Raw genomic sequence first — 115343 nt, forward strand, 5'->3', positions numbered from 1 at the left:
GGCGGCGGCCCCTGCGGGAGGCCGCCCGGACACCCGCGGCGCCGGGGCTGCGCCCCCGCCGCGCGGGGACTCCGCTGCTGCGGCGCAGCCGCAGCGGGTGTTTGTGAAGATTCCGGCTGACCGGGAGCAGCCGGATAAGCTCTTGCAGCTCAAAGCACTGCTGAAGCTGCATAAGGGTCCACTCGCGGTCGCGTTGTTCTACGAGAGCAGCAATAAGCTGCTCGCGCTCAGCGACCAATATTTGGTGAATCCGTCGTCCGAACTGTTCCGCATGATCGAGACGATCATGGGAAAAGATTGCGTACGCGTGAAATAAAACAGGCTCCTCCTGCATAGATATAGGAACCCGGCATTTCAGTGTTCCCACGCAAGGAGGAGGAGCTATGACCGAACAACATATGGTTCAGCTTTTAAAAAAACGCGGCGTATCCGTCGATCAAGTGGCGGAGATCGTCTATAAGCTGCAAAAGCCTTACAACGCGCAGCTCGCGATGGAGGATTGCGTCGACAGCGTGCTGACGGTGCTATCCAAGCGGGAAGTGCAGTATACGCTGTACACGGGTATCGCGCTCGATGAACTCGCGGAGAAGAAGCTGCTGCCCGAGCCGCTGCAAGCGATTCTAGAGGCCGACGAACCGCTGTACGGCGTCGATGAGACGCTGGCGCTCGGAATCGTCCATGTGTACGGCATGATTGGACTGACGAGCTTCGGATTTTTGGACAAAGAAAAAATTGGCATTATTCGCGATCTGAACGATAATCGTTCCGCTGTGCACGTTTTCTTGGATGACCTGGTTTGCGGTCTGGCCGCCGCCGCATCCGCCCGCATTGCTCATCAGAACGAGCATGCGCCCGATTATAGCAGCCAAATTCGTCTGGACTAGCCAAGGCAAGTTCAGGCGTTGCTTTTTTTCCAACCATTTCCTCAGGACGGCTGTTTTGCGCTAGCACTCTGTTGCGGGCAAAAGTGAAATTATGCTATCATTATTCCATTGTGTGTGCCTATGCGTATTTGAGATAATTATCATCGCTATTTGCTAAATCGCCTTAATGGTTGAAGTTGTTCGTCATAGGAGGTTTCTTACATGTGGACGGTGATTTATATAGCTCCTACTGCGAAGATCGCAGAACGGATCAAGCAGAGACTTACCGAAGAGGGGTTTTTGGTACAAGTCCGGGGCATTTCATTATCCAAGAATCAATTTGAAATCGTCGTTCCTGCAGGTGAGGTTGAAGAAGTACAGGAAGTGCTGAACTCTATTTTACATAAATAGCGATGATAGAAGTAACTAACCCTGGCTGATCGAGGAAACCGAGAGAATAGCCAAGTAGAGGTGGAAATGTGCTAAAGGATTTATTTCAAAAGCGGAAATACGCAACGATTCCTTCCGAACGTACGAAACGGGAAATCCCTGAGGGTTTAATGAATAAATGCCCGAAGTGCGGCACGATTCAGACAAGCAAAGAGCTTGAGAAGAATTTGAAAGTGTGCACGGCTTGCGGGTATCATTATCGGTTAAGCGCGTCGGAACGCATCCAGATTACGCTCGACGAAGGTGAATTCGTTGAATTTGATGCGGATATGATTTCAGAAGATCCCTTGCAATTTCCGGATTATGTTGACAAATTGGATAAAGCCAAGAATGCGACGAAGCTGCAGGATGCCATTCTGACCGGACACGGGACGATTGGCGGCCATCCGGTTGTTGTCGCTGCGATGAGCTTTGACTTTATGGGCGGATCGCTAGGCTCCGTTGTAGGCGAGCGGATTACTCGCGCGATTGAATATGCGACAGCGCAGAAGCTGCCCGTCCTTATTTATTCGACATCGGGCGGCGCTCGTATGCAGGAAAGTATTCTCAGTCTGATGCAAATGGCGAAAACCAGCGCGGCTCTGTCCAAACACAGCGAAGAAGGCGGACTTTTCATTTCGATTATTACCGATCCGACTTTCGGCGGTGTGTCCGCGAGCTTTGCGATGCTGGGCGACATTATTATCGCTGAACCGGCTGCGCCGTTTGGCTTCACAGGCCGCCGCGTCATTGAGCAAACGATTAAGCAGAAGCTGCCTGACAACTTCCAGACGTCTGAGTTCAACCTCGAGCATGGTCAGCTCGATAAGGTCGTGAGCCGCAAGGATATGCGACCTACGTTAATTAAGCTGCTCGAGATGCACGGAGCGAAGGAGGAAACGACGAATGCCGGGTGAAATGCCGTTTGAACAGCCGCTGGCGGAGCTAAAAAGCAAAATTGCCGAACTGCGTAAATTCGGTACGGAGAAGCAAATTGACTTTTCCGAGGAAATTCGCCGTTTGGAGGAACGCTACGCTCAGCTGGAGGACGAGCTGTACGCTACGATGTCGTCCGCTGAGAAAATGCAGCTGGCGCGTCATCCGCAGCGGCCGACGACACTGGATTATATCGGTGCGATTTTTACCGATTTCATTGAGTTCCACGGTGATCGTCTGTATGGGGACGATCTCGCGATCGTTGGCGGGATTGCCAAGCTGAACGGCATACCGGTGACGGTTGTCGGCCATCAAAAAGGGAAAGATACCAAAGACAACATCGCCCGCAACTTCGGCTGTCCGCATCCGGAGGGCTTCCGCAAGGCGCTGCGCCTGATGCGCCAAGCGAATAAATTCAAACGTCCGATTGTGACCTTCATCGATACGAAGGGAGCATTCCCCGGCAACGCGGCTGAAGAGCGCGGTCAAGGCGAAGCCATCGCCCGCAACCTGCTCGAGATGGCCTCTTTTCGCGTGCCGATTATTTGCGTCGTGATTGGAGAAGGCGGCAGCGGCGGCGCGCTCGCGCTGGGCGTCGGGAACAAGGTGTTAATGCTGGAGAACGCGATTTACTCCGTTATCTCTCCGGAGGGCGCAGCTTCCATTCTTTATAAAGACGCTTCCAAGGCGCTTCATGCTGCAGAAGCAATGAAAATTACAGCAAATCACATCATGGAATTAAACGTGATCGACGGCATCATTCCCGAGCCGAAAGGCGGCGCGCATCGTGATGTTGCTGCGCAATCGGACATGATTAAAACAGCGGTATGGGAGCAGCTCCAGCCTCTCCTCGCGATGAGCGAGCAGGAATTAGTGGAGGACCGTTACCGCAAATTTAGAGAGATCGGCCGTTTCACATTCACTCAGGAGGGTAATCATGCGTAAAACGAAAATTGTCTGTACCATCGGACCAGCCAGCGAATCAAAAGAAAACCTGAAAAAACTTCTGGAAGCGGGAATGAACGTTGCGCGCCTTAACTTCTCCCACGGAGACTTTGAGGAGCACGGCTCTCGAATCCGCAACCTTCGCGCTGCCTCCGCTGAGACAGGCAAAATCGCTGCGATTTTGTTGGACACCAAAGGTCCGGAAATTCGCACGGGCAAGCTGAAAGAAGAGCCAATCGAGCTTGTGCAAGACAAGCACATCGTCCTGACGACGGAAGAGATTCTCGGCGATGCTGACCGCATCTCCGTGACGTACGCGGATCTGCCGCGCGACGTGCAAGTCGGTTCCACGATCCTGATCGATGATGGTCTGATCGGGCTGACGGTTGTGGACATTCGCGGAACGGACATCGAATGCCGCATCGTCAACGGCGGTACGATCAAAAGTAAAAAAGGCGTGAACGTGCCTGGCGTGAAAATCAGCCTTCCGGGCATCACAGAAAAAGACGCGAACGACATTGTGTTCGGGATCGAACAGGGCGTTGATTTTATCGCGGCTTCCTTCGTGCGTAAAGCCAGCGATGTTATGGAAATTCGTGAGCTGCTCGAACGCCACAATGCGTCGCACATTCAAATCATCTCGAAAATCGAGAACCAAGAAGGTGTGGACAACCTCGATGAAATTTTGGAAGTATCCGACGGCTTGATGGTTGCCCGCGGCGATCTCGGGGTTGAAATTCCGGCAGAGGACGTTCCAGTCGTCCAAAAGCAAATGATCAAGAAGTGTAACCTGGTCGGTAAACCGGTTATCACGGCAACGATGATGCTGGATTCCATGCAGCGCAACCCGCGTCCGACACGTGCGGAAGCGAGCGACGTGGCGAACGCCGTGTTCGACGGTACGGATGCCGTGATGCTTTCCGGCGAAACGGCGGCAGGAAAATATCCGGTTGAATCCGTACAGACGATGGCTCGTATTGCAGAGCGTGCGGAAGCGGCTTTGGAATACAAAGAAATTTTCCTTCGTCAAGCGCAAGCGCAGCAAGTGACGGTGACAGAAGCGATTTCTCAAGCGGTAGCGAACTCCGCGCTGGAATTGAATGCGAAAGCGATCTTGACCGCGACAGAAAGCGGATATACGGCACGGATGGTGTCCAAATACCGTCCGAAAGCGCCGATTATCGCAGTCACACCGGACGAGCGCGTCATTCGCCGCTTGTCGTTGATCTGGGGCGTTAAGCCAGTGCTCGGCACACAAGCGAAAACGACCGACGAACTATTCAACCTTGCTGTTGACAGCTCCATCAAAACCGGCATGGTTACCTATGGTGATCTCGTTGTCATCACGGCTGGCGTGCCTGTCGGCCGCTCTGGAACGACGAACCTGATCAAAGTTCACCATGTGGGTGAAATGATTGCGAAGGGGACGGGGATTGGCCGCCAAACGGCAACCGGGACTGTCGTAACGGCACGTACACCGGAAGAAGCGATCTCCAAAATGAAAGACGGTGCTGTTCTCGTAACGGTATCCACGGACAAGGAATACATGCCGGCGGTACAGCGCGCATCTGCGCTTATTACCGAAGTCGGCGGCATTACGTCTCACGCGGCAGTCGTGGCGCTGAGCTTGGGCATTCCAGTTATCGTGGGCGTTGAGAACGCAGTGAACCTGATTAAAGATGGTACGGAAGTTTCCATCTATCCAGAAGTAGGCGTAATCTACTCCGGATTGGCTAGCGTGCTGTAAGTGAATAGAACCAAGAGTGAAGCAGGTTGATTTTCCAGCCGATGCTTCACTCTTTTTATTAGCAGGGAGGATATAGGAGATGACACAACACAAATGGCACCTTCACGAGCTGCGCGTGCGCTACGCCGAGACCGATCAGATGGGTGTGGTGTATCACGCTAATTATTTGGCATGGCTCGAAATTGGACGAACTGAGCTGATCCGGGAGTTGGGGTTTCCTTACAGGAAAGTGGAGGAAATGGGGCTGCTGCTGCCGGTTACGGAAGCGAATCTCGTGTACAAGAAGCCTGCGCGTTACGACGATCCGATCCATGTGCTGACACGGGTCACACAGCTAAGCGGCGTTCGCCTTCAATTTGGCTACGAAATCCGCCACGTAGAGAGCGGGGAGCTGCTCGTGACCGGCACCACAAGTCACGTCTGGGTGAACCCATCCTGGCGGCCGGTACGTATAGAAAGGGAAGCTCCTGAATTATGGGCGCTGTTAGCTTCGTATACGACTTAAAGGAGTGGTGCCAATGTTTCGGATCATCATTGCTATCCTTATCGGAATACCGGTTGTTGAATTGATCTTGCTGTTTGCTCTCGGACATGCCATTGGCGGATGGACTACGTTTGCGTTAATCATCGTCAGCGGTGTATTGGGCGCTTACTTCGCCAAGCGTGAAGGACGCAAAGTGCTGGAATACGCCAAATTTGAGTGGTCGCAAGGGCAGCTGCCGACGAGACACATTATGGATGCGATCTGCATTTTCCTCGGCGGCGTCCTGCTGATCACTCCGGGGTTATTGACGGACATCGTCGGGTTTCTGCTTGTTTTTCCGTATACTCGACCAATCTTCAAGGCGCTGCTGCTCGGGTTGATCACCCGCATGATCAGTAAAGGAAATATGCATATCATCCGGCGGAGGTAGCGGAAAGTCCGCTATCTCACGTCGATACTAAAAAAAGCTCGGGCCCCCTCAAGAGGGAGGCGCCGAGCCTTTTTGTATGTACGCCGCAATGTCATGGAAGATACGTGCCCGATAGAAGGCGCCGATCAGAATGAGCGAGACCGGCCCGATGATCAGCCCAAGCAGTCCGAACAGCTTGAGGCCGACGAACATCGCGATCAGCGTAGCCAGCGGGTCGAGCCCGACGGAGGAGGCGAGCACCTTCGGCTCCATGATTTGCCGGGCGATGACGATGACGCCGTAGAGGACGCTGAGCCCAATGCCAAGCCCGATATCGCCTTGGGCGAAGAAGACGTAAAGGATCCACGGTACCATGACGGCACCCGTACCGAGATAGGGCATCAGATCGGCCAGCCCGGTGAGCAGCCCGATGGTGATAGCATAATCGACGCGCAGGATCAGCAGGCCGATAATGACGACGAGCGCAGTCAGCGAGACGAGAATGAGCTGGGCGCGGATGTAACCGAACAGAGCTTTTTGCAAATCGTTGCGGATCAGCTTCGTCGTGCGGACGATGACATCGGACGTGAGGCCTTTGTATTTGGTGATCAGCCCGTACCAGTCCTTGCTAATAAAGAACGTTGCCAGCATGACGATAATGGTGATGGTTGCAATGTTCGGCAGGGAGGTCAGGAACGCCTTGAGCGCGTCAAAAATCGTAGCAATGACGTATTTGCTCACATCGGCGATGGAGCCGGCGGAAGAGGAAAGATGATTGTTCACCGTTTCCTGGTATTTCGGATTATTTTCAAAAAACTCGTTCATGCGGTTGATCCAGCCCTGAAACGTCGTTGAATTGATAAAGACGTTGAATTGCTCCACCCATTTGTTAACCTGGATTTGAATCTTGTCGGAAAGCGCGCTGAGCTCGACGATAATGTTGGCGACAAGCAAGGTTATGACCGCGGCAACGAGCGCCAGGAATAACACCATCGAGAGCGTCACGGAGAGCCAGCGCGGCAGCTTGCATTTGAAATGAAAGAAGTTCACGACCGGATTCAGCAGCAGCGCGATCACCCAGCCAAAAATAAACGGATAAATGAGGGGAATGATATAGTAAAAGGCCAATCCGATCATCGCGACGATCATGGCGACCCAAATGCCTCTGAAAATTTGATGTACCAGTCTCGGATTGAGAATTCCCATACGCCGTTTCTCTCCTTGTTAAAGTTGCTTCTATTGTAGCATGAACATGGATAAATACGGAAATATCATGAGATTTACAAAATCTTAATATAGTGAAATAGGGGGGATTAGATTGTCGCTTATGGTATCGCATAGTACAATAATGTCATCATCTACTTAATTTTGTAATAAAATTGGAGGACGTATGAGTATCGCGCGCGAACCAGACTTAAGGGAAGTTAAAGAGCTCAAGGAACTCAAAGAAGTGTCGACCCGCTATATCAACCGGGATTTGAGCTGGATTGAGTTCAATTGGCGTGTACTGGAGGAGGCGCAGGATCCGAGCACACCGCTGCTTGAGCGTGTCAAATTTCTGTCGATCGTATCGAGCAATCTGGATGAATTCATGAGTGTTCGTGTCGCAGGACTCAAAGATCAGATTAAAGCCGGTTATGCGAAAAAAGATTTTACAGGCTATTCGCCGGCCGGACTCATTAAGCGCATTATGAAGCGCACGGCCAAAATGGTCTTCGAGCAATATAAAACGTTCCGGGAAGTGACCCGCCTGCTCGGTAAGGAAGGCATTATTTTTACGGATTACGAAGATCTCAATATCTCGCAGAAAAAGGCGATGGACGCTTATTATCACGATATTGTATTTCCGGTGCTGACACCGATGGCGGTAGATCAGAGCCGGCCTTTCCCGCTCGTACATAATCAGTCGCTGTACTTGGCGGTACTGCTCGTTCGCGATGGCGAGGAATTGGATGAGGAGCCGTATTTCGCGATCATTCAAGTGCCGAGCAACCTCTCGCGCTGTATTCCGGTGCCGACCCGGACGAATAGTAAGAAGACGGAGTTTATTTTGCTGGAAGAGCTGATCGAGCATCATATCCAGTCGCTGTTCAGCGGCTACATTCCGATTTCCGTCCACGGTTTCAGAGTGACACGCAATGCAGATCTGACGCTCAATGAAGAGGGCGCGGAGGATTTGCTGGAGGAGATTGAGAAGGAGCTTCGCCGCCGCCGCTGGGGCTCTCCGGTACGGCTTGAAGTGCAGCAAGGGATTCATCCCTACGCACTGGCGCAGCTGCAAGAGGAGTTTGAGCTCGAGGATCAAATTTTTGAAATTGACGGGCCGCTGGATATTACATACTGTATGAAGCTGGCGGGGTCTTTGACAGGGTTTGAAAATCTGAAATACCCGCGGTTCACGGCGAAGTATCCGATAGAATTTGAAGAAGCGGAAGACGTCTTCACCACGCTCCGGCAAAAGGATGTTCTCGTTCATCATCCGTATGAAACGTTCGATGCCGTGACGGATTTTATCGTCCAGGCGGCGTATGACCCGCAGGTGCTGGCGATCAAGATGACGCTATACCGGGCAAGCGGTAATTCACCGATCATTCAGGCTTTGGCGAGAGCCGCGGAATCCGGCAAGCAAGTCACTGTCGTGGTGGAGTTGAAAGCAAGATTTGACGAAGAGCGGAACATCGCTTGGGCCAGAATGCTGGAAAAATCGGGCTGTCACGTCGTCTACGGACTCGTCGGCCTGAAGACGCACGCGAAGATCACGCTGGTCGTTCGTCAGGAAGAACAGACGCTGCGCCGCTATGTGCATGTCGGAACAGGGAACTACAACGACAGCACCGCCCGTTTGTATACGGATGTCGGCCTGTTTACAGCGAATAGTGTCATCGGGGAGGACGCTTCCGCGCTCTTCAACGAGATTACGGGGTATTCGGCCCCGCATGATTGGCAGTCTTTTGCTGTGGCGCCGACGGATCTAAAAGATAAATTATTTGAGTTGATCGAGCGCGAGGCCGCCCATGCCAAAGCAGGCAGACCGGCACGGATCGTCGCGAAAATGAACTCCATTTCCAATCAGGAAATGGTGGACCACCTCTACGCGGCTTCGCAAGCCGGCGTGAAGATCGAACTGATTGTTCGCGGCGTATGCTGCCTTCGTCCGGGCGTACCGGGGCTAAGCGAGAACATCACGGTGCGCAGCATTGTGGATAGGTTTCTGGAGCACTCGCGGATTTATTATTTTGAAAATGGCGGGGATACCGACGTGTATCTGTCTTCGGCGGATTGGATGACGCGGAACTTGACGCGCCGCATCGAGCTGATGTGTCCCGTGCTGGATCGGGATGTGAAGAAGATCATGATCCAGATTCTGAACGTCACCTTGAACGATAACGTGAAAGCACGCGAGCTTCAATCCAACGGCATGTACACGCGGATAAAAAATGAACTGACCCCTTATCGGAGCCAGTTCGAGGCACTGCGGATTACTTCTTGGAAGAAGCTTCGACATCAATCTTGATCTTGCGGCTCCAAGCTTTTTCCAAATCTTTGCTAAGGCTGGACAATTCTTTGAGCTCGAGTCCCACATCGTGGGTGCAGACCAGGGTAAGCGCTAGAAGGTTGTCGCTTTTCGCTACCCGGAGCTCTTCTACCGGCTGTGTCTCGCTGATATCCAGCGCGATGGCTGTTTTTAACAACATACCCAGTTTGACGATCAGAGAAAGGTCGGATTCCAGCAAAAGGTCTTTGTGCGCAAGCGCCTGCTGCTGGGTCCGGCTTTTTGTTTTGAAGGTAGCGAGCAGCGAAGCGATGACGATTTCCCGATGGCTGAGTCCCTCCAGATGAGCGCCCTGGATGACATATTGGGTGTGTTTCAGGAACTGATAGTAGTGTACGCTCGCGCCGATGCGATAGAGCAGGGCTGCAGTATGCAGGAGTTGCTTGTCGCGGGAGCTGCCGTTGCCGGCCGTCGCTTCCAGCGCGTCGTACAGCTGCATTGCGAAGCGGTCTACGTGACGCACATGCTGCACAGCGGCGTTTGGATGCAGGCCGAGCAGGTTGTTCAGACACGCCTCCAGCACATCGGGTTTGACCGGCTGCTCAGGTCTGAACAGCTCGTAGAAGAGACCGTCGCGGAGCCCTGAGCCGCTGATGACGACCTTCGACGCGCCCGCCGCTTCGTAGATCGTGTCCATAATGAGCAGCCCAGGCACCATGATGTCCGCGCGGTCTTTGGAAAGACCGTCGATTTTCTTGCGCTTTTCCAGAGGCATTGCGGAAAGGAGCGATAGAAACTCGCGCAGCTCGCCTGTTATGAGCTCATAGTTATGCGCGAGGGAAAGCGAGTGCTTTTTGCGTCGCTGACTCATTTTACCGAGCGTTCGAATCGTACCGCCCAGGCCGATCATCGGCAGGCCCGGTGTTTCCCGGATCCATGGATGCTCAGCAATCGCCTGCACGACCATGCTGCGGATATTGTGTGACGTCTGCTCGCTGAGCACGTCCCCTTTGGCAAATTGTCTCGTCGTATTGACAGCACCGAAAGGAAACGATACGCTCTGGATCAGCTCGCGGCCCTGTACGAGGGTTACTTCGGTGCTTCCTCCGCCGATGTCAATGATGAGGCAGTCGCGAATGTCGATGGCGTTGATGACGCCGAGATAGCCATATCTGGCCTCCTCGTAGCCACTCAGGACTTCGATGTGCAGTCCGGTATGCTCTTGCAGGAGCCGAACGATGTCGGCGGTGTTTCCGCTGTTGCGGATCGCCGCGGTGGCGGCGACCCGAATGGTGCCGACCCCATGCAGGCGGCAAAGGCGCTGATAATGGGCCAGAATCGGCACGATGGACAGAATGTCTTTCGTGGGGAGCAGGCCGTCAGGCCCCATGCGCTCACTGAGTCTGGCGGAATTTTTATATTCACCGACGACGCGGTAGGCGCCGAACGAATTCACTTCGTAAAGGACAAGGCGGATGGAGTTGGAGCCAATATCGATAATGCCGATGTGCTGGGAAGATGGTGTGCTCATGCAGATCTCCTTTGTTAGCGGGAATCATGGGTCAGTTGCTTACCGTCCTTGACAGGACGGCGGAGCCGTTAATCTTTGTGTACCCATTGTATCAATCTCTGTTAGCGTCTACAAATTATTTCCTTGGTATCTGCATAATTCGGCGGAATCTACAAAAACTTCTATCGTGTGTTTTAAGGCGGAAAGCAACGAAAATAGCTCATTTTCGCCAAAAAGAATATTTAATGGTAGTGAAAATAAAGTTTTATGCCCTCTTTTGTTCACTTAGCGCGTAAAATACTTTATTATTAAGAAAAGGAAAGCAGCAATTTTTTGCTAATAGAGTAGCTAAGGAGAGATTCCCCAAATGACTGCAACCAAAGGTTTAGAAGGAATTGTAGCCACAACCTCGTCCATCAGCTCCATTGTGGATGGTGTTCTTACGTATCGTGGCATTGATATTGATGACCTCGCTGAAAATGCGACATTCGAAGAAGTAATTTACCTGCTTTGGTTCGGAAAACTGCCTACTGGGGCGGAGCTTGAGAAGCTGCAAAGCGACTTGAACGCAGCCAGCACCATTCCGGCTGAAGTGATCGACCAAATGAAACTGTTTCCAAAAGATGTGAATTCCATGGCAGCGCTGCGTACCGCTGTATCCGCACTTGCTTTGTACGATGCGGAAGCGAACGACATGAGCCAAGAAGCGAACGTACGTAAAGCGATTAAACTGCAAGCACAAATTCCAGCGATCGTGGCTGCATTTGCACGCATTCGCGAAGGCAAAGAGCCGCTCGCATCCCCAGGGTACTCCTCCGTCGCAGCGAACTTCTTGTTCCAGTTGACAGGTAAAGAGCCGGACAAAATTGCGATCGAAGCGCTGGATAAAGCGCTTGTGCTTCACGCCGATCACGAGCTGAACGCTTCCACGTTCGCGGCGCGCGTTACCGTTGCAACGTTGACTGACATTTACTCCGGTATCACATCCGCGATCGGTACGCTCAAAGGGCCTCTACATGGCGGTGCCAACGAAGCGGTTATGGCGATGCTCGAAGAAATCGGCACGATTGAGAACGTTGTGCCTTACATCAACGGCAAGCTGGAGCGCAAGGATAAAATCATGGGCTTCGGTCACCGCGTGTACAAAGGCGGCGATCCACGTGCGAAGCACTTGCAAAAAATGTCCCTGGAGCTTGGCAAATTGACAGGCAACCTGAAATGGTACGAAATGTCCATCAAAACGGAAGAACTCGTAACAGGTCTCAAAGGTTTGAAACCAAACGTTGACTTCTACTCCGCATCCGTATACACTACGCTTGAGATTCCGCGCGACTTGTTCACGCCGATCTTCGCCATCTCCCGTACTTCCGGGTGGACGGCGCATATCCTTGAGCAGTATGAAAACAACCGCCTGATCCGTCCTCGCGCAGAGTACACAGGTCCGGTTAATCAAAAATACGTGCCAATCAGCGAGCGCTAATTGGCTAAGCTTTAACTTAAGGTGCGGGCAGTTCGGTACCCAATCCCGGCAGGATTTCCCGGGGAGTACCGCGACTCCCGTCACTTTTTGTGCGTCTATGTGTTTAACTAATTTTACATATATTTTAGGAGGAACCATATCCATGCCACAATTCGAAACTTACGAGCTTCCAGCAGAAGGTCAAAAAATCACGATCGAAAACGGTGTTCTGCAAGTTCCTAACAACCCGATCATCCCTTACATCGAAGGCGACGGCACAGGCCCAGACATCTGGAACGCATCCGTTCGCGTGCTTGATGCAGCGGTTGAGAAAGCGTACAAAGGCGAGAAAAAAATCGCTTGGTACGAAGTATTCGCCGGTGAAAAAGCGTTCAACAAATTCAACAACTGGCTGCCTAACGACACATTGACAGCTATGCGCGAATACATCGTGTCCATCAAAGGACCTCTGACTACGCCAATCGGCGGCGGTATCCGTTCCCTGAACGTTGCGCTTCGTCAAGAGCTTGACTTGTATGTGTGCTCCCGTCCAGTTCGCTACTTCACTGGCGTACCATCCCCAGTTAAACGTCCTGAGCTGGTTGACATGGTTATTTTCCGTGAAAATACAGAAGATATCTACGCAGGCATCGAGTGGGAAGCTGGTTCCGAAGCGGTTAAAAAAGTGATCTCTTTCTTGCAAAATGAAATGGGCGTTAAGAAAATCCGTTTCCCAGAAACTTCCGGTATCGGTGTAAAACCAGTATCCTCCGAAGGTTCCGAGCGTTTGATCCGCGCTGCGATCGAATATGCAATCAAACACGGCCGCAAATCCGTTACATTGGTTCACAAAGGCAACATCATGAAATTCACAGAAGGCGCGTTCAAAAACTGGGGTTACGAGCTGGCTGAGCGTGAATTCGGCGACAAAACATTCACTTGGGCACAATATGACCGTATCAAAGAAGAGCAAGGCGTTGAAGCGGCTAACAAAGCGCAAAAAGACGCTGAAGCGGCTGGCAAAATCATCGTAAAAGACGCAATCGCGGACATCGCGTTGCAACAAGTTTTGACTCGTCCAACTGACTTCGACGTTATCGCGACATTGAACTTGAACGGGGACTACCTGTCTGACGCACTTGCTGCACAAGTTGGCGGCATCGGTATCGCTCCTGGTGCAAACATCAACTACCTGACAGGTCACGCGATCTTCGAAGCTACGCACGGTACTGCGCCTAAATACGCAGGTCTTGACGTGGTGAACCCAGGTTCCGTTATCCTTTCCGGCGTTATGCTGCTTGAGCACCTGGGCTGGCAGGAAGCGGCTGACCTGATCTACAAAGGCATGGAAGCTTCTATCCACAACAAAACCGTTACTTATGACTTCGCACGTCTGATGGAAGGCGCGAAAGAAATCAAGTGCTCCGAGTTCGCGAACGAAATCATCAAAAACATGTAATTGACTAACCTGAAAAGGGTACGATAGATTCTCAAAGTGAGTGTTCAAACTTCCTCTCAAATCAATCGTTCAGGAGGTAATTTTAAATGGCAATTCGTCGTAATAAAATTACGGTTGTCGGCGCCGGGTTCACCGGTGCGACAACAGCTCTGATGCTTGCTCAGAAAGAATTGGGGAATATCGTGCTGCTGGACATTCCGCAGCTGGAGAATCCGACGAAGGGCAAAGCCCTCGATATGCTCGAAGCAGGGCCGGTGCAAGGCTTTGACGCGCAGATCACCGGAACGTCCAGTTACGCGGATGCGGCGGATTCCGACATCGTGATCATCACAGCGGGGATCGCCCGCAAGCCGGGCATGAGCCGCGACGACCTGGTGAACACGAATGCGGGGATCGTCAAATCCGTGTGCGAGAACGTCAAAGAGGTCGCGCCAAACGCGATCGTGATCATCTTGAGCAACCCGGTGGATGCGATGACCTATGTCGCGTATCAAGCGCTGGGCTTCCCGAAAAACCGCGTGATCGGCCAATCCGGCGTGCTGGATACGGCTCGGTACTTAACGTTCATCTCGCAAGAGCTGAACGTGTCGGTGGAGGACGTTCAAGGGGTCGTGATCGGCGGTCACGGCGACGACATGGTGCCGCTCGTACGCTATACGTACGCCGGCGGCATTCCGATCGAGAAGCTGATTCCGGCGGATCGGATTGAAGCGATCGTCCAGCGCACCCGCACTGGCGGTGGCGAAATCGTGAACCTGCTCGGCAACGGCAGCGCGTATTATGCCCCAGCAGCTTCCCTTGTGCAAATGACAGAAGCGATCCTGAAAGATAAGAAACGCATTATCCCAACCATTGCGTTGCTCGAAGGCGAATTCGGTTATGAGAACTTGTTCATGGGTGTGCTGACCGTGCTTGGCGCGAACGGCATTGAGAAAATCATGGACATCGAGCTTACGGATGCCGAGAAAGCGGCGCTGGACAAAACGGCGAATTCCGTTCGGAATGTCGTGAAAATTGTAACGGGGTAAACTTCAATCGTACACATAAGAGCCTCCTTCATTGTCAAATGAGGGGGGCTTTTTTGCAATAATCATGATAATCATTGGAACATGTTTTGAGTTGAAACCCTTGTGCCTCCTGCATTCTGAGATGAGGATTATGTACGTAATGAGCCTGTCCGCATATGCTGAAATCAGCATGATGAAAGCGTTTAAACGACGCGAATTTTTGAAGTGGACCAGGAGGGCTATTCGAATGAAGAGGATGAATTTCAAATGTATGCTGCTTTGCTTTTTGTTGTTTGCAGCATACATCCCGTTCGGCGGAAATGCTGCGGTACAAGCTGCATCCATACCGTTGGGATGGAGCAGTCTCGGGTATAACGGTTCCGGCGGCTCCAGCTCGTATGACAAGTCAACAGGCACTTTGTCGCTGAGCAGTAGTGGTGCCGGTATTGTTAATCAGACCTCGGTTAATGAGCAATTTCAGTATGCGTATACGGAGGTGACAGGGGACTTCACTATGATTGCCAGACTGAAGTCCTTTCCCTATGTGAGCAGCGCGACAGCAGGGATCCTCGTTCGCAGCGCCATGTCACAGGGAAGCTCTTTCGTATATGGTGCTTATTATGGGACCAGCAATAAGTATCAGCCTTACACCATTTCGAAAAGTGCCGCTTCCGCAAGTGCAGCGAGCAACTCCGGCTATAAGGTGAGCGGTTCGAATGTCACCTACGATGATCCGCCAAGCTATATGCGTGTTCGTAAGCAGTGGAATGCTGCCGGTAAAGCGGACATGTATTTCGATATCGGGATTGCGGATGCCACGACGATCACCTGGACGCAGATCAATGCGAAGGCCATGACCGACGTGACCGTCAGTCAGGCGGTGTATGTGGGCTTAGCGGTGGGGACGTCGGCAACAGCCACGTTTGACAGCATTACGCTAACGAACAGCTACACGTCCGACATGTCGACACCGCTGGGAAATCTCCAGACGAGCTTGGCTTCACCGCTTGATCCGCCAAGTGTAAGCGCTGCTGCAGGGAACAATCAGATTGCCTTAAGTTGGTCATCTGTTACCGATGCAACTTATTATCAGGTTCAACGCAGTGAGACAAGCGGAGGACCTTACCTGCAGATTGGCCCGAATGAATTAATGGATACGAGCTTTACCGATGAGACAGCGGCGAACGGCAGCACTTACTATTATGTCGTGACTGCGGCCAATGCGTCGGGCGTCAGCGCATACTCGACGGAGGTCAGCAGTATGGCAGGCGCCTATTTAATCCAGGACAACTTCGAGAACGCCGCACTTGGCGAAGTGCCTGCAGGTTATGTCTCGATTGCCAATACCAGCGATGCGGCGATCAATAACATTACAGTCGTTAGCAACAGTCATCTGACGAATACATATTACACACCGACAGAGACGGCACCGGCGAAAAATATATCGCCAACGATTCCCGGGAATGGGACGAATGTGCTGTGGATTAACGACAATGCGAATGCCGGACGCCGCGGTGGATTCACGCACAGCTTTGAGCCGGTTTCGGGACTCAGCGGCTTGACGGCCGAGCTGGATTTCATGCAGCCGGCACTAATCGGCGATTCGTATCCGTTGGAGCTGCTGAGCAGCACGAGCAGCACGCCGATTTTAACGTTCAGCATTACGAATTTGAAAACGATGGCGACCCTGAGTGCGGGAACCTGGTATCATTTGAAGTTTGTAGCGGATACAGGAACCAGCTCTGCGGATGTTTTCCTGAATGGCATCTATGAGGGGAATTACAATTTTACAAAAACGGACACCGATATTGCCAAAATTCAGGCGAGAACTGCGGGTTCATCTACAGGCTCTATGTATGTGGACAATGTGCGCGTCTACAAGCAAGCTGTAACGACGCCGCAAAAGGTGAAAACGGAAGGCGCTAATAACAAGGTTTTGCTTAGCTGGCATGCAGCGAGCGGAGCTGAGGCTTACAACGTGTACCGCAGCGAAACGGCAGGAGGACCGTATACGCTCATCACGACTGCAGCATCGCCGTCCTGGACCGACACAGGCTTAGTGAACAAGCGGAACTACTATTATGTCATCGCGGCTGTGAAGGGAAGCGAAGTCAGCGATTATTCCCACGAAGCGGTGGGCGTTCCCAATAACGTCACACCTCCGGCAACGGCGCCGGAATTTATCCCGTCAGCGCTGCAAATCAGAGACAGTCAGTTGACGCTTGCATGGACCTCGGTAACAGGTAAGGATGAGGATGACACGATCGTTCCTTCAACCTATACGCTGCTGAGAAGCACGACGCCGAACGGGCCGTTTGAAACGATTGCTGAGAAGCTGACAAGCACTTCGTATCTGGACAAGGGCTTGACGAATGGGACGGAGTACTATTATCAAGTCACGGCATGGAACGTTGGAGGAGCAAGTCCTGGTTCCCAATTGCTGAAAATTTCGTCTGCAGCACCTGTTGCAGCACCGGTTCTTCTGACTGCTAAGAAAGACGGCGCAGCTGTGGCACTTAGCTGGACATCGAGCGGCGCAGCTGTTACATACACGGTGAAAAGAAGTGAAGTTAGCGGCGGTCCTTATACGACGGTTGCTGCAGATATGACGGAAGCGGCGTATACCGACGCTTCAATCGCAGAAGGCCAGACCTACTATTATGTGGTCACGGCATCGCATTCCGGGCAGATCAGCCGCATTTCCAATGAGCTGGCCGTAGGCACACAGCAAACCGTTGAAGGAGCGCCGGCCGCGCCGGAGAACTGGCAAGCCGCCGCAAGCAGCGGTCAGGTCAGCCTTACATGGTCATCCGTTCCGGATGCCACCACGTACAAGGTTAAAAGATCTCTTACAGCAGGCGGCCCTTATACGGTTGTAACAGCAAGCGCTTCGGCATCGTATGTGGATACAGATGTCAGCAACGGTACAACGTACTACTATGTTGTGTCGGCTGTTAGTGCCGCAGGCGAAGGTCCAGGCACGCAAGAGATTGCAGCGCTTCCGGCCAAGGTGTTGACGGTCGACAAAAATGCGGCAGCGGATGGCGTAACTGTGTTCAATACGATTCAAAGCGCGATCGATGCTGTTCCGTTATCGAATACGGAAAGAACAATCATTTTTATTACCGAAGGCACCTATACAGAAAAGCTGTCCATCAAGAGCAAGTATATCAGTCTTGTAGGCGAAGGCATGGATAAAACCAGGATTGTGTATGGGGATTATGCGGGGACAACGGCGACAGTCGGGCAGCCGGGTCATACCGGCAATACGTTCCTGAGCCAAACCGTTGAGGTAACGGCCGATTACTTCCAAGCCTCCCAGCTGACGATTGAGAACAGCGCGGCTCCGCGATCGGCCGTTGCGCAAGCGGTGGCGCTTTCCTTGAAAAGCGACATGGCAGCGCTCGAATCCGTCAAGCTGATCGGCTATCAGGATACGCTTTATACCGGTCTGAACAGTGCCGGCAAGGGCCGCCAGTACTTCCATAACAGTATGATTCAAGGCGATGTCGATTTTATTTTTGGTGAAGCGACGGCTGCTGTGTTTGATAATGTGAAGCTGGTGCTCGTCAGCAATTCCGGCGGAGGCGGCCATATCACGGCAGGCGCACAGAAAAATACGTCGGATGTTGGGTATGTATTTTTCAATTCCCAAATCGTGGAAGATCCATCGGCGTCGGGCACTTACGATCTGGGGCGTCCTTGGAAAGACAATGCCAAGATCAAGTTCATTCATACACTCATTGATTCGGACCAGTTCCTTCCGGGCGGATGGCTTTCGGCTTGTGCGGGCTCCTGCATTACCTATGACTTCTCGGAGTACGACAGCTATGGTCCGGGCGCAATCCCATCCGCGAGACAAATCTCGACGCAACTGACAGGGGAAGAGGCAAGCTTGACGATTCCGCAGCTGTTCGCTGATCCGTCGAACAGTGATCCGGCGGCCAGAAGCTGGAACCCTGCGCTGCCTGTCATGATGCCAAAGATTAGCTATGCGCCGAGCTTGACGGCACTATCTGCCAGCTTCGATAAAAATCCATTGAAGCAATCCGATGTTTACGCACTCGTATCGGGCAGCGGCTATACGCTGACAGGCATTACAAATGATGGTGCGGCGTGGAACGAGAACGACTATGCCTTGAGCGGCAACGTCCTGACGCTGAAGAAGGAAGCGTTGGCGAAGCTGCCGGAGGGCGCGACGACGCTGCAGGTTCATTTTGACAGCTTCTCCTTGCCACTGACAGTGGTCGTTACACAATCCGATGCTTCGGATCTGGGCAAACAGGTCTTGGCAACGAATGACGGCTGGGCTTCCTTCTCCGGGGGCACGAAAGGCGGTTCCATGGCGGCGCCGTCGAACATGTACGTTGTAACGAAACGAAGCGAACTGATTCAGGCGCTGGGCGGCGACAACAGCAAGAATGCAAGCAATGCAACACCGAAGCTGATTTATGTAAAAGGCACCATCGACATGAATGTGGATGATAACGATGTGCCGGTGGGAGCGGAAGCTTATCAGGATCCGGCTTATGATTTTAACGCCTACCTGGCGGCGTATGATCCTGCGGTGTGGGGGAAAGCCGCAGTGCCTTCAGGACCGCTGGAAACCGCGCGTGCCGCATCGGAAGCGAATCAAGGAAAGCAGATTAAAATTAACGTAGGCTCGAATACGACGATCGTCGGCATGCCGGGCACCAGAGCCAAAATTTTGGGCGGCAATCTCATGATTCAAAATGTGGATAACGTCATCATCCGCAATCTTGATTTCCAGAATGCGTTTGATTACTTCCCGCAATGGGACCCAACGGATGGAGATACTGGCAACTGGAATTCGGCTTTTGACAGCATTACCTTGAAAGGTGCAACGCATATCTGGATTGACCACAATACGTTTAGCGACGGCGCATTGGTCGACGATTACAGCAAAATGTACTTTGGACGGCAATACCAGCAGCATGACGGCGCAGTGGATATCACGAATGCTTCTGACTTGGTCACGGTCTCGTACAACTATTTCCATGATCATGACAAAACAACGCTGGTTGGCGGCAGTGATGAATTTACCGGTGATATCGGGAAAGAGCGCATTACGTTCCATCATAATTATTACAGGAACATTGTGCAGCGCGCACCGCGCGTCAGATACGGACAAGTGCACATGTATAACAATTATTATGAAGGAACGTTAAATCATGCCAGTTACCCGTTCCTGTATACGATGGGAGCAGGCTTCTCGTCACAAATTTATGCGCAAAATAACTACTTTAAGCAGGATGCCGATACGCAAGCGTCCGCATTAATCGGCGTGTTCGCCGGCGCAACGAACTTCACGGATACAGGCTCGGTACTGAACGGCAAGGAAGTTCAAATCGGGCAAAGCTTGAACATTCAGCCAGTGAGCTGGACGCCGACACTCTTCAATCGCATGGATGCTGCGGCCAACGTGCCTGCGCTTCTACTCGCGAATGCCGGTGCAGAAGGAACGCTCCTTGTAGAGGAGACGAACGAAGGAAGCACGTCTTCGTCAAGCAGCGGCGCTATGACAGCGGTGCAGACCGTTCAGTCGGCTGTTGATGGCGTTCACATTTCGAATCTGACGGTAATGCATGACAAAACCGAAGATGGGCGCGTGGTGGCGCAGACGAAAATTGAGGCATCGGTGTTGAAGCAGGCGGCGAAGTCGCTGGAGGGCGGCAAACGGACCATTTCGCTAGAAATTCCGGGAGAAGATCAGCTTGTGCGTCTGAAACTGGACGCAGGCGCTTTGAACGAAGCCAAGCAAACCGCGCCGGATGCGGTATTGTCCGTCAGCCATGACGGCGTGGTCGTGGAGCTGCCTCTGAACAAGATGAATGCCGCCGCTCTCACAAGCGGAACTGCAACTGACGGCGCTCCAGCCGAGCTGGAGCTGACCTTCGGGAAGGTGTCAGATGCGAGCGGCAAAGCGATTGCAGCGAAGGCGGGGCAGTCAGGGTTAACGCTGCTGAGCGGCGCTTTGGAAATTGGCTTGACAGCGCAGGTTAATGGCAAAACGATGGTGGGTAATATCATGGAGATCGGCCATGCCTTTGTGCATATCCAACTCACCAAGAAATTGGATCCAAAGCACGTGACAGCTGCGCTCTATGATCCGGCAACAGGCGAATTCGGTTTTATTCCAGCTACATTTACTGTGAATGCAGAGGGTACCGCGATTACAGCTCAAATGAAGAGCGGCGGCATTCTGACGCTGGTGGAATCCCACCCTTCCTTCAGGGATATGGGAGGGCATTGGGCGGAAGCGGATGTTAGCATGCTGACATCGAAATTGCTTATTCAAGGAGAAGCTGCGGGGCAATTCACGCCTGAGGGACATATTTCCCGTGCTGAATTCGCCGCCTTGCTGGTGCGGGCGCTGAATGTGCCGACAGGGACATCCGAAGCGTTTACGGATGTGAACGGCAGCGAGTGGTACGCAGGCGTTGTGGCTGCAGCCGCCAAGGCCGGATTGATCAGCGGCTTTGAGGACGGAAGTTTCCGTCCGAATGGAAGCTTGACGCGCGAGCAAGCCGCAGTCATGGTGATCCGAGCGCTGCAGCTGGCCGGTCAGAAGCCTTCAGCACAAGGCGAAGGCCTATCCCGCTTTACGTCAGATGGAAGCGAGATAAGTCCGTTTGCTCAGCAAGCCGTAGCGGACGCTGTGAATACAGGCATCCTGAACGGTCTGACGGACAGCGCGTTTGGTCCGCAGGACACGACGACCCGCGCGGAAGCAGCGGTGATGCTGAAACGATTGCTGCAAGTGATCGGCTTTATTCAATCGTAAGCAACGTTGAACCCCGGTTGCCCGAGTTCTGGCAATCGGGGTTCTTTCTGCCGATTCCGTCACATTTTTGTGGAGAAATGGTGAATATCGGAGCCGGATGACATCGCTTTCTTGTTCAAATGGAATCGATTCTGTATACTACAAGAGAACAATTCTAATGAAGAAGTTGTGGAGGTAGACGACATGTATCAGGTTATGATTTTTTTGCATGTGCTTAGTGCATTATTACTAGGAGCTTATGTGGTATTCCCGTTTGTCGTGGGACGGGCTGCAAGCCTGTCTGGTGCGGCGCTGCAAGGCTTTGCAGGGCTGCTGTCCTCGCTGAACCGTGTGGGCCAATTCGCTTTGATTGTGGCTTTCTTATCCGGTGGCGCAATGGTAAGCCAGATCGATCCGATGCCATCCGGCTTGTGGATGGGCCTTGCTGTTGTACTGCTCCTGATCGTTGGTGCAGTCACGGGTATGATTGGCAGCCGCATCAAGAAATTGGTGAAGAACAGCCAATCGGGCCAAAGCACAGCACCGGACGCTGCGAAAATCAAAACGTTCTCCTGGATCGCGGCGGTAGCGGTCGTGTTGGCCATTCTCATCATGACGAATCCGCAAATACTGCAGTAGTGCGGCAACTTCCTGCAAAAATGCAGGAATTTTCCGTAAGATCGCCGTTTTTAGCAAAATGCCTGCGATAAAGCAGGTTTTTTTGGATGATTCCCTTCGAAAAGAGAGGGCTCACCCCAAATGCCTGCTGATTCGCAGGAATTTCATGGTTCAGAAGGGGAGAGACTGGGATTCCTGCTTATTTGCAGGTTTCGCTCTTCCCATTCAAAAAGCTTCCACCCCCAAAGTTCATTGGGGAGCGGAAGCTTTTTTTATTCGTCAGCCGATGGATCATCCGGCTCCGTCAACGTAATTTCGTCGAGCGTTTTCTCAAACGATGCGCTCATATGTTTCAGGAAGTAGTCGACTTCCGGCATGTTCATTTTTTGCAAGGAAGCAAGCACCTGCTGTTTGGCAACGACGAACTCGCGGTTCCCGGTGGACAGCTCGGTCAGGCACTTGATGTACGCTTCGATCAGGTCGGCGGCTTTGACCCAGGTGTACAGGTCGGGCTCCGGCTCCTGAATCAGCTTGCGGTACGTGTCCCGAATGGCCGACGGAATCGTCTGCAGGAGGCGCTCAGCGGCGACATCTTCAATTTCCCGGAAATTGCGCAGGATTTCCTTGTTGTTGTGCTTCACCGGCTGCGGAATGTCCCCGGTCAGCACCTCGGACGCGTCGTGGAACAAGGCAATCGAGACGACGCGGTCGGTCGGCACCTGCTTGCCGTACACTTCATTCGCAATCGTACACAGCATGTGGGCGATGGAGGCGACGTAGAACGAGTGCTCCGCGACATTTTCCCGGCGCATGTTCCACATGAGACTCCAGCGGTCAATATATTTGAGGCGGTATAAGTAAGCAAAAAAATGATGATCCATAGCTGTCGTTAGCTCCTTCTGTTAGTTCATGCTGAGCGGCACGCGCTCAGCGATCGTGCCTGTGGCCGCGTTGTACACGAGCGGCCGGCCGATCAGCGCTTGCAGGTCGTCAAGCGCGATCGTGATCTGCCCGTGGCTGCGCAGCACGGGCTCCTGCAGCTTCACGCGCGCGTCGCCGCGCGTGGCGGTCCGCGCATTCACCTCAAGGGTGAATGCGGTGTCTCCAAGGCGGAGCTGCAGCGCTCCGCCATCCAGATCGGCCGTGCCGCCGAGCTGCGCGGCGGCGCTGGCCGCATCGACGCGCAGCGGGCTGTGTCCCGGCTGCGCGGTAACCCGGCGCTGGATCGAGCGCACCAGCAGCTCCGGCGTGATGTTCGGGCTGCCTGCGTTGATCCGCGGGATGAGTAGGTGATCGGCGCTGCGCGTCGCCATCTCCGGCGTGATCGTGAAGGCGTAGCGGATGCCCGCCTTCGCTACTTGCGCCGTCGCCGCCGGCGACGTGATGCCGTAAGGGTACGCCATCGCGTCAAGCGGGCGGTCCGTCAGCGGCGTCAGCTTGCCGACGCACGCCTGCGCGTCCGCGAGCACGCGCCCCTCGTAAGCGGCTTCGGTTTCGCCCGCATTTTTCCCGACGAGGGCAGCTTCGCCGTTATCGAGCTTGTGATGCATGTTATCCGTATGACAACCGACATCGATGAAATTCGTGTTATGCGTCATTTCGCTGATCTGTTCCTTCGACATGGACGGAATATAGGAAGCCAGCGGATCGGCCAGATCCGTTGTGATGACAAAGTTAACCGCAGGAACTCGCAGCTCTTTAAGAATCGGATAGGCGGACGTATAAAAGCTCTGATAGCCGTCGTCGAATGTGACGAGCACCGCATTGGACGGCACGGACGCGCCGTTCATATACTGCCTGAATTCGTCCAGCGTTATGAAATGGAACCCGCGGCTCAGCAGCGTCTGCAGTTGGTTCTGCAGCAGAGCTCTCGTGATCGTGCTGGAGCTGGTGTCGGTATCGTGAACGTGATGGTACATCAGCACCGCAACCTGGTCTTGATAATACACTTCGCCCGCCTTTTCGGCTTGCAGGGGCGAGAGCAGAAGCGTCATGCCGATCAGGCCGATGAGCGCTGTTAGCAGCAATCTTTTGGACATGTCAGGGAATCTCCTTCTTTTCCTTGTAGGGTTGTTCAAAAAGCCGTCTTTTGATCACGAAGAATTTCATGAAGCGGACTCGACATCGAATCTTGCGTTCAGCTTCGAAGTGCGGTGCTCATGTAGGTTTTGCCTACACTCCGCTCCTCCTTCTTCAACTTCTCGCAACCTTCTCGGTGCTGAAAAGCCGTCTTTTTGAACACTCACTTGGAAGAACATTCGAACTCTTCTAAAAAGGTATGATATAATCATAGATACGAGGGCAATGAATTTTGTTTCAAATTGAGAGGAGCTAGGGAATCATCATGCAGCATTTCTATCAAAGCGTTTATGATCTGATTGTGGAAACGTCCACGAATTTGCCGGGCGACGTACGCCGCGCCGTGCAGGCTGCGCAGGACAAAGAAGACAAAGGCACGCGCTCGGCGCTGTCGCTGTCCCGTATTGCGGATAACATTCATATGGCGGAGTGCAACGTATCCCCGATTTGCCAGGATACGGGCATGCCAACGTTTATTATACACTGTCCGGTCGGGGCAAACCAAATCGTTATGAAAAAGCAGATTCTTGAAGCGGTCGCGAATGCGACGAAAGCGAGCAAGCTGCGCACGAACTCGGTCGATTCCTTGACAGGTGCGAACAGCGGGGACAACCTGGGACCAGGAACACCAGTGGTACACTTCGAGCAGTGGGAGCGCGAGGATATTGAAGTGAAGCTGATTCTCAAAGGCGGCGGCTGCGAGAACAAAAACATCCAATACAGCCTTCCGGCTGATCTGGAAGGGCTTGGCAAAGCGGGCCGCGATCTCGACGGCATCCGCAAATGCATCATGCACGCGGTCTACCAGGCGCAAGGCCAGGGCTGCTCAGCGGGCTTTATCGGCGTGGGCATCGGCGGCGACCGTACGACCGGCTATGAGCTGGCGAAACATCAACTGTTCCGCCATGTGGACGATGTGAACCCGCATCTGGAGCTGCGTCAACTGGAAGAGTACGTGATGGAGCACGCGAACACGCTCGGCATCGGCACGATGGGCTTCGGCGGTCAAGTGACCCTGCTCGGCTGCAAAGTCGGCGTGATGAACCGCCTTCCGGCTTCCTTCTTCGTTTCCGTGGCGTACAATTGCTGGGCGTTCCGTCGTCAAGGCGTGATCCTGAATGCGGAAACCGGCGAAATCAACGGCTGGTCCTACCTGCGCGGCACGGAAGTTTCCTTCAAGGAAGCGTTCGAAGCCAGCAGCGCGGAAGCGCAAAATTCAGACGAGGAGCCGCGCGAAATCGTGCTGACGACACCGATCACCGAAGAACAGATCCGCAGCTTGAAAGTCGGCGACGTGGTCGTCATCAACGGCACGATGCATACAGGCCGCGATGCCTTGCACAAATATTTGATGGATCACGATGCGCCGCTGGATTTGAACGGGGCAGCGATCTACCACTGCGGTCCGGTGATGAGCAAAGATCAGGCTGGCGAATGGCACGTTAGAGCGGCAGGTCCGACGACGAGCATTCGAGAGGAGCCTTACCAAGGCGACATTATCAAGAAATTCGGCATTCGCGCGGTCATCGGCAAGGGCGGCATGGGGCCGAAGACGCTGGCAGCGCTCAAGGAGCACGGCGGTGTATACTTGAATGCAATTGGCGGCGCCGCACAGTACTACGCACGCTGTTTCAAAAAAGTCGAAGGCGTCGACTTCATGGAATTCGGTATTCCGGAAGCGATGTGGCACCTGAAGACCGAAGGTTTTGCTGCCATTGTGACGATGGATTCACACGGCAACAGCCTGCACGCCGATGTGGAGAAAAATGCGTTTGAGAAGCTTTCTTTGCTGAAAGAACCTGTGTTCAAATAGGTGCATCTTTACAAAAAAATAACTGGATTATTCCGGATGGAAAGGGTTACTATTTAGAGTAGCCCTTTTTTCTTTATTCATGGTTAAGGGAGTCAGACAACCTTCCGGAGGTTATCCACCTATGATGACGAAGTTTCGAGCGAAGCTCACGTTAATTTTGATTGTGCTGATCGGCTGTTCGATGTTGGTAGCCGGCATTTTTATGGCGAAAGTACTGGAGAATTCGCATATCGAATCCCTAAAGCAAAATATGGAGCGGGAGCTTCAGGTTATCGCTGCCACAAACGTCTGGGATCGCACCGGGACAGAAGAGGAACTGGTGTCTTACTACTCATCCCAAGCCATGCGGTTGAAACAGGCAACGAATGAACGAGTCACATTTGTGCGCGCAGACGGCAAAGTACTCGGGGATTCCGACCAAAGCCCGGCGCAAATGGACAACCATTTCGACCGGCCGGAAATCGCTGCGGCGAGGAGCGACGGGGTCGGCTACACGACCCGGTTTAGCGATACACTGCATGAGAATATGCTGTATGCGGCCATTCCGATTAAGGATAAGAGCCAAAACATCCTCGGCTACTTGCGCATCTCCATGAGTCTGGTGCAGGTGGAAGATACGATCCGCAGCGTCTGGTTGTTTCTGATCGGCGGCTTGGTGCTGCTGTTCCTGATCGCCGGTATCGTCAGCTATCGGATCGCCAGAGGCATTACGCGTCCGATTGAGCGGATGACGAAGGTGGCGCAGCAGATTACGAATATGAACTATGAGTCGCGCGTTCCTGCCTACAGTAACGACGAGGTCGGGCAGCTCGGGCAGGCGATCAACCGGATGTCCGAGAGCCTCCAGGCGCAAATGGCGCGCATTCAAGAGAACGAGCGCAGGCTGCAGGGCGTGATGGAAAATATGATGAGCGGCATTATGATGATCGACCGCGATGAGCGGATTACGCTGATGAATCCTTCGGCGGAGACGATTCTCGGCTTTTCGTCCCAGGAGCTGCTGGGCAAGCGTTATAATGAAGCGAAGCAGCAGTATGAGTTTACGCAGCTCATCCAGGAATGCATCGAAGAGCAGGAACCGATTCGGGATGAAATGATTTTTTACTATCCGGAAGAGCGTATCCTGGACATTCACCTTAGCCCGATTGCGCAGGAGGACGAGGAGTGGTCCGGCGTGCTGATCGTCATTCACGACATTACCGCCGTGCGGCGGCTGGAGCGGATGCGCAGCGAGTTCGTGGCGAACGTGTCGCATGAGCTGAAGACGCCGATCGCTGCCGTCAAAGGCTTCGCGGAAACGCTGCTGGCGGGCGCGCTGAACGACAAGGAAACGGCGGTGTCGTTTCTGCAAATTATTTTGGACGAGAGCGAACGGTTGAACCGGCTGATCGGCGATATTTTGGAGCTTTCGAAGATTGAGTCGAAGCGGATACCGATGAATTTTTCCCCAGTTTACTTGCCGGAATTTCTGGAGAAATCGCTGAGCGTGCTGCGCAAGGAAGCTGAGAAGAAGCATATTGAGCTTAGCATGCAGGTCGACGACGATATTTATATTGAAGCGGACGAGGATCGGCTGCGGCAAATTATTATCAACTTGTTGTCGAACGGCATTGCGTATACGCAGGAGGGCGGCAAGGTGCGTGTGCGGGTTGAGCCGTTGGAAATGAATGCGGACGGCGACTACGAGCGCCTGCGCCTGATCGTCTCGGATACCGGGATGGGGATTCCTAAGAAGGATTTGCCGCGTATTTTCGAGCGGTTCTACCGCGTGGATAAGGCGCGCTCGCGCAGCTCAGGCGGCACAGGGCTGGGCCTGTCGATTGTCAAACATTTGGTGGAACTGCATAAAGGCACGATTCGGGTTCACAGCGAGGTCGGCATCGGTACGAGATTTACGATTGAACTGCCGGTGATTCATTAAAAATAGACGGATTTTCACGCGGATTTACACGGGGGTAACAATCGCTTTACAATGATTTTACATTCCTGTGGTACACTGGAACTGTGCAATTGTTAATAATCTGTAAATGCGGGGGATCCCATGGCACACAAGATTTTAGTCATTGAAGATGAGCCGACGCTGGCTCGCTTGCTTTCGTATAACCTTTCGCAGGAAGGGTATGACACGAAAGTCATCGATCATGGCGGCGATGGCCTTCAAGAGGCGCTGCAGCAGTCTTATGAGTTGATCATTTTGGACATTATGCTGCCGGGCCTGAACGGGTTTGAGGTGTTGACGAAGCTGCGGCAAAAGGGGAATCGGACGCCGGTCATTATTTTAACGGCTCGCAATGCCGAGGACGAGGTCGTGCAGGGGCTCAAGCATGGCGCGGACGATTATATCACGAAGCCGTTCGGGGTGGCCGAGCTCCTGGCGCGCGTCGCGGCGGTGCTTCGCCGTACGCAATCGGATGATGCGGCGCCCGACATGATGAAGTCGAATGAGAAGGTCATTCAGGCCGGCGAGCTTTTTATATATCCGGAAAAATATGAAGTCGTGCTGAACGGCGAGTCGATTCCGCTTCGGCCGAAGGAGTTCGAAGTGCTGCTCTATTTGGTGCAGCGCCCTGGCGTCGTCGTGACGCGGGACGATCTGATGAACATCGTTTGGGGCTTCGATTACATCGGCGGACAGCGGACGGTGGACGTTCACGTAAGCTCGCTGCGCAAGAAGCTGGAAATGAATCAGCAATCGGTGCAGATCGACTCGATTCGCGGGGTCGGCTACAAGCTGATCGCCAGCATGATTAAAAAGTAAACAGCACAATTGAATAGGATCTCCGCACAATCTGAAATTTCTTTCCATATCGGGTTTCGTATAATTGGAAGAGTAGGTTACATAATGAATGTAGGACTCAATCCAAGAACGTCCCGAGGAGGATTATCATGTCAACAACGTATCGTATCGCAATTATCGGTTGTGGCGGCATTGCGAACGGCAAGCATATGCCGAGTCTTAGCAAGCTGAACAATGTGGAAATGGTCGTATTCTGCGACATCGTGCCGGAACGCGCGCGTGAAGCTGCGGAGAAATACGGAAAAGGCGAAACTCGTGTCTACGAGGACTACCGTGAGGTGCTGCAAGACGGCTCCATTGATATCGTGCACGTCTGTACGCCGAATGACTCGCATGCGGAGATTACCATTGCTGCGCTGGAAGCGGGCAAGCACGTCATGTCCGAGAAGCCAATGGCGAAAACGTCCGAGGACGCAAGACGCATGGTGGAAGCGGCCAAGCGTACCGGCAAAAAACTGACGGTTGGCTACAACAACCGGTTCCGCAGCGACAGCCAGCACTTGTACAAGTTGTGCCAGGATGGCGAGCTGGGCGAGGTTTATTTTGCGAAGGCGCATGCGATTCGTCGCCGTGCAGTTCCGACATGGGGCGTATTTCTCGATGAGGAGAAACAAGGTGGCGGTCCGTTGATCGACATCGGCACCCATGCGCTGGATTTGACGCTCTGGATGATGAACAACTATGAGCCGAAGGTTGTGCTCGGTACGTCGTACCATAAGCTGTCCCAACGCGAGAACGCAGCGAACGCTTGGGGCCCATGGGACCCTAGCAAGTTCACGGTCGAAGATTCCGCATTCGGTATGATTACGATGAAGAACGGTGCGACGATTATGCTGGAATCGAGCTGGGCTTTGAATACGCTGGAAGTCGACGAAGCGAAATGTACGCTTTGCGGGACAGAAGGCGGCGCCGACATGAAGGACGGTCTGCGCATCAACGGCGAAAAGCACAGCCGCTTGTTCACGACCGAAGTCGAGCTGAAAGCTGGCGGCGTGGCGTTCTATGACGGGAAGACGGAAAGTCCTTCGGACTTGGAAATGCGTCTCTGGATTCAAGCGATCGAGAACGATACCGAGCCGGTGGTGACGCCGGAGCAGGCTTGTGTAGTGTCGGAGATTTTAGAAGCGATTTACGAGTCGGCGCGGACGGGTCAAGCTGTTTATTTCGACTAAAAATATATTTCCCGGGCAATGCCTCTTTCCTGTACATGGTATGGGATGGAGGCTTTTTGTATGGGAAGGAGCGCCAGACCCTTGGGCTCACTTCTGCGCTGACTTTCGGTGATCGCCTGGCGTTGAGCCGGTACGCTGCTTGAATATTTTCGAAAAATGATGCAAATCGGCAAACCCGCAGTACGCGGCAATCGCCTCATGGGAAAGATCTGTGCCTGTCAGCAGCTCCTTGGCGTGGTTGATGCGCAAATTCATCAAGTATTGGTGCGGCGGCAGCCCGTAGCGTTGTTTGAAAATGGCGCTGAATCTGGACACGGACAAATTCGCCCGATTCGCCATATCCTGGATTGAGATTGGCTCGCTCAGGTAGTTGGATAAATAGGAAGTAATCCAGTTCAGCGATGGCGTCTCTGTAGCTGCCTTGTGGTAGGGTTCTAGTAAAGCCATCAGCACGTCCAACATCTGATGCTGGACACGCAGTTGGACGAGCGGATCAGACAGATGCGCGATTTCGATCGCTTGCAGCATCGCTTCTTTCACAAGTGTCGGGTTCAGCGGCTGCACATGAACCGGCACCTGGATGTCGAACAGCTCGAGCAGATCCGGCTGCATAAGATGCTGATAGGCAGACAGGTCGATTTGGCCGGGGCGTGTAGGGAAGCTGTTTTCGCGGTCAGCGTTATAGGCCAGATCAAAATGCAGATACGGAGTCACCGTAGCGGTCAGGCCTTCCAGGGAGAGCAGACGATTTGGCTGGACCAGGCAAAATTGCCCCGGATTAAACAAATAAGGCACGTCATCTATCCAGAACCGGCAGGTGCCTTCCTGAATGTAGACGAGCAAATAGTCCAGCAGCCTGCGTTTGGGATAGTTCCAGGGCTTTCGTACGGCAAAATCGCATTCACGAATGTAAGGAACGATCGGACTTAACGCTTGAGGGAACTTCGTGGTGCCGGGTGGTAATGACATGGAGGAAAGGCTCCCTTCTGCTGGGGAATTGAGACAGGACCAGCTTTCATTGTAGCCGCAAAGGGAGGAGAAATCCAGTTGTTTTTGACAATCATCTAGTGAGCTTTGACAAAGATTGTTATCGCTCTCACCGCTATAATCATAATAGAAATCGACAAAATGAGGTGTTGAGAGATGAGCAATCAAGAAAAGTTGTCTGAACGCGTATTACCGGAGATGGCAGACCCTTACGCACTGTCGTCGGAGCAATTGGCCACCTATCAGCAGGACGGACACATTGTGCTGCGCGGTGTAGCAAGCCCGACAGAGATTGAGATGTATGAGCCGATTATTTCACGGTGGGTGCAGGAGCTGAACAATCAGGACAAACCGCTGGATCAGCGTGACACGTATGGGAAAGCGTTCATTCAGATTTCGAATTTGTGGGAAAAAAGCGAGGAGATCCGCCGCTTTGCATTTGCGAAGCGCTTTGCTCGCATCGCCGCGGAATTAATGGGCGTGGATGGTGTGCGCATGTATCACGATCAGGCGCTGTACAAAGAGCCGCAAGGCGGGCACACACCGTGGCATCAGGATCAGATCTATTGGCCGCTCGATACAAACAAAACGATCACGATGTGGATGCCGCTGGTGCCGATTCCGGAGGAAGTCGGCTCGATGACCTTCGCCTCGGAGTCGCAACTCATGGGCTATATCAACAAGATGGTCATCTCGGATGAGTCCCACCGTACGCTCACCGGCTATATTGAGGGCAAAGGCTTAGCAACGGTGTCGCACGGCGCCATGGCTGCCGGAGATGCGACGTTCCACGCCGGCTGGACGCTGCACAGCGCGCCGGGCAACCCGACGGATGCAATGCGCAAGGTGATGACCGTCATTTATTTTGCCGACGGGACGAAAGTCGCAGAGCCGGACAGCCGGGCGCGCGAAAATGATTTGAACAGCTGGCTGCCTGGCCTGAAGCCAGGGGACTTGGCCGCTTCGCCGCGGAACCCGCTGTTGTACAGCCGGGTGGAGGGGTAAGCTGCAGCATGGAAGGATATACTTCCTCAAAGAATAATGAACAAAATTTCCGGACAACTGCTATTGTCCGGAATTTTGTCTCTCCCACCTTTTTTCTTGTAACCATTGATAGAACCAGATTGCAACCGTCAACCAACAACTGCTTGCCAGGAAACCTCCAAGAACATCTGTCGGATAGTGGACACCGAGATAAACGCGGCTGACACCAATGAGCAGAACCATCAAGCTACTTAGCACAACTAGCGTGATGCGGCCTGAACTCGTCTTGATATGGCGCCAAAGTAAAAATGCCAATACGCCATACAAACTGAATGCTGTCATAGAATGTCCACTTGGATAACTGAAGCCATTTGCCTCAATGATGCGGTGAATCATGGGTCTGGATCTATGGTAGGCTATTTTAAGCACAGTGTTAATTAGAGCCGATCCAATCACAACGGCAATTAGTAAGGTCAACTCCATTCGGTGATGGAGCACTATAAATAGAAATAAAATCGCAAGTATCGTGATAATGCCTACGGGAATGCCGCCACCTATAAACGTGAACACCTTCATAATACAGGTGATCGTTGGTGACTCGTACCCTTGTATGGACTTTATAATCGCTTCATCGAAATCGGTGAGTTGTTTGTCAGATATTAAAACTCCGATTAAGCCAAATCCTATTGCACAAACCATGCTTAAAGCTAGTGCAAATGCAAGTCGAAATTTAATTTTCATGGACTGGGAGATTCCTTCTCCTGTAGGAGTTTTGTTGAGCACTGCATCCTTCAAGCCTTGGAAAGTCAAGGGTTTGAGGGATTTTTTTCATGAGAATAATCTTCTTTGACGAACTAAAAGTTTAAAGACTGCTAGGCTAAGTAAAACACCATTTGCAGTCGCAACCTTCATGAGAGTAGGATGAGAAACAGAACTGACAGGAGTAGTGTAACCAGGCGATGTACAAACTAATCAGATCTGATATTCATTGCAAAATGAAAGCACCTCAAATTATATATCACTTGGAATGGTAGAAAACGTGCTATAAAAAGTCGCTTATGAGCCTGTTCGTTCAAGTAGGAAAATAATATATTTAAGTTATAAATCACTATGATTGACAAGGGGGACCTTACAATATATAGTATTGGCACAAGTTTACTTCGGGGGAGGTTTCATATGAGGGTCCTTCAATCGCTTCGGTCACGGAAATACTTGCAGCGGATTGTGCTGAGCTTCATGTTGGTTGTCGTTCTCCTAGTGGTGACGTCGGTCATCCTTTATTTCAATGCCCAAAGCAAAGTAATCAGTATGCAGAATGATGCGGATCGCAAACTGCTGACCCAGATCAATTACAATATTGAGAACATGAATGGCATCGTCAAGGATTTGGCCATTTCTTTATTTAACGAGGATGATATGATCGCATTGAAATCCGGCACTGATTTCGAGCAGAGTATCCTGAAGCTGGATAAACTGAACCGGCTTGTGGCGACATCCCCATATCTCCATTCCATTGTCTTTTATAACGCCAAGCAAGGACGCTATTATTCCTCCCTTAATCATGATCTTGATAACAATCAGTTATATGACGCCATTAGCCATTATGTGGGGTCACATGCAACGGTGCCCAAGCTGCAATTGATTCCTATGGAGCTGGATGGAAAGGAGGAGAGCTTTGATGTATTTTCCTTTTTTGTCTACGATGGCCCTTCCGTTAACTCGGTAAGTGGGAATTTTCTGGTTCTCAATATTAAGCCGACTTGGATGCTGCACAATCTGGAAGCGCTTAATGCTCTGGCGGAGCGGGAGAATGATGTTATCTTTGTAACCGACAGTGAAGGCAAGGTGCTAATATCCAATGACCGTATGCTCCCCAAACAGATGGATATCAAGAATTCCCTGCTTCAGCGCATTACCTCCTCAGGCAAAATGCTGGATAATTTCACCTATAGCCATGAAGACAAAAAATACAAGGTGACTTATCTCACCCGTGGCATGAATGACTGGCAGATTATAAGCCTCCAGGATTACGACAGGATGATGAGCAACGTCCGGCAGTTGAAATGGACGGCGGCTGCAGTCACGTTTTCTGTAGTATTGATGACAGTGCTGATCTCGATCTATTTTTCCATCCGGCTCTACCGTCCTGTAGGCCATCTGTTGACACTGATCAGACGCGATGGGTTTCAGGAAACGAACCAGACCCGGGACGAGCTGTCTGTTATTGCCTCTAGTTATTCGGAGATTATGGACAAGCTGAAGGATCTCGAGAAGGACCAGGCAGTCCAAATCAACATCGCCAAGGTATACCAACTGCGGAGCCTGATCACGGCGAGCTTAAGTATATCCGAGCAGGAATTCCTACAAAGCAGAGAGCAGTACGACATCGATATCGAACCGCAAGGAAATCTGGTTGTGGCCCTGGTGCGGATCGACAACCTGCGCGATGTCTCCAGCCGAACTGCTGACGCGGCTTTGTCGCTGCTTTATTTTGCCATTTCGAATATCGGGCAGGAGCTGCTGCGCCGCCGCTATGGCTGTGAAGCCGCTGATATGAAAAGCGACCATCTTGTTTTTGTAATCAGTAAGAGCGGGGAGATGGAGCATGGCGGGCTGCATGAGGTGTTCCGGGAGATGCAGGTGACCATCCGCAATTACTACCACATTACTTTTTCCGTTACACTGAGCAGCGTCTTTGACTCTTACCGGGACATCACGGCCCATTATTCACAGGATCTCCGACATGCCAATTACCGGATGATATTAGGTAAGCAGGCAATTATTGATCCCGATAAGGTGAAAAATAACGAAGCGTGCGGGCAATTTCACATCCCTCAGGAGCTGGAACGCCAACTGACAGAAGGTATAAAAAGCGGGGACAGGGAAAGCATTAACGATGTTGTGCTGAGGTGGATGGAGCTTGTCCGCACGTTCAGCTTTGAGAATATGTTTTCCGCGCTGCTGCATATGGTGGTGACGCTTAACAATACGCTCAGTGAAATGAACCATAACAAGCTTAATCCGGTTTCGGTCAATTTGCAGGCCATCAACCAGCGCATCCTGGAAAAGGAAACCCTGGAGGAAATCCATGAAGTGCTGATGGATGCCATCGGTGAAGTGTTCGATAAGCGTCAAAGCGGACGCGACGAGAAATCACGGCTGATCGCCGATACGATCAAAGAGATTGTGGAGAAGCACTATTCCGACCCGGACCTGAACGTGCAGAAGATTGCAGACATGCTGCGGATGAGTCATACGTATCTTGGGCAGGTTTTCAAGGAGCAGGAAGGTGCAACCGTGGTGGATTTCATCAATCGGACCCGACTGGCCCAGGCGAAAATCTATCTGGAGTACCAGGATTTGACCGTGACGGAAATCATGGAGAAAGTGGGCTTCGGTAATGAAAGCTATTTTTACCGGCTGTTCAAGCGGCAGTACGGTACCACTCCCAAGGAGTACAGGCTGAAATCGGCCATCAATCGTAATTCCTGAAGCAACTGCTATTCTCATATACTGAATCTATACCCCGCACAAAAACTCTGTACAATCCCAGCCTTCCGTTCTTAGAGCGGAAGGCTTTTTGCATGTCAGCTTCAGCAAAATGGCATATGTACAGGTGATTTTACAGGAATCTTGCGTATGTACAGTAGCGTTACACCCGCCCTTCCCCTATTGTTAGACCTGCAAGGCGGTAGCAAGCATATCGGACAGGAGGAGCTAATTAATGCTGAGTAAAGAGAATTCCGCTATGAGCGGGGAAACGAGCCAAGCCGCTTTATCCGGAGAACTCAGCCGGAAGCCCAAAGCTAAATCCTTTGTAGGAAGAGAACTGCATCATTTCTGGAGAAACCGGGAGCTGTTTCTTTTATCCCTACCGGGTGTCGTGTACAAACTGATTTTCGCGTACCTTCCTATGGTCGGGTTAATCATCGCTTTCAAAAAATACAGGTACGATAAGGGGATATTCGGAAGCGATTGGGCGGGACTGGATAATTTCAAATACTTGTTCACCGGGGACGCAGCCTGGCGCATCACCCGCAACACGGTCCTGTACAATGCAGCTTATATGGTATTGACGACCTGTATCGCGCTCCTATTTGCCGTTTTGTTGAATGAAATCCGAGCCAAATGGACGAAGTTCTATCAAACTTCGCTGTTTTTGCCTCATTTTCTCTCGTGGGTGCTGGTCGGATATATCGCATATGCCTTCCTGAACCATTCTGAAGGCTTTCTGAACGGGATGCTAGCTTCCTTCGGGCTCAATCCGATCAGTTGGTACCAAAAACCGGGAGTCTGGCCCTTTATTCTGGTCATCTTTCATATTTGGAAAGCAGTGGGCTTCTCCACGCTGATTTATTTTGCGGGAATTATGGGAATTAACAGCGAGTATTACGAAGCCGCAAAGATTGACGGCGCAACCAAAAGACAGATGGCTGTAAGCATTACCATTCCTCTCTTGGCACCGCTGGTCATCATCATGCTGATCCTGTCCATTGGCGGCATGTTCCGTGGAGATTTCGGTCTGCACTATTTCATTCCGAATAATTCCGGCTTCATCTATGGGACCACGGATGTCATCGACACTTATGTCTACCGTTCGCTTCGCGAGTTGGGCAACGTAGGGATGTCCGCCGCCACTGGATTGTACCAGTCGGTTGTGGGCCTGGTGCTGGTGCTTCTCGCTAACGGCATTGTCAAAAAAATCAACCCGGATCACTCTTTATGGTAAGTGTACTGAAAGGAGGTATTGTATGAAAACCAAATTCGAACCGTATCAGGGTCTTATACATCTGGTGTTTGTCATCATTTCTGTCTTGATGGTGCTGCCCTTTGCGTTGGTTGTCATTATTTCCGTGACGAGTGAGGCGAGTATTCTCAAGAACGGTTATCAGTTTATCCCGGAGGCTCTTAGCCTGGATGCGTACCGATATGTTCTCGAGACGCCGGAAATTATCCTTCAGGCCTACGGCATCACGGCTTTCATCACAGTAGTCGGCACCTTGGCCGGTTTATTCGTGACAGCAATGACTGCTTATGTTATCTCCAGGAGAGATTACCGGTACAACCGGGTAACCACCTTTTATGTCTTTTTCACGATGTTGTTCAGCGGCGGTCTTGTTCCGGTCTACATTCTTATCACGCAGTATCTGCATATGAAGGATACACTGTTTGCCCTGATCCTTCCGGTGCTGCTTTCACCCTTTAATATCATGGTCATGAAAGGTTTCATGTCCAAGATTCCGCAGGAGATTATTGAATCTGCCAAAATGGACGGTGCCAAGGAATTCCGGATTTTCTTCACGATCATCATTCCGCTATCCAAGCCGGCTTTGGCTACGATGGGTCTGCTCATTTCGTTCACCTATTGGAATGAATGGTTCAATGCGATGCTGTATATCGACAATCAGAAGCTCGTTCCGCTGCAACTCCTCCTGGTCCGGATTTTGAACAGTATGGAGTACCTGACAACCAATTCGGAGTTCTCCAGTCAGATGGGGATCAACCTGTCGGAATTCCCGAATAACTCCGCCCGGATGGCGATTGCGGTTCTGGCCGGGGGGCCTATGCTGGTGATCTTCCCGTTTTTCCAAAGATTTTTTGTAAAAGGCTTAACGGTTGGCTCCCTTAAGGGTTAACATAGAACATAACGAGAATTTCAGGAGGTCATGTAGAATGAAAAGATGGATGAAGACATCACTGGCACTATCGCTAGTCGCCACGGTACTCGCCGGTTGCGGGAAAGACGATGGCGGATCAACCGCTGCAGGAAGCGCGTCACCTGCGGGGAGTGCGTCGCCAGCGGGGACAGCAACCCAAAAGCTGTCTCCGGTCGAGCTCACTTGGTATTACCCGTTGTCCCAGATGCAGCCTGATCAACAGACGATAGAGCAGGAAGTCAACAAGATCACCAAGGAAAAACTGAATGCGACAGTAAAGCTGATGCCGGTACCGATCAGCGACTATCCACAGAAAATGAACACCATTCTGGCGGCAGGCGAGAAGTTCGATATTCTCTGGACCGGCTATCTGCTTAAGCAGGAGGAACTGGTACGGAAGGGCGCCATTCAACCCCTGGATGATTTGCTGGCGAAGAACGCGCCTAACTTGAAGAAGGACGTACCGCAAGTCATGTGGGACGGATTGAGCAACGATGGCAAAATTTACGGTATCCCCAACCAGCAGATTAACGGAAACCGCCTTGGCTTCCTCATTCAAAAGCGCTATGCGGACAAATACAAGCTGGATACGGCCTCCATCAAAAAGATTACAGATATCGAGCCGTTCCTGGAGCAGATCAAGCAAAACGAGAAGGATGTCATTCCGTTCGGCAGTACATTCAGCAGCGCGGTGACCGGCTTGAACAGCGACATGTTCTGGGTCCTGCCGGGGCTCGATGACCACTTCTATATCAAAACGGGAGATACCAGCTACAAGCTCTACCGGTACCCCCAAGAGGATCTGGACAATTTCAGACTGGCCAGCAAATGGTACAAGGCCGGTTATATCTTTAAAGATGCGGCAACGGCGAAGATGGCCGATTACGAGACAAAGGGACAAATGGCCGTTCAATTCAACAATGTCCTGAAGCCAGGCGTTGAGGCAGAAGCGAAGGCGAAAAACGGAGGCAATGATATCATTACCATTCCGGTAACCGATTGGTTCTCCAACGGCTATTCCGCCACCACCAACCAGGCGATCAGCCGGACGTCCCAGAATCCGGACCGGGCTATGATGCTGCTCGATCTGGTCAATTCCGACAAGACGCTGTACAACCTGATCTGCAATGGCATAGAGGGTGTCCACTACGACAAGATATCCGACAATGTAGTGAAGGCGAAGGCGGATTCCCGCTACAAGCCTAATATGGACTGGGTATTCGGCAGCGTGTTCAATTCCTATCTGAAGGAAGGCCAACCAGCCAACATCTGGGAGGAAACCAAGAAGATCAACGCGACCAAGAACGTCAACCCGATCGGCGACTTTAAATTCAATTCCGAGCCGGTCATCACGGAAATCGCCAATCTGAACGCGGTATGGGGCGAATATAAGAAGGGTCTTACGACAGGTACCCTGGATTTTGACGCAACATGGCCGGCCATGTACGACAGACTGAAGAAAGCGGGCGAAGACAAGTACGTGGCAGAGGTTACCAAGCAGTTTAACGAGTACCTGAAGAAAAAGGGACTGGTGAAGTAAGCGGTTATGCAGAGGGGGATGGCAGCCGTTTAGGAAAGGATAACAATCATCGGGTTTAAGGAGAGCTGCAGGTTCAGTCATCAAACGGAAACGGATGGCCGGCCTGCAGTTTTTCCATGCCATATTTGAATGGAGGAATGTAAAGAATGTGGAGAAGGAAGGTTATCGTCTTTTTGCTTATTGCATTGCTGCTGAGCGGCATCCCCGTTGGGGGCGTACAGGCGGAGGAGGCTGCTGCTCCCGGTGCCGTCTTGTATGTGTCGAATGATGGAAGCGATTCCAATTCTGGTACACTGGCATCACCTTTCCAAACTTTGGAAAAGGCGAGGGATGCGATCCGTCAGCTGAAGCAAGATTCAGGCCTGCCGGACGGTGGCGTTACGGTTTATCTTCGTGGCGGGATCTATAGCCGGCTATCCAGCTTCCAGCTAGGGGAGCAAGATTCCGGTACGGCGGATAAGCCGATCACCTACAAGGCGTATCCGGGTGAAAGTGTACGGTTGAACGGAGGTCTGGAGCTAGAGAAGAACTGGTTCACCCCTGTGACGGACACTGCGGTTCTGAACCGGATCATCAGCACGGATGCTCGAACCAAGGTGCTGCAGGCGGATCTGAGCGGGCATGGCATCACCGATTACGGCGTCATGAGCCGGCACGGTTATTACCTGGCCAATGATGTCAGCGAAGTTCCTCCGATGGAGCTGTATATCGACGGGCAAGGCATGACGTTGGCCCGTTGGCCCAACAACGGAACTGTCCAGATGGGCGACATTCTTGATCCGGGCCCGACCCGCAAGGATGCCGACCTGCAGACCCGGGGAGGTACCTTCAAGTACCCTTATGAACGTCCAGATTTGTGGACACAGGCGGACGATATTTGGCTGGATGGGATTTTCGGCTACAGCTGGGAATGGTCCTACAACAAAGTTGCCTCCATCGATACGGCTAACAAAACCATCACCTTGGCCTATGGGGAAATGAGTGGCCTGTTCAAAAACTGGTACCCGGATTTCCACTTCGCCCAGAACCTGCTGGAAGAAATCGATATGCCGGGGGAATATTATATCGACAGGAGTCAGGGCAAGCTTTATTTCATGCCAACGGCTGCCTTTGAAGGCGATAATCCCGAAATTACCGTCTCCATGCTGAAAACTCCACTTATCAATACGGTCAATACGTCGTTTGTGAACTTTGAGGACTTGATCCTGGAGAACGGCCGGGATTCGGCGGCAGTGATCATGGGCGGCGACCATGTGCAAATTGTGAATAGTGAAATCCGCAATTTCACCAATGGTGGCGTACGGATCAATGCTCCAAGCCGTTGGTTGTACAACGACTTCGCCAAGGCGGACGGCGTAAACCATGCTGTCATCTCCACCCATATCCACCATATCGGGGGAACGGCCGTCATCCTGAACGGCGGCGACAAGACGACGCTTGTTCCAGGCAACAATGCTGTGGTGAACAGCCACATTCATGATTTCGCCTATTACCACAAGGCTTATAACCCGGCTGTGATTCTGACGGGGGTGGGGAACCGGGTCTCGCACAGCGAGATTCATGATGCCCCTCATCCCGGTATCCTGATTTTTGGCAACGATCATCTGGTGGAATACAACAATATCTATGATGTCTGCAAAACTTTCTCGGATCTCGGCGCCATCTATATGAATCTGGGCGCATCGCCGCAGGAGCGGGGTTCTGTGATCCGGAGGAACTATTTCCATAACATCGGGGAAGGCAAAGCTGGGGTACAGGGGATATACCCCGACAACTTCACTATGGGAATCACGATTGAAGAGAATGTCTTCTATCGGATGGGCAACTCCGCGGTTCTGAATAACGGCGGCTCCCATATCAGTACCCGCAACAATCTGTTTATCGATGCTAAGGTTCCTTACGAATTTGCGGATCTTTACCTGGGAGACGGTCCGGATCAACAGATCAACAAGAACTATATGGGTCCGTGGCATGATTTGTTCGAGAAAAACAACAACTTTGAAGGCACGCCGCATATGGAGAAATACCCGGAGTTGGCGGACTTCTTTACGGAAAACCGCTATTATCCGGATACCAACACGTTCCAGAATAATGTGGTCTACAACCCGACGAAGACGAGAAATACCAGCACAAATGCGCAAGGGGCGCTTGATCCCCGCAATCTGATGCAGTATGCGAACAACTGGGTGACGGACCGGGATCCGGGTTTCGTGAACCTGGCGGGCGGCGATTTGAATCTGAAGCCCGATGCGGAAGTATTTCAACAAATTCCGGGATTCCCGAATATTCCGTTCAGCGAGATGGGAACCTCAGGGAAGGTAGGTCCATTACTGGCGGCCGACCTGATCCCCGTGCAGGACGTCAAGCTGTATGAGGATGCCGTGGCCATAGGAATCGGGAAATCGTATTCCCTTTATTATGCTGTTCTTCCTTGGAACGCAACTAATCCGGCTATCCAGTTTACCTCCAGCAATCCCGATATCGTGAAGGTGGATGCGAGCGGTAAGCTGAAGGGGGTTAATCTGGGAGAAGCAGTGGTTACTGCAGTTTCTGCAGACAACCCATTGTTGAAGGATGAGATCCATGTCACGGTTGAAGTCGGCGACGGAATCATGGAGTATACGGATTTCGAGAGCGGCCGGAACGGATGGCCGAGCGATGCTAACCGAAGCATCCTGGACATGGGCGACGGCAACCATATGTATAAGCTGTTGATGGGCGCAACGACGCTAAATGAGAGCGATTTCAGCAATTATGAGCTGAGCTTCAAGATGAAGACACCGCCGGTTATTCCGGAGACAGCTACGTTTTACGTCTTCGACCGGCAGAACAAGACCGGCAGCGGAGGCCGCATTGGGTACCGGAAGATTGCAGACGGCACCTCCTCCTGGATTCTCTATAACGGAGCCTGGGCGACCGTCAAAGAGAATAAGCTCGCTACCCAGGACTTGCAGGCGGATACGGTTTATAATTTCAAGATCATCGTCAAGGGAGCGGAAATCAGCGTTTATGTCGACGACAAGCTCAAGCTGAAGGCTACCGACACGACGCATAATGCTTCGGGCCAAGTCGGATTCTATGCCGGCGGCTTCAACCATCTGCTGTTCGACGATATCAAGTTCTCGGTTCCTGGCAAGGACGTTACCGGTTTAGTGTTCGATAAGAGCAGCTACAACATGGTGATGGGCGAAGAACTGCCGCTTGTGGTGGGCTACGATCCATCGGATACCGCCGACCGTGCAGTCATCTGGCACTCCTCTAATCCGGAGATTGCTACTGTTGATGAAAATGGCGTAGTATCCGCTCTGGCCCAGGGGGAGACGGTGATCACCGCAACCTCGGCTGTCAACCCAGCCGCCACCGCTTCTACCACAATCAACGTATCGGACATTATGCTCTCCACGAATTTCGATTCGGGCGCCAACGGTTGGCCGGTGGATCCGAACCGCAGCATCGTGACGGTGAACGGCAACAAGATGTACAGGATTGTCAAAGGTGCGAATGCGCTTCATCCGAAGCTGTTCCAGAACTATGATCTGACCTTCAAGCTGAAAACGCCGGCTGTGATTCCGGATCTGGGAACATTCTACGTGTACGATCGCCAGGTATCCGGCAAGTCGGGCATCATCGGATACAAGAAATTTGCCGACGGCACCTCGAAGTGGCTGATCTATAACAAGGATTTTGTGGAGATGAAAACGAACGTCCTGCCTTATCAGGATCTGCAGCCGAATACGGAGTATCAAATTCACATCATTGCCGACGGCACGAATATTCGCGTGTTTGTGAATGGCGAGCTGCGGCTGGAAGGCTCCAATCCGACCTCCAATCCATCAGGAACGATCGGCTTCTACGTAGGCGGCTTCAGCGAAATGTGGTTCGACGATGTGGTGGTATCGATTGTCAAAGTACCTGTAACGGCCCTTCAAGCGAATCCGGCAAGCCTTACATTAGAGCCGGGCGCGAGCGGGCAAATCGAGGTGACAGTCGCGCCGGCGGACGCGACCAATCGCAGGGTCCGCTGGAGCACCAGCAATCCGGCCGTGGCCACGGTTACGGACACCGGGCTGGTCACCGCTGTTGCATCGGGCACGGCGGTCATAACGGTCGTTTCTCTGGATGATGAAACAGTGAAAACGGAGATTCCGGTTTCGGTTGTTGCGCCGGAATATCCCATTTTCAACCTGGATGAGCATCTGAACGACCGAGAGCACTGGACGGCGTCGGAATCGGTGTCTTTCGGCGACGGCACAGTCAAGATGAAGAGCAACGGCGTATATGGCTACAATGGTGCGAAGTTTGGCAGCGGATTGATCCGGTTTAAAGCCAAAATCGACGAATATGGACCTCTAAGCGGGTGGTATGGTTTTGCGATACGCTCCGAAAGGACCGGTGATCCTGCTTGGGTGGGGTCCAACACAGGCTACCTGGTGGTTATCAAGGAAAATCAGATTGAGTTGCAATCCTGGAAGCCGGGGCAGAAGATGCTGGAAATCTTGCCGAATACCGCACTGCTGCCAAATGGGGAATATAATATTGAAATCGGGGCGATTCAGACCCCGGCAGGCGTACGTTTTATTATGAATGTGGATGGGAATCCGGTACTGAACTATCTGGATAACGACGGGAACACCCGGATCGCTGCAGAAGGGTATCTCAATGTCTACAGCTATAATAACGGAGACAACCTTATTGAACTGAAGCCAGTGCAGGGACAAGGGAATGTACTCGAGTCGATCCGTCTGGATGCGGAGCAGATCAGCTTGGCCGTAGGCGAAAGCCGGCTCGCAGTGACCCAGGCTGTCTACGCCGATCAATCCGTCACCCAGGTGACTTACGGGGTAACGTATACGACGGATCATCCGGAAATCGCCGTGGTGAATGAATCGGGGATCCTAACAGCTGTATCGGCAGGAACCACCAAACTGACGGCGGAATATCAGGGCAAGAGGGCTGAAGCCATTGTAATCGTCACACAGGGCCAGGAGCCTGGTGATGTGGTGCCTCCCGCTTGGACTGCAGGTAAGTTGATCGTAATGGACAAAGACACCACCTCTGTGTCGCTGGCCTGGTCCGGCGCATCCGATCATACGGGGGTGGCGAAGTACAGGATTTACAAGGACGGCCAAGAGGTTGCGACTTTAGCCGGAACGGCATATACCGTGGACGGATTGTCGCCGGATACGGCCTATACCTTCCAGGTGCAAGCGGGCGATGCAGCAGGCAACTGGAGTACGGACGGACCGTTCATCACAGTGAGAACCGCTGGGGTTGCACTTCCGGTATCGGCATCCGGATCACTTACGGGTTCACTGACTGTTTTGGGAGGGAAGGAGTATGAGCTCACTTTCAGCCTGAAGCAGGTGACTGGTGAAATTGTGGGTGAGGATATGACGATCGGGTTCGACCCGGCATTGTTCCAATTTGTCTCCGTGGAGTCTCTCCTACCGAACGTTGCCATTGTCACTCAAAAGGTTAATGCGGACAATGTTCGCTTGATCCTGGCCGGTACGGGCGGCATCGGCGGTGCGGTGACTGCGGACGGCGATGTGCTGAAGCTGAGATTTATCGCGAAATCTCCGTCGCAGGGGCAACAGGCGGAGGGCCAATTTACGGTTCAGCCAAATGCGATCACCAATAGCAAAGGATTGGAATCAGAAGTCGTTACCGCACCACTTTCGGTATCGATCCTGACCATCGAACTCGGCGATTTGAATGGTGACGGCAAGTTTAGCATTGGGGATTTGGGCATTCTGGTCGGCATTTACGGCAAAACCAACGCAGACCCTGAATGGAGTCTGTATGAAGCGGCTGACCTGAACCATGACGGTGAAATCGGCTTGATAGACCTGACAATGATTTCGAATAAAATTATCGGAGAATAAAAGCTCTTATCGAGCACTTCGAGGAAGCGGGCTCGTGAGAAATGCAAAGTGTGTGAATGAAGATGTTCATTCACACGCTTTTTTATGAAGAAAGGAGTTGAATGCATTGGCGAAAAAGATAGGATTATTCGGATTGATGATACTGCTGATGTGTATCGTATTGCCTACTGCCTCATTTGCCGAGGAGGGGCCAAGATTTTCATTGTCGGTTTCGAAAACGGCTCCGGCTGTTGGCGAAGAGACCGAAGTGGAAATTAAGGCGAGTCAGGTCAAGGATATGGTTGCCTTCGAGCTTAATCTGTATTTTAATCCTCAATTGTGGGATATTAGCGCCATTCAATACAGCTCCAGCTTGGCAGGCTTCAGTTCTGTGACACAACAGAACTTGTGGAGCGAAGGGCATTTTCAAGCCGTATATACGAAATTAAGCGGTGCAGCAGGTGAAAATGGAGATGTAACCCTAGGGAAAGTGAAGTTTAAAGCGAAAGCAAAGGGGGCCGATACCGTTACACTCCGGTCTATTTTGGTAGGACAGTTAGGGGAGCCAGAGGACAAATTCACGAAATATACGCCGAATGTCCAAGCCCAAGTTGTCATTCGTGATGGTGGTGCCGGCGGCAATAATAACGGCAACAATGGCAACAATGGGAACAGTGGAAATAACGGAAATAACGGAAATAACGGAAAAGGAAATGGACAGACGGCTTCCGGCTCCCAGCTTCAAATAACAGCTTCCCCTGACCATGATGGAGTGGTTCAGATTAGCGTGGATCCCGGCAATCTTAAGAGCGTCATCGATCAAGTAGCTGGAGATCGCGTCACGATTGCGATTCAATCCGATGCCGAAGCAAAGAAGGTTTACGTAGAAATCCCTATGGAACAGATTCGTTACGCCACTTCCAAAAATGTTCAAATGATTGGCATCGATAGCGGTCTTGCAACGGTCTACCTGAATAAGGATTTATTTGCTCGAGAGGGCTCATCCGCTTCAGTTTTACAGTTTACCGTGTCGCAAGTAGATGCGTCATCTTTGCCGGTAGCTGCTAGCGCAATTGTAGGCAACAATCCGGTATATGATTTCGATCTGAAGCTGGATGGAAGAAGTGTAAGCCAATTTGTCGGAAAAGAAGTGGCGGTAGAGGAGCCTTACACGCTTCAACCAGGGGAAAAGCCGGGCAATATCGTGATTTATTATATCTCTACTAGCGGCCAGCTTGAAGTGGTGAAGAATGCGAAATACGATCCGGCAACGGGGAAAGTAAGCTTTAAACCCAAACATTTCAGTATGTATTTCCCCGTTCACGCAAGCGTTACATTTAACGACTTGTCGGAAGCGGCATGGGCTAAAGAATCAATCGAAGCCCTGGCCGCAAGAAAAGCGGTGAATGGCGTCGGAAACGACAGCTTTCGTCCAAATAGCGATGTAAGTCGCGCAGAGTTTATTACGATGCTGGTCAATCTGTTCGATCTTGCCGACGCAACGGTAAAGAGCTCGCTGTCCGACGTTCATGAACAAGCGTGGTACTATACGCCGATTGCAACTGCTGAAAAATTAGGCATTGTGGAAGGAAAGGGCGACGGGACCTTTGGCGTCGATGATAAGATTACGAGACAAGATATGGCGGTGATGATGTATCGGGCAGCCCGGTCATTAGGCTTTGGACTGAAACCGACGGATCCTGCAAGCCGCTTTAACGATCAAGACGATATTGTGGACTATGCTTCGGAAGCGGTAAACATCATGCAGCAAGCTGGAATTTTGAATGGAATGAGCGAGAGTGTATTTGCGCCTCAAGGCTTCTCCACCAGAGCACAGGCTGCAGCGGTTTTGTATAGAATTTTCGACAAGAATTAATGGAAGCGGGAGAACGATTCTTGGTAGAGGCAGATGATCATTCAGGAGTATAAAGTATTCATCGAGAATAGGAATATACGTTCTTGTTCTGGGTTCCTATCGTGGAGAATCGGTTATGGTGGGAAACGGGAGTCCTTCCGATTTGAATATCAGCTTGTGGACTTAGCTTCAATCTCGCGCGATAGCGGAACGAGAGGACTCTATTGAGCGAGTTATCGCGATTAAGACGAATGAACGGAACGAGGAGGCACTATTTGAGCTCGAAACCGTTCAACTACTGTGAAAAGCTCCAAATAAGGGCTGCTTGTTCCCTTTGGAAGCCAAATCAGCCAATTTTGCTGAGATAGCGTATGGACGTTCCTCTAAGAAGTTACAGGCCTCTCTAACTTTGCACAGCCATCATGCAAAAACGCCGCAAAGACTGTCAAAACGACAGCCTTGCGGCGTTTTATTGATTGGGCGTTACCCGTCACGTCCAAGGGATACTTATTTGATCGGTAGATGCGGGCCCTGCTGGCTCACCCCCACTTCGACCCGTGCGGAGATGGACACCGCGCTGAGCTGAGCTTCGCTTTGATGCCCATGAGGCAGCCGCACCAGCGGCACGTCGTGCCGAACTGGTAGTCGCTGCAGCTCTGGCAGGCGGCCATCCGCTTCTCGTACTCCGCTTCGGTCGCCAACTTCAGGTTCCGCACCCGGAGGGTTTCGCCGAATAGCGTGGCGATTTCCTCCGGTGTGACATGGACGGTTGCGGTGCAGCCTTTGCACGCGGACGCTAACATCTCTTCGTCTCGGTTTATGGAGCGGATCATAGCAAGCTACTCCTTTCCTTAGGCGAGGCGAAGGGTCACGACCGAGCGTGCTGGCAGGGTGACGCGCAGCTCGCCATTTTCAAAACGATACCCTTCGAACGCCGCCAGCTTCACCGCGTCAGGCTCTTCAAACGTGTTATGCGCCTGCATGGTGTCGGAGGTCACGATGGTGCCGCCGACCGACTGTCCAGCGTAGCCGCGAACGTCGCAAGTCACTTCCAGCGCTTCGCTATGATGAAGGTTGCACAAGGAAATGTGAATATGCCCATCTTCATTTACGGAGGCCGAAGCGCTAAGCTGATCGAGGTGCTCTCCGCTCATCGTGTAGGCGGGACTCTCCACTTCAGTCGCCAACAGCTTGGCATCCATATGCACCTTGTACATATCAAAGACATGGTACGTCGGCGTCAGCAGCATGTCGGCGCCTTCCGTCAAGATCACGGCTTGCAGCACGTTGACCACCTGCGCAATGTTCGCCATCCGAACGCGGTCGCTGTGATGATGGAACAGATTCAGGTTAATGCCGGCGATCAGTGCGTCGCGCATCGTGTTCTGCTGATAGAGGAAGCCGGGATTCGTGCCGGGCTCCACATTATACCAAGTGCCCCATTCGTCGACGATGAGGGCAACTTTTTTATCTGGATCGTATTTATCCATAATTTCGGAGTGGCGAACGAGCAGTTCTTCCATTTTGAACGTTTGCTTCAGCGTCTTAAACCAATCCGCTTCCGTAAAGTCGGTCGCAGCGCCTTTATCCTTCCATACTCCGGTTGGCACTGTGTAGTAGTGAAGAGAGAGGCCGTCCATAAACCGCGCGGCTTCGCGCATCAGCACCTCGGTCCAGTTATAGTCGCCGCTGTTGGCACCGCAGGCGATTTTAAACACCCGATTCTCCCCGTAGTTGCGCACATAGCAGGAATACTGTCGGTACAGATCCGCGTAATACTCCGGACGCATGTTGCCGCCGCAGCCCCAGTTCTCGTTCCCTACGCCAAAATAGGTCAGCTTCCACGGCTCTTCACGGCCGTTCTCCCGACGCCAGTTCGCCATTGGCGACTCGCCATCGAACGTGATGTACTCGACCCATTCGGACATTTCCTGGACGGTACCGCTTCCCACATTGCCGGAGATGTACGGCTCCGCACCGATCAATTCACAAAGTCGCAGAAACTCGTGTGTGCCAAAATGATTGTTCTCCACAACGCCGCCCCAGTGCGTGTTGATCATCCGCTTGCGGTTCTCCGCAGGGCCGACGCCGTCTTTCCAGTGATATTCGTCGGCAAAACAGCCGCCGGGCCAGCGAAGGACGGGGATGTTCAGCTTTTTCAAAGCGTCCAGCACGTCGTTGCGCATGCCTTCGGTATTTGGAATCGGGGAATCGTGCCCGACCCAGATGCCTTCATAAATGCAGCGGCCCAGATGCTCGGAGAAATGTCCGTAAATATTTCGGGAAATCGTTTGTTTCGGTGAATCCGCATGAATCGTTAGTTTTGCCATGGGGGATCTACTCCTTTTGGATTGTGGTGGAGACCGACTCGCGATGGATGAGAGCGGCCGTGAGAATCAGTTGCTCGTGCGTGCCGTGGGCTTGCGTGCGGCTGCCCCGGTGAATGACAGAGAGCAGCTCTTCAACGAGATGCTTGGCATCGAGCGAGAACGTTGTGAGTCTCGGTGAAATTTGCGAGGCGAGCGGAATATCGTCGCAGCCGATGATCGAGACGTCGTACGGCACTTTGCGCCCATGCTCGCGCAGCCCTTGCAAACAGCCTGCGGCCATCCAGTCGTTGACGGCAAAAATCGCGTGCGGCAGCTCGCCGGTGAGGAGTTGGTCGGCGGCGCGCCTGCCGCCTTCCCAGTTCATTTTGTCCGTGATGATCTGGACGGGTACTCCTACTTGCTGGGCATAGGCGAGAAAGCCCTGCTTGCGCAGAAGGGAGGAGTCGTACTTGTCCGGCCCGGCCAGCAGCGTGAACGTGCGGTGACCCGCGTCATACAGCGTCTTCGCCGCTTTGCTGCCGATGCGGTAGTCATCGTAGTAAACTTGGACGATGTCCTCGCGATGCGCATACCGCTGAACCGCATACAGCTGTCCGGCTGCAGCCTGCAGCTCATCAATCTTGGCGTCTTCCATTTGGCCGATGACAATGATCGGGCCTTGCACTGCCTTATCCAACGGCCCGTCGGGGTCTACCATCGACAGCCTGATCGCTTGCTTGGCCGCCAAATTCGTAATTTCGACGAGGAAATTGGTGTAGTACGGGTCATTGCCTTTGATGCCCGGCGAGCGCACCAAATAGAGCGTGTCCACATGAACAGCGGGAACGATATACGTGCCTTTGCCCTGGAGTTGAACGAGCAGGCCCTCCTGGACAAGCGTTTGAATCGCTGCGCGCACGCTGACCCGGCTCGCCGCAAAGCTTTCGGACAGATCGCGTTCCGAAGGGATTTTGACGAGCTGGTCGGTTTGCAGCGTGCGGACTTGCTCGCGAAGCTGCTCGGTTAATTTTTCTTTTAAGAGTGGGGATTTCTTCATTCTGGGGTACCGCCATTTCTATTAAGACCAATGTTGAATTTATTTAATACCAATACAATACCACTTGGAGTGTGATTCGTCTATAACGAATACCAAATGTGTGATGTCATAATTACTGAGAAAGTTTTTCATATTAGTGAGGAAAAAATCAATTTCCATTACATTTTAATAAGAAATGCACATTTACTTGCATGCGCCTGCTATGATAAGTTTCTCTGTGAACCCGCTTTTCGGTTGTCGTCACAACTGGAGATATAGGATAAAGATAGCTCGCATTACACCAGAGGGAGGGTCACCATGCGTCTAGCAAAAAGGAACATTACCAAAGCAGCGGGACTGATTTACGTTGTCATTTTTTTCGTCATCATATCGGCAACCGTATGGCTGTCGTATATAAATACGACCAAAAGCTTGAGGCAGGAACTAATCTATTCCAATACGGCGCTGCTGCATCAGGTTATGCAGAAAATGGAGATGATCCTGCGCGAGGTGGATAAGGGAGCATTGAACCTGCTTCAGGAGTCGGAAACCCGAATGTTTATGGACGGCAACTACAACAGCGAACTGGACCGGCTGATGCGGTTCGATAATTTGATTCACAACCTGGAAAACATGGTTAATTCGAATACGCTAATCCATTCCGCCTATTTATACTCGTACGGGCAAAAAAAGTATGTATCCGCTTATACGGCTACAGATGAGGAATCATTTTTTGACAAGAGTTGGAAGGAACAGTTCGACCAATTTGAGGGCTATTACAAATGGCTTGGTGTCCGCACACTCGAGGACAAGTCCACTCAGTTTCCGGTTCAGAAGAAGGTGCTGACGCTCGTGCGCTCGTATCCTTCGGTCACTTCGCCATCCTTCCGCAAGGGAGCGTTAATCGTTAACATAGACGAGGCCATGATTTACGATTCATCCTTGAACGAAGACGTGAGGAGGCTCGGTCAAGCCTTCATAATTGATGAAAGCGGGCAGGTTATTTCCCATTCAGATAAAAGTTTGCTCGGTCAGCATATCGCTGACCGCAGCGAAATTGCGCGGATCATGCAGAGCGGTGGTGAAGGCAACTTTACAAAGACGATAGATGGCGTTCCAAATTTGGTGTTCTATGCATCATTGGGCTACACGGGCTGGAAATATGTCAGCATCATCCCCAGCTTGCAGTTGAACCGGGAGCTGTTAACTGTGCGTAACTGGCTGCTGCTGATCGCACTGTTCATGTTTGTGGCGGCGATCGCGGCTGTATTCTGGGTAAATGCGGTTACTTACCGTCCGTTCGAGCGTTTTGTCCGCTCGATTAACAGGCAATTAAATTCGCGCAACGGCAAGGAACGAAGGGATGAGGAGCTCGGCAATCTGGAGACGGCGAAGGGATTGTTCGACAGTTTTCTGGAAGAGCATGACAGCATGCAGCGGCAGGTGCGGCAGAGCATTCCGGCAATGAAATGGCGCTTAATCTCCGACATGCTGATGGGCTATCGCAATACATATAGGGACGTGAAGCCTTCGCTGGAGTGGTTGGGCATCCGGTTGTATCCGGCACATTATATTGTGATGTCTGCTGAATTCGATCAGAAGACGCGCATATCCGCCAAAGACTTGCCGCTTTATGCGTACGCGCTATCCAATGTGGCCGAGGAGCTGATTAACGCTGAGAGTCAAGGGACGGCGGTAGAAGTGGTTGATGGGCGCGTCGTCATTATTATCAGCTTTGAGGAGGAGGATCCGCATTCCAATATTTTGCGCGCTTTGTCTGTTGCCGATCTGATCAAAGCGTTCGTGGAGGAACAGTTTAATCAGACGGTAACGATTGGCGTTGGGCGGCAGTATAAGGAGCTGGAAGAACTGCATAAGTCGTACCGGGAGGCGAACGAGGCGATGCAGTACCGAATACTGCTCGGCGCCAATAACGTTATTTCGGTAGAAGACATAGAAGATTTCAGCAGCCAGCATGTTTATCGGCTGTTCGACTTGACGGAAGCGGTCCTTGATGCAGTGAAGGCAGCTGATGTGGTTGAAGTGGGCAGACTGCTGGAGATGTTGTTCCAGCAGGCCATGCAGGAAAGCGTGCCTCCGAAGCTGCTGAAGCAGATTTGCATGCAGATGGTGCTCCGCTCGCTGAAGATCGGCTCAGACATTGGACTTAGTACAGGTGTGTTGAACGAAGGAGGCGTTGAGCTTTACGAGAAGGTTGATTGTGCAGAAAATGCAGTGGATATAAAACGGGATATCACCGGTTTTTTCGACAATTTACTTGCACGCATCACAGAGAAGCGGAACAACAGAGGCAGCAACGAGATGGTGGACAATATCCTGAAATATATTGCCAAACATTACGTCCACAGCGATTTGTCGCTTAATCTGATTGCCGACACGTTCCAATTAAGCGTTCCGTACTTAAGTAAAATCTTCAAGGATTACACCGAGAGAAATTTTACAGATTATTTGATCCAACTGAGAATTACGAAGGCCAAGCAGTTGCTTGAGGATGGAAACGATAAAGTCGCAGAAATCGCCGTTAAAATCGGATATTCCAATTCGCACAGCTTTATTCGTATTTTCAAAAAAGTAACCGGCATGACGCCTGGAGAGTACCGGGAACATATAATCCTAAAGCGATCTATGCAAAAGTAGACAATCAATTGAAGCGTTCCCTTGCTTAAGTGCAAGGGAACGCTTTTTGGTCATGATGGTGGGAATGGAGCCATAATAAACGTCCATGATGTTAACAAACGTCAATATCTTTATCTAATGAAAAGGCTACGTTGTGAAGAAGGGGACATTTTCCGAAAGAAACAAACAAAGTAGGATGATAGATGCAAGATATATTGGAATGGGAGGGGGAGATTGGAGTGTCCAGGTTGTTTGATGCTTGTCGGTTTGAACGTCTAACATTTACTTCTAGGGGAGGTCTTGTACGTGGGTAAAAAATGGCTTCATATGTTCATGTCCGTCTGGTTGGCGGTTTCCTTTCTGGCGGCATCGCTTGGAAGCGCTACCACTGTATTTGCTGCCTCGTCCATCAACGTTCTGACTGGAGCAGCCAATCCACTTGAAGGGTTCGGAGCGGCGGTTGGCGGATCAGGGGGAAACAACAAATTTATTGCCGCCGATTTTGACGGTGATGGGTATACGGATTTAGTAAATCGTAACTCGGCGAACACCGGTGTCCAGTATTGGAGAAACAATGGGAACGGGACTTTCACGGAGCTTACAGGCACTGGCAATCCGTTCCGCAACGTGACGCTTGCGGGTACTGCCGCAAACTATTTCAGCGCATTGTACTTGACCGTGGGAGATTTCGACGGGGATGGTGACATTGACGTATTCAACGCCAATCACCGGACTTCAACGGAAACCGCAGCGCCTGCCATGTACCGAAATGACGGAGGCGTCTTTACTGTTCTGCAGGGCTCGGGGACAAACCCGCTCCAAGCCTTTGCAGTGGCGGTCGGAACGAACTCCTCCAAATCAATTGCCGCCGACTTTGATGGTGACGGGGACACGGATCTTGTTAACCGGAATTCGGCAAGCACTGGCGTCCAGTATTGGAGGAACAACGGAAACGGCACATTTACCGAGTTAACTGGCGCCGCCAATCCGCTTGCGGGCGTTACCTTTACGGCAAACGCCGCCTATTTCACGACGTCGTCGCTTGCTGCGGGGGATTTCGACGGGGATGGCGACATGGATATCTTTAATGCGAACCACGGCGGTTCGGCTGCCATGTACCGGAATGACGAGGGAACCTTTACGGTGCTGCAGGGCGCAGCTGTGAATCCGCTCCATGCATTCGGGGGGGCTATCGGTACGCTTGCAGGAAATTTTGTAGCAGGGGATTTCAACGGTGACGGACTCGTCGATCTGGTAAACCGTATTTCTGCCAATACCGGCTTGCAGTTTTGGAATAATAACGGCGACGGCAGCTTCACGGAGCTGACGGGGAACAGCAATCCGTTCCATAACGTGACTTATCCTGGTACGACCGTCAACCATTTCTTTATCGGATTTCTGGGAGTCGGAGATTTCGATGGCGATGGCGACACGGATATTGTCAACGTCAACAGCGGAGGATCGTCGGCGCTTTACCAGCAAAGCGGCTCCCCTTCGGCACCCTCTACGATTGTGGCGTATCCGGTAAGGCCCGGCGCAGCAGCAAGCAGCTCCTATACCCTTACCGTCAACGGACAACCGATATTCGTTGAGAAGTTCGGGGATATCAGCTTCGCCCGTTTTTCTTATTCGGGAACTGCGAACTTGAATGTAACCGCCAATCAAGCGGTAGCTGCCTACGAAATCAGCCCGAAGAATTACCAGATTCAAGGCGTAAACAGCGGGAACAATCTAACGTTCTCCATCACGCAGCCTAGAACACTAGTTGTAACCGTTAACAATTTGGAAAAGCTGCTGTTATTTGCCGATAGCCTGGAAACGGGAGCGCCTGACATTCACGATGCGAACGTCATCAATCTGGCCGATTACATGCCGGCAAACCGCGATCCCGAGGCAGCCGTAACCAGCTATTTCCAGCAAGCGATTGATGCCACGTCAGCGTTGAATAACGGAGCCGGCGGCGTATTATACGTGCCTGATGGCAAGTATATGACCGCTCAACTCAAGCTTAAGAGCAACGTACATTTGTATTTGCAGAGCGGAGCATGGGTCAGAGCAGTGCCGGATTTCAACTCGACCAACTATCCTGTGCAGCAAAGCTCGGACTCCTCCTTCATCTTCATCGGACATGCAGATCATGTCAAAATCAGCGGCAGGGGGATTATCGATGGTAACGGCTATACGGCTCGAACCTTGAATGATAAAGCCAATATCAAGCTCTTGCGAACCGCTGACGCAACGGATCTGCAAGTTCAGGACGTCTACTTCCTCGATTCGGCAAGGTGGACGCTCCATTTGCTGTATGCCCAAGATGTTGTGATGCAAAATATCAAAGTCATCAACGATCTACGAGGCGCTCCCGACCCGGCAAGTCCGGGTGTGCTGATCCCGACAGTGACGAACACGGATGGGATTGATATCGACGCTTCGCAAAATGTTATCGTTGAAGGCGCCTTCATCTATACAGGCGACGACGCGATTTCGCCTAAGGTCACCAATTATATGAACCTGAAAAGACCAACAACGGGACTGACAATCAAGAATAATGTCTTCTGGAGTTTGAAATCCGCTTTTAAAATTGGCGATGAAACGTTGATGGACATTAACGACATTACATTCGAGAATAACGAAATCATCTACTGTGACCGGTTCGCTGCGGTGTGGGCAGGAGATGAAGGCCACATCTCGAACATCAACTTGCTCAATAACCGGGCCGAATTCGTCGGCGGTAATTATAATGAAAGAATTTTTTATTACCGCATCCAATTGCGGACCACAGATTCGAATCCGGGCCTGATAGACGGCGTAACCGTGAAGGACTTCAATTCGCTGAACAGCGCGAAGCAGTCGTCTTCCATAGCGGGCTATGACGCAGCCCATCCGATCACAAACCTGACGTTTGATAACATTGTGATTAACGGCGTACAGGCAGCGGACAAGACGGATTTTCCGTTGGAATTTAAGAATGCGTTCTACGATAACGTGATTTTCCAGCCCTCGGGAAGGGTCTATAGCGGATCGCTGCCCGAAACAGTCATCACCACACCGCAAAATGCTTCATTTACGACCGATACCACGCCGACCGTAAACGGAACGACAGTCGTCGGCAGCACGGTCAGCGTCTTCATCGACAACAATCCGCCGCAAACGGTAATTGCTGATGGAAGTGGAAATTTCAGCTATACACCTTCCGTAGCGCTGGCTGAAGGAGCACACACCGTTAAGGCGAAAGCAATCGATCCTATCGGTAATCCGGTTCAGGAGTCCAGCGTCTTCTCGTTTACGGTTGATCTGACAGCTCCGGCAGCACCGGTTATCAGCAGGCCCGCAAACAGTTCGCACACGTTTAATACGAAGCAGTCCATTAGTGGAACGGCGGAAGCCAAGAGCATCGTAAATGTGTATATCGACAGCGGATCCCCCGGGATGACGACGGCCGATATCAACGGGAACTGGAGTTATACGCCGTCTGAGGAGCTGTCGATTGGCAACCACTCCGTCATAGCAAGTACATCTGATCTTGCTGGCAATGTGAGCCCGTTCTCCAGTGAAACGATGTTCACGGTTGAACTGGCTACACCGATTAAGACCACCTTCGTGGAAGCTGAAGACATGACACTCCTGAACTACGTCATCGACAGTACAACCTATGCGCCAGCTTCCGGAGGCAAGGTGATTAAAGTGTCCGGCACGGGAACAGCTTCGACCCAGCTTGACGAGGTGGACGGTATTTATGATGTGAAGGTGCATTATTTTGACGAAAATGACGGAAAGGCGACCTACAAGCTATATGTAAATGGAACTCAGGTCGACGCTTGGACTGCCGATCAGGATTTGGGCTCCGCTTCAGTTGCAGATGTCACGAAGACGTTCCGACTCGTCTCTGGCCTTACCCTTAAACGAGGAGACATCATTAAGCTGGAAGGCAAATCGGAAGTTTCGGAAGCAGCCAGAGTAGATCGCCTGGAGTTCGTTCTGTTGGCTGAATCGACGATACCCGGCAGCATCTCGGGTACTGTACTGGATAGTCAAGGCGCCCCTTTGGCGGGTGTGCACGTGCAGGCAACCCGCAACGGAATAACGCCTGCAGATGTGTATCAGGCCTTTACGAACAGTCTGGGTATGTATACGCTCACCCATACGCCAACCGGCACGTATACGATTACAATGCATAAGGAGGGCTTTACGGATAACACAGCCACTGGTGTTGCAGTTGCGGATGCAGCTGTTACAGGAGTCAATCTGACTTTGCAACCCGCAGCGCCTCCGCATCTGAACACTGTTCAAGTGAGTGGTAGTATACCGGCTCTTACCGCGGGCGGTACGGGATACGATCTCTCCGGATTGACTGTTACGGGCATGGATCAGTACGGCAACGCCTATTCACTGACAGGCTTAACGGGCACCTGGTCGGTAAAAGCGGGAACAGGATTTGCCTCAATCATGAATGGCGTCTTGACGCCAATTACAGAAGGAACGGGTACAGTGGTCGTCACTGTAGGCGGCAAAGAGAGTAATGAGGAAGCCTTTACTGTGCTGTCTGTTGCAGCCAGTACGCCGAGAGTATTGCAGGTTGACCAGCGCGGATTAACAAGCGGAGCGTATCTGTCCATCGCTGAAGCCATCGCCAGCACGCCGCCGCTAAAGCCTGGAGATATCGTTTCGCTTGTACCGGGCAGCGGTCCTTACCATGAAACGGTTCAGCTGCACGTCTCGGGCATACCTGGGAAACCGATTATTTTCGAAGGCAACGGCGAGACGATCGACGGTTTTACGCCATTCCAATTCACGCGGGAAACGGACGGCAAATGGACCTACATGCTGCCTGCGCCGATTCCAGTCACCACTGCAGGCTCCTCCAGCACTTTCCGTCATTTGATTACGTATAACGGCCAGCGCCTGCTGCTGGATCAAGCGTATGGACAGAACGCCGGGATTTTTACAAGCGATTTTGTCACGTTATCAGCGGACGGTACCAAGCTGATCCTGAATCCAGACAAAGCTTCTCCGTCATCCGGGTGGAAAATCTCCACACTCATGAATGGAGTCGAGATCGTGGACCCGGATGCGTATCAGACCTATCGCAATCTGCACGTAACCGGCGTGCAGAACGACGGTTTCAACGTTCACGGCAGCGGAACCGCACTGCGGTTCGAGAATATCGAGGCGTTTAACAATTTTGACGAAGGATATTCTTCTCATGACAGCACGAATTCTATCGTAGACGGGGGCGAATTCTGGCAGAACGAGAACGGTATCTATAATCAGACAAATAATACGATTGCTTTTACTGCGAATAACGTGAAGATGTATAACAATATCGGCTTCGGATTAGCGACACAAGGCGGAACGAACTCGTTTGCAAACATCCAATCGTGGGATAACGGTATTTCAAACATTCGATTGGGAGGGACGATCAATACCGTCAATGTCGTGACCTATGACAGCAGATGGACACAGCGTCCATGGGTTGGTTATCAGGAAACGCAGGACTACACCTACAATGTGGAGATCAAACCTTATGCTTATTCGGAACGTTCTCCGGTTACGAAAACGGGAACGGCTGTCACCGTTTTGCCGGCTATCCAGTTGCCTCATTTTATGGGGGCGTTTGATGACTGGTGTCATATTTATTTCACTACCGTAGAACAGTCGAACATCAACATTAGCGGGCCTGACGCTGACCCCGACGGAGACGGGCTGACCAATTATGCCGAATACGAGGCAGGTTCGAATCCGAAGCTGACGGATACGCCAGACGTAACGCCACCGGCTGCACCAGACGTGGCATCGCCTGCAAACCAATCGGTTACGAACGATGTGACACCGGCTTACAGTGGAACTGCGGAACCGAACAGTATCGTCACGGTCATCGTAGACGGAGCCGCGGAAGGCACGGTGGCCGCAGATGCAAACGGCTATTGGAGCTATACGCCGGCTGCTGTATTGGCAAACGGGGGACACACGGTCAAAGCTACGGCGAAAGATATGGCAGGCAACATAAGCCAGGAATCCTCGTCCGTGTCATTTACTGTTGATACGACCTACGTCCCGGTGCCGATCCAAACGACGACCGTTGAAGCGGAAGCGATGACGCTGAGCGGATACGCAGTTGAAAGCACGACATATCCATCTGCTTCCGGAGGCAAGGTTATCAAGGTAAGTGGAACGGGGACGGCATCCACCCAACTTGATGGAGAAGACGGCATCTATGATCTGAAGGTGCAGTATTTTGACGAGAACGACGGCGAAGCTGCTTATCGGGCGTTTGTAAACGGCAATCAGGTCGATGCCTGGATCGCCAATCAAGATCTGGGATCCGGCTCGGTGTCGGACAAATCAAGAACGACGCATACGATTTCAGGTGTCCAGCTCAAGCGGTGGGACACCGTGACGATAGAGGGAACGTCCAACGTTTCCGAAAACGCCAGAATCGACAAACTTGATTTTATGTTGATGACTGTATCAAGCATTCCGGGAAGTATTACGGGTACTGTGCGGAACAGTCAGGGCATCGCTTTGCCAGGCGCTTTCGTTCAAGCTTCGCGTGAAGGGGCGCCGGCTCAAGAGCTGTACCGGGCTTACAGCGACAGCCAAGGAGTGTATACGATAACGCATGCACCAGCCGGCACGTATACCGTGACCGCCAGTAAGGCAGGTTATTTGGAACACGCAATGCCTGCTGTCCATGTAGTGAATAGCGGCGCAGTCGGCATCAACCTGATCTTACAGTCCGTCGCTGTGCCGGTTCTGAATTCGGTGCAGATCAGTGGAACGATTCCGACGCTGTTTACCAGTGAAGCGGGATACAATCTTGCCAATCTTACTGTTACTGGTAAGGATCAATTCGGCAACTCCTACGATTTGTCCGGACTTTCAGCGTCATGGGTGATCAAGACGGGGCCTGCCTCTGCGTCGCTTAACGGCACCATCTTGACGCCAGTTGCGTCAGGTGCAGGAACTGTTGCGGTGACCGTGGGTGGTAAGGAGAGTAATCCGCTCGGATTTATGGTTCAAACACCACGGGTGCTGCTGGTCGACCAGCGCGGGCTTACGAGCGGGGCGTACCATTCGATTGCAGAAGCGGTTGCCAGCACTCCGGCGCTCAAGCCGGGCGATATGATTTCCCTTGTGCCAGGCAGCGGACCTTATCACGAAACGATTGTGATGCACGCGTCAGGCATTGCTGGCAAACCGATTATATTCGATGGAAACGGTGAACTGATCAGCGGCTTTACCCCGTTCCAGTTTACCCAAGAGGCAAGCGGTCAGTGGACGTATACGCTGCCTGCGCCAATTGCTTTCACAACGCCGGGGAATTCCAGCACATTCCGGCAGCTGGTGGCGTACAATGGACAGCGCCTTATGCTTGACCAGGCGTACGGGCAGAATGCAGGAATTTTCACAAGCGATTACGCTACGCTGTCATCGGACGGTACCAAGCTGATTCTGAACCCGGATAAAGCTTCTCCAACATCCGGCTGGGAGATCTCGACGCTAACGAACGGATTGGAAATAGTAACGCCAGATTCGTATCAAACCTATCGCAACGTTCGCATTACGGGTGTGCAGAATGACGCCTTCAACATACACGGTACCGGTGTAGAGCTTCGCTTTGAGAATATCGAGGCCTTCAACAATTTTGACGAAGGATTTTCCTCGCACGACAGCACGAGCAGCACCGTGGATGGGGGCGTGTTTTGGGGGAACGAGAACGGTATTTATAATATGGCGAGAGACACCGTCACTTTTACGGCGAACAATGTCATAGTGTATAACAATATTGGATACGGCATAGGGACCCAGATGGGAACCAATTCGTTCACGAACGTCCAGGTTTGGGATAACGGAATCTCGAATATAAAAGTAGGCGGCAGAGTATACACGGACAACGTCGTTACTTATAACGGCAGATGGTCGCAGCGTCCATGGGTGGGCTACCAGGAATCGCAGAATTACAAATATAATCAGCAGATCGTCCCATACGCGTATTCCGAATATGTCAAACCGGACTATCCCATTATCAAAAGCGGTACGCCTCCGACGATACTGCCCACTTCTCAATTGCCCAAGTTTATGGGACCTTTCGATGATTGGCGCCATATCTATTTCACAACTGCCGAGCACAGCAACCTTAGTGTAAGCGGGCCTGATGCGGACCCGGACGGTGACGGTTTAACGAACCATGCGGAATATGAAGCAGGTTTGAACCCGAAGGTGAAAGATCAAGTAGACACAACCGCACCCGCTGCGCCGGTCATAGCATCTCCAGCAAACGGAACGGTGACGAACGATACGTTGCTGACATACAGCGGCACTGCTGAGGCGGGCAGCACGGTGACTGTAATTGTGGATGGCAGCACGGTCGGGACATCAATTGCGGTTGGCGGGGTTTGGAGCTATACGCCGGCCGCAGTGCTTACAGCAGGCTCTCATACGGTGAAGGCGACGGCAAAGGATACAGCAGGCAACATGAGTGAAGAATCCGTGAGCATTGTGTTTACGGTAAGCACAGTTGTAAACCCGGGCGCAAACAACCATAAACCTGTCATTGCACCGATGTCACCGATCATTATCGACGAAGATACTGACTTCACTGGCACCATTCAAGCGAGCGATGCCGACAATGATCCTCTCATGTATACGATCACCCAAAGTCCCTCGAAGGGAGTACTGTCACTTGTAGAAGACACGAATCAGTTCACTTATCAGCCGTATCAAGACGTTAACGGAACCGATGCGTTCACAATCGAAGTGTCCGACGGCATGGAGAAGGAAACCGCACCTGTTGAAGTTACCATTATGCCTGTCAATGATGCGCCGGCAGCCGAGAGTAAAGCCTACAGCACCGATAGCCTGACGCCCATCTTCATTATGCTCACGGCGTTCGATGCTGAGCAAGATCCTCTCACCTATTGGGTAACGACTCAGCCTTCGGCTGGAACCGTGACTGCCACTGTATATGGCGGCAGCCAGGTTCTCTTTACGCCGGATCCGGGTATGGAGGGCATCGCAACCTTTAACTTTGCCGTAAGCGACGGGATGCTTTCATCGAATGCCGGAACAATCTCTGTGCAGGTTGGCCCAGCTGGAGCAGCAGATCTGGAATCGCCTACGACGAATAGTGTGTCTCAGTCACAGTCACAAAGATCCGCACCAGAGGAAAAACCGATGGCTGCTGCAGTTACCATCAAGGAAGGAAGCCAAACCATCACGACGCTTACGTTCAATAGCGACAGTGTGATGGCGCAGTTGACGACAGGAGGGGACAAGGTCGTAACGGTTCTGTTGAACACCTCGTCCGATGTCGTGATTGGCGAATTGACCGGCAAACTGCTGAAAGCTATGGAGCAAAAGAACGCAATCATAGAAATTCAGACGGATAAGGCCATCTATACGCTGCCGGCATCGCAAATCGGAACGGATCGCATCGCGGCGGCATTCGGACCGACGGTTTCGCCAGACGATGTCAAGATCCGTATCCGCATTGCGGACGCAGCTCCGCAGACAACGGATTTGGTTTATGCAGAGGGACTCAACCAGAACCTCGAAATCGTTGTTAAGCCTGTCAACTTCGAGGTTGAAGCAGCAAACGGCAACCATATCGTAAGCATTAGCCAGTTCGACAGTTACGTAGAGCGGACAATTCCGTTACCGGATGGAGTGGATACGAAGAAAGTGATCACTGGCGTCGTTCTTGAGGACAACGGCAATATTGCTCATGTTCCAACAAAGGTGATCGTGAAAGACGGCAGGCTTTTCGCCGTAATCAAGAGTTTGACGAACAGCACATACACCGTAGTTCGGAGCGAACACACCTATACCGACATCATCGGACACTGGAGCCAAGCTGATGTGAGCGACATGAGTTCCCGTCTGATTGTTCAAGGAATCAGTGACGCACTGTTCGTTCCGGATCGTCCGGTGACGCGGGCGGAATTCGCCGCCATTATTGTACGTGCGCTTGGTATGCATGAAGCCAAAGTGGGCAATGCGGGCTCTTTCCGCGACGTTGCCAATGATGCATGGTACGCTGCACCGATAGGAACTTCCGTATCTTATGGTCTCATGGACGGATATGAGAACGGATTGTTTGAACCGGATCGTACGATAACTCGAGCCGAAGCAATGGTCGTTCTGGCTCGGGCGATGAACATCACGAAGCTGAATACCGTCGGTATGTCAGCGGCAGAGGGACGGTTTGTCAACCATTTTATTGATGATGAGGAAGTACCTGAGTGGGCGCGCGAAGCAGCATCAGCGCTGATTCAAACCGGAATTGTACAAGGAAGCGGCGACAAGCTGCAACCGGCAAGCAGCCTGACCCGCGGGGAAACGGCGGCATTGGCAAGAAGGCTGCTGCAGAAAGCTGGGCTAATCGACTAGCTGTCTTAGCGAAGAGGCTGTCCCTTTGTCATTTTCCATGACGCGGGACAGCTTCTTTGTACAGATGGACTTGTAGACCAAGAAACATAACAAACATCCACGATATGAATAAAAGTTCACGCTTCAAAAGCAATGAAACGCCTATGTTATGAAAAATAGAACATTTCCAAGATGAACAGATCAACGTACGATGGATTCATAACCGATAGGACAGTCAAGGAGTGGTATCAATGAGCAAGAAGCTGGTCGCGGCTCATGCAGCGCAGAGGGACATATCCCATTTAAAGCTGAACGGGATATGGAAAAGTATCAAACGGGACAAGTACCTGTACATGATGTTAGTCCCGGTCGTGGCATTCTATCTATTATTTAAATATGCACCGATGTTCGGGGAAATCATCGCCTTCAAGAATTATCGGTTCGCAGATGGAATTTGGGGAAGTGAATGGGTGGGCCTGAAGCACTTTCACAAGCTGTTTTCCAGCCCGGATTTTTTAAATATCCTTAAGAACACTTTGTTGCTGAACGTTTACAATGTCGTATTCGGCTTCCCGGTTCCGATTGTGCTTGCACTGCTTCTCAATGAGCTTCGCGTGGAGTGGTTTAAGCGGCTTGTGCAAAATTTGCTGTACGTACCCCATTTTATCTCTTGGGTAGTGCTTGGAGGCATTGTCATTGCATTGTTGAGCCCCAGCTCAGGCATTGTGAATATTGTGCTCCACAAGGTGTTCGGCATTGAGCCGATCTACTTTTTGGCAAGCAAGTTCTGGTGGCCGATCATGTTCGTATTGTCCGGCATTTGGCATAGTGCGGGGTGGAACACGATTCTGTACATGGCGGCGATTACGGGAATTGATCCTCAGTTGTACGAAGCCGCTCGCATCGATGGTGCAGGACGCCTCCGGCAGATCTGGCACATCACGCTTCCGGGCATCCGGAGCACGATTGCCATTCTGCTAGTCCTGAAGATGGGCTATATGATGGATGTCGGCTTCGAGCAAATATTTATTTTGCAGAATTCCGCTGTGTTTGAGGTCGCGGACGTTATCAGCACCTACGTCTACCGCATGGGTCTGCAAAATGTGCAGTACAGCTATACAACCGCGCTGGGCCTATTCCAATCGGTCATTGGTTTGATTTTGATCGTATCCATGAATCGTGTGGTCAAAATGCTCGGGGAAAAAGGCTTATGGTGAGGAGAAACGGACATGATCGAACAAAAAAGTTTCAGCAATCGGCTATTTAGTGGCGTCAATGCCCTGCTCCTAGGATTCATCGGATTTATCACGTTGTTCCCGTTCCTTAACGTAATCGCTACTTCGCTCAGCAGCAGCCGCGCAATCGTCTCAGGGGAAGTGTTCTTGTGGCCAATTGAGCTGACGCTGGAAGGATTCCGCAATCTGATTGAAGACGGACAATTATTAGTTGGCATGCGCAACACAATTGTCATCACCCTCGTGGGCACGTGCTTCAATCTGATTACAACAATCCTTGCGGCGTATCCGCTGTCCCGCAAACGGCTCCTCGGCCGCAATGGGCTTCTGATGGCGATCACGTTCACGATGGTGTTCAGTGGGGGAATTATCCCCAACTTTATTCTGATTAAGACACTCGGCATCATGAATAGTTATTGGGCGCTCTGGCTGCCGAGCTTAATCAGCACATACAACATGTTTGTTATGAAGTCATTCTATGAAGGATTGCCTGAGGAATTAGAAGAGTCCGCGTCAATTGACGGGGCCAACGATCTTGTTATCCTGGCCCGCATCATTCTTCCGCTGTCCAAACCAATTATTGCTGCGCTTGGTTTGTTCTATGCGGTAAGTTGGTGGAATGCCTACTTTAATGTGCTTATGTACATTACGAGTTCGTCCAAGCTATCGTTGATGATGGTCTTGTATCAAAAAATCAACAACGTAAGCGAAGCTCTGCTAAACACGGGGGGCGGTTCGGAGGGAGCGATTAGTCAAAGTCTGACGCCGGAGGGCATCCGTGCTGCGGCCATTGTAATGGCAACAGCGCCGATTCTGATCGTCTATCCTTTCCTTCAGAAGCATTTTGTAAAAGGCGTTCTGATCGGTTCCGTCAAAGGATGACATTTCCATCTTGATATCGATAAGACACCTTGTCTTATGATATAACAAACAAGTAAAACTTAGGAGGTTACGTTCATGCAGTACCAAAGCAGAAGTAAGTGGTTTGCAGCAGGTCTGACTGTTTTAGTGGGATTAACAGGGGTGCTTTCCGGGTGTGGAGACAAAAAAGAAGCGGCTGATGCCAACAACGTCGACAAAAAAGCTCCGCCTAAGGAAATCAGTGTTTCTATGTTTGACCGGGGCCGCGTCCCGGCGGAGGAAGGAAGCTATGAGGAGAACCGCTGGACCAAATGGATTAATCAAAATTCGGGCTTTAAAGTTAATTGGGTGCCGGTTCCGCGCAGCACTGCCCAGCAAAAACTCAATACGATGGTTGCCGCAAATGAAGCGCCAGATTTGATCTGGGAATACGATCGCAACTATGTTGCTTTACTAGCTTCCCAAGGGGCGCTGCAACCGATTGATTCGTATATCGAGAAATACAGTACGTCTTATAAAAAATATTTGACGGAGCATCCGGATCTTAAGCCGTACGTCATGTTTGATGGAAAAATGTATGCGGTGACGACAAAACGCGGTATTGATACGATCGCTAATCAAGGGATATGGATTCGCAAGGATTGGTTGGACAAACTGGGGCTGCCATTGCCGAAGACCGATGAGGACTTGATGAACGTCGCGAAGGCGTTTGTCGAGAAAGATCCGGACGGCAATGGTAAGAACGATACGGTAGGATTTGCGTTTAATAGCCAGTTCAAGAGTTATCCGGCAGCCATGTACGCTTCCCGGATGGATACGTGGTACGTGGATAACGGTAAGATGCAGCTGGGCCGACTGACAGACCGCTACACAGATGTTCTTACGATTTCCAAGAAAATGTATGACAGCGGTATGGTCGACAAGGAGTACATCACGGATAAGAATTATCAACGTGAGCGCCAGCTGTGGGTGACGGGTAAAGCGGGCATTTACCTTGGTTCGTGGAATCTGGATTCCGAATACAGAGATATGAAACAAAACACGCCGAATGCACAGCCTGTTCCGCTTGAACCGCTGAATACGAAGTACGGCAAGAATGGTTTGCTTCAGGAAGCCCCTGCTTCCATGTTAATCGGATTCAACAAAAATATGAAAGATCCAAAGGCAGCGGTCGAATTCCTCGATTGGATGGTCGACAAGGGCTGGTTTACGCTCAAGTTCGGTATGGAAGGCGAACACTATAAGAAGGTCAATGACAGCGTGCAAGCGATCGATGGCGAGAAGAACAAGAAGGAACTCGATTACGCGTATGAGTACCCGATCGTTAACCAATGGGACCCAAAATCAGAGGATCTGGTCAAGATGGCTGCATCCGATCCCGTTTCTCAGGAATACGCGAAGCTAAAGGCGCTTGGACTGGAAAATGCCATGAAGAGCAAATTCAGAAGAGACATTCCGTATGCACCTTCATTCTCAGAGTTAAGCCAGTTTTTAGCGGAATTTAACCCTAAAGCCGACGAAATCGATAACAAGGTAATTATGGGGGGCCCTCAATATACGCCGGAATGGGGCGCTGCTGAGTTGCAGAAGGAATGGAAACGTCTAAACGGCGAGGCTGTCTGGAAACAAGTGCAGGATTGGTATGACAAAAATAAAGATAGCTTGAAATAACTTCTGTTAAAATTCCGGGTAACCTTTTGTGGTCTCCCGGAATAGAGCTGTCTAAAGGTAAGACTGAGCAGTTATTATTTGGCAAGAAAGGTGCATTGTATCATGAATACCCTGATAGTTGCGACTGAAAAGCATGAATTTAAGCTAATGACTGAAAATGACCATGTGAAACTTGAACTCTCTGCTGAACAGCTCGGGGCGGGAGTAGATTTAATCCGGATTCGCTTCAAGGCTGAAGAGGCTGTGGTACCTCCGCTGCTGACGCTCAGCTTCACCCATCCATCTTGTGACATCCATGCCAGCTGGCATCCATCGATGGATCGCAACAAAAGCTTTCATCCGGACTGGATGAAAGCTTTGCGTTCCAACGCGGCTACATCGGCGCCGGTATATTCGCTGTATAACGTTTCTTCATTTAATCGGTTCACGTTCGCCTTTTCGGACGCATTAAATACGGTTCATTATACCGGTGCCATATGCGAGGAAACGGCGCAATTCCATTGTACGATCCAATTGTTTAAAGAAATGACGGCTCCCCTTGCGGCTTATGAGGCGGAATTGCTGGTGGACACAAGAAATATTCCTTATTATGACAGCCTGCAGGATGTTTCGAACTGGTGGAACGCGATGCCTGCTTACAAAGCTGCATTCGTTCCGGAGGTCGCGCGGAGCCCCATGTACTCGACGTGGTACAATATGCACCAAGAGGTAACGGCGGAGCGCATTGAAAAGGAGTGTCGTCTGGCGCAGTCTCTTGGCATGAAGGCCGTGATCGTGGATGATGGATGGCAAACCGGAGACAACCGAAGAGGCTATGCATACGCCGGAGATTGGGAAGTATTCGATGGTAAATTCCCCGACATGCGGAAGCATGTTGAAGAGGTACACAAGTTGGGGATGAAACTGATTTTGTGGTACTCTGTGCCTTTTGTGGGCAAGCACAGTAAAGCGTGGGATCGGTTTAAAAATCATTTCCTACGGTATAACGAAGGGCAAGGAACAGGCGTATTGGATCCCCGATATCCGGAAGTTCGGGAATATATCATTGGCAAATATGAGCAGGCGGTAAAAGAATGGCAGCTGGATGGCTTCAAACTAGATTTCATTGATGCGTTCTATTCGCCGGAGCTGCACACACCATCAACCGCGCCTGGCCGGGATTATGAATCCATTCCAGAAGCGGTGGATCGGCTATTGACGGATTCGATTGGTCGGTTGCGGGCGGTAAAGCCGGACATTATGGTCGAATTCCGCCAAACCTATATTGGGCCGGCGATGCGCAAATACGGCAATATGCTTCGGGCTTGGGATTGCCCGAACGATAGCATTCAGAACCGGGTACGGACGCTGGATATCCGCTTAATTTGCGGCGATACAGCTGCGCATGCGGACATGATCATGTGGCATGACAAAGATCCCTTAGAGAGCGCGGCGCTGCAGCTAATTAATGCACTGTTTTCAGTACCTCAAATTTCAGTGCTTTTAGAAAAGCTGCCGGAAGATCATCTGCGGATGCTTCAATACTGGCTGACATACTGGTGCGATAATCGTGAAATTTTGCTTGGCGGCAAGTTAGAGCCAATGAATCCGGAACTGCTTTATCCGATCGTGCGTGCCTCAAAGGGCCAAAAGCAAATTGTGGCAGTATATTATGATACTGTCGTTTCTCTGAATCAGGGTGTACAAGACATACATGAATGGAGCATCGTTAACGGACGTATGCGCGAAGGCATCTACATCGAAGTACCGGAGCCGCTTGGTCAAGCATCCGTTGTGCTGCAAGATTGTTGTGGCGAGGTCGTAGCAGAGTATTCGATGAACCTTGACGTCGGAGTGTACAAGCTTCCGGCTCCTCCTGCGGGTTCTGCCTGCTTGTTGCTGATGAAATGAAGCAGCAGGGACTAGTAGGCAAGAGTATCGCGTATCTTAAATAGCAATGCTAATAAAAAAGGTTCTAACTTAGTGAGTTGTCGTCACGAGTTAGCACCTTTTTTATTTTTCCCAGTAAATATAGGAGGCAGAGCGATTATAAATCCAGGTGTTACAAATTTGTTGTTCGGCATGAACCCAAATGGGGTGATATCAACTTAAAACTATCGTCGCAACAAATGACAATTCGGTCTTGAGCCTATATGTGAAGCCCCTTTAGTCACCAATCTGAACAATCAGGGACTATCGACGGCAATTTCGTTAGCCCTTTATGATAAGACTGCAACTTGCAAGTGAAACCAATTGTCATGGGGTTATGAAAGGAAGGACGTTTATGGACACAACAACGAAGGCCCGGGTCAGGATGTCATCGACGGCAAGGTCGTCGACATTCATGAGCAGGCTCGCACGAAATCGATGGCTGTATTTGATGGTACTTCCGGGCTTGCTGTACTTTCTCATTTTTAAGTACTGGCCGATGTATGGCATTTTTATCGCATTTAAAGACTATCAGCCGTTTCTTGGCTTTTGGAACAGCCCGTTTGTAGGACTCAAGCACTTCGAACGATTGTTCAGTGACGATAATTTTCTCGTCCTGTTTCGGAACACCTTGATCCTGGCCAGCTATAACATTCTGTTTTTCTTTCCGTTGCCGATCGTCATCGCACTCATGTTAAATGAGCTGCGGATTGAAGTGATGAAGCGATTCGTTCAAACGCTGATCTATATTCCTCACTTTATGTCCTGGGTGGTTGTTGTGGGGATCGCCTACATTTTTCTCACAACAGAAGGCGGCGTTGTCAATGATGTGCTGGTGCGGCTTGGCGGCGATAAGATTAATTTTCTTGCGAGTAATGAATGGTTTCGAACAATTGTTACTTCAGAAGTGATTTGGAAGGAAACCGGCTGGGGCACAATTATTTTCCTAGCAGCTTTGTCCGGCGTAGATCCACAGCTGTATGAAGCGGCTCACATGGATGGAGCGAACCGCGCCCGCCAATTGTGGCATATTACGTTGCCGGCGATTCGCAGCACCATCATTATTTTGCTCATTCTACGGTTGGGGAGCTTTCTGGATACCGGGTTTGAACAGATCTTCCTCATGCTGAATGCCATGAACCGAGAAGTCGGTGACGTGTTTGACACCTATGTCTACTCGGTAGGGATTAGCCAAGGCCAGTACAGCTTTAGCACCGCCGTGGGGGTATTTAAATCCATTATCGGATTAGTGCTCGTCGTCTCGTCCAACTACTTTGCCAAGAAATTTGGGGAAGAAGGAATTTACTAGAAAGGAAGCTTGTAAGCCATGCCGATTAAACGAAGTTGGGGCAGTCGAATATTCGACGGGATTAATATGACGCTTTTGCTGATCTTCGCGTTGGTGACCGTCCTCCCATTTATTTATGTCATTTCCGGCTCCTTTGCCACACAGAAGGAATTATTAACGAAGGGCTTTATCTTGATTCCAACGGAGTTCAGTTTAGATGCCTACAAGTACATTTTTTCCACGCAGACGTTAGTTAGAAGTTTGCTGGTCACGATTTTTATCACCGTTGCAGGTACATTGATCAATATTTTCTTCACTTGCTTGATGGCGTACCCACTTGCCCGCAAAGATATGGATTTCCGCAAGCCAATCTTGATGATGGTTGTGTTTACGATGCTATTCAGTGGGGGAATGATTCCGACGTTTCTGGTTGTGAAGCAGCTCGGGATGATCAATACGTACTGGTCCCTGTTAATTCCTACTGCGATCAGCGCATTTAACTTGATTATTATTCGCAACTTTTTTCAACAACTGCCAGACGGCTTGGAAGAATCAGCAAAAATTGATGGGTGCAACGATTTAGGCATTTTTCTACGTATTGTTCTTCCATTGTCGATGCCGGCGATCGCAACGTTCTCCTTGTTTTATGCGGTTGGGCATTGGAATACATTCTTTAGTGCAATTCTTTACATCAATGACAATAAAATGTGGCCTATTCAAGTATTGCTCAGACAGATCGTTATTTTAGCATCAGGAGGCATTGGGGACTCAGCTTCAATGGGGGCCGATTATGTCGCACCACCAGAGCAATCTGTAAAAATGGCGGTAATCGTGGTATCAACTCTTCCGATTCTACTGGTTTACCCGTTCTTGCAAAAGCATTTTGCTAAAGGGGTATTGCTTGGTTCGGTAAAAGGGTAAAGATATAATAGGGTTAAATAAAGGGAGGATATTAGAATGAAAAGACGACAAAGTCAATCTTGGGTTAAGACAGGTACATTGCTCGCTGCGGCTACACTGGCTATTACCGCATGTGGGGCGAAAGAGGAAGCTCCTCAAGGAACGAACACTGCAGCGAGTAATCAAGGACCTCTACAATTATCTATGATGCTCCCCTCTTATAGTCCAGAAGTTATGCCGCAAGACAGTTCTGTTTTAAAGGAGCTCGAAGGAAAAACAAATACAAAACTTGCGGTTACTTGGGTGCCTTCTTCATCCTATACGGATAAATTAAGCGCAACAGTTGCGTCTGGAGAACTCCCGAAAACGTTTGTTGCCCTTGAACCTAAAGCATCCTTCATTATTAATGCCTCCCGAACGGGGATGTTTTGGGAAGTGGGCCCATATTTAAAGGATTACCCGAATTTAAGTAAAATGTCTGACATTGTACTGAAGAATATTTCAGTCGATGGAAAAATTTACGGTGTATATCGGGAGCGAGATCTCTCACGTTTTGGATTAATGATGCGCCAAGATTGGCTAACGAATTTAGGCATTCAAGCGCCGAAAAATTTGGATGAGTTGTATAATGTTTTAAAAGCATTTGCAACAGGGGACCCGGATAAAAATGGGAAACAAGATACAATTGGACTTGCAGTGGGCATGCAAGGCGGTGTTATTGCCGGGTTTAAAGATATTCTCGTTTACAACGGGGGGCCGAATGAGTGGGAACTAAAGGATGGAAAGTTGACTCCCGCCCATTTGACGGATGCCTATATGACCACGCTTAAATTCTATAAGAAACTATATGATGAAAAGATCATAAACCAGGATTTTGCGCTGATTCCAGACGGTCGCGCTGTAATGTCCAAAGGTCAGGCTGGACTTTGGATCGATAACATGTTTGATGGAAAAGGAATCGAAGATAATATTAAAAAAATAGATCCTAATGCGAAAATCACTTTGGTAAATCGAATCTCTGGGCCAAAAGGGGAACGAGCTCGAGCTGGAGCGGGGTATCTGGGGATGTACATGATTCCCAAAACGAGTGTCAAGACGGAAGCTGAACTTAAACAAATCCTAACTTACTTTGATCGTATTTCTGAAAAGGATACACAGAATTTAATGAAATATGGCATTGAAGGAAAACAATACACACTTGAAAACGGAGCTTATAAGGCAACTACGGATCCAAAAATAAAGGCAGAAATTAATGATAGCAGCCAGTTTATGGTCATGCAAAACCAAGTTGTTAGTTATGGAACTGAGCTTGAAAAGCTGACTACAAAGTTATTCCAGGATAATGCGACTATCGCGGTAGCGAACCCGGCAGCTCCTTTGATATCAAATACGGAAGTTGAAAAAGGGAAAGAGCTTTCCAAAATCATTGAAGATGCAACTGTGAAATTTATCATGGGGTCTATCGATGAAGCGGGCTGGAAACAGGCAGTTGAAAAATGGACGCAAGCCGGTGGAAGCAAAGTGATTGAGGAAATTAATGCTGAATATGCCAAAAATCAGAAAAAATAGGGCGTTTTCATGGAGGAAAATGAAAGAATGCCAAAGTTACTAATTGATGAACAGCAGATTCGCGCAGTCATCGATCGTGTTGTTGAGCGCACATTCCGGATGGATTTCAGCTGGGACTGGCCTGGGGGCGTGGCGTTTTATGGTGTATGTGAAGCGTATGAGGCAACCGGGAAGAAAGAATACCTTGCTCACTTGCAGGCATGGATCGACGAGCAGATCGAGGAGGGGCTGCCTAAGCTTTCCGTTAATGCCGTCTCGATCGGTCATGCCCTGCTAACCTTATTTCAAGCCACGCAGGATCAGAAATATTTGACGATTGCCATGGAAATGGCGGAGTACCTGCAGAAGGATGCGGTGCGGTTTGCCGATGGCATTTTCCAGCATACCGTCAACTCGGAATCATACAATTTTCCTGAGCAAGCATGGGTAGATACGATGTTTATGGCTGGATATTTCCTGCTCCGGGTCGGCAGTCATCTCGGCCGTCAGGACTACATCGAGGATGGGCTCAGGCAGTATCATGGCCACGAGCGCTTTCTGCAAGATGACAGATCAAATCTTTATTACCACGGCTGGGACCATATCGTACAGTCGAACATGTCCGCTGTCCACTGGGCACGCGGCAATGCATGGGCGGCGCTGACGATGGCCAGAGCGCTTGAGCTTGTTCCCGTCACGCATCCGTCGTTTATGATTATCGATGGCTCGCTTCGGGACCAACTGAGCTCCCTCGTCAGGCTCCAGGACGAATCAGGGCTGTGGCACACGATTGTTGATGATGCCGCCTCGCCGCTCGAAACGTCTGGTTCTGCGGGTATAGCGACGGCTTTATTATCAAGAGGCCGATTGTACAACAAGTATCTGCAGCCATCGATCGAAGGTATTCTGGCTCGTATTACGGAAGACGGAACAGTAACGGGGGTCTCGGCAGGCACTGCCGTCATGGACGATGCAGAAGGGTATCGGAACGTTCCCGACAAACGGATTCAAGGCTGGGGACAAGGACTTGCACTAGCGTTCCTTGCTGCCGTACTGAACGCGCAGAAGGGCTTGTTCGGAAACGCTTGTTGAATTTAAAAATGAAAAGCGTGGGTGATGGAGCTGACAGCTTCCATGAACCCACGCTTTTCTTGTCTATCCTTCATCCCGATATTGTCCAGGCGTCATGCCCTCAAATTTGCGGAAAGAGCGAATAAAGTTGGCAGCGTTATTGTACTGCAATTTCTCGGCAATTTCAGCAACTTTCATATCCGATTCCTTTAACCATTTCTTGGCCATGTCGATGCGATACTGGGTTAGAAATTCGCCGAAGTTAATGCCGGTTTCTTGCCGGAACACACGACTAACATAATGCGGGTGATAATTAATGCGCGCAGAGCAGTTTTCCAACGTTAGATCGGAATCGAATTCGCGCTTAATCATATCGATAATTGCATCTGAAATCTGCTTGAATTGGGAGTCGCGGCGACTGCTGAGCGCTTGGATATAAGGCAAGACGAACGTGCCCATAAACCATTGCTCCATCTCTTGCACGTTACGCAGCTTGAACAGCGACTGGATTAACGCGGCTTCATCGTTGGCAGAATGTTCTAGACTCACAGACAATTCTTGCCCGAATCGAAGCAGATCTACCAGCAGTCTGAGTAAGGATAGATGGTAGTCTTGATGCTGATTCGGCGGCTCGAACAGCGCACCAATCAATTGCATCAAGGCTGTCTCTGACTGATCAAGATTCGCACCGCGGATCGCATCCAACAATGCTTGTTCTTTTTCCTGTGGGAACATGCTGAGATTGCCTTGCTGAGGCTGCAGATCCTCAATAAACAGAATCGAAGCCTCCCCGAGTCCGACCCGATACTTCAGCGAGGTCATCGCTTCATGAAGGGCCTGAGGCGCATCGATGAACGTCGTGAAGGTACGGCTGATCCCGATGCTCACGTTCACCTCAAGGTACTGGGCAATGGCGTGCTGAATCTCATCGGAGAGATTGAAAATATACTCTTTAAATGCTGTGCCTTCGCTCGAAGCACCGATCAAGGTGACCTGGTAATCGGAGAAGACGATCGGAACGAGCCGCTGCTCATGGAGCACAAGGTCTCCCACGATATTATTGACAGCAAACATGAGCAATTCACGATCCGTCTCATTGAAGCGGGTATCAGACAGCGTATCAATTTGAATGGCGAGCACGCACATGGAAGGCCACGGGCTTTCCACCCCGTACAGGCCTAATTTTTCCTCAAAATCGGATGGTCGCATGCCGCCGCCGAACAATTTATGCATGAAAAATTCTTTCAGCTGGCTTTGCTGGCCCTTCAATTCGTTCATGATCAGAGACTGATTCCGAATGAGAAAATCCACACGTTCACCGATCACATTCAGCTCACCGGCTGGCTTGCCTTCGCTTGCTGCGGCTGGAACATCATTAAGCGCGGTATAAATGGATTGGATCGGACTGTACATTTTCTTAGACCCGAACCAAGCGACAACAAAGGTCACAATCATGATGCCGATGCTGACCAGCAGGGTCATCCAGCCAATAATCGTATTCTGGGCGTTCATTTGCTTGTTGGACGCGACAGAGATATAGCTCCATCCGTTATAAGAGGACTTCCGGTACGTAACGGTTACCTTTTCTCCCCCCAGCTTAGACGCATATTGACCGAAGGTTTGGTTGGACTCGATTAACGGCTGCAAATGGGATTGGCCGGCCATGCTCTTGCCTAATTGACTGCGATCCAGATGGTCAATCACATCCAGATTTTGATCCAGGATAAAGGTGCTGCCGAGCTTGCTGCTTTGATCGGAAATAAACTGCTTCATCACATCGGAAGAGAGAACCACACAGATGATGCCTTCCGGCGTAACGGCGTTAAACGGATATTTTTTAACAAAGTACACATTTTGGAGCGCATTAGGTTGTGTCGCGGTTTCTCGTGTCCAGAAGGATCCCAGTGCCGATTGGGAAAACGCTTCAAGCTGCGGACGAAATGCCGGCGAGCTGTATTCATTGACACCGGTGCTGGAGACGATCCATTTATTATTCAAACTATAGAGATACACATCTTTGATGCCAAGCTCATAGGTCTGAATTTGCGCGATTCCTTTATACAGCTCATGCACCATTTCAAAATCATTTTTGGAAATGTCTCGTTTGAATGCCCCTGTGACCGTAGGGGATTGCAGCAGCTGTGTTGCCGAATTATCGATCATTCTGAGCGTCTGTTCGACGCGCATTTGCATTTGCAGCAGCAGCTGTTTATTCCCCTCGTTTACTTTATCCTGCACGGTTTGGGATGAATTGTAATAGGCGAAAGCGCCTAGGAGCAATACGGGGATCGTACCGATAATGATGGAAAACAACATTAATTTTAGTAAATATGAGCGGGAACGAAGTTTCATAATGCCTCCCAAAAGATCTTTCAGACTACTTGTCAATTGTTTAATTATATAGCAAAAAATGAGGATTGTCCTTATACGCTTATCAAAAGTGTTGATGGAGTCGCGCTGTACTTTCTTACCCGAATAGCAGGCATGAAAAATCCCCGGGCTTCTCACTGCCCGGGGATTGCTTATTTGACTTTCAATACTTTTACCAGTTTGCTTAGGGTCGTACCTTGCACCAGCAGGGAGAATACGACATTGCTGAATGTCATTGCCAGCAGCAGGTCTCGTCCTTCGAAGGAGGGACTGATGCTAAGAACCAAGGCGATCGATAAGGAACCCTTTAGCCCGCCCCAGGCGATAATCGGCTTCCATGCTTGGGGGATGGAACGATCCATGGTCAGACTTGCGTAAACCGCGATAAACCTCGCTGCGAGCACGATCAGGATACTACTGCCAATCTCCAGCCATTTGTCGGCAAAGTTGATATTGGAAATCTCAAGACCGACCATTAGGAAGATAATGGCATTGGCGAGGAAGGCGATGACCTCCCAGAAGGAGTCCATTTTTTCCAATGTCGTATCGGACATTCCGACGTTTTTGCCGTAGGTGCCGAGAATAAGGCCGGCAAAGACAACTGCGATGACGCCGGAGAGATGGAACAATTCGGCAATTTCGAATACGCCGTAGAATAATACGATGGACAGTCCGATTTCGACGAGGTAATTGTCAATACGCGATGTAATGCGGGAAGCAAGATAGCCGCCGATTAGCCCGATCGCGATGCCAAAGACGATCACTTTCAGGAACGACAACGCGCCGCTTGTTACGCCGGATACGCTTAGTGCCGTGGTTACCAGGGCGATTTTGAACAGGACGACTGCGACGCCATCGTTCGCAAGACTCTCGCCTTCAACGATGACGGAAAGCCGCTTGTTCAGGCCGAGCGATTTGAAAATGCTGAGCACCGACACCGGGTCTGTAGCGGCCATCAAGGCGCCGAAGACGAGCGCCTTCTGCAAGGAAAGGCCAAGCAGCAGTTGGCAGAGCACCGTCACCAGAAGGAAGGTAAGCAGTGTGCCGAGCAGCGAAAGCAGCAAAATGGAACGCTTATTCTCTTTTACTTCGTGGAAGTGCAGCTTAAGGGCGGCGTCCCCAATTAGTGCGGAGAGAAAAATCAGAATAACCGTTGTCTGAAAGACGTGATCGGAAGCGACGTACTCTTTAATATTGTGCAAAGCGGGAATCGGAGCGACGCCCAGCACCAAGCCCGCAACGACCAGCAGTGTTGGATAGGGTTGCTTGATCAGGTGGGCGATGTAAGCTATCGCTACCGCAATCGCTGTCAGCACAAGCCAGTAGTGGATCATGGGAACCTCCTAGGCATTTTTATGTCCAAGCCAGGCTGGTCAGCAACTGATGCTTCATCAGTGAGAGCAGAAAGTCGTCGTAGAAGTCCTTGCGTACGATAAACTGGTAGTCGTGATTTTTGAAAGCATAGAATAGGACGTCGGTAAGCACATGATTGTGCTCGAAATCGTGCTGTACCGCCTTGACTTGGCGATCAACGGCATCTCCGCCCAGGACATGAATCCGGAATTCGATGTCGTCGCCGTTTGGTGATTCTTGAATGGTAAGCAGACTTGCATCAAATGTGTAAGATAGCATAACAAGCACCTCCGTCTAAAATTTAAATAAGGTAACGCACATAAATATACAAGCTGGACAAAACGATCGAGAGCAACATTAACGGTAGACCGAATTTCAAATATTTCATAAAAGAAATCGGGTATCCTTCTTTGCCGGACAACCCTGCTACAATCAGGTTGGCGCTGGCGCCGATCAGCGTGCCGTTGCCGCCAAGGCACGCTCCTAGTGAGAGGCTCCACCAGAGGGGCTCCAGATTGCTTACCCCCATGTTGCCCATCTCGTGAATCATCGGAATCATGGTTGCGACGAACGGAATGTTGTCCAGGAACGCGGAGGCGATGGCGCTCAGCCACAGGATGAGCATGGAGGTTGCGATCTCATTGCCTCCAGTCAGTTCGATTGCTTTGGCGGCTAGCTTGGCGATGACTCCGGTCTCTACCAGCCCAGAGACGAGCACGAACAATCCGACGAAGAAGAAAATGGTCGGCCATTCGATACTGTGCAGCGCAGGCTCCAGCATGCGCTCTCCTGTTAGAAGGAGGAGCAGGAAAGCGCCAGCCAGCGCCACAGTCGCGGACTCCAGGTGGATGCTCTGGTGTAGAAAGAAGCCGGCAATCGTTAGACCGAGCACAACCAGACACTTCCACAGCAGCTTGCGGTCCGTGAGCATAGCGTTCTCATCCATATTCAGGATGCTTATCTGCAGTTCAGGTGTAGAGCGAATTTGTTTTCCGAAGAGCAGGAGAAAGATTGGAATGTAGACCAACATAATGATGAGCACGATTGGCGCCAGATTATCGATGAATGCCATAAAAGTTAGATCTTCCACAGAACTTCCGATCATAATATTGGGTGGATCGCCGATTAGCGTTGCCGTTCCCCCTGCGTTGGAAGCGATAATCTGTGTGAATAGGAACGGAAACGGATGTACGCGGAGCTGTCTGGTGATGCTCAGCGTAACAGGCACCATGAGCAGGACGGTGGTGACATTGTCGAGAAACGCCGAGCAGACGGCTGTAATCACAACGAGTGCGATCAGGATGCGGCTGGGCTTTCCTTTCGCCAGCTTGGCGGCTTTCAAGGCGACATACTTGAACAGTCCGGTTTCGGCGGTAATGCCAACAATGATCATCATACCGATAAGCAGGCCAAGTGTGTTAAAGTCGATATGATGCAGCGCCGTTTCCTGACTGACGATACCGAAGGCGACCATGAGAACCGCCCCGATCATCGCGATGATCGTGCGATGAATTTTTTCAGAAATAATAATGCCATAGATGAGCACAAAGATGCCGATTGCCCAGTAAGCTTGATGTTCCATAGCGCCTCCCTTGAGTAGTGGTTTGCATAGGATTTCCAGAGAAGCCCATCTCTATGTCCAAAAAAAGACAAAAAGAAGCCTGCTTTGACAGACTCCTCCGGAACATGCGATATGTGAATTCAGTTTTTACTATACAGGCGAGGGCAGGGGAAGTAAAGACATTGGGGCAAAAAAATTGCGCAATGACCGGCGTTATTTATCATGTGAGTGATCGAATGGAAATAAGTGATAATTTCATGAAATTAGGTGATACTGAAGAAGATGAGAATTTCTTGTGGGGAGGGGCATTTTACATGCTTGCTTCAAAGATGTGTCTGTCTCTTTTGATATCACTTTCTTTATTCACACAAACTTCTGAAGGCCCTGGCGATTCCAAAAAAATACAGACCCTGCTCGATAAGCTTCGAAAAGAAAGTCAGAATTCAGTTTCTGTGAGGTGGAGTGCGGTTACACTGACACCTGAATTAATTGAAGGCAACTTAACCAAACCGTCCCGCCATTCTCCAGGATGGATTACCTATGAATATTTTGAAAAAATTAAACTTCTGTATGACTTGAAAAATGTAAAAGAGGACCTACGCATTCTTGCGGTTGTGCCTGATCTTAATGGTACTACATTATATCTGCAGCGACTATTATATGGAAAACCTGTATGCGGTGAACAAATAGCTGTGGAGATAGATTCTCGCGGCGTCATTCAACGAATCGAGGGTGCGCTGCACACCGGACTAGAAATGAAACGATTAAGAAGGCCGATGTATGCGGCTGTTACCCTTGAAGAGGCTAAGAGAGCAGCACTAGCCTACGATTCATCGTTAAAAGGGAGTGCAGTTCTTGGTATGGATTCGTGTTATTTGCCGGATAGAAATGGTGTACCCCTCGTACATAAAATTACATTCGAAAAAGAGAACCGCCCAGTTGCAGTGACGGTTCATTCCATGACCGGAAAAGTAATTGAATAGCTTTCCCGATGAAAGGGGGGCTTGGCCACTTTGAGATGAAATGATCTTGAAGTGGCTTTTTTATGCATTGTTTTCCTTTTATAGGTAAAGGTTAAATAGAAATGAAGGTAAGGAAGGTTGAGGGCATGGTACTGTATATTTCAATTGGCATTATTCTGATTTTTGTTCTTTGGGGGGCCATTGCTCCTGAGAAACTGGCTTCAACGGCGACTTCGCTTTTTGATTTTTCAATCAATAATTTTGGATGGTTCTTTTTAATTTCAACGTTTAGCTTCTTGGTCCTTGCCTTCTATCTTGCCTTTAGCAAATACGGTCGAATTAAGCTTGGGCAGGACGATGATGAGCCCGAATATTCAACTGCGTCCTGGTTTGCCATGCTATTTAGTGCAGGTATGGGGATCGGCCTTGTTTTTTGGGGTGTAGCGGAACCCTTATCGCACTATCTTTCACCGCCTGAAGGCGCAGCAGGGGCTTCTACAGAAGCTGCAAGATTGGCCATGCGTTACTCATTTTTTCACTGGGGAATTCATCCTTGGGCCATTTATACGATCATTTCTCTGGCGCTAGCTTACTTTCAATTCCGTAAAGGGAAAAAGGGGCTTATTAGCGCGGTTTTTTCGCCCATACTTGGCAAAGTCTCAGAGGGGTGGGTTGGAGGCGCAATCGATACACTTGCGATTATTGCTACAGCTTTTGGCGTTGCAACCTCCCTTGGCTTAGGGGCGCTCCAAATTAATGGCGGACTCAACCATATGTTTGGGATTACGATCAATTCTTCCGTTCAGGTCATCATTATTGCCGTCGTTACGGTGTTATTTCTTCTCTCTGCAACAACGGGACTGGATAAAGGCATTCGAATATTGAGCAACACCAATTTAATTATTGCCGTGCTGCTGATGACATTCGTTCTGGTGGTTGGTCCAACTTCCTTTATCTTAGATCTGTTTACTTCAACATTAGGCGGATATTTGCAAAATCTGATTTATATGAGCTTAAGAATGACCCCATTTACACAAGGAACCTGGGTAGGCGTCTGGACGTTATTTTACTGGGCGTGGTGGATCGCTTGGGGACCTTTTGTCGGCACTTTTATTGCCCGTGTATCGAAAGGAAGAACAATCAAGGAGTTTGTTTTAGGCGTTCTCCTGGTTCCCAGTTTATTCAGCTTTATTTGGTTTTCCGTATTTGGAGGTACAGGGCTGCACTTGGAGTTATTTGACCATTATCCAATCGCAGCCGCAGCAGACAAGGATGTTACCACCGCTTTATTTCTTACACTGGAACAACTGCCTATTGGCCGTGTGATTGCTTTTATTGCCACACTATTGATTCTTACATTTTTCGTGACCTCTGCGGATTCAGCCACTTTTGTCCTTGGCATGCTCTCTACGAAAGGAAATCCGAATCCGTCTAACAGGGTGAAAATTGTCTGGGGAATCTTGCAGTCAGCCATTGCCGTTGTACTTCTCATGAGCGGCGGTTTAAGCGGCTTGCAAACGGCCTCTATTGTGGCGGCAGTCCCGTTTGCCGTTATCATTATTGGCATGTGCGTATCGTTAATCGTGTCCCTTAGAGAGGATGAGAAGAACTTGCGAAGTAAAGAACAGAAACGCTTGAGGAAAATAGACGAGTTATTACGGGAAAGTGAAGCGAAGTAGACACTTTTTCGGCATAAGAAATGAAAGGAGAGTCTACACAGGACTCTTCTTTCTTATTTCGGGGGCTAATGAATAGGCCGTATATAGAAGCATTTTAAGGGATATGGGAGTTTTTTCTAGCATATATCCGCTTATCTAGGCTCATGGAGGCTGAGTAGGGCTGAAGGGCGCTGAGTCCATCTATCGCGGGATGTGATACAAAGCGGATCATGTTACAATTTTACATGGGGCCCCGAAAACATTGAAAAAGGAGTTCACGAATGAAAAAGTTGTTTTCGTATTCGCTAAGCTTGCTGTTGGTACTCGTGGTTGTAGGTTGTTCTGCTCAAACCACAGACAGCCCGACAACCGCAAACGAAGAAAAGCCAACGACGCAGGAGAGCACGCTGGAGAAAGCCAAGAAGCAAGGCTTTATTACCGTAGGATTTGCAAATGAAAATCCATATGCCTATGCCACACCAGACGGAAAATTGACAGGTGAAGCCGTAGAAGTAGCGAGAGTCATACTTAAAAATTTGGGAATCAATGAAATGAATGGTGTTCTGACAGAGTTCGGATCGCTCATACCAGGCCTAAAAGCAAAGCGATTTGATATCATAACGGCCGGCATGTTCGTTAACCCGGAACGCAGCAAAGAAGTGGCATTTGCGAACCCAGAGTATAGCATCGGTGAAGCGATAGCCGTTAAAAAAGGAAATCCACAAAACTTACATAGCTATGCAGATATTGCTTCAAACAAGAAAAGTAAGATTGCTGTCATGGTGGGAGCGATCGAAAATGATTATTTGCTAAAATCAGGTGTAGCTAAAGATCAAATCGTGACGGTTCCGGATCAGCCCTCGGCCATTTCAGCCTTGCAGGCCGGACGTGTAGATGCCGTTACCATGACGGGACCATCCCTCCAGGCGATGCTGGTGTCCTCGAAGGACGATCAAATCGAACGGGTAACGGACTTCAAACAACCTGAGATCGATGGCAAAAGCGTGAAAGGCTACGGCGCGGCAGCCTTCCGCAAGGAGGATACCTCGTTCAAGGAAGCATTTAACGAAGAACTGGATAAGCTGAGAAAGTCAGGTCAACTTTTAGAGATTTTGAAGCCGTTTGGATTTACCGAACAAGAACTGCCCGGAGAAATGACAGCGGATCAGCTCGCGTCGGGTTAGTCACATGATGAAGTGGTCAGAAGCTTTTCACTATCTCCCTTTATTGCTAAAGGGGGCTATGGTAACGCTGGAAATTACGTTGTTTGCAATTGTTTTATCCGCAATCATTTCGTTTGCAGTAGGGTTGCTGCGCTTATCCAAACGGAAATATGTACGTCTGATTGCAACGATTTATGTGGAAGTATTCCGCGGGACTTCACTGCTCGTTCAACTTTTTTGGCTCTATTTTGCGCTTCCCATGCTGCTGAATATCCAAATTACTGCGATGGTTGTGGCTGTACTGGCACTCGGATTAAACTATGGAGCCTACGGTTCCGAAGTGGTAAGAAGCTCCATTCTTGCCGTTCCTAAAGGCCAATATGAAGCAGCCACGGCTCTGAATATGGGGACAAAGCTGAGCATGATGCGAATCGTGCTTCCTCAGGCAATCCCGATTATGTTGCCCTCATTCGGCAATTTGCAGATCGAACTGCTCAAGGGCACCTCGCTCGTCTACTTAATTACGCTTACGGATTTAACCTATCAGGGAATGGTGCTGCGCACGTTCGATAGCTCGAAGACCGCTGAAATCTTCTTAATGATGCTGATTTTGTATTTCTTATTATCCTATTCCTTGACGCTCTTGCTTCGCGTTTTGGAGCGAAGATCAGCTAGGGGGCGTTACTAGATGAAATGGGATTGGCACTATGCGTATACCATTTTACCAGACTTAGTCAAAGTGCTGCCGATTACAATTGGTGTTACGCTTCTAGGGTTTCTCACAGCCTGTATAGTAGGACTTCCATTGGCTCTAGCCCGCAGATCCAGAAATAAGGTTGTGTCCCAAATAACACAGGCGGGAATTGAATTTGTACGCTGTACACCGCTGCTTGTTCAACTATTTGTGCTCTTCTATGTGCTGCCTCTTTATGGCGTAGCTTTATCGCCTTTCGTAACAGGTGTCCTTGGGCTTGGCGTGCACTACAGCACGTACATGTCTGAAGTCTATCGCTCGGGGATAGAAGCTGTACCAAAGGGGCAATGGGAAGCGGCCAAAGCCTTGAACTTGAACGGGAGACGAACCTGGATCGCGATCATTCTCCCGCAAGCCATCACGCCTATTATTCCCGTAATGGGGAATTATTTAATTACGATGTTCAAGGAAACGCCGATTCTTTCCGCGATTACATTAGTGGAGCTGCTTCAGACTGCGAAGTCGATCGGTTCCGGGTCCTTTCGGTATATCGAAGCTTTTACGCTTGTTGGACTCTTGTTTCTGCTGCTCAGCTATCCGTCTTCGCTTCTGATTAAGAACATGGAGAAACGTTTCCCCACAATGAAAGGATAGGGGGTGATCGCATGGAAAAAAGGCCTTTAGTGAGCTATCGAAATGTAAGCAAATCATACGGTGATGTAGAAGTGCTGAAGCAGATAGACCTCGATATCTACCCAGGCGAAAAAGTTGCCGTTATCGGGCCAAGCGGCTCCGGTAAAACAACGTTGGCAAGGATGCTGATGACGCTCGAACATCCGACAGGCGGCACGATCGAGGTGGAGGGTGACATGCTGTGGCACCAAGAAGTCGGAGGCAGGCTGGTGCCTGCAACGGAGAAGCATTTGCAAACCTTGCGCGGAAAAATCGGGATGGTTTTTCAGCATTTTAATCTTTTTCCCCACATGACCATATTACGAAACGTAACGGAGGCGCCTATCCACGTACAAGGGATGGAACGTGCTGAGGCAGAAGCGCGCGCCATCGACATGTTGGAGAAAGTGGGCTTGGCGGATAAAATTCACGAGTACCCCTCGCGCTTATCGGGCGGACAGAAGCAGCGGGTAGCTATTGCCCGAGCCGTTGTGATGCAGCCCCGGATGATGCTCTTCGATGAAGCCACCTCTGCACTGGATCCGGAACTCGTGGGAGAGGTGCTGCACGTCATAAAAGACCTCGCAGCTCGAGGCGACATGGCAATGATGCTGATTACACATGAAATGGATTTTGCAAGAGAAATTGCCGATCGCATTCTGTTCACGGATGGTGGAATGATCGTCGAGGAAGGAACGCCGGAGCAGATTTTTGAGAACCCTCAAAGTGCAAGATTGCAATCGTTTCTAAGTCGGTTTCGTCAAACATGGTACATGGGGGGCATGCAGCAAGCCTCGACATCCGTTGAATAGAAGGAGGAGGTTGCCTTTGGAAGTACAAAACGTAATCCTACGAACGGTTAGGCCGGATGACGGCCAATTCATATGGCAAAACGTCATAGAAAGTAAAAATCTGGATATTAACTCGGCCTATTGCTACATCATGCTCTGCCACTACTTCGCTGAAACCTGCTGGGTCGCAGAAGCAGAAGGGAACATCGCAGGCTTCGTAACCGCATTCCTTCATCCGTCTGAGCCTGAAGTTCTATTCGTCTGGCAGATCGCTGTCTTTGCGGAGCATCGAGGAAAAGGACTTGCCAAAAGGCTTCTCCATCAATTATTGGCGAGCGAACGCTGCAGACATGTCCGTTATGTAGAAACAACCATTTCTCCTGACAACGAGGCGTCGAGGCGTTTGTTTGCCAAGATTGCGCAAGAGCTGGATGCACCGATCGTGGAAGGTGAAGGGTTTCCGGTAAGTTTATTTCCTGAACAAGGCCATGCCGATGAGCGGCTAGTTCGCATTGGCGCCATTCCCGAGACTGGATCGAGCAGCAAATCATTTCAATTACACACAGGAGGAAATCATAAATGAAAATAATGAATCCTGAAAAGCCGTCTTTACATGTTTTTGAATTGCTGGAGTCTGAGGTCCGCAGTTATTGCAGGTCCTTCCCTACCGTGTTCACACGGGCGAAAGGATGCACGCTATGGGATTCTGCTGGCATAGCTTATCTTGATTTCTTTGCAGGTGCAGGGGCATTGAACTATGGTCATAACAACGCGGAATTAAAGAAAAAGTTAATCGCATACATCCAAAATGATGGCGTCACGCATAGTTTGGATATGGCAACTGCAGCCAAAGAACAGTTTCTTGAAAAATTTCAAACGACCATTCTGGAGCCGAGAGGACTCTCTTATAAAGTTCAATTTCCTGGTCCAACTGGGGCCAATTCCGTAGAAAGCGCCCTAAAGCTCGCCCGTAAAGTCACGGGTCGTTCAACCGTTATCGGGTTTACGAATGGATTTCATGGCATGACGCTGGGAGCGCTGTCCGTAACAGGGAACAAATTCAAGCGCAGAGGGGCCGGCGTTCCTCTTCATCATACCGTGTCTATGCCCTACGAAGGGTATATGAGTGATGAAGTGGATACCATTGCCTATATGCGTAACTACCTGCAAGATAGCGGAAGCGGCGTTTCATTGCCGGCTGCCATCATTGTGGAAACGATTCAAGGAGAAGGCGGCATTAATGTCGCGAGTGCCGAGTGGCTGCGGAGTTTGGAACAGCTTTGCAAAGAACATGGGATCCTGTTGATTGTGGACGATGTCCAAATGGGCTGCGGACGAACAGGAACGTTCTTCAGCTTTGAAGAAGCGGGCATTCGGCCTGACATTGTGTGCTTATCCAAATCCATTGGCGGGTTTGGCTTGCCGATGGCGCTCACGCTGATAAGGCCGGAGCTGGATATTTGGGAGCCTGGTGAGCATAACGGTACATTCCGCGGTAATAACTTAGCCTTTATTACAGCCGCTGAAGCGTTGAACTATTGGGAAACAACAAGCTTCGCAAATGGCATCGCCGCCAAGGGGAAATTGCTGCATCGGCAGCTGCAGGAGATGGTAGCTGCCTATCCGCTGCTTAAGGGGACAGTTAGAGGAAGAGGACTCATGCAAGGCATTGCATTCGAGCTTGAAGGCATAGCCGAAAAAGTCTGCGAACGTGCCTTCACGAAAGGGCTAATCATGGAAACATCGGGGACAGACAGCGAGGTTGCCAAAGTGATGCCGCCATTAGTGATCGAAGAAGCTGAGCTTATGCGTGGGTTAGCGATTCTTCGTGAAAGCATGATGGAAATTGCTGCGGAACAATAAGGGAGGACGAAGGATATGATTGTTAGACATGTTCATGCATTGGCAGGCACGGAATGGGACGTAGATACGGAAACCTGGAGCAGCACAAGACTTTTGGTGAAAAAAGACAATGTAGGCTTTTCCCTGCACGATACTACGATTAAAGCAGGGACTGAAACCTTGATATGGTATCAGCATCACGTCGAGGCGGTCTACTGTATCGAGGGGGAAGGCGAGGTGGAGGTGCTCGAAACCGGTGAGATTTATCCCATCCAATCGGGGACGCTGTATGTGTTAAATCAACACGAAAAGCACCTGCTGCGAGGAAAAACGGAAATGAGAATGATCTGCGTCTTTAATCCGCCAACGACGGGCACTGAGGTGCACGATGCTGCCGGCACGTATCCGCTGGAATAAACCAGGAATGACAAGGAGGAACCATCTATGATGACAAGTAAAGGACAAATCGCGATGAATCGGGCCAGTATGCAGGATGCCTACCCTTCTCGAATTTACAGCCGTCCAGAGCTGCTCGAGAGAAAGGATCCTGTTGTCTATAACGCAACGATTAATCAATCTGAAATTAATGAGGATCAGCTTCGTTTCTATGAAGAGAACGGTTATATGTTTCTTGACTCCTTCTTTGATCAGGAGAAAGTTCAAACTTGGAAGAAAGAGCTCGCAAGGCTCTTTAAGCAGTGTGAGTCGTTAGAACGGCCGGAAATTATCAAAGAGCCGGGAAGCGATGAGATTCGGTCTATATTCGCCGTACACCGGGACGATGAAGTCTTCAAGCAAATTTCCGAGCACCCAAGCATCGTGAGCATTGTACAACAAATTCTTGGGAGCGAGGCCTACGTGCATCAATCCAGAATTAATTTTAAGCAAGGCTTTACCGGCAAAGAATTTTATTGGCATTCGGATTTTGAAACATGGCATGTCGAGGATGGAATGCCGAGAATGAGGGCGCTCAGCTGCTCCATTGCGCTCGAAGATAACCATGCCAATAACGGTCCTCTGATGGTGATCCCGGGCTCGCATCGCACCTTCGTTTCATGTATCGGCGAAACGCCGGACGATCACTATCAACATTCTCTTCGCCGGCAGGAGTATGGCGTGCCTGATCAAGACAGCTTAAGACACCTTGCCGAGCAAGGCGGAATTGTTGCGCCGACTGGAAAAGCAGGTTCTATCTTGCTGTTTGACTGCAATTTGATGCACGGCTCCAACAGCAATATTACGCCGGATCCTCGAAGTAATGTGTTTATTGTCTATAATAGCGTTCTAAATAAGCTGAATGCTCCTTATTCCGGCAAAAAGCCAAGACCAGACTTTATTGCAGCACGGGATTGAGCTTCCTGGGTTCAGGCATTGAAATCGCTTAATCCCGTGGTGATCCGCGGGAACGGGGGAACCAAGTGAATTTGGGGTGAATCACGGCATGTGCCGTGTAGGGCGACTCTCGCGTCCGAATCCGACAGCTAACTTCGTAAGCGTACCATGGGAGAGGTAACGAATCACAATGGAATAGGGATTATGGTTGTTTGCGTTCGTTTCGTTACCTCCCATAAGGAGGAGAAAGAATTGCACCAATTGGATCAAAATCACAGGTCAGAGTATGTTGTCGTGTCAGCACCAAATCGTGCTGGGAAAGAGTTTATTCAGCAATTGCGAAAAAAAGGAATTCCCTATTATGCGATCACCAATAATAATCACGGGAAACGGCGCCTTGAGGCTATTGGCGTCAATCAAATCCTTATGGTGAATACGGAGGATACCAAAAGCTGGACGCCACCCGATATACGGATAAGCAAGGTGTATATCTTTGAAGTGAGTTTTAATCTGTGCTGCCGTTACATTCAAATTTGCAAAGAATGGAACCCGGCATCGATCCATGTTATAACCAAACGCGGCAATGCGAGAGCGGCATATCGAGGGTTGGGTGCCGATCATTTTACATACATTAATCATAACCAAGAGGCGTTGCAGCTGCTTACATAATCCTTGATACATAATGATGAAAGTAACTTTCACACTCTTATCGTTTTGACTTTTTTGAAGAACCAGAGGCAAAACGAATACGACAATAATAAAGTAAACGTCAACGTAAGAAAGCTCCAGTACCATGACCAATGAAGGTACTTAATTAAATGAGTGTGTTTCTCAAGCTGTACCTCAGTAATTGTAATGATCGTTGGGAAGCTGAGGGTGTAGATCAATTTTGCAAACCATCTTCTCTTTTGTGGAAAGTAGACATTGAAAACTGCACTCACCGCAGGAAAGATGAAAAATTCAAAAGAAAAGCTTGCTTTGTACACCATTTGCAGGAAGCCAACGGGATATTCAATTAATCCGCCTTGAACGACTAAAGCGCCAAATAGCCAAGAGGGGACCTGCATAAATAAAAAGCTTAGTATAGCTTGAATCAAGTTTTTGCGATTAATGAGTATGACCAGTAGCGCAGCAGTTGCGATCCAGCATGCGCCAAGAATGAGGTTATCCATCGTTTAACATCCGCCTATTCGTAGTATGAATTAAATTATCGACGAAAGAACTGATTTTTAATCTGAACGTTCATCGTTGCATCATTAGGCTGACGCCAGGCAGTTCCAGCTGCTGGGCGTCAGCCTTTTCATACAGCTAAAAAAATAATGCAACAAACAAAAAAATTGGATAATGCATAAAAAGCACGAGCACGCTATACTTAGCTTCTTACACTATGACTATGTATAGATGAAAGCGATTACAAATGCATGTTCTTTCCGAGAGGGGCGCATATATGTATCAGGTGCTTGTGGCCGAGGATGAATTTTGGATACGGAATCAAGTGATTGAGCTGGTGGAAAAAAATGAGGGATTTAAAATCATTGGGGAGGCGCAGGATGGGGAGGAAGCGTGGAAGCTTCTCAATGAGCATTGGCCTGATATTTTGATTACGGATATTATGATGCCGCATATGGATGGGCTTGCTTTGCTGAAAAGAATCTATGAATACAACATCTCCGTTTCTCCCATTATCATTAGCGGTTATGATAATTTTTCCTATGCACAGCAAGCGATCCGGTACGGTATTTCTGAATATTTGCTCAAGCCGCTGTCTGAGGAGAAGATCAAGTTGGCGCTGGAGCAATCCGTCCACCATATGGAACGAACGCATCGGCATCGGGAATATTTCCTTCAGATTCATGCGTTCACACATAAGCTGGATACGTTGGAACAGGCTGGCGCGTGGCGTGAATTGTCAGATCTGATTAAATCGATTCTCACGATCAAGACGGCGCTTGCCAATGAGAAGATGGGGATGCTGCGCATCCTTTCGGATAAACTGGCTGACCAGATGCGTTTGAAGGGGGAACTGCAAGCGTGGGGAGCACTTGTGCTTAACGTGCAGGATAAGGAAGCGGTGCTCAAATATTTTTATGGTTTGTTGGAGAAGTGGTTTCGGAATGTCGAGAAATCGCCGGATTCGAACAAGCAATTGATTATTAAGCGGGTTCAAGATTATGTGCACAAAAACTATATGAATGATATAACGCTCTCCCAGATCGCCGAGGTTGCGGATCTTAGCGTGTCGAGGTTTTGTGTTATTTTTAAGCAGCAGCACCACGACTCGTTTGTGAACTATGTGAATCAGGTCCGAATTGATAAAGCGAAGGAGCTGCTGCTGGAGACCGATTTGAAAATCTATGAGGTGGCGGATATGGTTGGATTCTCTACGCTGCCTTATTTCAATCGGTTGTTTAAGACGGTTACGGGCCAATCTCCCAACGAGTATAAGCGGAGCTTGGGGCTATGAGGCAGCGGTTCAAGTTTATTCAAAATACATCGCTTACGGCAAGAATGTTCACGCTGTTCATAAGCCTCTCCATTCTCGTGGTCGTCATCATGGCCAGCTTCTCCTTTTATTTTTACAATAAAGCGGTCAAACATGACTTTCAAACGATTACAGGCGAAGCTTCCGAGCGGCTCAGCTATCACCTCGAATTTTATTTGAAGCAGATGCTGCAGTCGACAGGTACTATGATTACGAGCACGTTGACACAGGAATGGCTGGAAGGTGAGCGTCCGTTCACTTCCGACGAGGTGAATGAGCTGAATAAGGCATTTGAAATGTACATTTCCTTTAACTTTCGGGAAATTGTCAATTTGTATCTGGTGTCGTCGGATAAACGCGTCCTGGCGTTGAATCCGCTCAAGAACAACGATTACTCGCATGAACCTTGGTTTCAGCAGATCCCGACGGGGAAAACAACAACGCTGCCGACTTATCGTACATCGAACGGGCAGCCTGTGATGAGCATGATGATTCCTGTGTACAGCACGCAGGATGTGAATTTAATCGGCAATCTGGTGGTGGAGTTTTCCTTATCCGAAGTGACGGCGACTTTTATGAAATCGCGGCTTGGTGCTAACGGATTCTTCTTTATGTTATCGGATCAAGATACGGTGATCTATTACCCGAACGTCAACTGGCTGGGACTTCCGCGTCAAGAGACGGGTCTGGCTTCTCTGGATTTAACGCATGTACGCAAATCCACGATTCAAACTTGGGAGGGCCGCAAATCGCTTGTGGATGTTACAAGAGTCGAACAAACCGGCTGGTACATCGTTGCCATTGTGCCTTATCAGGAAATTGCCAGCGGGTTGAACTCTGCCATCAATTCATCGATCATCACGGTTGTGATCATTATAATTTGTTTAATCGGGATCATTCCCTTAATTCTGCGCAAATTCATTGAACCGGTCAAAAGGATGAAATCGGCGATGGAGCGCGTATCCCGGGGGGATCTCTCGGTTCGGGTAGATCACATTTCGGACATTAATGAGTTCCAGAGCTTAAGTCTTAGTTTTAATAAAATGGTGGAGCAGCTGATCGAATCCATTCAATTGGTGGCGGAATTGGAACTGAAGGAAGTGAAGCTGCAGCTTCACCAGCAAGAAGCCACGATCCATGCGCTTCAAAATCAGATCAATCCCCATTTGCTTTACAATACGTTGGGGATTATAAGCGGGATTGCTTCGATTGAAGATAGTCCGCTGATCGGGACCATCTCGCAAAATTTAGCGGACGTTTATCGATACGCGGCCAGTTTTTCGAATATGGAAGTGAAATTGCGCGATGAGCTGACGATTTTGCGGAAATATTTGGACATTATCCATGTTCGCTTTCCCAAAAGGTTCAACAGCAAGGTGGTCATTCATGAGAAATATCTGGATGCTCGAATTCTAAAACTGACCCTGCAGCCGCTTGTCGAAAATGCCGTGAAATACGGCGTAGAAGCTCGTGGAGGTGGCGGGGCCATCATTGTGACTGCTTATGCGGAAGCGAACGATCTGATCATTGAGATTGCCGACAACGGTCCAGGTATTGACGAAGCGAAGCAGAGAACGTTCCAGCAGGAACTCCTGGTGAGCATGTCCGACGATCCCATTCATGGCCGCGAATCCTTGGGCCTGCCTAATGTTCACAATCGGATTCGATTAAAATATGGGGAGCATTATGGCGTCGCGATTCACTCTTTTCCGGGTCGGGGAACAGTTACGTCTATCCGCATTCCCCTTAAGGACAAGGAAACTGTCGCTGAAAAATAAGATAATAAATAAAAAGATCGGGTAAGGTGAAAATCGCCTCAACCTTGTATAGTAAGGGTGGTTGTATGAACCCCACGATTAAGGGAGGCGTTTGCGATTCACATGGAAGATCGAATTCGTCAAATGACGATAGAAGAGAAAATTAGTTTGCTGGCAGGAGCAACTTTCTGGACGACACAGGCGATTGAGAGGCTGCAGCTGCCGTCGATCACCTTAACAGACGGTCCACATGGACTTCGACTGTCTGCAGGGACCGATATGGGGGACATGCTTTCGCAAACGAAGCCGGCTACGGCCTTTCCAATTGAAGCGGCCATGGCCGCGACTTGGAACGAGGCATTAATCCAAGAAGCGGGGGCTGTAATTGCGGAGGAATGCCAGCATTATGATGTCGGAATTTTGCTGGGGCCTGGGCTTAACGGGAAGCGCTCCCCGCTTGGAGGACGTAACTTCGAGTACTTCTCGGAGGATCCTTTCCTGACGGGCAAGATGGGCACCGCCTTCGTAAAAGGTGTTCAACAAGGCGGAGTCGGCACCTCGATTAAGCATTTTGTCGCCAATGAGCAGGAGACGAACCGTATGGTCGTCAGCTCCGAGGTCGACGAGCGGGCGCTCCGCGAGCTGTATATGCTGCCATTTGAAATGGTGGTAAAAGATGCTAAGCCTTGGACGGTCATGTGCGCCTATAACCGGGTCAATGGCACGCATATGGCGAATCATAACCGGCTGCTGAACGGCGTTTTAAAGGAGGAATGGCAGTTCGACGGGCTTGTAATGTCCGATTGGGGAGCCGTCGTCGATAAGGCTGCTTCGGTCCGAGGCGGACTTGATCTGGAGATGCCAGGGCCAGGGACGCGCGATGCCGAGGTATTGGCGGCTTATCGTCAAGGGACGCTCTCGGAGCAAGTGATTGACGAGCATGTCCGCCGCGTCCTGACCGTGATTGACAACGTGCTGGCCAATAAGCGCAACGTGCCTGAGCTTGATGTTGACGGCCATCATACGGTGGCGCGCAAAGTGGCAGAAGAAGCCATTGTGCTTCTGAAAAATGCCGAAGGGATTCTTCCGCTTGCCAAGAATTCGAAGGTCGCGGTATTGGGGCAATTCGCCATGGAACCGCGCTTCCAAGGCGGGGGAAGTTCTCATATGAATCCTGTCCGTCTCGATATTCCGTATGGTGAAATCTCCAATTATGCTCAGGCCGTATACGCCGCGGGATACGATGAAACGGATATGGAGGCGTCCATCCAAGAAGCTTGCCGAGCTGCAGCCGATCAGGATGCCGTCATAGTATTCGTCGGCACAACAGAGCGGATTGAGAGTGAAGGGTACGATCGAACCGATCTGCACATTCCTAGCAGTCATACCCGGCTCATTGAAGCAGTATCGAGTGTGAATCCGAACGTCATTGTCGTGGTGAACAGCGGCTCTGCCACGGATATTGGCACCTATGATGAGCGCTGCAAGGCGATCTTGCAGGCTTGGCTGCCCGGTCAAGCAGGCGGTTCTGCGCTTGCGAATATTTTGTTTGGACAAGTGAACCCATCGGGTAAACTGTCGGAGACATTCCCGCTTGCTCTGGAACACAATCCGTCGTATCTTTCCTTTCCGGGGAATGTAAAGCAGGTAACGTATGCGGAGAGCATTTTTACGGGGTATCGCTACTACGATAAGAAGAGGCTGGAAGTGAAATACCCGTTTGGGCATGGCCTTTCGTATACGGCGTTTGAATACGCCAATCTTCGTCTGTCTGCCAAGCGTCTACAGAATGGAGATACGCTGAAAGTCATGGTGGATGTGAAGAACATCGGAAGCCGCACGGGGCAAGAGGTTGTGCAGGTGTATGTGCATGACCTGGTGTCTTCAGTTCCCAAAGTGGTGAAAGAGCTGAAAGGCTTCGTCAAGCTGGAGCTGGCGCCTGGGGAAACGAAAACGGCGGAAATTGAGTTGAACGAACGGGCCTTCGCTCACTATGTCGAGCATCTAGGAAGGTTCGCCGTGGAGTCGGGCGAATTTGAGATTCTCGTCGGCGCTTCATCGCGGGATATTCGATTGTCGCAGGACGTCGAATTTCAAGCGGCGGAAGACGTGCGTGAGCCGCTGACGTTGGAGCATTCGCTGCAAGCGTGGTTGAAGGACGACAGACATACGGAGAAGGTTGAGCATGTGCTGAGCCAGATGAAGATCGAGCCGGACAACCCGATGTACCCGTTGTTCCTGGGCATGCCGATTCGTACCATTCTTATGTTTTTGCCGGGCATGGGCTATCCGCGGGAGAAGGTAGATGAGCTGTTGAGCCTGTTTAGTTAGTCTATTAACCGGTGTAAGATAGAGAGAGACAACGAGGAGCCTGAGCGTGTTTAGGCTCCTTTTGCATGCCCGATTCCCGGCAAAAAGATCGGATAAGAAATAAAAAAATACGGTAAATCCATGCAGCTTCCTCTAAGGTATAGTTGTCCTCGTAGTGATTTCAGCACTGGAGGTGTACTCATGTCCCAGAGAAGGAAAAACATTATTTTCCTCATGACGGATCAGCATCGGCTCGATCATGTGAGCTACCACGGTTTCGGCAAGATGCAAACGCCGAATATCGATAAAATCGCAGAAAGCGTAGGCTTTACGAATTGCATCTCAATAAATCCGGTCTGTACGCCGGCTCGGGCGGCGCTCTTAACTGGCAAGTATACGCATCAGATTGGGATGACCGCCATGTCAGGCGACTTGTCTTTGCAGCATCCGACCTATCCGCGCGCGCTGCAGAAGAATGGCTACCGCACCTATGGCATCGGGAAGTTTCACTGGCTGCAGGGCTGGAAGTTCGGCTGTCCGATCGGGCAAGGCCACCCGCTTACAAGCATCAAAGAGGAAATGAAACAATATGGATTCGATGAAGTCTGGGAGGCTTCGGGCAAACAGCTCGTGAGCCGAAATTACTGTGATTATGCCGAACATCTCGACCGCCAGGGATTGCTGGAGAAGTACCGTGAATTTAATGCGCGGAGCGGAATGAATACGAATCTTGCCGAAACGCAGAACTTCACAGGAGAACCGTTTCCGTTTGGAGAGCACAATTATATGGATATCGTGATCGGCGACAGGATCATCGAAGCCATCGAAGCGCGTCCGAAGGATCAGCCGTTCTTCCTCTTCGGCTCGTTCGTCGGTCCCCATCCGCCTTACGATGCGCCTCAATCCTATTTGGATAAAGTGCCTTACGAAGAAGTCGACGATTTTCTGCCGGGGCCGCAGGGCGAATTGTCGGAATCAGCGAAGCAGCGGCTCTATCTCCTTCGGCGTTCGTATCGCGCGATGATTTCGATTATCGACGAGCAAGTTGGGCGCGTCTTGGCCAAGCTCGAGGAGCAGGGCATTTTGGAGGACACGGTCATTCTGTTCACGGCGGATCATGGCGAAATGATGGGAGACCACGGACGCGCCCAGAAGCAGTCACCGTTTCACGCATCCGCTGTTGTGCCTGCTGCGATTCGCCACCCGGATTATTTGCAAGGCAGCATCAACGATATGCCCTGCGAGCTGACCGATTTGACCGCAACCATCCTGGATGCTGCCGGAATTGATCCGCAAGAAGCGCTTAGCAAGGATTGGCCGGCCTTTCACGATCGGGTACCGTGCCGTTCTTTGCTTCCTGTTCTTAGAGGGGAATGTGAAAAGGTACGCGATTATGCGTTCTCCGAGTGCTTCGGACAATGGCACATGATTCAGTCCTCACAATGGAAATATATTCGTTATCTGCAGTACGACGATCCTGATCAGGTGCCAGAGCAATTATATGATCTAAGAGAAGATCCCAATGAGCTGAACAACGTCATTGCCAATCCGGCCTATGCGGAAGCGGCGGATTGGTGCCGCAGAAGGAGAGATTATGTACTGGATCGAACGCCTCCTGCTCAGCTTAGATGGGCTCCTATTATTGGAGGCGCAGAATAGCACAAAAAGAAAAGACAAGAAACAAAAAGATTGAGTAACGAAAATCAGCTGCGGCTTGGGTATAGTGAAGATGTTACCAGGATACCTACATGAGAAAAGCGGGGGGAAAACCATGAAGAAGAAAATAGCTACACTGGCGCTGTCTTCTTTACTTATTGCAAGTCTTGTCGGATGCGGGAAAGCTGCCGATACGCCGAAGTCGACTGCGGGCTCGGCCAGCCTAGATACGAGCAAAAAATTGACCATCGACTTAATGGCCTACAGCGCGGCGGGCGGCGGATGGTCCGACAGCAACGCCGTGATCGAGAAATTGAATGAGAAGCTGAACATCGATCTGAAAATCCAGTGGGTTCCGCTTGATTCGGTTGCCCAAAAATTGAATGTTATGGCAGCTTCGAACAGCTTTCCCGATGTGTTCTGGGTTCAGCAGAATGAGTTTGTGAAATGGCGTGACAAGAACGTGTTTATGGATGTCAAGCCGTATTTAAACAATTATCCGAATCTGTCCAGCAAGATTACCCAGGAAGCACTGCAGTTGAACAATCCGAAAGACAAATATTTCGGCCTTCCTTACTACATTCAAGATACACGCGATTCCATGGCCATCCGCAAAGATTGGCTCGATAAACTCGGACTAAAAATGCCGACGACCGTAGATGAATTCGCCCAAGTCGCCAAAGCGTTCGCTACGCAGGACCCGGACGGCAATGGCAAGCAGGATACCACCGGCTTTTCATTCGGCTTTGTCAATAACCGCTTCAGCGGTCTGGAGCCGATTCAAGCGGCGTTCGGCCTAGGCAACGAATGGCTCCTGAAGGACGGGCAGCTGATCAATTATCGAACCCAAACGAAGGAACTCAAGCAATTTGTCACGTTTCTGAACAAAATGTATCAAGACGGCGGCTTGGATAAGGACTTCGCAACGAATAAAGCCAACGACCATAAGGACAAGTTCTCGTCCGGCAAAATCGGGATCGCGGAATATGTGCCAGGCGAGCTGATGAGCACATCGTTCCCGACGCTCAAGAAGGCGCAACCTGCCGCAGAAATCGCGCAAATCGTCCCGCCTAAAGGACCTGACGGCAAACAGGGCTCGCAAACGAATCCGATGACACTGGCGAAAATCGTCATCAACAATGCGATAGATAAAGAGAAGCAGCAGCGCATTCTGATGCTGCTGGACTATATGGTGTCGGACGAGGGCTACGATTTGATCAAGAACGGCATCGAAGGCGTTCACTACAAATCGGATAACGGCAAATTTGTCAAACTGGATGCCTACGATAAAGATCGTCCGCAGCTGCTGTCGACCTGGTTTTTCCGTCAGTTTGACCCGCTGATTCAGATGCATAAATGGGATGACCAGACCGTTGTGAAGCAGCTTCAAACCTGGATTGATACCAATGCAAAGTATCCGTGGCCGAATGCAGGTGCAGAGGTCGTTTCCGACGCACAGTCCAAGCTCGGACCGACCGCCGAACAGAAGTGGATGGCTGCGATCATTAAAATTATTATGGGGCAATCGCCGGTCGACGCCGTCGACCAAGCCGCCGCGGACTATCTCAAAAATGGCGGCGAGCAAATTGCCAAGGAGTACAACGAGCAGTACAAACAGCTTCATCAATAATTTCTGGAGTTGATCAATGAACATGAATATGGAGCGAGCTTTAAAGGGGAATCGCGCGGCAGTGCAACCAAAGAGCCTCACCAAGCAGCTGTTCGGAAACCGAAGCTGGCCGATTTATCTGATGATTCTACCCGGACTGTTGTTTTTTCTCGTGTTCCGCTATATCCCGATGGGAGGTCTAGTCCTTGCTTTCAAGGACTACGACCCCATCACGGGGTTTGCCGACAGCCCTTGGGTAGGTATGGCTAATTTTCGGGAACTGTTTATGGATGCCGATTTCTGGATCATCATGCGCAACACATTTGTGCTCAGTGCCATCAACTTGTTTTTATTTTTTCCGATCCCCATTGTCGTAGCGCTGCTGTTGAATGAAGTGAGAAAGCCCTGGATCAAAAAGATTGTGCAAACCACGATCTACATTCCGCATTTCGTCTCCTGGGTCGTCGTAGCCGGGATCTCGGTCATCTTGTTCGCGACGCAGGACGGCGGGATCAACATGTTCCTGGCTGAACATGGGTTTAACCGGTTCGAATTGTTAACGGACCCTTCGTATTTCCGAGCGTTATTCTTATCTCAGAACATCTGGAAAGAGATGGGGTGGAACACGATCTTGTTCCTTGCTGCGCTGGCCGCCGTCGACCCGGGCTTATATGAGGCGGCGTATGTGGACGGAGCGGGGCGCTGGCGGCAAATGTGGCATATTACGCTGCCAAGTCTTCGAAATATTGCGGTTGTCCTGTTTATTCTGCGAATCGGTCACGTCATGGATGTAGGCTTCGAGCAAATATTGCTGCTCCAGAATCCGTTAAATATCGGCGTTTCCGATGTGTTCGACACCTATGTTTTCCGGAACGGGGTACAGCAAGGGGAATTCAGCTATTCGACGGCAGTTGGCTTGTTTAAATCCGTCGTCGGACTTGTTCTGGTCATAACCTTTAACCGGCTGGCCAAAAAATTCGGTGAGGAGGGCGTCTACTAAAATGAAAAAGTCTAACAGGCTCTTCGACAGCTTCATCTACTTCGTCTTGGTCGTCATTTTTCTCTTCATCGCCTTTCCGTTTGCCTACATTTTGTTCAGTTCTTTTTCCACGAAAACAGAGTTTTTAACGCGCGGTTTCTTTCTTTTTCCGCACGATTGGACGATTAACTCATATGGTTATCTGCTGATGAACGGGAACTTTGTGCGCTCGTACGGGAACACCTTTATCATCACGATTGGCGGTACGGCGATTTCGTTATTCTTTACGATCTTAATGGCTTACGGCTTGTCGAAAGTTTGGCTGCGTGGGCGCAAAACGATGAATATGCTTGTCCTGATCACGATGATTTTTAACGGCGGCTTGATTCCGACGTATCTGGTCGTACGTCAGCTGCATCTGATTAACAGCTATTGGGCTCTTTTTTTAACCGGTGCGATTTTTCCTTTTCTCCTGATTTTGATGCGAAGCTTCTTCTCCAATATTCCGGCGGAGCTGGAAGAAGCGGCGAGAATGGACGGATGCGGGGAGTGGAGACTGCTTTACACCATTATTCTCCCGCTGTCAATGCCTTCGCTGGTCACGATCGGTCTGATGTACGGCGTGGCCCGCTGGAACGATTATTTTCAGGCAGTTCTCTATCTGAACGATGCCAATCTATGGCCGATTCAGACATTTCTGCGGCAGTTCCTTCTGGATTCGGACACGGCGATGCTGACAAGCGTCGGCGGATTCGAATACGGGCCTCCCGTCAAAATGGCCGCTGTTGTTGCTACGGCGCTGCCGCTGCTCATTTGCTACCCGTTTCTGCAGAAGTATTTTAATAAAGGCATGATGGTCGGTTCGGTCAAAGGGTAAGGTTTGAAGTTGATCTAGAAGTAGGAAAGGATGGGGACCATGCGTATATTGTTTCTCGATTTGGATTCCACAAGCCCGGACCACCTGGGCTGCTACGGGTATCACCGCAATACGTCACCGAATATCGATAAAATTGCGGAGGAAGGCGTGCGGTTCACGAACTACTATACCTCGGATGCGCCTTGCGCACCTTCGCGGACAGCGCTCATGAGCGGCAAATTCGGCATCGTGAACGGCTTGGTGGGACACGGCGGCACGGCTGGCGATATGAAGCTTGAAGGGACATCGCGCGAGCTGATGGGCAAGCTGTCGCGGGGAGGTTCGCTTCCGACGTATCTCGGGCTCATGGGCGATCTGAACACGGTGCTGATTAGCCCGTTCGCCCAGAGACATTCGACGTTCCATTTCTATGCCGGATTCAATGAAATTTTAAATACGGGCCGCTACGGCAATGAATCCGCCGAGCATGTCACGCCGGTCGCACTTGATTGGATTGAACGCAATGCCGAGAAGGATGACTGGTTCTTGTACATCAACTATTGGGATCCGCATACCCCATACCGTGCGCCGCTGGATTTCGGCAACCCATTCGCAGACGAGCCGCTGCCAGCGTGGCTGACGGAGGAAGTACTGGAGCGACATAAGCACATGGTCGGTTCTCACTGCGCGAATGAGCTCAATATCGATTATCAGAATAAAACGTATGACAACCAGCGGCCTGCCGCATTCCCGCGCCACCCCGGCGAGATTCAAACTATGGATGACATGCGAGAAATGATCGACGGCTACGACTGCGGCATCCGCTATATGGATGAGCATTTGGGACGGTTGTTCGCCGCTTTGGAAAAGCAAGGCGTTATGGACGATGTCATTATTCTCATCTCCGCCGACCACGGCGAGAACATGGGGCAGTTGGGCATTTACGGCGAGCACGCCACCGCGGACCAAGGCACCTGCCGCATTCCGATGATTATTCGCTGGCCGGGCATGAAGATGGGCGCCGTGGATGACGGGCTGCATTATCATCTGGATTTGCCGCCTACGTTCGCGGACATGTTGAATCAGCCTGTTTTCCCGGATTGGCACGGCAGAAGCTATGCGCCTGCCCTGCGGGACGGCTACGACTGCGGCCGCGATTATCTCGTCGTGTCGCAATGCGCACACGTCGTTCAGCGCAGCGTACGTTTCGGCGATTGGATCTACATTCGATCGTACCATGACGGTTTCCATCTTTTTGATGAGGAGATGCTGTACAACCTGGCCGAAGATCCGAAGGAACAGCATAATGTGGCTGCCGACAATCGCAGTGTTTGCATGGAAGCGGTCTATTACCTCAATCAATGGCACGACGATATGATGCGCCGTAACACCGATGCGGTCGATCCTCTATGGACTGTCATTCAGGAGGGCGGGCCGTTCCACGCGAGAGGCTATCTCAAGGGCTACATCAAGCGACTGGAAGAGACGGGCAGAGGGCATCTCGTACCGGAATTGGTCCGCCGGCATCCCGAAGAGTTCCCGCAGGAGCCGAACCCATTTCTGAACCATCTTCAAGCGAAGATCGGTGCCAGAATGGCAGGTAAATAAGGAGGTCGAGAAACGTGAAACCTTCCACGGAGAGACCGAATATTTTGTGGATTTCGCTGGAGGACACCAGCCCGAGGTTCGGATGCTATGGCGACCCGCTCGCGCGGACACCGCACATCGATAAGTTGGCGGCGGAGGGGGCGCTATATAGCAACGCTTTTGCGACGGCGGGGGTTTGCTCCCCCAGCCGTTCTTCCATCATTACCGGCATGTATCCGACGGCGATCGGCACGCATCATATGCGGACAGAGCACACGAATCCCTATACGCCGGAGCTGCCTACGCCTTATTTTCCCGTTCCGCCTGCCTATGTTAAAACGTTTACGGAATACTTGCGGGCAGAAGGCTACTTCTGTACCAACAATTTTAAAACGGATTACCAATTTGCCTCCCCGTTGACCGCATGGGACGAAGATGGTACTTCCGCACATTGGCGGCACCGCGAGCCGGGTCAGCCTTTCTTCGCCGTGTTTAATCACATTTATACGCATGAAAGCGCCATGTGGGGCGATCTCATTCGTAAATCTTACGGATCATTGAGTGATGTGCCGTCTGTGACGGACCCCGATCAGGTTACGGTTCCCCCGTATTTGCCGGACACACCGAAATCGCGGGCGGCGCTTGCGAAGTACTACGACTTGATCGAAGAGGCGGACGGGGCTGTCGGCGCTCTACTGCAGCAATTGGAGGAGGACGGACTCGCCGAGAATACGGTCGTCATCCTGTGGAGCGACCATGGCGAAGGGCTCCCGAGAGCCAAGCGCTGGCCGTATGATGCGGGGATTCGCGTACCGCTCATTGTCAGGTGGCCTGGTGTTGTTCAAGCGGGAGCGGTCAGCGAGCAGATGGTTAGTCTCATCGACCTCGGACCTACGGTTTTATCCATCGCGGGCGCGGTACTTCCTTATCATTTGCAAGGGCAGCCTTTCCTGGGGAATCGGAAGAAACCGAGAACGTATGTATACGCCACTCGAGATCGGTACGATGAATCCTATGACATGGTGCGCGCTGTGCGGGATCGGCGGTTTAAATACATCCGGAATTACGATCCGCAGCAGCCTTATCTGCAATGGATCAAGTTCAGTCATCATCATGCGATGTTCCAGGAGCTTTGGCGGCTGGAGCTTGCTGGTCAGCTAGAAGGGGATGCCCGCATTCTGATGCAGTCTGCTCGCCCCGCCGAGGAGTTGTACGACTGTGAAAGCGATCCCTACGAGATGCATAATCTCGCTGCGGACCCCGCTTATCTAGCGGAATTGGAACGGCTGCGAACGGCGATGGAAGATTGGCGTAAGCAGTACGATGTCTGGGGAGACGTGCCGGAGGAACAGATGGTGAGAAGCATGTGGCCCGGCGGGATACAGCCGCAGACAGCCGCTCCGATTTTTATCGCCATCAATACGCAAAATGCGGGCATAGAGCCGGCCTCACAGGAAACGTTTGACGAGCCGACGGCTATTCTGCTTCACTCTGCTACGCAGGGAGCTTCGATTGCCTATACGACGGACGAAGGGGAAGCTCCGAGATGGAAGCTGTACACAGGCCCGATTCGGCTGGTCAGCAGCGGCCGGACGACGATTCGCGCGAAAGCGGTCCGCCTCGGATATAAAGACAGCGAGGAAGCGGTCTCCTCATTTGTCATTGTGGAAAGGAGTCAGAACCTATGAGAAATGTCATCATGATTTCAACCGATCAGCAGCAAGTCAACGCGATGGGCTGTGTCGACAGCAGCTACTATACCCCCAACCTCGATAAGCTGGTCGACAGATCCGTAAGATTTACCGGGGCCATTAGCACGTCCGCTCAGTGCTCGCCATCGCGTTCGACGTGGATGACCGGAAAATATCCGCACCAGGTAGGGGTCTATCAGATCGGGCATGTACTGGATCCGGCGGAGTGGGGGATCGCCAAAGCTTTTAACGGGGCCGGGTATGAAACGGTGTATTTGGGTAAGTGGCATCTGGGCTTGTCGCCAGCTGATCACGAGTTTCAAGTGACGGACTATCGCACGGACGGCCTGGATTTGGCCGGAGCGAATGAAGACCTGCGGTTTCATAGTCACCGGGATGCCGTTACGACGGCGCAAGCCTTGAATTATTTGGAGGATCATGACGGCGAGAAGCCTTTTTTCATGAAGCTGAACTGGTATATGCCGCATCCGAATGCGCCGGTCGATCAGCCGTTTGAGCTGTTGGAGCGATATGCGGAACAATTTCCGTTAGCGGACATGCCGATACCGCGCAGCTATGATGAGGATGATCTTTCCACGAAGCCGCCGTTTCAGAGGGAGCGGGCTGCGGAAGGTGAATCCGAGCTGACGGAGGCGCTAGTTCGTCGAGATGCCCAGCGGTATCGCGCGATGCTTGTTTTGATGGATCTGTATCTGGGGCGCATCATGGAGAAGCTGACGGCGAAAGGGCTGCTGGATAACACAGCCATTCTCTTCACAAGCGATCACGGGGATATGCAGGGGGCGCACCGGCTGCGGTTGAAGGGCGTGATTCCTTACAAAGAGCTGTACAACGTCCCGCTCATTCTTTATGTGCCGGGCGAAGCACCGAAACGCCGAGTCATTCCGGATCTTGTATCGACTGCGGCTGTGACCGGAACGCTGCTCGATGCGGCGGGAATCCCGGTACCGAAGGAATGTGAGGGCGGATCGCTGCTGCCACTTCTGAATCGAGATGCGGCGCCGGAGGAAGAGCAAGTCTTCTTTGAGCATTACAAAGCGTACTGGGGGCGCCACCCGATGATCGGTGTACAGACGAAGCAATGGAAGTATGTCTACTACCTGGAGGATGACCTGGAAGAGATGTACGACCTGCGCAGCGATCCGGACGAAATCATCAATGTTGCTGGCCGCCCAGAGCATGAAGATATACGAAGCCGGTTGCGGCAAACGGTAGAAGCCTGGTGGACATCAACCGGAGCTTTGACCAGACCGGCGATTGAAGACCCGCATAGCAACTGGGGGAAAGTTTCGAAAGGATAAAATATGATTAAGCAGACTCCGACCATAGAGGTCGGAGTTTGTTTTTTGTTGCCAATCCCATCCTCTGGAAGTATACGCTGTCCTAGAAGTTAGCCGTTTTAGGATGACAGGGTGATCAACACGGCTGCCATAATGTAAAAAGCTCTTCCGTATGTCCATTAAGGAACATACGGAAGAGTCGTAAGTCCAGCGTACTTTTTATTGTCGATGGTTACTTCAGGAATGTGTTCAACTCTGGAATCAGTTGCAATGTATGCAAGAGAATTGTCAAAGCTTCTGCACGAGTGGATTTGCGATTTGGAGCAAAATTACCTTCGGTTTGTCCATCGATGATGCCCATATCAGCGGCAGCTTGAATTTGATCTTTGTTCCATACGCCATCGAGGTCTGTGAACGCGTTTAAGGAATTTGTGGACGCTTTGAAAACGATGAGTTTGGAAATGATGGCAATAATTTCAGCTCGCGTAATTTGTGCATCTGGCTTGAATGTACCATCTTCGTATCCACCTACGATACCCTTGCTGGCCAGCGCATGAATCGCACTCGCAGCCCAGTGACTTTCAGTGTCGGAAAGTTTGGAAGCATCACCACCCTCCGTTATACCGAACAGACGGGAAACAATGACTGCAAACTCAGCACGAGTGATTTCCCCGTCTGGGTGAACCGACTGATCTTCGTATCCCTGGATGATGCCAAGTCTTGCAAATACGTCAATGGTTTCAGAAGCCCAGTGCTCCTTCGTATCAGAGAAATTCACGGAGTCGTCCTTATGTTCTTCGTATTGCTTGAGAAGATTGGAAATGATTTCGTCTTTGTCAACAACCTCTGTAAATACATCATTTTTATCTGGTATTGTTTCCGGCTTTGTTTCTGGCTTCGTTTCAGGTGCCGGGTTCGTTGGAGCAGCGCCGCCGTTGTCTGATCCAGCACCGGAATTATCCGTGTCATTGTTGTCATCATGGACAACCGGTACGGTGTACGCTACAGGTAAGCTTACCCCGGAAGTATGCCCCAGATTATCATAGGCTGCAATCGTATACTGATAAGTTCTACCTGCTTCCAGTGGACTGTCAATATCGAAGGTATTGAACGAACGGCTTACTTCCACGCCATCCCGATAAAGGATATATCCGACTTGTCCGGGATCCTGGGGTACGGACAGAGTCCTCACTTCTTTCTTCAAGCTTTGCAATGTGGCTATCGACGAGCCCGTTGTGGACGTCATCACCATGTTAGATGCATCGGAGACGGCCATGCCATGGGTCGCTGCGACTTTGTAATAATAGGTTGTCCCGCTCTGAAGTCCCGTATCGGTATAGGTCAGTTCAGAACCGGAATACACGGGCTGGTAGCCTTCGTTAGCGCTGCTGGACCGATAAAGCTTATAGCCAGATGCTCCAGCAGCTCCCCCCCAAGTCAATTGAATGCTTGAATTCGTACTGCTGCTTGCGGCAAGCGCGGTTGGAGCGATCGGCTTGTAGTACACAATGACATTGTCAAAATCGAAGCTGCTTACGTTATCAACGGCCATCTTCACCCCGTAAACAGCAGCTGTAGCCGTTCTAAAGCCAAACTGGCTAGCAGCCGGTGCAACTGCGTCATTGACATATAGATCAAATTTGTTCGTGTTGGTATTAATAATTAGTTTTGTTTTATACCATGTGCCGTCGAAAACAATCGGAGAGAAGACCGATGTCTTGGAGCTCGAGCTAGATGACTTATAGGCAAAAATCTGGCTGGAGTTAAAATAAACGTGCACGGCCGGCGTACCGGCAGGGGTAAGGACTACAGGAATATTCTTCCAGTTCGCATTGGTCGGCTGTACAAGCGTCTCCACTGTAACGATCCCTTGCACCCCTTGCGCATCTCCGAAGCTTCGCACGGCACTGGTTTCGAGCGCGTTACCGCCGGTAACTCTGACCGCGTGACCTGGTGCCGCAGTACCTGTGGCATCGATGACCGATACCTGTCTTCCTGTGTCTTCGGCAATCGTCCAGCCTGCAGGGTTTCCTCCGAGCCCATCGTCATCAAAATTGTCTTCAATCAAGGTTTGTACAACGTCGAATGCCGAAGAGACGATGCTTGAATCCGGGGAAACGCCTTCCTCGTTGACAGACACAACTTTGTAGTTATAGCTTGTATTATTGTCAAGCCCCGAATCCACAAAGGACAGTGCCGTTGTGTTGCCGACAGGTTCAAATGAATTACCGCTTGTTGTTGACCTGAAGATCGAATAGCTGGCAGCATCCTTGCCTGCCTGCCATCTTAACTTAATGGAAGAGCCCGTGTAATCGCTCGCGAGCAGCCCTGACGGCGCGATCGGCAGATCTAGACCTGAAGTATTTGTTGTTGCCGTCGTCAGCATGCTCGATTCTTCCGAGACCGCACTGCCGCTTAGTGCTACGATTTTGTAGTAGTAGTTCGTTTTCGGAGTTAGCCCGTTGTCCGAATAGGAGTTTCCGGAAGTAACCTCCGCCACTTGTTTGAAGCCGACACTCGGATCCTGGGAACGATACAGTCGGTAGCCAGTAGCTCCCGTAACCGAATTCCATGTCAGATTTATTCCTGTTCCACTTCTCTCAGCTGCGTCTAAATTCGTTGGAGCAGCTGGAACATAAGAGATCTTGATATCATCCAGCGTCATGGCGCTGGCCGTACCGGCTAAAGCAAATATGACCGTATCCAAATTGTTAACTGGACTTTCTCTAAAAGACCAATTGGAGCCCAAGAGCTGATCATCCACATACATATCGAATTTCTTGGTTATCGTATTAATAACAGCCTTCAAACGGTAGGCTCTATTGAAATCCATAGGATTAAGCAGATCCACCTTGGTTGAACCGCTGTATCCCCAAATTTTCCCGCTCTGCATGATGATATTAACCGCTCTTTTACCAGCCACGCTGTCCCGAATGTCAAGTACGGTTTTGTATTGCGCATCTGCGGCGTTCACGGTTACTTCTGCCGTTACATAAGCTCCAGCAGGTACGCTGAAGGTATGGCTGACAACAGGATCACCTGTGCTCTGTTTCTTCAACAACAGATTGGCGCTATCTGCCATATCTTCCTTGACCGTAATCTCTCCGCCAACTGTTCCATCCGGGATCGTTGCACTCCAGCCTCGCTGCCCGTTCAGCTCGCCTCTGGTCATATCATCGAAGTCTTCATGAAGGACATCCGCAGATACGTTGAATAAGGTTGAAATCGGAGTTGAGGGGGCGGACAAGCCACCTGGATTCATGGCAGCGACTTTATAGTAATAATTCGTCCCCTCTGCAATTCCTAAATCGGTATAGGTCGCTGTTATGACGGATGGCCCTGTCAAAGGTTGGTATTCGCCAGTCAATGAAGATGACCGATAGAGTTGATATTCTGTAGCTCCCGGCACTTCATTCCAGGCGAGTGTAATGCTGGCTCCCGCTATATTCACGACCTTCAAGCCGGAAGGCGGAGCAGCCACTGTCCATCCTGAAGCAACGGTTGAATAAGAGGACAAGCCGTTGTTATTCATCGCTGCAGCTTTATAATAATACTGGCGGCCGCTTTCCAGTTTCGTATCCGTGTAGCTCAATGCTCCACTCGGGAGATCAGAAATGGAATAATAGTCTCCGTTCTCCGAAGTGGAACGGTACAGCCTGTAATCCGCCGCACCTGGAACGGCATCCCATTCCACGGTCAAGCTATTTTCCGTGCCTCCGCCAACCCTTAACCCTGTAGGAGCGGAAGGCGCTGCTGCGGCCCGATCTACGCCGTTCCACGTCAGCTTGACACTATTGGCAGTGTTTTGTACGGCTGTGAGACCGCTCGGAGTATCCATCGCCTGTTTTTTCCCCGGCAAGCGGAATTTCACTTTAAACGTTTTTCCGAATGCGTCTTTAACATTAATGGTCAATTTGGCTTTGCCGTCCACATGGTTTAAGGATACGCCAGGATCAAGATAAACGATATCGCCAAAATCCGTATCCAAAGTAAGATCGATCGTCCCTGTATTGGTCATCGTAGGATCAGAGACGGACACCTCAGTATCTTCCTCCGTTTTCTTGATCATGACGGATGCTTTCTTATTGCTTGTAAATGGTCCTACGGCAGTTATTCCGTCATTCCAGAAATTGATCGCGGTAATGCCTAGCTTATTTTCTCTGACAGCCTGTACATTCCCCGTATTGGCCAGTACTTCAATATCCGGATGGTTAGCATACTGGTCAACTTCTTCGCTTGTTTTACCAGGAAGAAGAACGTAATCATAGGTTCCGTCGGTCGGATTCGTACCGTGATCGAACCAGAGGTTCATATAGTTGCGTGTGTAATCAGTTGTGTAATCGGTGCCTTGATAGTATTGGTTAACACTCGCCCAATTGTCGGTTCGCGACTCTCGCAAGCCATTCATCGTCGTTGTCGTAGGGAAGTAGTAACCGATGTCTGAGCCCGGTGTATCGCCAGCCAGATGAATCCGATTTACGCCGTCCATGGTCTCGCTCCAACCTAAAGTCGTTGGCTGGGCAGCCCCGTTCACGGTGAGTGCGTTGTTCCCGCTGTCGTTAAGCTTGCGATTTTCCACAATAGTTTCGACAACCTTGTTGTCTGTGGATGTGATGCCAGCACCTAGACTTACGACCTCATCATCGAACATGAACCAGGATTTCTTCGCTATGAGATTGTATCCGTTAGCGGTATATTGCATGCCTGTAGCCCCATACAATCCGGAGATCTCTGTGCCTCCAACCCAGTTATTCGGATTTTTCGTGTTGGCGGTAGCTGTAGAATTCTGAATGACCGTCGTACCCGGCAAGCGGTAGCTGTTTATGGTTGGCCAGAAGGAATCCTTGTATTGCGTGATATCTGAGTTATATAGGTAGGTCATCCCGTCCCCGGTATGCCATCCCTTCAGATTCTCTTCATTTACGATTTCAAAATTCCCGACTTTGTCGGAGGACATACTGACGCCAAAGACGAATCCCGGTCTATGGTGTACGGCCCTGGCCATATTCGGGTATTGCTTGTTTCCTATATACGCTGCTCGCGGTATAACGGAGGAATCGTTTACAATCTGTTTGGTCTGACTGATAATAATGATCGAGCTCAAATCCGCATACTTGGTAGGAGAAGTAGACTCCAGCATCCATTTCTTAACCATGGATTTGTAAGCTGCCCGATCTTCAGCCGAAGGTGCGGCATATGACATCCTCACAACCGCCGCACCGAGCGCTCCCATGGAGGTTGCCCCATTATCATCGTTGGCTTTTCTGGACATATTTCTACCTCTCACCATGTCGAACATGGAATTGTTATAAAAGAGAGGCTCGAAGGCCGTATATACCCATTGATAAATATTGTTGACATCCGGGTCCGTGATGTCCCATGATGAGCCTGTGATGATATACATGACCTTTGTCAAATTATCGATCAGGTTGATCCCATATCCCCCATTATAGGCAATGAGAGCCGTGTGCTGAAGAAATGAACCGTCGCTATACATGCCTTCGCCGGAAGTAACATAATCGAATACCGAGCTAAGCTGATCTCTGCCTTCAATAATTTTCGTACTGTCCTTGACGATGATCCCGCTTGAAATTTTAATGTTGCATGCCCATACGCGATTGGCTCCTGTCAGTCCAGCTCCCCAGGCAAGTGCTTGATAGTCGATCACTTCATGCCAATTGGCAATCTGCGTTGATGTCAGACTAGAATAAATCATCGTCGTAATGTTGTTAATGCTAAGTGGCGAGCTGATTTGCCAATCAAACCAGTTATCATAGCCTCGATAGACCACACTCTTGTTAAAGCGATTGACATACATCCAGTCCATCGCGCTTATGATATCCGCCAGCAAGGCTGCGTTATGCTCCAAGCTTGAACCTCTTGTAGCGTAAGCTAGCGTCATCGCTTCAAGACGCTGATAGCTGCCGGAAACATGCTCCGATTCCGTTGTAGCAGCCAGATCACTCCAGAGGTAGGCTCTTGCGTCACTTTTATCCATCGTGTCCCAGTTGTTCTGAGCAATCGTAGTAATGCTTGCGATTTTCTCGGCAATGACTGGATCTGCCGGATCATAATCCGGTCCGCCGGTCAGCATATCATACATTCTTGCCCGGAGCATGTCATACTCGTCTGCCGTAACATCGGCTGCATGGGCAGGAGGAGTCAGTGGCTGCGCCAACATGTTAATTAACATGGCTATCACCAAAAAGAGCGCTTTCAAACTTCGTGAATTTCCAGACATAAATCTTCGTTGCCCCTTTCAAAAGATAAATTGAAATGTACGTTCTTCCTTCAGCAGTTTACATGCGTACGCTGATGTGAACTTATCATATAGAACTGTATGATCAGGGGCAATATACATATTTTTGCTAGATTATCACCTACCACAGGATAAGCGCACAGTAAATTAACTTTTCTTCGCGGAGTATACATCAAGGTTGTGGCGCAAAGATTTATTTCATCATAACGTTGATTCTAAAAAGGTGCTAAAATATCGATATTGCTCTATATTCATGAAGCAGGTGAGGCCATGAAATTTTTAGAAAATGTACTTAAGAACAAGCCTTTTATATTCTCATATCGCAATATGACCGAAGATAAGAGCGGGTACACATCCTTTCATGCGCACCCTGGCTTGGAGTTTCTGTATGTAGAGCAAGGAACCGGCCACATGATTGTGGACAATCGCATTATGCCAATCAAACCGCAAACGATGTATATGTTTCAGCCCTATCAGCTGCACCGCGTACATGCGGAAGCGAGTGAGAACCAGCCATATGTTCGAAATATTTTGGTTATTGACCCGTATGTGTTGGAGCCTTTTCTTTCACCCTTTGGTGAGCTGAGAGGGTACTTTCATCGACTATGGAAAGACGCATTGCCGGTGCAAGCGTTTGAAATGGGAGGACTGGCCCCCATGTACGAGCTTTTACATACAGAAATGCAGTACGGGTCCAGTCAGAAGCAGATGGAGCATGTGGCTTTGGCTGTTTTGGATATTGTTCGTGCCGTGAGGGCGGTCGGTAAAGACGTTTTGGATACACATAAGCAGCCCATACACCGGAACACCGGCTTGTCCGAGCAGGCGATGGCTTGGCTCGAGCGTCATTACCAAGAAGATTTCAGTTTATCCCGGCTTGCTGTGCAGCTTCATGTATCCCCCTTCTATCTTTCTCGTCTATTTAAACAAGATACGGGCAATACAATCCAGGAATATGTTACAGCCAAAAGGCTTAGGGAAGCGTGCCTCCTGCTTCAGCATACGGACCACAGCATCACTTATATTGCAGAGCGGGTTGGACTTACCTCAGCCTCGTATTTTATTCATGCTTTCAAGAAGCATATCGGGTTGACACCGTTGCAGTATAGGAAACAATTGAAATGATCACAAACTTCCCGAAATTGATCATCGACAATGCGAAAAACGCTGGCTACCATGATATCATAGAAGTGGATTGGCAGCAGGTTGTCTGACAAGGGGGAGCTTCCATGTATAAAGTTCTGGTCGTCGATGATGAGCCTACCGTGAGTGCGGGGATCAAAAGCTATTTAATGAAATCAGCGCTTGGCATTCGTCATGTGGAAACCGCGCTGAACGGCTTTGAAGCGTTGGATTGCTTGCGCCTCGATACGTATGATCTTGTCTTGACGGATATTCAGATGGGGATGATGAACGGCATTGAGCTGATGGAAGCGATTCTTCTGGAACAGCCGTATCTCCCCGTCATCGTCATCTCGGCGCATGAGAAGTTTGATTTTGCAAAGAAGGCGCTGAGGCTGGGGGCAAAGGATTACTTAATCAAGCCTGTTGAGTTGGATGAATTAACGCGTGTCGTCGGGAAAGCTCTCCAAGAAAAGAAGGAGATGGGGCGGCTGACGCTCCAGCGCCCTGGCGCGGATACAAGTATCGATGATCATCTTCGCAAGAAGAGGCACGAAGCACTTATTGAGTTAGTAACGGAAACCGATCTGCAGGAGAAGGATTACGAAGATCTGCTTCGCGAAATCGGCAGCTCGTTGAAGGAGCAAGGGTATTTGTACGGCATCGCAGCCGTGCATTTGAATTTGAGCAAGGGCGGTTTCAGCAACCAGGACATTACGCTGATGGATCGCAAGCTGCTGAAGTACGCTTCCGTCAACATATTGGAAGAAAGCCTGGCCGATTGGTGCGGCGTAGCCTTCTATGGATTTGGCAATCAACTCCTCTGTGTCATTCAATTGGAAGCTTCAGAGTCCGTGGATACGAGGCTGAATAGAAATTCCCAGCTCAATCTGATCGGTCAGACGATCATTGTCAATCTCAAGCAGTATTTGAATGTAGACGTGACCGTTGGCATGAGTACGCTAAGCCCGGATTTATCGATGCTTCCCAAGCTGATGGAAGAGGCGAATGCCGCCATTGAATGGCGCAAGCTGCATCCGGATAATAACGTGCTTTATTATGAGGATATGTCGGCGCTGGGCAGTATGCGGGTGATGGAGTGGGCGGCCAAAGTAGAAGAGCTCGTGCTTCACATCAAAACAGCAGACGAGGCAGGATTAGCCAAAGAACTCCAGTCTGCGATCAAAACCCTCTCTAACCTGACCCATAAGGAAGGGTTGTTTCACAGCTTTTTCGGATTGTTGGTGTACCGGTTGTATGGCTTGCTGTTTGATAGCGGACAAGAATCAAGCAACACTTTCCGTCAGTGGGACCCGGATGTTTACTTCAGGGGCATGGAAATCCCCTGCAAAGTTACTCAGCTTCACGAGTACGTGCAAGGGCTCGCAGATAGCATTCGGGCTTGCATGAGCGAGCGAGATCTCTCGGTCGTCTCCCGGATCACGGCGTACATTTACAATCACTACGGCAATCATGAGCTCAAAATTCAAGATATTGCCGGAGAAGTGCATTTCAGCGCGGCTTATGTGAGTTATTTATTTAAAAGAGAAACCGACAAAAACATATGGGACTTCGTCTCCGAAGTTCGGATCGAAGAGGCGAAGCGTTTGCTGACCGCAACCGATTTAAAGCGTTATGAAATTTCGTATCAAGTAGGGTACCAGTCGCCGGAGCATTTCAGCCGCATGTTCAAACGGTTCACTGGCATCTCGCCAGCCGATTATCGCAAAGAGGTCAGGGGGAATTAAGCTGAAGCTGCAATATAAGGTGATTGTGGCCTTCTGTTTGTTCATCATAGGGCCGTTTCTCATTGTCGGCTGGATTTCGTTCTCGCGCACATCAGCTACGATTAAAGATGAAGTTGGAAAAACCATGCTCCAGTTGGTGAAGCAGAATCACGCTACGATGGAGAACACATTGTCTTCGGTCAGAGATAAGACGGTGACGTTTCTGGACAATCATTTTTTCAGCAATCCGAAGCAATTTACTTTCTGGACGCATATTGACAGCATTAGCGCACTGAGTGAGGCAGATACGATTCTGGATCGCTGGTCCACGGATGGTACCGAATATGCGATTTACATGGAGAATACGAGCAACCAGCCGTTTCCTTTAAATGCAGCATTTAAAAAACAAGGTCTTATTTATCTGGATAGCCGAAATACGTATCCCGACTGGGCTTTGCAAGCTTTAGAAGAAAAAGGGGCCGGCACACTGCGAATGGCAACGTCAAGTAACGGGCAGCCGACGATCACATTTATAAGAAGTATTTTACACCCTGAAAAATATGATCAATCGATCGGCTTCCTTGCCGTATCCAAGCTGGAAGTGCTATTGAACAAAAATCTCGTTTCTGTACAGCTGCCTGAACATGCCGGTGTCTATTTATTCGATGACCACGACGAATTGCTGATGAAGTCAGGTGAAACCGACATGGAGCTGTCTGAGCTGCCAGATGATCTTCGCAACCAGGCTTCGGGTTATTATTTTGGCGAAACGAACAATCATAAAGATTTATATGCGGTTTCCTATGAGTTTAATTTCCATACGAGACTGATTTACAAGATTCCGCTCCAATCCATCATGGGGAAGCAAACAAGCTTTCAACAGCTCATCATGGTCATGCTGGCCATCTATCTACTGCTTGTTCTGCTTTTCGTGGTCTATCTGCTGCGCAATATTATTAAGCCGTTGGCGCGCTTAGTCATGTTTACACGCGTGTACGAGCTCGGCAAGCCGTTTGACTTCGGCAAGGAATCGTCCCGCACTCGTTCCAATGAATTTGGCCTCTTGTATACCGCGTTTATCCGAATGACAGCCAGGCTCAATGAGTCGATTGAAGAAAACTATGGGATGAAAATTAAGCAAAAAGAGCAGGAATTGAATACCCTGCATTCGCAGATCACCCCGCACTTGCTCTACAATACGCTGGATTCTATTTATTGGTATGCCCTGGAAAGCGGGAACCACGATGTGGGCGGCATGGTCAAGGACTTGTCGAAGCTGCTGCGCATCGGCCTTAGCCGAGGGAAGAGTGTCATTCCGGTCAGCGAAGAACTGGAGCATGTGCGAGCCTATATCCGGCTGCAAATGAAGCGGTATCCGGGCAATTTTGAAGTGTTCTGGGACATCGATGAAGCGCTCGACACGGTGAAAATGCCGAAAGTCATCATCCAGCCGCTGGTGGAGAATGCGATATTCCATGGCATACAGAGTATGGATGGAGAGGGGCAGCTGTGGGTTCGATTGAAACGCACGGATGACGAGATGCATATCATCGTCGAGGACAACGGATTTATCCCTGTGAATCTGGAAAAGCTGCACATGATTGTCAGCGGGGAAATCGACGACAAAGGGTACGGGATCCGCAACGTTCAGCAGCGTATCCAGCTGCATTACGGCGATCCCTACGGCCTGAACTACGTCCAACGCGAAGGCGGAGGGCTCATCGCGTCGATCATCATACCGCTATAAGTTCTCCATGAGCATGTGTCATTTATATTTTGGCTAATTCTTTCCGATTAGGAGCGTGTGGCGGCTCTTCCAGCCATTTTCTGTCAATCAATATATCCGTGCCGTCTTTTCCGTATTGCAATATTTCCGGAATGAGTTTTAA

Annotated in this window: 75 protein-coding genes, 2 pseudogenes and 1 riboswitch (1 of these 78 running past the window's edge); of the genes and pseudogenes, 61 read left to right on the top strand and 16 right to left on the bottom strand. The window is 50.5% G+C overall.

Annotated elements, in window-relative coordinates; all coding sequences use genetic code 11:
* From ABE504_RS03845 to ABE504_RS03880, 8 genes are all read left to right on the top strand, one after another.
* The coding region (locus tag ABE504_RS03845; RefSeq protein ID WP_430084775.1) for a hypothetical protein at positions 1 to 316 on the top strand (316 nt) is incomplete at its 5' end.
* 67 nt (positions 317 to 383) lie between these two features.
* Complete coding sequence (locus tag ABE504_RS03850; protein ID WP_430084778.1) at positions 384 to 884, top strand: phosphatidylglycerophosphatase A family protein; 501 nt, start codon at positions 384 to 386, stop codon at positions 882 to 884.
* Positions 885 to 1085: 201 nt separating this feature from the next.
* Positions 1086 to 1274, top strand: a complete 189-nt coding sequence (locus ABE504_RS03855; RefSeq protein WP_430081849.1) for a glutamate decarboxylase — start codon at positions 1086 to 1088, stop codon at positions 1272 to 1274.
* A 68-nt stretch (positions 1275 to 1342) separates the two neighbouring features.
* Positions 1343 to 2209, top strand: coding sequence for an acetyl-CoA carboxylase, carboxyltransferase subunit beta (gene accD / locus ABE504_RS03860; protein ID WP_430084780.1), 867 nt, complete (start codon positions 1343 to 1345; stop codon positions 2207 to 2209).
* Complete coding sequence (locus tag ABE504_RS03865) at positions 2199 to 3173, top strand: acetyl-CoA carboxylase carboxyltransferase subunit alpha (protein WP_430084783.1); 975 nt, start codon at positions 2199 to 2201, stop codon at positions 3171 to 3173. The genes accD and ABE504_RS03865 overlap by 11 nt, the downstream gene beginning before the upstream one ends.
* Complete coding sequence (pyk, locus tag ABE504_RS03870) at positions 3166 to 4920, top strand: pyruvate kinase (protein WP_430084785.1); 1755 nt, start codon at positions 3166 to 3168, stop codon at positions 4918 to 4920. The genes ABE504_RS03865 and pyk overlap by 8 nt, the downstream gene beginning before the upstream one ends.
* Positions 4921 to 4999: 79 nt before the next feature.
* Positions 5000 to 5425: an acyl-CoA thioesterase gene (locus ABE504_RS03875; RefSeq protein WP_430084788.1), complete on the top strand. Its 426-nt coding sequence runs from the start codon at positions 5000 to 5002 to the stop codon at positions 5423 to 5425.
* Positions 5426 to 5438: 13 nt separating this feature from the next.
* On the top strand, positions 5439 to 5834 hold the full coding sequence (locus tag ABE504_RS03880; protein WP_430084791.1) for an FxsA family protein: 396 nt from the start codon (positions 5439 to 5441) through the stop codon (positions 5832 to 5834).
* A 48-nt stretch (positions 5835 to 5882) separates the two neighbouring features.
* On the opposite strand, the gene ytvI is transcribed toward ABE504_RS03880, so the two are convergent.
* A complete protein-coding gene (gene ytvI / locus ABE504_RS03885; protein ID WP_430084794.1) occupies positions 5883 to 7019 on the bottom strand; it encodes a sporulation integral membrane protein YtvI in 1137 nt (378 codons plus the stop codon).
* A 184-nt stretch (positions 7020 to 7203) separates the two neighbouring features.
* Here ytvI and ABE504_RS03890 point away from each other — a divergent pair, with 184 nt between their 5' ends.
* The gene (locus ABE504_RS03890; RefSeq protein WP_430084796.1) at positions 7204 to 9327 is read left to right on the top strand and encodes an RNA degradosome polyphosphate kinase; all 2124 of its coding nucleotides are present in this window, start codon (positions 7204 to 7206) and stop codon (positions 9325 to 9327) included.
* On the opposite strand, the gene ABE504_RS03895 is transcribed toward ABE504_RS03890, so the two are convergent.
* Positions 9293 to 10837 carry a Ppx/GppA phosphatase family protein gene (locus ABE504_RS03895; RefSeq protein ID WP_430084798.1) on the bottom strand — a complete coding sequence of 515 codons (1545 nt, stop codon included), beginning with the start codon at positions 10835 to 10837 and terminating at the stop codon, positions 9293 to 9295. The two genes, ABE504_RS03890 and ABE504_RS03895, sit on opposite strands and share 35 nt — an antisense overlap.
* A 346-nt stretch (positions 10838 to 11183) precedes the next feature.
* Here ABE504_RS03895 and citZ point away from each other — a divergent pair, with 346 nt between their 5' ends.
* The 7 genes and pseudogenes from citZ (at position 11184) to ABE504_RS03930 (ending at position 22164) form a co-directional block, all read left to right on the top strand.
* Positions 11184 to 12296 (top strand): citrate synthase, encoded by a 1113-nt coding sequence (gene citZ, locus ABE504_RS03900; protein WP_430084801.1) that lies wholly within the window; start codon positions 11184 to 11186, stop codon positions 12294 to 12296.
* 142 nt (positions 12297 to 12438) lie between these two features.
* A complete protein-coding gene (icd, locus tag ABE504_RS03905) occupies positions 12439 to 13734 on the top strand; it encodes an NADP-dependent isocitrate dehydrogenase (RefSeq protein WP_430084804.1) in 1296 nt (431 codons plus the stop codon).
* Positions 13735 to 13820: 86 nt separating this feature from the next.
* A complete protein-coding gene (gene mdh / locus ABE504_RS03910; RefSeq protein WP_430084807.1) occupies positions 13821 to 14762 on the top strand; it encodes a malate dehydrogenase in 942 nt (313 codons plus the stop codon).
* A gap of 2584 nt (positions 14763 to 17346) precedes the next feature.
* A pseudogene (locus tag ABE504_RS03915) lies at positions 17347 to 18954 on the top strand (pectinesterase family protein); the annotation flags it as partial.
* Positions 18946 to 20217: pseudogene (locus ABE504_RS03920) on the top strand (pectate lyase family protein); the annotation flags it as partial. The pseudogenes ABE504_RS03915 and ABE504_RS03920, both read left to right, overlap by 9 nt.
* Positions 20218 to 21000: 783 nt before the next feature.
* Positions 21001 to 21546, top strand: coding sequence for an S-layer homology domain-containing protein (locus tag ABE504_RS03925; RefSeq protein ID WP_430084973.1), 546 nt, complete (start codon positions 21001 to 21003; stop codon positions 21544 to 21546).
* A gap of 183 nt (positions 21547 to 21729) precedes the next feature.
* Positions 21730 to 22164: a hypothetical protein gene (locus tag ABE504_RS03930; RefSeq protein ID WP_430084810.1), complete on the top strand. Its 435-nt coding sequence runs from the start codon at positions 21730 to 21732 to the stop codon at positions 22162 to 22164.
* 251 nt (positions 22165 to 22415) lie between these two features.
* On the opposite strand, the gene yfbR is transcribed toward ABE504_RS03930, so the two are convergent.
* Complete coding sequence (gene yfbR, locus ABE504_RS03935; RefSeq protein ID WP_430084812.1) at positions 22416 to 23024, bottom strand: 5'-deoxynucleotidase; 609 nt, start codon at positions 23022 to 23024, stop codon at positions 22416 to 22418.
* A 21-nt stretch (positions 23025 to 23045) separates the two neighbouring features.
* Entirely contained in the window at positions 23046 to 24182 is a 1137-nt protein-coding gene (locus tag ABE504_RS03940; protein WP_430084815.1) for a polysaccharide deacetylase family protein, read from the bottom strand.
* Positions 24183 to 24487: 305 nt separating this feature from the next.
* Between ABE504_RS03940 and ABE504_RS03945 the strand changes: the two genes are divergently transcribed.
* The 4 genes from ABE504_RS03945 to ABE504_RS03960 all read left to right on the top strand — a co-directional run bounded on the left by ABE504_RS03945 (position 24488) and on the right by ABE504_RS03960 (position 30004).
* Positions 24488 to 26035 carry a fumarate hydratase gene (locus ABE504_RS03945; protein WP_430084818.1) on the top strand — a complete coding sequence of 516 codons (1548 nt, stop codon included), beginning with the start codon at positions 24488 to 24490 and terminating at the stop codon, positions 26033 to 26035.
* Between the two features lie 124 nt (positions 26036 to 26159).
* The gene (pnpS, locus tag ABE504_RS03950; protein WP_430084976.1) at positions 26160 to 27956 is read left to right on the top strand and encodes a two-component system histidine kinase PnpS; all 1797 of its coding nucleotides are present in this window, start codon (positions 26160 to 26162) and stop codon (positions 27954 to 27956) included.
* A gap of 120 nt (positions 27957 to 28076) precedes the next feature.
* On the top strand, positions 28077 to 28793 hold the full coding sequence (locus ABE504_RS03955; RefSeq protein ID WP_430084821.1) for a response regulator transcription factor: 717 nt from the start codon (positions 28077 to 28079) through the stop codon (positions 28791 to 28793).
* 128 nt (positions 28794 to 28921) lie between these two features.
* Positions 28922 to 30004 (top strand): Gfo/Idh/MocA family protein, encoded by a 1083-nt coding sequence (locus ABE504_RS03960; RefSeq protein ID WP_430084824.1) that lies wholly within the window; start codon positions 28922 to 28924, stop codon positions 30002 to 30004.
* A gap of 87 nt (positions 30005 to 30091) precedes the next feature.
* On the opposite strand, the gene ABE504_RS03965 is transcribed toward ABE504_RS03960, so the two are convergent.
* A complete protein-coding gene (locus ABE504_RS03965) occupies positions 30092 to 30973 on the bottom strand; it encodes a helix-turn-helix domain-containing protein (RefSeq protein ID WP_430084826.1) in 882 nt (293 codons plus the stop codon).
* Positions 30974 to 31147: 174 nt separating this feature from the next.
* Here ABE504_RS03965 and ABE504_RS03970 point away from each other — a divergent pair, with 174 nt between their 5' ends.
* Positions 31148 to 31996, top strand: coding sequence for a phytanoyl-CoA dioxygenase family protein (locus tag ABE504_RS03970; RefSeq protein ID WP_430084829.1), 849 nt, complete (start codon positions 31148 to 31150; stop codon positions 31994 to 31996).
* A 60-nt stretch (positions 31997 to 32056) separates the two neighbouring features.
* Here the strand turns inward: ABE504_RS03970 and ABE504_RS03975 are convergent, their stop codons facing one another.
* Positions 32057 to 32716 (bottom strand): phosphatase PAP2 family protein, encoded by a 660-nt coding sequence (locus tag ABE504_RS03975; protein WP_430084831.1) that lies wholly within the window; start codon positions 32714 to 32716, stop codon positions 32057 to 32059.
* Between the two features lie 435 nt (positions 32717 to 33151).
* On the opposite strand from ABE504_RS03975, the gene ABE504_RS03980 reads away from it, so the two are divergent.
* The 6 genes from ABE504_RS03980 (at position 33152) to ABE504_RS04005 (ending at position 46912) form a co-directional block, all read left to right on the top strand.
* Complete coding sequence (locus ABE504_RS03980; protein ID WP_430084834.1) at positions 33152 to 35467, top strand: helix-turn-helix domain-containing protein; 2316 nt, start codon at positions 33152 to 33154, stop codon at positions 35465 to 35467.
* A gap of 256 nt (positions 35468 to 35723) precedes the next feature.
* Positions 35724 to 36704, top strand: a complete 981-nt coding sequence (locus tag ABE504_RS03985; RefSeq protein ID WP_430084979.1) for an ABC transporter permease — start codon at positions 35724 to 35726, stop codon at positions 36702 to 36704.
* 22 nt (positions 36705 to 36726) lie between these two features.
* Entirely contained in the window at positions 36727 to 37611 is an 885-nt protein-coding gene (locus ABE504_RS03990) for a carbohydrate ABC transporter permease (RefSeq protein WP_430084837.1), read from the top strand.
* 37 nt (positions 37612 to 37648) lie between these two features.
* Entirely contained in the window at positions 37649 to 39172 is a 1524-nt protein-coding gene (locus ABE504_RS03995) for an ABC transporter substrate-binding protein (protein ID WP_430084840.1), read from the top strand.
* A 146-nt stretch (positions 39173 to 39318) separates the two neighbouring features.
* The gene (locus ABE504_RS04000) at positions 39319 to 45057 is read left to right on the top strand and encodes an Ig-like domain-containing protein (RefSeq protein WP_430084842.1); all 5739 of its coding nucleotides are present in this window, start codon (positions 39319 to 39321) and stop codon (positions 45055 to 45057) included.
* Positions 45058 to 45163: 106 nt separating this feature from the next.
* On the top strand, positions 45164 to 46912 hold the full coding sequence (locus ABE504_RS04005; RefSeq protein ID WP_430084844.1) for an S-layer homology domain-containing protein: 1749 nt from the start codon (positions 45164 to 45166) through the stop codon (positions 46910 to 46912).
* Between the two features lie 518 nt (positions 46913 to 47430).
* Here ABE504_RS04005 and ABE504_RS04010 read toward each other — a convergent pair.
* The 3 genes from ABE504_RS04010 to ABE504_RS04020 are packed head-to-tail and all read right to left on the bottom strand — an operon-like array spanning position 47431 to position 50257.
* Positions 47431 to 47694, bottom strand: a complete 264-nt coding sequence (locus tag ABE504_RS04010; protein WP_430084847.1) for a DUF6171 family protein — start codon at positions 47692 to 47694, stop codon at positions 47431 to 47433.
* A gap of 48 nt (positions 47695 to 47742) precedes the next feature.
* Positions 47743 to 49221, bottom strand: a complete 1479-nt coding sequence (locus tag ABE504_RS04015) for an alpha-N-arabinofuranosidase (protein ID WP_430084851.1) — start codon at positions 49219 to 49221, stop codon at positions 47743 to 47745.
* Positions 49222 to 49228: 7 nt separating this feature from the next.
* The gene (locus ABE504_RS04020) at positions 49229 to 50257 is read right to left on the bottom strand and encodes a GntR family transcriptional regulator (protein WP_430084854.1); all 1029 of its coding nucleotides are present in this window, start codon (positions 50255 to 50257) and stop codon (positions 49229 to 49231) included.
* A 297-nt stretch (positions 50258 to 50554) separates the two neighbouring features.
* Between ABE504_RS04020 and ABE504_RS04025 the strand changes: the two genes are divergently transcribed.
* The 10 genes from ABE504_RS04025 to ABE504_RS04070 all read left to right on the top strand — a co-directional run bounded on the left by ABE504_RS04025 (position 50555) and on the right by ABE504_RS04070 (position 73741).
* On the top strand, positions 50555 to 52894 hold the full coding sequence (locus ABE504_RS04025; protein ID WP_430084857.1) for a helix-turn-helix domain-containing protein: 2340 nt from the start codon (positions 50555 to 50557) through the stop codon (positions 52892 to 52894).
* 285 nt (positions 52895 to 53179) lie between these two features.
* Positions 53180 to 63259: an Ig-like domain-containing protein gene (locus tag ABE504_RS04030; protein WP_430084859.1), complete on the top strand. Its 10080-nt coding sequence runs from the start codon at positions 53180 to 53182 to the stop codon at positions 63257 to 63259.
* Positions 63260 to 63489: 230 nt separating this feature from the next.
* Entirely contained in the window at positions 63490 to 64455 is a 966-nt protein-coding gene (locus ABE504_RS04035) for an ABC transporter permease (RefSeq protein WP_430084862.1), read from the top strand.
* Positions 64456 to 64467: 12 nt separating this feature from the next.
* Complete coding sequence (locus ABE504_RS04040; RefSeq protein WP_430084864.1) at positions 64468 to 65355, top strand: carbohydrate ABC transporter permease; 888 nt, start codon at positions 64468 to 64470, stop codon at positions 65353 to 65355.
* Positions 65356 to 65430: 75 nt separating this feature from the next.
* Positions 65431 to 67005 (top strand): extracellular solute-binding protein, encoded by a 1575-nt coding sequence (locus ABE504_RS04045; protein WP_430084866.1) that lies wholly within the window; start codon positions 65431 to 65433, stop codon positions 67003 to 67005.
* A 102-nt stretch (positions 67006 to 67107) separates the two neighbouring features.
* A complete protein-coding gene (locus tag ABE504_RS04050) occupies positions 67108 to 68895 on the top strand; it encodes a glycoside hydrolase family 36 protein (protein WP_430084868.1) in 1788 nt (595 codons plus the stop codon).
* A 403-nt stretch (positions 68896 to 69298) separates the two neighbouring features.
* On the top strand, positions 69299 to 70222 hold the full coding sequence (locus ABE504_RS04055) for an ABC transporter permease (RefSeq protein ID WP_430084981.1): 924 nt from the start codon (positions 69299 to 69301) through the stop codon (positions 70220 to 70222).
* Between the two features lie 18 nt (positions 70223 to 70240).
* Positions 70241 to 71122, top strand: a complete 882-nt coding sequence (locus ABE504_RS04060) for a carbohydrate ABC transporter permease (protein ID WP_430084869.1) — start codon at positions 70241 to 70243, stop codon at positions 71120 to 71122.
* A gap of 36 nt (positions 71123 to 71158) precedes the next feature.
* The gene (locus ABE504_RS04065) at positions 71159 to 72670 is read left to right on the top strand and encodes an extracellular solute-binding protein (protein ID WP_430084872.1); all 1512 of its coding nucleotides are present in this window, start codon (positions 71159 to 71161) and stop codon (positions 72668 to 72670) included.
* Positions 72671 to 72697: 27 nt separating this feature from the next.
* Positions 72698 to 73741, top strand: a complete 1044-nt coding sequence (locus ABE504_RS04070) for a glycoside hydrolase family 88/105 protein (RefSeq protein WP_430084874.1) — start codon at positions 72698 to 72700, stop codon at positions 73739 to 73741.
* Between the two features lie 63 nt (positions 73742 to 73804).
* Here ABE504_RS04070 and ABE504_RS04075 read toward each other — a convergent pair whose 3' ends face one another.
* The 4 genes from ABE504_RS04075 to ABE504_RS04090 all read right to left on the bottom strand — a co-directional run bounded on the left by ABE504_RS04075 (position 73805) and on the right by ABE504_RS04090 (position 79025).
* Positions 73805 to 76072, bottom strand: coding sequence for a helix-turn-helix domain-containing protein (locus tag ABE504_RS04075; RefSeq protein WP_430084877.1), 2268 nt, complete (start codon positions 76070 to 76072; stop codon positions 73805 to 73807).
* A gap of 170 nt (positions 76073 to 76242) precedes the next feature.
* Positions 76243 to 77424 (bottom strand): cation:proton antiporter, encoded by a 1182-nt coding sequence (locus tag ABE504_RS04080; RefSeq protein WP_430084880.1) that lies wholly within the window; start codon positions 77422 to 77424, stop codon positions 76243 to 76245.
* Between the two features lie 19 nt (positions 77425 to 77443).
* Positions 77444 to 77722 (bottom strand): hypothetical protein, encoded by a 279-nt coding sequence (locus tag ABE504_RS04085; RefSeq protein ID WP_430084882.1) that lies wholly within the window; start codon positions 77720 to 77722, stop codon positions 77444 to 77446.
* Positions 77723 to 77744: 22 nt separating this feature from the next.
* Entirely contained in the window at positions 77745 to 79025 is a 1281-nt protein-coding gene (locus ABE504_RS04090; RefSeq protein ID WP_430084884.1) for a sodium:proton antiporter, read from the bottom strand.
* A 53-nt stretch (positions 79026 to 79078) separates the two neighbouring features.
* Between ABE504_RS04090 and ABE504_RS04095 the strand changes: the two genes are divergently transcribed.
* The 11 genes from ABE504_RS04095 (at position 79079) to ABE504_RS04145 (ending at position 88787) form a co-directional block, all read left to right on the top strand.
* On the top strand, positions 79079 to 79987 hold the full coding sequence (locus ABE504_RS04095) for a hypothetical protein (protein ID WP_430084887.1): 909 nt from the start codon (positions 79079 to 79081) through the stop codon (positions 79985 to 79987).
* 125 nt (positions 79988 to 80112) lie between these two features.
* Complete coding sequence (locus ABE504_RS04100) at positions 80113 to 81645, top strand: glycine betaine uptake BCCT transporter (protein WP_430084890.1); 1533 nt, start codon at positions 80113 to 80115, stop codon at positions 81643 to 81645.
* Positions 81646 to 81905: 260 nt separating this feature from the next.
* On the top strand, positions 81906 to 82808 hold the full coding sequence (gene ehuB / locus ABE504_RS04105; RefSeq protein WP_430084893.1) for an ectoine/hydroxyectoine ABC transporter substrate-binding protein EhuB: 903 nt from the start codon (positions 81906 to 81908) through the stop codon (positions 82806 to 82808).
* 7 nt (positions 82809 to 82815) lie between these two features.
* Positions 82816 to 83475, top strand: coding sequence for an ectoine/hydroxyectoine ABC transporter permease subunit EhuC (gene ehuC, locus ABE504_RS04110; protein ID WP_430084984.1), 660 nt, complete (start codon positions 82816 to 82818; stop codon positions 83473 to 83475).
* Entirely contained in the window at positions 83476 to 84135 is a 660-nt protein-coding gene (gene ehuD / locus ABE504_RS04115; RefSeq protein ID WP_430084896.1) for an ectoine/hydroxyectoine ABC transporter permease subunit EhuD, read from the top strand.
* A gap of 11 nt (positions 84136 to 84146) precedes the next feature.
* Positions 84147 to 84965: an ectoine/hydroxyectoine ABC transporter ATP-binding protein EhuA gene (gene ehuA, locus ABE504_RS04120; RefSeq protein WP_430084899.1), complete on the top strand. Its 819-nt coding sequence runs from the start codon at positions 84147 to 84149 to the stop codon at positions 84963 to 84965.
* A 16-nt stretch (positions 84966 to 84981) separates the two neighbouring features.
* Entirely contained in the window at positions 84982 to 85527 is a 546-nt protein-coding gene (gene ectA / locus ABE504_RS04125) for a diaminobutyrate acetyltransferase (protein ID WP_430084902.1), read from the top strand.
* Positions 85524 to 86807 carry a diaminobutyrate--2-oxoglutarate transaminase gene (gene ectB, locus ABE504_RS04130; RefSeq protein WP_430084904.1) on the top strand — a complete coding sequence of 428 codons (1284 nt, stop codon included), beginning with the start codon at positions 85524 to 85526 and terminating at the stop codon, positions 86805 to 86807. Before ectA ends, ectB begins: the two co-directional genes overlap by 4 nt.
* Positions 86808 to 86822: 15 nt before the next feature.
* The gene (locus ABE504_RS04135; protein ID WP_430084906.1) at positions 86823 to 87203 is read left to right on the top strand and encodes an ectoine synthase; all 381 of its coding nucleotides are present in this window, start codon (positions 86823 to 86825) and stop codon (positions 87201 to 87203) included.
* Positions 87204 to 87230: 27 nt separating this feature from the next.
* Positions 87231 to 88139 (top strand): ectoine hydroxylase, encoded by a 909-nt coding sequence (gene thpD, locus ABE504_RS04140; RefSeq protein WP_430084909.1) that lies wholly within the window; start codon positions 87231 to 87233, stop codon positions 88137 to 88139.
* A gap of 15 nt (positions 88140 to 88154) precedes the next feature.
* Positions 88155 to 88298, top strand: a riboswitch (cyclic di-AMP (ydaO/yuaA leader).
* A 72-nt stretch (positions 88299 to 88370) separates the two neighbouring features.
* Entirely contained in the window at positions 88371 to 88787 is a 417-nt protein-coding gene (locus ABE504_RS04145) for a hypothetical protein (protein ID WP_430084912.1), read from the top strand.
* Positions 88788 to 88816: 29 nt separating this feature from the next.
* Here the strand turns inward: ABE504_RS04145 and ABE504_RS04150 are convergent, their stop codons facing one another.
* Positions 88817 to 89290 carry a CBO0543 family protein gene (locus tag ABE504_RS04150; protein ID WP_430084913.1) on the bottom strand — a complete coding sequence of 158 codons (474 nt, stop codon included), beginning with the start codon at positions 89288 to 89290 and terminating at the stop codon, positions 88817 to 88819.
* 275 nt (positions 89291 to 89565) lie between these two features.
* On the opposite strand from ABE504_RS04150, the gene ABE504_RS04155 reads away from it, so the two are divergent.
* From ABE504_RS04155 to ABE504_RS04200, 10 genes are all read left to right on the top strand, one after another.
* Entirely contained in the window at positions 89566 to 90582 is a 1017-nt protein-coding gene (locus ABE504_RS04155; protein WP_430084916.1) for a response regulator transcription factor, read from the top strand.
* Positions 90579 to 92378 carry a cache domain-containing sensor histidine kinase gene (locus ABE504_RS04160; protein WP_430084919.1) on the top strand — a complete coding sequence of 600 codons (1800 nt, stop codon included), beginning with the start codon at positions 90579 to 90581 and terminating at the stop codon, positions 92376 to 92378. The genes ABE504_RS04155 and ABE504_RS04160 overlap by 4 nt, the downstream gene beginning before the upstream one ends.
* A 102-nt stretch (positions 92379 to 92480) precedes the next feature.
* Positions 92481 to 94688, top strand: a complete 2208-nt coding sequence (locus ABE504_RS04165; RefSeq protein ID WP_430084922.1) for a glycoside hydrolase family 3 C-terminal domain-containing protein — start codon at positions 92481 to 92483, stop codon at positions 94686 to 94688.
* Positions 94689 to 94868: 180 nt separating this feature from the next.
* A complete protein-coding gene (locus ABE504_RS04170; protein ID WP_430084925.1) occupies positions 94869 to 96326 on the top strand; it encodes a sulfatase family protein in 1458 nt (485 codons plus the stop codon).
* Between the two features lie 112 nt (positions 96327 to 96438).
* Positions 96439 to 97953, top strand: a complete 1515-nt coding sequence (locus tag ABE504_RS04175; RefSeq protein ID WP_430084928.1) for an extracellular solute-binding protein — start codon at positions 96439 to 96441, stop codon at positions 97951 to 97953.
* 28 nt (positions 97954 to 97981) lie between these two features.
* Positions 97982 to 98932, top strand: coding sequence for an ABC transporter permease (locus ABE504_RS04180; RefSeq protein ID WP_430084986.1), 951 nt, complete (start codon positions 97982 to 97984; stop codon positions 98930 to 98932).
* A 1-nt stretch (position 98933) separates the two neighbouring features.
* Complete coding sequence (locus ABE504_RS04185) at positions 98934 to 99788, top strand: carbohydrate ABC transporter permease (RefSeq protein WP_430084930.1); 855 nt, start codon at positions 98934 to 98936, stop codon at positions 99786 to 99788.
* Positions 99789 to 99827: 39 nt separating this feature from the next.
* Positions 99828 to 101375 carry a sulfatase family protein gene (locus ABE504_RS04190; protein WP_430084933.1) on the top strand — a complete coding sequence of 516 codons (1548 nt, stop codon included), beginning with the start codon at positions 99828 to 99830 and terminating at the stop codon, positions 101373 to 101375.
* Between the two features lie 14 nt (positions 101376 to 101389).
* Positions 101390 to 103042: a sulfatase-like hydrolase/transferase gene (locus tag ABE504_RS04195; protein WP_430084936.1), complete on the top strand. Its 1653-nt coding sequence runs from the start codon at positions 101390 to 101392 to the stop codon at positions 103040 to 103042.
* Positions 103039 to 104367: a sulfatase family protein gene (locus ABE504_RS04200; RefSeq protein ID WP_430084939.1), complete on the top strand. Its 1329-nt coding sequence runs from the start codon at positions 103039 to 103041 to the stop codon at positions 104365 to 104367. Before ABE504_RS04195 ends, ABE504_RS04200 begins: the two co-directional genes overlap by 4 nt.
* Before the next feature lie 211 nt (positions 104368 to 104578).
* On the opposite strand, the gene ABE504_RS04205 is transcribed toward ABE504_RS04200, so the two are convergent.
* A complete protein-coding gene (locus ABE504_RS04205; protein ID WP_430084943.1) occupies positions 104579 to 110539 on the bottom strand; it encodes a polysaccharide lyase family 8 super-sandwich domain-containing protein in 5961 nt (1986 codons plus the stop codon).
* A 336-nt stretch (positions 110540 to 110875) separates the two neighbouring features.
* Here ABE504_RS04205 and ABE504_RS04210 point away from each other — a divergent pair, with 336 nt between their 5' ends.
* From ABE504_RS04210 to ABE504_RS04220, 3 genes are all read left to right on the top strand, one after another.
* Positions 110876 to 111730 carry a helix-turn-helix domain-containing protein gene (locus tag ABE504_RS04210; RefSeq protein ID WP_430084946.1) on the top strand — a complete coding sequence of 285 codons (855 nt, stop codon included), beginning with the start codon at positions 110876 to 110878 and terminating at the stop codon, positions 111728 to 111730.
* A 104-nt stretch (positions 111731 to 111834) separates the two neighbouring features.
* Positions 111835 to 113475: a response regulator transcription factor gene (locus tag ABE504_RS04215; RefSeq protein ID WP_430084949.1), complete on the top strand. Its 1641-nt coding sequence runs from the start codon at positions 111835 to 111837 to the stop codon at positions 113473 to 113475.
* Between the two features lie 37 nt (positions 113476 to 113512).
* Entirely contained in the window at positions 113513 to 115201 is a 1689-nt protein-coding gene (locus ABE504_RS04220; protein ID WP_430084952.1) for a sensor histidine kinase, read from the top strand.
* A 22-nt stretch (positions 115202 to 115223) separates the two neighbouring features.
* On the opposite strand, the gene ABE504_RS04225 is transcribed toward ABE504_RS04220, so the two are convergent.
* A protein-coding gene (locus ABE504_RS04225; RefSeq protein ID WP_430084954.1) for a DUF3231 family protein crosses the window boundary here: on the bottom strand, positions 115224 to 115343 show its 3' portion. It continues 891 nt past the right edge of the window; 120 of the gene's 1011 nt are visible here — the last part of the coding sequence; the start codon falls outside the window, past its right edge — the gene reads right to left on this strand; its stop codon occupies positions 115224 to 115226.

Origin of the sequence: Paenibacillus oryzisoli, assembly GCF_050467285.1 — a bacterium.
Lineage (GTDB): Bacteria > Bacillota > Bacilli > Paenibacillales > NBRC-103111 > Paenibacillus_E > Paenibacillus_E oryzisoli_A.

Coding starts and splice junctions, on each gene's coding strand:
- ABE504_RS04045 (WP_430084866.1), top strand. CDS start 65,431: ATGCAGTACCAAAGCAGAAGTAAGTGGTTTGCAGCAGGTCTGACTGTT.
- ectB (WP_430084904.1), top strand. CDS start 85,524: ATGAAAATAATGAATCCTGAAAAGCCGTCTTTACATGTTTTTGAATTG.
- pnpS (WP_430084976.1), top strand. CDS start 26,160: ATGACGAAGTTTCGAGCGAAGCTCACGTTAATTTTGATTGTGCTGATC.
- thpD (WP_430084909.1), top strand. CDS start 87,231: ATGATGACAAGTAAAGGACAAATCGCGATGAATCGGGCCAGTATGCAG.
- ehuC (WP_430084984.1), top strand. CDS start 82,816: ATGAAGTGGTCAGAAGCTTTTCACTATCTCCCTTTATTGCTAAAGGGG.
- ABE504_RS04025 (WP_430084857.1), top strand. CDS start 50,555: ATGCGTCTAGCAAAAAGGAACATTACCAAAGCAGCGGGACTGATTTAC.
- ABE504_RS03960 (WP_430084824.1), top strand. CDS start 28,922: ATGTCAACAACGTATCGTATCGCAATTATCGGTTGTGGCGGCATTGCG.
- ABE504_RS04180 (WP_430084986.1), top strand. CDS start 97,982: ATGGAGCGAGCTTTAAAGGGGAATCGCGCGGCAGTGCAACCAAAGAGC.
- citZ (WP_430084801.1), top strand. CDS start 11,184: ATGACTGCAACCAAAGGTTTAGAAGGAATTGTAGCCACAACCTCGTCC.
- ABE504_RS03890 (WP_430084796.1), top strand. CDS start 7,204: ATGAGTATCGCGCGCGAACCAGACTTAAGGGAAGTTAAAGAGCTCAAG.
- ABE504_RS04090 (WP_430084884.1), bottom strand. CDS start 79,025: ATGGAACATCAAGCTTACTGGGCAATCGGCATCTTTGTGCTCATCTAT.
- ABE504_RS04070 (WP_430084874.1), top strand. CDS start 72,698: ATGCCAAAGTTACTAATTGATGAACAGCAGATTCGCGCAGTCATCGAT.
- ABE504_RS03985 (WP_430084979.1), top strand. CDS start 35,724: ATGAGCGGGGAAACGAGCCAAGCCGCTTTATCCGGAGAACTCAGCCGG.
- ABE504_RS03895 (WP_430084798.1), bottom strand. CDS start 10,837: ATGAGCACACCATCTTCCCAGCACATCGGCATTATCGATATTGGCTCC.
- mdh (WP_430084807.1), top strand. CDS start 13,821: ATGGCAATTCGTCGTAATAAAATTACGGTTGTCGGCGCCGGGTTCACC.
- ABE504_RS04200 (WP_430084939.1), top strand. CDS start 103,039: ATGAGAAATGTCATCATGATTTCAACCGATCAGCAGCAAGTCAACGCG.
- ABE504_RS04155 (WP_430084916.1), top strand. CDS start 89,566: ATGTATCAGGTGCTTGTGGCCGAGGATGAATTTTGGATACGGAATCAA.
- ABE504_RS04190 (WP_430084933.1), top strand. CDS start 99,828: ATGCGTATATTGTTTCTCGATTTGGATTCCACAAGCCCGGACCACCTG.
- ABE504_RS04150 (WP_430084913.1), bottom strand. CDS start 89,290: ATGGATAACCTCATTCTTGGCGCATGCTGGATCGCAACTGCTGCGCTA.
- ABE504_RS04055 (WP_430084981.1), top strand. CDS start 69,299: ATGTCATCGACGGCAAGGTCGTCGACATTCATGAGCAGGCTCGCACGA.
- ABE504_RS04060 (WP_430084869.1), top strand. CDS start 70,241: ATGCCGATTAAACGAAGTTGGGGCAGTCGAATATTCGACGGGATTAAT.
- ABE504_RS04075 (WP_430084877.1), bottom strand. CDS start 76,072: ATGAAACTTCGTTCCCGCTCATATTTACTAAAATTAATGTTGTTTTCC.
- ABE504_RS04015 (WP_430084851.1), bottom strand. CDS start 49,221: ATGGCAAAACTAACGATTCATGCGGATTCACCGAAACAAACGATTTCC.
- ABE504_RS04040 (WP_430084864.1), top strand. CDS start 64,468: ATGATCGAACAAAAAAGTTTCAGCAATCGGCTATTTAGTGGCGTCAAT.
- ABE504_RS04170 (WP_430084925.1), top strand. CDS start 94,869: ATGTCCCAGAGAAGGAAAAACATTATTTTCCTCATGACGGATCAGCAT.
- ABE504_RS03990 (WP_430084837.1), top strand. CDS start 36,727: ATGAAAACCAAATTCGAACCGTATCAGGGTCTTATACATCTGGTGTTT.
- ABE504_RS04100 (WP_430084890.1), top strand. CDS start 80,113: ATGGTACTGTATATTTCAATTGGCATTATTCTGATTTTTGTTCTTTGG.
- ABE504_RS04010 (WP_430084847.1), bottom strand. CDS start 47,694: ATGTTAGCGTCCGCGTGCAAAGGCTGCACCGCAACCGTCCATGTCACA.
- ABE504_RS03945 (WP_430084818.1), top strand. CDS start 24,488: ATGCAGCATTTCTATCAAAGCGTTTATGATCTGATTGTGGAAACGTCC.
- ABE504_RS04160 (WP_430084919.1), top strand. CDS start 90,579: ATGAGGCAGCGGTTCAAGTTTATTCAAAATACATCGCTTACGGCAAGA.
- ABE504_RS03930 (WP_430084810.1), top strand. CDS start 21,730: ATGTATCAGGTTATGATTTTTTTGCATGTGCTTAGTGCATTATTACTA.
- ABE504_RS04020 (WP_430084854.1), bottom strand. CDS start 50,257: ATGAAGAAATCCCCACTCTTAAAAGAAAAATTAACCGAGCAGCTTCGC.
- ABE504_RS03980 (WP_430084834.1), top strand. CDS start 33,152: ATGAGGGTCCTTCAATCGCTTCGGTCACGGAAATACTTGCAGCGGATT.
- ABE504_RS03875 (WP_430084788.1), top strand. CDS start 5,000: ATGACACAACACAAATGGCACCTTCACGAGCTGCGCGTGCGCTACGCC.
- ABE504_RS03940 (WP_430084815.1), bottom strand. CDS start 24,182: ATGTCCAAAAGATTGCTGCTAACAGCGCTCATCGGCCTGATCGGCATG.
- ehuD (WP_430084896.1), top strand. CDS start 83,476: ATGAAATGGGATTGGCACTATGCGTATACCATTTTACCAGACTTAGTC.
- pyk (WP_430084785.1), top strand. CDS start 3,166: ATGCGTAAAACGAAAATTGTCTGTACCATCGGACCAGCCAGCGAATCA.
- ABE504_RS04135 (WP_430084906.1), top strand. CDS start 86,823: ATGATTGTTAGACATGTTCATGCATTGGCAGGCACGGAATGGGACGTA.
- ABE504_RS04035 (WP_430084862.1), top strand. CDS start 63,490: ATGAGCAAGAAGCTGGTCGCGGCTCATGCAGCGCAGAGGGACATATCC.
- ABE504_RS04095 (WP_430084887.1), top strand. CDS start 79,079: ATGTCCAAAAAAAGACAAAAAGAAGCCTGCTTTGACAGACTCCTCCGG.
- ABE504_RS03995 (WP_430084840.1), top strand. CDS start 37,649: ATGAAAAGATGGATGAAGACATCACTGGCACTATCGCTAGTCGCCACG.
- ABE504_RS04175 (WP_430084928.1), top strand. CDS start 96,439: ATGAAGAAGAAAATAGCTACACTGGCGCTGTCTTCTTTACTTATTGCA.
- ytvI (WP_430084794.1), bottom strand. CDS start 7,019: ATGGGAATTCTCAATCCGAGACTGGTACATCAAATTTTCAGAGGCATT.
- ABE504_RS03970 (WP_430084829.1), top strand. CDS start 31,148: ATGAGCAATCAAGAAAAGTTGTCTGAACGCGTATTACCGGAGATGGCA.
- ABE504_RS03955 (WP_430084821.1), top strand. CDS start 28,077: ATGGCACACAAGATTTTAGTCATTGAAGATGAGCCGACGCTGGCTCGC.
- ABE504_RS04000 (WP_430084842.1), top strand. CDS start 39,319: ATGTGGAGAAGGAAGGTTATCGTCTTTTTGCTTATTGCATTGCTGCTG.
- ABE504_RS04185 (WP_430084930.1), top strand. CDS start 98,934: ATGAAAAAGTCTAACAGGCTCTTCGACAGCTTCATCTACTTCGTCTTG.
- ABE504_RS04165 (WP_430084922.1), top strand. CDS start 92,481: ATGGAAGATCGAATTCGTCAAATGACGATAGAAGAGAAAATTAGTTTG.
- ABE504_RS03975 (WP_430084831.1), bottom strand. CDS start 32,716: ATGAAAATTAAATTTCGACTTGCATTTGCACTAGCTTTAAGCATGGTT.
- ABE504_RS03925 (WP_430084973.1), top strand. CDS start 21,001: ATGGGAGGGCATTGGGCGGAAGCGGATGTTAGCATGCTGACATCGAAA.
- ABE504_RS03880 (WP_430084791.1), top strand. CDS start 5,439: ATGTTTCGGATCATCATTGCTATCCTTATCGGAATACCGGTTGTTGAA.
- ABE504_RS04085 (WP_430084882.1), bottom strand. CDS start 77,722: ATGCTATCTTACACATTTGATGCAAGTCTGCTTACCATTCAAGAATCA.
- ABE504_RS04210 (WP_430084946.1), top strand. CDS start 110,876: ATGAAATTTTTAGAAAATGTACTTAAGAACAAGCCTTTTATATTCTCA.
- yfbR (WP_430084812.1), bottom strand. CDS start 23,024: ATGGATCATCATTTTTTTGCTTACTTATACCGCCTCAAATATATTGAC.
- ABE504_RS03850 (WP_430084778.1), top strand. CDS start 384: ATGACCGAACAACATATGGTTCAGCTTTTAAAAAAACGCGGCGTATCC.
- ehuA (WP_430084899.1), top strand. CDS start 84,147: ATGGAAAAAAGGCCTTTAGTGAGCTATCGAAATGTAAGCAAATCATAC.
- ABE504_RS04080 (WP_430084880.1), bottom strand. CDS start 77,424: ATGATCCACTACTGGCTTGTGCTGACAGCGATTGCGGTAGCGATAGCT.
- ABE504_RS04065 (WP_430084872.1), top strand. CDS start 71,159: ATGAAAAGACGACAAAGTCAATCTTGGGTTAAGACAGGTACATTGCTC.
- ABE504_RS04215 (WP_430084949.1), top strand. CDS start 111,835: ATGTATAAAGTTCTGGTCGTCGATGATGAGCCTACCGTGAGTGCGGGG.
- ABE504_RS04050 (WP_430084868.1), top strand. CDS start 67,108: ATGAATACCCTGATAGTTGCGACTGAAAAGCATGAATTTAAGCTAATG.
- ABE504_RS04205 (WP_430084943.1), bottom strand. CDS start 110,539: ATGTTAATTAACATGTTGGCGCAGCCACTGACTCCTCCTGCCCATGCA.
- icd (WP_430084804.1), top strand. CDS start 12,439: ATGCCACAATTCGAAACTTACGAGCTTCCAGCAGAAGGTCAAAAAATC.
- ABE504_RS03865 (WP_430084783.1), top strand. CDS start 2,199: ATGCCGGGTGAAATGCCGTTTGAACAGCCGCTGGCGGAGCTAAAAAGC.
- ABE504_RS03855 (WP_430081849.1), top strand. CDS start 1,086: ATGTGGACGGTGATTTATATAGCTCCTACTGCGAAGATCGCAGAACGG.
- ABE504_RS03965 (WP_430084826.1), bottom strand. CDS start 30,973: ATGTCATTACCACCCGGCACCACGAAGTTCCCTCAAGCGTTAAGTCCG.
- ehuB (WP_430084893.1), top strand. CDS start 81,906: ATGAAAAAGTTGTTTTCGTATTCGCTAAGCTTGCTGTTGGTACTCGTG.